The 111,111-nt window shown below is 69.0% G+C and carries 104 protein-coding genes and 1 riboswitch (1 of these 105 running past the window's edge); of the genes, 49 read left to right on the top strand and 55 right to left on the bottom strand.

The window, feature by feature from the left end; all coding sequences use genetic code 11:
- The 3 genes in view from ACAM57_RS03835 to ACAM57_RS03825 are tightly spaced (at most 42 nt apart) and all read right to left on the bottom strand, a layout consistent with a single transcriptional unit that may run on beyond the window.
- A protein-coding gene (locus ACAM57_RS03835) for an enoyl-CoA hydratase-related protein (protein ID WP_369660760.1) crosses the window boundary here: on the bottom strand, positions 1-628 show its 5' portion. 191 nt of this gene lie to the left of the window's left edge; the window shows 628 of its 819 coding nt (coding positions 1-628); it begins with the start codon at positions 626-628; the stop codon falls past the left edge of the window.
- A 17-nt stretch (positions 629-645) separates the two neighbouring features.
- Positions 646-1,824, bottom strand: coding sequence for an acetyl-CoA C-acetyltransferase (locus tag ACAM57_RS03830; RefSeq protein ID WP_369660759.1), 1,179 nt, complete (start codon positions 1,822-1,824; stop codon positions 646-648).
- A 42-nt stretch (positions 1,825-1,866) separates the two neighbouring features.
- Positions 1,867-2,649: an SDR family NAD(P)-dependent oxidoreductase gene (locus ACAM57_RS03825; protein ID WP_126023660.1), complete on the bottom strand. Its 783-nt coding sequence runs from the start codon at positions 2,647-2,649 to the stop codon at positions 1,867-1,869.
- A 102-nt stretch (positions 2,650-2,751) separates the two neighbouring features.
- Between ACAM57_RS03825 and ACAM57_RS03820 the strand changes: the two genes are divergently transcribed.
- From ACAM57_RS03820 to ACAM57_RS03805, 4 genes are all read left to right on the top strand, one after another.
- On the top strand, positions 2,752-5,427 hold the full coding sequence (locus ACAM57_RS03820) for a LuxR C-terminal-related transcriptional regulator (protein WP_184640845.1): 2,676 nt from the start codon (positions 2,752-2,754) through the stop codon (positions 5,425-5,427).
- A gap of 221 nt (positions 5,428-5,648) precedes the next feature.
- Positions 5,649-6,500: an AP2 domain-containing protein gene (locus tag ACAM57_RS03815; RefSeq protein WP_369660758.1), complete on the top strand. Its 852-nt coding sequence runs from the start codon at positions 5,649-5,651 to the stop codon at positions 6,498-6,500.
- Between the two features lie 233 nt (positions 6,501-6,733).
- Positions 6,734-7,537, top strand: a complete 804-nt coding sequence (locus ACAM57_RS03810) for an AP2 domain-containing protein (protein ID WP_369660757.1) — start codon at positions 6,734-6,736, stop codon at positions 7,535-7,537.
- A gap of 76 nt (positions 7,538-7,613) precedes the next feature.
- Positions 7,614-7,991, top strand: a complete 378-nt coding sequence (locus tag ACAM57_RS03805; protein ID WP_369660756.1) for a hypothetical protein — start codon at positions 7,614-7,616, stop codon at positions 7,989-7,991.
- Positions 7,992-8,064: 73 nt separating this feature from the next.
- On the opposite strand, the gene ACAM57_RS03800 is transcribed toward ACAM57_RS03805, so the two are convergent.
- The 5 genes from ACAM57_RS03800 to ACAM57_RS03780 form a co-directional block, all read right to left on the bottom strand.
- Positions 8,065-9,213: an acyl-CoA dehydrogenase family protein gene (locus ACAM57_RS03800; RefSeq protein WP_369660755.1), complete on the bottom strand. Its 1,149-nt coding sequence runs from the start codon at positions 9,211-9,213 to the stop codon at positions 8,065-8,067.
- Between the two features lie 45 nt (positions 9,214-9,258).
- Positions 9,259-10,818 carry a long-chain-fatty-acid--CoA ligase gene (locus ACAM57_RS03795; RefSeq protein WP_369660754.1) on the bottom strand — a complete coding sequence of 520 codons (1,560 nt, stop codon included), beginning with the start codon at positions 10,816-10,818 and terminating at the stop codon, positions 9,259-9,261.
- 30 nt (positions 10,819-10,848) lie between these two features.
- Positions 10,849-11,961, bottom strand: a complete 1,113-nt coding sequence (locus tag ACAM57_RS03790) for a CaiB/BaiF CoA transferase family protein (RefSeq protein ID WP_369660753.1) — start codon at positions 11,959-11,961, stop codon at positions 10,849-10,851.
- Between the two features lie 78 nt (positions 11,962-12,039).
- Positions 12,040-13,182, bottom strand: a complete 1,143-nt coding sequence (locus tag ACAM57_RS03785) for an acyl-CoA dehydrogenase family protein (RefSeq protein WP_369660752.1) — start codon at positions 13,180-13,182, stop codon at positions 12,040-12,042.
- Between the two features lie 13 nt (positions 13,183-13,195).
- Positions 13,196-14,389, bottom strand: coding sequence for an acyl-CoA dehydrogenase family protein (locus ACAM57_RS03780; RefSeq protein ID WP_369660751.1), 1,194 nt, complete (start codon positions 14,387-14,389; stop codon positions 13,196-13,198).
- Positions 14,390-14,617: 228 nt separating this feature from the next.
- Between ACAM57_RS03780 and ACAM57_RS03775 the strand changes: the two genes are divergently transcribed.
- A complete protein-coding gene (locus tag ACAM57_RS03775) occupies positions 14,618-14,866 on the top strand; it encodes a hypothetical protein (protein WP_369660750.1) in 249 nt (82 codons plus the stop codon).
- A gap of 18 nt (positions 14,867-14,884) precedes the next feature.
- Here the strand turns inward: ACAM57_RS03775 and ACAM57_RS03770 are convergent, their stop codons facing one another.
- Positions 14,885-15,754, bottom strand: coding sequence for a UDP-2,3-diacylglucosamine diphosphatase (locus ACAM57_RS03770; RefSeq protein ID WP_184640852.1), 870 nt, complete (start codon positions 15,752-15,754; stop codon positions 14,885-14,887).
- Positions 15,755-15,847: 93 nt separating this feature from the next.
- On the opposite strand from ACAM57_RS03770, the gene ACAM57_RS03765 reads away from it, so the two are divergent.
- Entirely contained in the window at positions 15,848-17,590 is a 1,743-nt protein-coding gene (locus ACAM57_RS03765; RefSeq protein ID WP_369660749.1) for a lysoplasmalogenase family protein, read from the top strand.
- A gap of 27 nt (positions 17,591-17,617) precedes the next feature.
- On the opposite strand, the gene dmeF is transcribed toward ACAM57_RS03765, so the two are convergent.
- Together dmeF and ruvB are read right to left on the bottom strand one after the other, a co-directional pair.
- Entirely contained in the window at positions 17,618-18,580 is a 963-nt protein-coding gene (dmeF, locus tag ACAM57_RS03760) for a CDF family Co(II)/Ni(II) efflux transporter DmeF (RefSeq protein ID WP_369660748.1), read from the bottom strand.
- 5 nt (positions 18,581-18,585) lie between these two features.
- Entirely contained in the window at positions 18,586-19,650 is a 1,065-nt protein-coding gene (gene ruvB, locus ACAM57_RS03755; protein ID WP_369660747.1) for a Holliday junction branch migration DNA helicase RuvB, read from the bottom strand.
- 169 nt (positions 19,651-19,819) lie between these two features.
- Here ruvB and ACAM57_RS03750 point away from each other — a divergent pair, with 169 nt between their 5' ends.
- The 7 genes from ACAM57_RS03750 (at position 19,820) to ACAM57_RS03720 (ending at position 26,396) form a co-directional block, all read left to right on the top strand.
- Positions 19,820-20,446: a CDP-alcohol phosphatidyltransferase family protein gene (locus ACAM57_RS03750; protein WP_126023673.1), complete on the top strand. Its 627-nt coding sequence runs from the start codon at positions 19,820-19,822 to the stop codon at positions 20,444-20,446.
- Positions 20,443-22,209 (top strand): bifunctional alpha/beta hydrolase/class I SAM-dependent methyltransferase, encoded by a 1,767-nt coding sequence (locus tag ACAM57_RS03745; RefSeq protein ID WP_369660746.1) that lies wholly within the window; start codon positions 20,443-20,445, stop codon positions 22,207-22,209. Before ACAM57_RS03750 ends, ACAM57_RS03745 begins: the two co-directional genes overlap by 4 nt.
- Complete coding sequence (locus ACAM57_RS03740; RefSeq protein ID WP_369660745.1) at positions 22,206-23,558, top strand: phosphatase PAP2/dual specificity phosphatase family protein; 1,353 nt, start codon at positions 22,206-22,208, stop codon at positions 23,556-23,558. The genes ACAM57_RS03745 and ACAM57_RS03740 overlap by 4 nt, the downstream gene beginning before the upstream one ends.
- Positions 23,548-23,994 carry a hypothetical protein gene (locus tag ACAM57_RS03735; RefSeq protein WP_369660744.1) on the top strand — a complete coding sequence of 149 codons (447 nt, stop codon included), beginning with the start codon at positions 23,548-23,550 and terminating at the stop codon, positions 23,992-23,994. Before ACAM57_RS03740 ends, ACAM57_RS03735 begins: the two co-directional genes overlap by 11 nt.
- A gap of 124 nt (positions 23,995-24,118) precedes the next feature.
- Positions 24,119-24,844 (top strand): 1-acyl-sn-glycerol-3-phosphate acyltransferase, encoded by a 726-nt coding sequence (locus ACAM57_RS03730; RefSeq protein ID WP_221297648.1) that lies wholly within the window; start codon positions 24,119-24,121, stop codon positions 24,842-24,844.
- A complete protein-coding gene (locus ACAM57_RS03725; protein ID WP_369660743.1) occupies positions 24,841-25,797 on the top strand; it encodes a phosphatidate cytidylyltransferase in 957 nt (318 codons plus the stop codon). Before ACAM57_RS03730 ends, ACAM57_RS03725 begins: the two co-directional genes overlap by 4 nt.
- Positions 25,794-26,396 (top strand): YdeI family protein, encoded by a 603-nt coding sequence (locus ACAM57_RS03720; protein ID WP_126023678.1) that lies wholly within the window; start codon positions 25,794-25,796, stop codon positions 26,394-26,396. Before ACAM57_RS03725 ends, ACAM57_RS03720 begins: the two co-directional genes overlap by 4 nt.
- An 18-nt stretch (positions 26,397-26,414) precedes the next feature.
- Here ACAM57_RS03720 and ACAM57_RS03715 read toward each other — a convergent pair whose 3' ends face one another.
- A complete protein-coding gene (locus ACAM57_RS03715; protein WP_126023815.1) occupies positions 26,415-27,026 on the bottom strand; it encodes a Crp/Fnr family transcriptional regulator in 612 nt (203 codons plus the stop codon).
- On the opposite strand from ACAM57_RS03715, the gene ACAM57_RS03710 reads away from it, so the two are divergent.
- The 8 genes from ACAM57_RS03710 to ACAM57_RS03675 all read left to right on the top strand — a co-directional run bounded on the left by ACAM57_RS03710 (position 27,025) and on the right by ACAM57_RS03675 (position 36,597).
- On the top strand, positions 27,025-27,180 hold the full coding sequence (locus ACAM57_RS03710) for a hypothetical protein (RefSeq protein WP_354425458.1): 156 nt from the start codon (positions 27,025-27,027) through the stop codon (positions 27,178-27,180). The genes ACAM57_RS03715 and ACAM57_RS03710 overlap by 2 nt on opposite strands.
- A gap of 135 nt (positions 27,181-27,315) precedes the next feature.
- Positions 27,316-28,380, top strand: a complete 1,065-nt coding sequence (locus tag ACAM57_RS03705; protein ID WP_369660742.1) for a porin — start codon at positions 27,316-27,318, stop codon at positions 28,378-28,380.
- Between the two features lie 23 nt (positions 28,381-28,403).
- The gene (locus ACAM57_RS03700; RefSeq protein ID WP_369660741.1) at positions 28,404-30,515 is read left to right on the top strand and encodes an acetate--CoA ligase family protein; all 2,112 of its coding nucleotides are present in this window, start codon (positions 28,404-28,406) and stop codon (positions 30,513-30,515) included.
- A 49-nt stretch (positions 30,516-30,564) separates the two neighbouring features.
- The gene (locus ACAM57_RS03695; RefSeq protein ID WP_369662390.1) at positions 30,565-31,518 is read left to right on the top strand and encodes a Bug family tripartite tricarboxylate transporter substrate binding protein; all 954 of its coding nucleotides are present in this window, start codon (positions 30,565-30,567) and stop codon (positions 31,516-31,518) included.
- A gap of 34 nt (positions 31,519-31,552) precedes the next feature.
- Positions 31,553-32,935 carry a DUF1254 domain-containing protein gene (locus ACAM57_RS03690; protein WP_369660740.1) on the top strand — a complete coding sequence of 461 codons (1,383 nt, stop codon included), beginning with the start codon at positions 31,553-31,555 and terminating at the stop codon, positions 32,933-32,935.
- Positions 32,936-32,938: 3 nt separating this feature from the next.
- Positions 32,939-34,282 carry a DUF1254 domain-containing protein gene (locus tag ACAM57_RS03685; RefSeq protein WP_369660739.1) on the top strand — a complete coding sequence of 448 codons (1,344 nt, stop codon included), beginning with the start codon at positions 32,939-32,941 and terminating at the stop codon, positions 34,280-34,282.
- Positions 34,279-35,550, top strand: a complete 1,272-nt coding sequence (locus tag ACAM57_RS03680; protein WP_369660738.1) for an alkyl sulfatase dimerization domain-containing protein — start codon at positions 34,279-34,281, stop codon at positions 35,548-35,550. Before ACAM57_RS03685 ends, ACAM57_RS03680 begins: the two co-directional genes overlap by 4 nt.
- Before the next feature lie 45 nt (positions 35,551-35,595).
- The gene (locus tag ACAM57_RS03675) at positions 35,596-36,597 is read left to right on the top strand and encodes a Bug family tripartite tricarboxylate transporter substrate binding protein (RefSeq protein ID WP_369660737.1); all 1,002 of its coding nucleotides are present in this window, start codon (positions 35,596-35,598) and stop codon (positions 36,595-36,597) included.
- A 19-nt stretch (positions 36,598-36,616) separates the two neighbouring features.
- Here the strand turns inward: ACAM57_RS03675 and ruvA are convergent, their stop codons facing one another.
- Positions 36,617-37,189 carry a Holliday junction branch migration protein RuvA gene (gene ruvA / locus ACAM57_RS03670; RefSeq protein WP_301506293.1) on the bottom strand — a complete coding sequence of 191 codons (573 nt, stop codon included), beginning with the start codon at positions 37,187-37,189 and terminating at the stop codon, positions 36,617-36,619.
- Positions 37,190-37,358: 169 nt separating this feature from the next.
- On the opposite strand from ruvA, the gene ACAM57_RS03665 reads away from it, so the two are divergent.
- Positions 37,359-38,306, top strand: a complete 948-nt coding sequence (locus ACAM57_RS03665; RefSeq protein WP_184640862.1) for a PhoH family protein — start codon at positions 37,359-37,361, stop codon at positions 38,304-38,306.
- A 1-nt stretch (position 38,307) separates the two neighbouring features.
- Positions 38,308-38,775 carry an rRNA maturation RNase YbeY gene (gene ybeY / locus ACAM57_RS03660; protein ID WP_369660736.1) on the top strand — a complete coding sequence of 156 codons (468 nt, stop codon included), beginning with the start codon at positions 38,308-38,310 and terminating at the stop codon, positions 38,773-38,775.
- A 16-nt stretch (positions 38,776-38,791) separates the two neighbouring features.
- Here the strand turns inward: ybeY and dtd are convergent, their stop codons facing one another.
- Together dtd and ACAM57_RS03650 are read right to left on the bottom strand one after the other, a co-directional pair.
- Entirely contained in the window at positions 38,792-39,235 is a 444-nt protein-coding gene (gene dtd / locus ACAM57_RS03655; RefSeq protein ID WP_126184774.1) for a D-aminoacyl-tRNA deacylase, read from the bottom strand.
- Positions 39,232-40,149, bottom strand: a complete 918-nt coding sequence (locus ACAM57_RS03650; RefSeq protein ID WP_369660735.1) for a cation diffusion facilitator family transporter — start codon at positions 40,147-40,149, stop codon at positions 39,232-39,234. The genes dtd and ACAM57_RS03650 overlap by 4 nt, the downstream gene beginning before the upstream one ends.
- 153 nt (positions 40,150-40,302) lie before the next feature.
- On the opposite strand from ACAM57_RS03650, the gene ACAM57_RS03645 reads away from it, so the two are divergent.
- Both ACAM57_RS03645 and ACAM57_RS03640 read left to right on the top strand, forming a co-directional pair.
- A complete protein-coding gene (locus tag ACAM57_RS03645; protein WP_184640865.1) occupies positions 40,303-40,890 on the top strand; it encodes a FecR domain-containing protein in 588 nt (195 codons plus the stop codon).
- 11 nt (positions 40,891-40,901) lie between these two features.
- Positions 40,902-41,522 (top strand): OmpA family protein, encoded by a 621-nt coding sequence (locus ACAM57_RS03640; protein ID WP_369660734.1) that lies wholly within the window; start codon positions 40,902-40,904, stop codon positions 41,520-41,522.
- Positions 41,523-41,562: 40 nt separating this feature from the next.
- Here the strand turns inward: ACAM57_RS03640 and tyrS are convergent, their stop codons facing one another.
- Entirely contained in the window at positions 41,563-42,771 is a 1,209-nt protein-coding gene (gene tyrS / locus ACAM57_RS03635) for a tyrosine--tRNA ligase (protein WP_369660733.1), read from the bottom strand.
- 184 nt (positions 42,772-42,955) lie between these two features.
- On the opposite strand from tyrS, the gene ACAM57_RS03630 reads away from it, so the two are divergent.
- The gene (locus ACAM57_RS03630; RefSeq protein WP_126023692.1) at positions 42,956-44,302 is read left to right on the top strand and encodes a M23 family metallopeptidase; all 1,347 of its coding nucleotides are present in this window, start codon (positions 42,956-42,958) and stop codon (positions 44,300-44,302) included.
- A gap of 10 nt (positions 44,303-44,312) precedes the next feature.
- Positions 44,313-45,443, top strand: coding sequence for an anhydro-N-acetylmuramic acid kinase (locus ACAM57_RS03625; RefSeq protein ID WP_369660732.1), 1,131 nt, complete (start codon positions 44,313-44,315; stop codon positions 45,441-45,443).
- Positions 45,444-45,448: 5 nt separating this feature from the next.
- On the opposite strand, the gene mdtD is transcribed toward ACAM57_RS03625, so the two are convergent.
- The 4 genes from mdtD to rplM form a co-directional block, all read right to left on the bottom strand.
- The gene (gene mdtD / locus ACAM57_RS03620; protein ID WP_369660731.1) at positions 45,449-46,876 is read right to left on the bottom strand and encodes a multidrug transporter subunit MdtD; all 1,428 of its coding nucleotides are present in this window, start codon (positions 46,874-46,876) and stop codon (positions 45,449-45,451) included.
- A gap of 78 nt (positions 46,877-46,954) precedes the next feature.
- A complete protein-coding gene (gene erpA / locus ACAM57_RS03615) occupies positions 46,955-47,320 on the bottom strand; it encodes an iron-sulfur cluster insertion protein ErpA (RefSeq protein WP_019656358.1) in 366 nt (121 codons plus the stop codon).
- A 187-nt stretch (positions 47,321-47,507) separates the two neighbouring features.
- Positions 47,508-47,900: a 30S ribosomal protein S9 gene (rpsI, locus tag ACAM57_RS03610; protein ID WP_126023695.1), complete on the bottom strand. Its 393-nt coding sequence runs from the start codon at positions 47,898-47,900 to the stop codon at positions 47,508-47,510.
- Between the two features lie 12 nt (positions 47,901-47,912).
- Positions 47,913-48,344, bottom strand: coding sequence for a 50S ribosomal protein L13 (gene rplM / locus ACAM57_RS03605; RefSeq protein ID WP_019656360.1), 432 nt, complete (start codon positions 48,342-48,344; stop codon positions 47,913-47,915).
- Between the two features lie 198 nt (positions 48,345-48,542).
- On the opposite strand from rplM, the gene ACAM57_RS03600 reads away from it, so the two are divergent.
- Positions 48,543-49,496 carry a 23S rRNA (adenine(2030)-N(6))-methyltransferase RlmJ gene (locus ACAM57_RS03600; protein ID WP_369660730.1) on the top strand — a complete coding sequence of 318 codons (954 nt, stop codon included), beginning with the start codon at positions 48,543-48,545 and terminating at the stop codon, positions 49,494-49,496.
- 23 nt (positions 49,497-49,519) lie between these two features.
- Here the strand turns inward: ACAM57_RS03600 and ACAM57_RS03595 are convergent, their stop codons facing one another.
- The 4 genes from ACAM57_RS03595 to ahcY all read right to left on the bottom strand — a co-directional run bounded on the left by ACAM57_RS03595 (position 49,520) and on the right by ahcY (position 53,265).
- On the bottom strand, positions 49,520-50,134 hold the full coding sequence (locus tag ACAM57_RS03595) for a septal ring lytic transglycosylase RlpA family protein (protein WP_184640870.1): 615 nt from the start codon (positions 50,132-50,134) through the stop codon (positions 49,520-49,522).
- A 62-nt stretch (positions 50,135-50,196) separates the two neighbouring features.
- Positions 50,197-51,021: a methylenetetrahydrofolate reductase [NAD(P)H] gene (metF, locus tag ACAM57_RS03590; protein ID WP_126023698.1), complete on the bottom strand. Its 825-nt coding sequence runs from the start codon at positions 51,019-51,021 to the stop codon at positions 50,197-50,199.
- Between the two features lie 10 nt (positions 51,022-51,031).
- A complete protein-coding gene (locus ACAM57_RS03585) occupies positions 51,032-51,808 on the bottom strand; it encodes a TlyA family RNA methyltransferase (RefSeq protein ID WP_369660729.1) in 777 nt (258 codons plus the stop codon).
- Between the two features lie 17 nt (positions 51,809-51,825).
- Positions 51,826-53,265 (bottom strand): adenosylhomocysteinase, encoded by a 1,440-nt coding sequence (gene ahcY / locus ACAM57_RS03580; RefSeq protein ID WP_126023700.1) that lies wholly within the window; start codon positions 53,263-53,265, stop codon positions 51,826-51,828.
- 64 nt (positions 53,266-53,329) lie between these two features.
- A riboswitch (S-adenosyl-L-homocysteine riboswitch) is annotated at positions 53,330-53,398 on the bottom strand.
- A gap of 159 nt (positions 53,399-53,557) precedes the next feature.
- Between ahcY and ACAM57_RS03575 the strand changes: the two genes are divergently transcribed.
- The 9 genes from ACAM57_RS03575 (at position 53,558) to ACAM57_RS03535 (ending at position 61,937) form a co-directional block, all read left to right on the top strand.
- Complete coding sequence (locus tag ACAM57_RS03575; protein WP_369660728.1) at positions 53,558-55,639, top strand: hypothetical protein; 2,082 nt, start codon at positions 53,558-53,560, stop codon at positions 55,637-55,639.
- Between the two features lie 160 nt (positions 55,640-55,799).
- Positions 55,800-56,450 (top strand): hypothetical protein, encoded by a 651-nt coding sequence (locus tag ACAM57_RS03570; RefSeq protein ID WP_369660727.1) that lies wholly within the window; start codon positions 55,800-55,802, stop codon positions 56,448-56,450.
- Between the two features lie 169 nt (positions 56,451-56,619).
- Positions 56,620-57,120: a TIGR01841 family phasin gene (phaP, locus tag ACAM57_RS03565; protein ID WP_126023703.1), complete on the top strand. Its 501-nt coding sequence runs from the start codon at positions 56,620-56,622 to the stop codon at positions 57,118-57,120.
- A 19-nt stretch (positions 57,121-57,139) separates the two neighbouring features.
- Positions 57,140-57,322 carry a hypothetical protein gene (locus ACAM57_RS03560; RefSeq protein WP_369660726.1) on the top strand — a complete coding sequence of 61 codons (183 nt, stop codon included), beginning with the start codon at positions 57,140-57,142 and terminating at the stop codon, positions 57,320-57,322.
- Positions 57,319-58,059 (top strand): alpha/beta fold hydrolase, encoded by a 741-nt coding sequence (locus tag ACAM57_RS03555; RefSeq protein WP_369660725.1) that lies wholly within the window; start codon positions 57,319-57,321, stop codon positions 58,057-58,059. The genes ACAM57_RS03560 and ACAM57_RS03555 overlap by 4 nt, the downstream gene beginning before the upstream one ends.
- Positions 58,060-58,097: 38 nt before the next feature.
- Positions 58,098-58,532, top strand: coding sequence for a poly(R)-hydroxyalkanoic acid synthase subunit PhaE (locus ACAM57_RS03550; RefSeq protein ID WP_369660724.1), 435 nt, complete (start codon positions 58,098-58,100; stop codon positions 58,530-58,532).
- Positions 58,529-59,617, top strand: coding sequence for an alpha/beta fold hydrolase (locus ACAM57_RS03545; protein WP_369660723.1), 1,089 nt, complete (start codon positions 58,529-58,531; stop codon positions 59,615-59,617). The genes ACAM57_RS03550 and ACAM57_RS03545 overlap by 4 nt, the downstream gene beginning before the upstream one ends.
- Positions 59,614-60,228, top strand: a complete 615-nt coding sequence (locus tag ACAM57_RS03540; protein WP_369660722.1) for an N-acetyltransferase family protein — start codon at positions 59,614-59,616, stop codon at positions 60,226-60,228. The genes ACAM57_RS03545 and ACAM57_RS03540 overlap by 4 nt, the downstream gene beginning before the upstream one ends.
- Positions 60,229-60,308: 80 nt before the next feature.
- Positions 60,309-61,937 carry a peptide chain release factor 3 gene (locus ACAM57_RS03535; RefSeq protein WP_126023709.1) on the top strand — a complete coding sequence of 543 codons (1,629 nt, stop codon included), beginning with the start codon at positions 60,309-60,311 and terminating at the stop codon, positions 61,935-61,937.
- A 152-nt stretch (positions 61,938-62,089) separates the two neighbouring features.
- On the opposite strand, the gene ACAM57_RS03530 is transcribed toward ACAM57_RS03535, so the two are convergent.
- From ACAM57_RS03530 to ACAM57_RS03520, 3 genes are read right to left on the bottom strand one after another with little or no spacing between them, the layout of a single operon-like run.
- Complete coding sequence (locus tag ACAM57_RS03530; RefSeq protein WP_126023710.1) at positions 62,090-62,893, bottom strand: ABC transporter permease; 804 nt, start codon at positions 62,891-62,893, stop codon at positions 62,090-62,092.
- A gap of 15 nt (positions 62,894-62,908) precedes the next feature.
- The gene (locus ACAM57_RS03525) at positions 62,909-63,763 is read right to left on the bottom strand and encodes an ABC transporter permease (RefSeq protein WP_369660721.1); all 855 of its coding nucleotides are present in this window, start codon (positions 63,761-63,763) and stop codon (positions 62,909-62,911) included.
- A complete protein-coding gene (locus ACAM57_RS03520) occupies positions 63,760-64,755 on the bottom strand; it encodes an ATP-binding cassette domain-containing protein (protein WP_369660720.1) in 996 nt (331 codons plus the stop codon). Before ACAM57_RS03520 ends, ACAM57_RS03525 begins: the two co-directional genes overlap by 4 nt.
- Before the next feature lie 94 nt (positions 64,756-64,849).
- On the opposite strand from ACAM57_RS03520, the gene ACAM57_RS03515 reads away from it, so the two are divergent.
- A complete protein-coding gene (locus ACAM57_RS03515; protein ID WP_184640882.1) occupies positions 64,850-65,668 on the top strand; it encodes an HAD-IIB family hydrolase in 819 nt (272 codons plus the stop codon).
- 129 nt (positions 65,669-65,797) lie between these two features.
- Here the strand turns inward: ACAM57_RS03515 and ACAM57_RS03510 are convergent, their stop codons facing one another.
- Positions 65,798-67,015 carry a porin gene (locus tag ACAM57_RS03510; protein ID WP_369660719.1) on the bottom strand — a complete coding sequence of 406 codons (1,218 nt, stop codon included), beginning with the start codon at positions 67,013-67,015 and terminating at the stop codon, positions 65,798-65,800.
- Positions 67,016-67,224: 209 nt separating this feature from the next.
- A complete protein-coding gene (locus ACAM57_RS03505; RefSeq protein ID WP_369660718.1) occupies positions 67,225-68,490 on the bottom strand; it encodes an MFS transporter in 1,266 nt (421 codons plus the stop codon).
- 89 nt (positions 68,491-68,579) lie between these two features.
- Between ACAM57_RS03505 and ACAM57_RS03500 the strand changes: the two genes are divergently transcribed.
- A complete protein-coding gene (locus ACAM57_RS03500) occupies positions 68,580-69,149 on the top strand; it encodes a TetR/AcrR family transcriptional regulator (protein WP_369660717.1) in 570 nt (189 codons plus the stop codon).
- Here ACAM57_RS03500 and ACAM57_RS03495 read toward each other — a convergent pair.
- From ACAM57_RS03495 to ACAM57_RS03480, 4 genes are all read right to left on the bottom strand, one after another.
- Positions 69,136-70,122 carry a tripartite tricarboxylate transporter substrate binding protein gene (locus ACAM57_RS03495; protein WP_369660716.1) on the bottom strand — a complete coding sequence of 329 codons (987 nt, stop codon included), beginning with the start codon at positions 70,120-70,122 and terminating at the stop codon, positions 69,136-69,138. The two genes, ACAM57_RS03500 and ACAM57_RS03495, sit on opposite strands and share 14 nt — an antisense overlap.
- A gap of 131 nt (positions 70,123-70,253) precedes the next feature.
- Positions 70,254-71,294, bottom strand: a complete 1,041-nt coding sequence (locus ACAM57_RS03490; RefSeq protein ID WP_369660715.1) for a histone deacetylase family protein — start codon at positions 71,292-71,294, stop codon at positions 70,254-70,256.
- Between the two features lie 39 nt (positions 71,295-71,333).
- On the bottom strand, positions 71,334-72,383 hold the full coding sequence (locus ACAM57_RS03485; RefSeq protein WP_126023719.1) for an ornithine cyclodeaminase: 1,050 nt from the start codon (positions 72,381-72,383) through the stop codon (positions 71,334-71,336).
- Between the two features lie 150 nt (positions 72,384-72,533).
- Entirely contained in the window at positions 72,534-73,943 is a 1,410-nt protein-coding gene (locus ACAM57_RS03480) for a PLP-dependent aminotransferase family protein (protein ID WP_369660714.1), read from the bottom strand.
- A 173-nt stretch (positions 73,944-74,116) separates the two neighbouring features.
- Here ACAM57_RS03480 and gabT point away from each other — a divergent pair, with 173 nt between their 5' ends.
- From gabT to ACAM57_RS03445, 7 genes are all read left to right on the top strand, one after another.
- A complete protein-coding gene (gabT, locus tag ACAM57_RS03475; RefSeq protein WP_369660713.1) occupies positions 74,117-75,409 on the top strand; it encodes a 4-aminobutyrate--2-oxoglutarate transaminase in 1,293 nt (430 codons plus the stop codon).
- A gap of 27 nt (positions 75,410-75,436) precedes the next feature.
- Positions 75,437-76,543: an ABC transporter ATP-binding protein gene (locus ACAM57_RS03470; RefSeq protein ID WP_369660712.1), complete on the top strand. Its 1,107-nt coding sequence runs from the start codon at positions 75,437-75,439 to the stop codon at positions 76,541-76,543.
- A 66-nt stretch (positions 76,544-76,609) separates the two neighbouring features.
- Positions 76,610-77,638: an ABC transporter substrate-binding protein gene (locus ACAM57_RS03465; protein ID WP_184640890.1), complete on the top strand. Its 1,029-nt coding sequence runs from the start codon at positions 76,610-76,612 to the stop codon at positions 77,636-77,638.
- 34 nt (positions 77,639-77,672) lie between these two features.
- Positions 77,673-78,929 (top strand): ABC transporter permease, encoded by a 1,257-nt coding sequence (locus ACAM57_RS03460; protein WP_369660711.1) that lies wholly within the window; start codon positions 77,673-77,675, stop codon positions 78,927-78,929.
- Positions 78,930-78,953: 24 nt separating this feature from the next.
- Positions 78,954-79,772, top strand: coding sequence for an ABC transporter permease (locus tag ACAM57_RS03455; RefSeq protein ID WP_184640891.1), 819 nt, complete (start codon positions 78,954-78,956; stop codon positions 79,770-79,772).
- A 16-nt stretch (positions 79,773-79,788) separates the two neighbouring features.
- Entirely contained in the window at positions 79,789-80,745 is a 957-nt protein-coding gene (speB, locus tag ACAM57_RS03450) for an agmatinase (protein WP_126023726.1), read from the top strand.
- Between the two features lie 62 nt (positions 80,746-80,807).
- On the top strand, positions 80,808-82,286 hold the full coding sequence (locus ACAM57_RS03445; protein WP_369660710.1) for an NAD-dependent succinate-semialdehyde dehydrogenase: 1,479 nt from the start codon (positions 80,808-80,810) through the stop codon (positions 82,284-82,286).
- A gap of 99 nt (positions 82,287-82,385) precedes the next feature.
- Here the strand turns inward: ACAM57_RS03445 and uvrA are convergent, their stop codons facing one another.
- Positions 82,386-88,136: an excinuclease ABC subunit UvrA gene (uvrA, locus tag ACAM57_RS03440; RefSeq protein WP_369662389.1), complete on the bottom strand. Its 5,751-nt coding sequence runs from the start codon at positions 88,134-88,136 to the stop codon at positions 82,386-82,388.
- Positions 88,137-88,322: 186 nt separating this feature from the next.
- Between uvrA and ACAM57_RS03435 the strand changes: the two genes are divergently transcribed.
- Positions 88,323-89,435: an ABC transporter substrate-binding protein gene (locus ACAM57_RS03435; RefSeq protein WP_184640893.1), complete on the top strand. Its 1,113-nt coding sequence runs from the start codon at positions 88,323-88,325 to the stop codon at positions 89,433-89,435.
- 181 nt (positions 89,436-89,616) lie between these two features.
- On the top strand, positions 89,617-90,729 hold the full coding sequence (locus ACAM57_RS03430; RefSeq protein WP_126023732.1) for an ABC transporter substrate-binding protein: 1,113 nt from the start codon (positions 89,617-89,619) through the stop codon (positions 90,727-90,729).
- A 12-nt stretch (positions 90,730-90,741) separates the two neighbouring features.
- Here the strand turns inward: ACAM57_RS03430 and ACAM57_RS03425 are convergent, their stop codons facing one another.
- From ACAM57_RS03425 to ACAM57_RS03360, 14 genes are all read right to left on the bottom strand, one after another.
- Complete coding sequence (locus ACAM57_RS03425; protein ID WP_019656389.1) at positions 90,742-90,891, bottom strand: hypothetical protein; 150 nt, start codon at positions 90,889-90,891, stop codon at positions 90,742-90,744.
- 105 nt (positions 90,892-90,996) lie between these two features.
- Positions 90,997-92,691: an MFS transporter gene (locus tag ACAM57_RS03420; protein ID WP_184640895.1), complete on the bottom strand. Its 1,695-nt coding sequence runs from the start codon at positions 92,689-92,691 to the stop codon at positions 90,997-90,999.
- 188 nt (positions 92,692-92,879) lie between these two features.
- Positions 92,880-93,527, bottom strand: a complete 648-nt coding sequence (locus ACAM57_RS03415) for a 2-hydroxychromene-2-carboxylate isomerase (protein WP_369660709.1) — start codon at positions 93,525-93,527, stop codon at positions 92,880-92,882.
- Positions 93,524-93,793, bottom strand: a complete 270-nt coding sequence (locus tag ACAM57_RS03410) for a DUF1289 domain-containing protein (protein ID WP_126023735.1) — start codon at positions 93,791-93,793, stop codon at positions 93,524-93,526. The genes ACAM57_RS03415 and ACAM57_RS03410 overlap by 4 nt, the downstream gene beginning before the upstream one ends.
- Entirely contained in the window at positions 93,790-94,278 is a 489-nt protein-coding gene (locus ACAM57_RS03405) for a YbaK/EbsC family protein (protein WP_369660708.1), read from the bottom strand. The genes ACAM57_RS03410 and ACAM57_RS03405 overlap by 4 nt, the downstream gene beginning before the upstream one ends.
- Positions 94,279-94,325: 47 nt before the next feature.
- A complete protein-coding gene (locus tag ACAM57_RS03400; RefSeq protein WP_126023737.1) occupies positions 94,326-94,961 on the bottom strand; it encodes a LysE family transporter in 636 nt (211 codons plus the stop codon).
- A gap of 38 nt (positions 94,962-94,999) precedes the next feature.
- Positions 95,000-95,920 carry a hydroxymethylglutaryl-CoA lyase gene (locus ACAM57_RS03395; protein ID WP_369660707.1) on the bottom strand — a complete coding sequence of 307 codons (921 nt, stop codon included), beginning with the start codon at positions 95,918-95,920 and terminating at the stop codon, positions 95,000-95,002.
- 138 nt (positions 95,921-96,058) lie between these two features.
- Positions 96,059-96,355, bottom strand: a complete 297-nt coding sequence (locus ACAM57_RS03390) for an acylphosphatase (RefSeq protein ID WP_126023739.1) — start codon at positions 96,353-96,355, stop codon at positions 96,059-96,061.
- 13 nt (positions 96,356-96,368) lie between these two features.
- Positions 96,369-97,538, bottom strand: coding sequence for an acyl-CoA dehydrogenase family protein (locus ACAM57_RS03385; RefSeq protein ID WP_369660706.1), 1,170 nt, complete (start codon positions 97,536-97,538; stop codon positions 96,369-96,371).
- Positions 97,535-98,761, bottom strand: a complete 1,227-nt coding sequence (locus ACAM57_RS03380) for a CaiB/BaiF CoA transferase family protein (protein ID WP_369660705.1) — start codon at positions 98,759-98,761, stop codon at positions 97,535-97,537. The genes ACAM57_RS03385 and ACAM57_RS03380 overlap by 4 nt, the downstream gene beginning before the upstream one ends.
- Positions 98,758-99,774 carry a Bug family tripartite tricarboxylate transporter substrate binding protein gene (locus ACAM57_RS03375; protein ID WP_369660704.1) on the bottom strand — a complete coding sequence of 339 codons (1,017 nt, stop codon included), beginning with the start codon at positions 99,772-99,774 and terminating at the stop codon, positions 98,758-98,760. The genes ACAM57_RS03380 and ACAM57_RS03375 overlap by 4 nt, the downstream gene beginning before the upstream one ends.
- Before the next feature lie 26 nt (positions 99,775-99,800).
- A complete protein-coding gene (locus ACAM57_RS03370) occupies positions 99,801-100,199 on the bottom strand; it encodes a cupin domain-containing protein (protein WP_369660703.1) in 399 nt (132 codons plus the stop codon).
- Positions 100,196-100,945, bottom strand: a complete 750-nt coding sequence (locus tag ACAM57_RS03365) for an IclR family transcriptional regulator (protein WP_369660702.1) — start codon at positions 100,943-100,945, stop codon at positions 100,196-100,198. The genes ACAM57_RS03370 and ACAM57_RS03365 overlap by 4 nt, the downstream gene beginning before the upstream one ends.
- Before the next feature lie 96 nt (positions 100,946-101,041).
- Positions 101,042-101,962, bottom strand: a complete 921-nt coding sequence (locus ACAM57_RS03360) for a 2-hydroxyacid dehydrogenase (RefSeq protein WP_369660701.1) — start codon at positions 101,960-101,962, stop codon at positions 101,042-101,044.
- Positions 101,963-102,057: 95 nt separating this feature from the next.
- Here ACAM57_RS03360 and ACAM57_RS03355 point away from each other — a divergent pair, with 95 nt between their 5' ends.
- Positions 102,058-102,372 (top strand): EthD family reductase, encoded by a 315-nt coding sequence (locus tag ACAM57_RS03355; protein ID WP_126023746.1) that lies wholly within the window; start codon positions 102,058-102,060, stop codon positions 102,370-102,372.
- Positions 102,373-102,394: 22 nt separating this feature from the next.
- Here the strand turns inward: ACAM57_RS03355 and yfcF are convergent, their stop codons facing one another.
- From yfcF to ACAM57_RS03320, 7 genes are all read right to left on the bottom strand, one after another.
- The gene (gene yfcF / locus ACAM57_RS03350; protein WP_369660700.1) at positions 102,395-103,024 is read right to left on the bottom strand and encodes a glutathione transferase; all 630 of its coding nucleotides are present in this window, start codon (positions 103,022-103,024) and stop codon (positions 102,395-102,397) included.
- Positions 103,025-103,121: 97 nt separating this feature from the next.
- Positions 103,122-104,060 carry a DUF4349 domain-containing protein gene (locus ACAM57_RS03345; protein WP_369660699.1) on the bottom strand — a complete coding sequence of 313 codons (939 nt, stop codon included), beginning with the start codon at positions 104,058-104,060 and terminating at the stop codon, positions 103,122-103,124.
- A 73-nt stretch (positions 104,061-104,133) separates the two neighbouring features.
- Positions 104,134-106,146, bottom strand: coding sequence for an acetyl-CoA carboxylase biotin carboxylase subunit (locus ACAM57_RS03340; RefSeq protein ID WP_369660698.1), 2,013 nt, complete (start codon positions 106,144-106,146; stop codon positions 104,134-104,136).
- Entirely contained in the window at positions 106,139-106,813 is a 675-nt protein-coding gene (locus ACAM57_RS03335) for a DUF4126 domain-containing protein (RefSeq protein WP_126023750.1), read from the bottom strand. Before ACAM57_RS03335 ends, ACAM57_RS03340 begins: the two co-directional genes overlap by 8 nt.
- Before the next feature lie 25 nt (positions 106,814-106,838).
- The gene (locus ACAM57_RS03330) at positions 106,839-107,639 is read right to left on the bottom strand and encodes an enoyl-CoA hydratase/isomerase family protein (protein ID WP_369660697.1); all 801 of its coding nucleotides are present in this window, start codon (positions 107,637-107,639) and stop codon (positions 106,839-106,841) included.
- A 10-nt stretch (positions 107,640-107,649) separates the two neighbouring features.
- The gene (locus ACAM57_RS03325; RefSeq protein WP_369660696.1) at positions 107,650-109,272 is read right to left on the bottom strand and encodes a carboxyl transferase domain-containing protein; all 1,623 of its coding nucleotides are present in this window, start codon (positions 109,270-109,272) and stop codon (positions 107,650-107,652) included.
- A 151-nt stretch (positions 109,273-109,423) separates the two neighbouring features.
- Positions 109,424-111,106: an AMP-binding protein gene (locus tag ACAM57_RS03320; protein ID WP_369660695.1), complete on the bottom strand. Its 1,683-nt coding sequence runs from the start codon at positions 111,104-111,106 to the stop codon at positions 109,424-109,426.
- Between the last annotated feature and the right edge of the window lie 5 nt (positions 111,107-111,111).

The following is a 111,111-nucleotide window of genomic DNA, read 5'->3' as shown; positions in this document are numbered from 1 at the left end:
GCTGCGCCACCGACACGGCCTGCGCGCGCAGTTCGGCATCGTCCACGCAGGCCCACACCAGGCCCCATTGCGCGGCCTGCTCGCCCGAGAGCCGCTCGCCGAGCAGCGACATGCCCACGGCCCGCGCGCGGCCCACCAGCCGTTCGAGGAACCAGGTGGTGCCCAGGTCGGGCACGATGCCCAGTCTCGGCATGAAAGGCAGGTAGAAGTAGGACGAGCGTGCCGCGATCACCACGTCTGCCGCCAGCGCCACGCCGACACCTGCGCCCGCCGCCGGACCGTTGATGGCGCTCACCACCGGAAAGGGCATGCCGCGCAGGTCCTCGATGAGCCGGTTCGACAGCGCCTCCATCGCATCGGCCGTGCGCTGGCCGATGCTGCCGTCCCCGCCGCCGGGGCCCATGCTCGACAGGTCGGCGCCCACGCAGAAGGACTTGCCCGCGCCGGTCAGCACCAGCGCGCGCACCGTGCCCGCCTCGCCTTCCTTGCGCAGCTGCGCGAGCCTGTCGCGCAGCGCCTGCTGCAGCCCGGCCGTCAGCGGATTGAGCCGCTTCGGGATGTTGAAGCTGACGATCTCCACATCGCCTTCGCGCTCGCACAGGATGGGGTCTTCATCCACGTAACCCATGCCTTGCTCCAAGGCCGTCACAGCCGCTCGACGATGGTCACGTTGGCCATGCCGCCGCCCTCGCACATGGTCTGCAGGCCGTAGCGCTTGCCACGCTGGCCGAGCGCGTGCACGAGCGTGGTCATGAGCTTGGTGCCCGACGCCCCTAGCGGATGTCCCAATGCGATCGCGCCGCCGTTCACGTTCAGCCGCGCGGGGTCGGCATCCAGCGTCTGCAGCCAGGCCAGCGGCACCGGCGCGAAGGCTTCGTTGACCTCGTACAGGTCGATGTCGGAGATCTTCATGCCCGCCTTCTTCAGCGCGCGCTGCGTGGCGGGCAGCGGAGCCTCGAGCATGATGACCGGGTCGTGCCCCATCACGCTCATGTGGTGGATGCGCGCGAGCGGCTCCACGCCCAGCGTCTTCAGGCCGCGCTCGTTCACCACCATCAGGCCGCTGGCGCCGTCGCAGATCTGGCTGGCGGTGGCCGCGGTGCAGCGCCCGCCCTCGGCGATGAGCTTCACGGCGGCGATGCTCTCCAGCGTGGCGTCGAAGCGGATGCCCTCGTCCACGGTGTGCTGCTCGCCGGGCTCGGCGCCGTCGGCCATGCGCACCGCCACGGGCACGATCTCGCGCTCGAAGTGGCCGGCCTTCGTCGCCGAGATGGCGCGCCTGTGGCTTTCCAGCGCATAGCGGTCGAGCTCGTCCTTCTCGATGCCGTAGTTCCTCGCGATCATCTCGGCGCCGGTGAACTGGCTGAACTGCACGTCGGGATAGCGCCTGGCCATGAGCGGGCTCACGTAGAAGCCCAGCCCGTTCTTCAGCGGCAGCGTGACGGGCATGCCCATGGGCACGCGCGTCATGCTCTCCACGCCGGCGGCGATCACGATGTCCATGGTGCCCGACATCACGGCCTGCGCCGCGAAGTGCAGCGCCTGCTGCGACGAGCCGCACTGCCGGTCGACCGAGGTGGCCGGCACAGACTCGGGCAGCTTCGAGGCCAGCACCGCGTTGCGCGCGATGTTGGAAGACTGCTCGCCGGCCTGGTCGACGCAGCCCATGATGACGTCCTCGACCAGCGCCGGGTCGGCGCCGGTGCGGTCCACCAGCGCGTCGAGCACCTGCGCTGCGAGGTCGGCCGGGTGCCAGCCGGCGAGGCGGCCGTTGCGGCGGCCGCCGGCGGTGCGCGCGGCGGCGACGATGAATGCTTCGGGCATGCGAGTTCTCCTGTCTGTATCTGTGTGGATGTAGGGATCGGATCAGCGCGGCGCCATGCGAATGGCCCCGTCGAGCCGCACGCTCTCGCCGTTGAAGTAGCCGTTGGTGATCATCAGCTCCGCCAGCGTCGCGTATTCCGCCGGGTTGCCCAGGCGCTTCGGAAACGGCACCGACGCCGCCAGCGCCGCCTTCACGTTGTCGGGCGCGCCCTGCAGCAGCGGCGTGTCGAAGATGCCCGGCAGGATGGTGTTGACGCGGATGCCCTCGCTCATCAGGTCGCGCGCGATGGGCAGCGTCATGCCGACGATGCCGGCCTTCGATGCGGTGTAGGCCGCCTGCCCCATCTGCCCGTCCTGAGCGGCCACCGAGGCGGTGTTGACGATGGCGCCGCGTTCGCCGTCCTGCAGCATGCCGAGCGTGAGCATGCCGGCGGCCGACTTGGCGATGCAGCGGAAGGTGCCGACCAGGTTGATCTGGATGATGCGGTCGAAATTCGCGAGCGGAAAGTGCTTGATCTCGCCGGTGGCCTTGTCGCGGCTGGCGGTCTTCACCGCGTTGCCGGTGCCGGCGCAATTGACCAGCACGCGCTCCTGGCCGTGCGCCGCGCGCGCCCTGGCGAAGGCGGCATCCACCTGTTCCTCCGACGTGACGTCGACCTTGCAGAAGATGCCACCGAGTTCCTTCGCCAGCGCCTCGCCCTGCTCGGCGTTGAGGTCGAAGAGCGCGACTTTCACGCCGTGGCCCGCGAGGCGGCGCGCGGTGGCGGCGCCCAGGCCCGAGGCGCCGCCGGTGACGACGGCCGCAATGCTGGAATCGAGTTGCATCTGCTGGTGTCCTTGAGGTGTCTTGAATGGTTTGTCCACATCCAGTTTAGGAAGCAGAATCGGCCGCACACATCGTCGGAAACGACGGGATTTCAGCGCCGCATGCAGCCGCCCACACCCCGCATCCTCGAAACCAAGCTCAATCCCCCGGCCTTCGTCGCCACGCAGGTGCCGCGCACCGCGATCGGGGAGGAGGTCGCTTCGGCGGCCGTGAAGCTGGTGCTCGTGCGCGCGCCGGCCGGCTTCGGCAAGACCACCGCCATGGCGCAGATCCGCGAGCGCATGGAGGCCCGCGGCATCGCCACCGCGTGGCTCACGCTGGACCGGGCCGACAACGACGTCTCGCGCTTTCTCGACTGCCTGGCCGAGGCCGTGCAGCGCCTGGGCGTTGAGGAGGCGCGCGGCAACAACAGCAACCCCTTCGACGCGGTGGCCGCGCTGGCGGCGCACGAGTCGCCCTTCACGCTCTTTTTCGACGACTTCGAGCGGGTGCAGGAGCCGGCCGTGCTGGGGCTGGTGCGCGAGATCGTCGAGCACCTGCCGCGCAGGGGGCAGATCGTGATCGGCTCGCGCAGCCTGCCCGACCTGGGCCTGGGCCGGCTGCGCGCGCGCGGGCAGCTCACCGAGATCGACACCGACCGGCTGCGCTTCAGCCTGGAGGAGACCGGCGCCTTCTTCGGCCCGCGCCAGGCGCTGCCACCCGAAATGCTTTCGCTGCTGCACCGCAAGACCGAGGGCTGGGTGGCGGCGATCTGGCTCGCGTCGATGGCGCTGGAGCGCCACGGCACCGGCACCGAGACCGCCACCGCCACTGCTTTTGTCGAGCGCTTCTCGGGCTCCGACCGCGCGGTGGCCGAGTACCTGGCCGAGGACGTGCTGGCGCACCAGCCGAAGGAGATCCGCGACTTCCTGCTGCGCACCAGCATCCTGCGGCAGCTCGACGCATCGGTGTGCCAGGCGCTGTGCCCGCGCGTGGACTGCGCGGCCATCCTCGAGCGGCTGGCCGCGTCGAACCTTTTCCTCACGCCGGTGATGAGCGGCGACGGCGATGCGTGGCGCTACCACAGCCTCTTCGCCGACTTCCTTCGCGCGCAGCTCGCGCGCGAGATGCCCGGCGAGCCGGCGCGCCTGCATCTCGCGGCCTCGGGCTGGTACGAGTCGCACGGCCGCCCGGTGCCCGCCATCGACCACGCCATCGAGGGCGGCGATCATCCGCATGCGCTGAATCTGCTCGACCACCATGCCGCGCAGTTCCTCGAAGAGGGCCGCATGCGCATGCTGGCGCGCTGGTTCTCGGCCATTCCCGAGCACCAGCTGCGCGAGCACCCCTTCCTGCAGCCGATCTCGCTGTGGGCCACCTGCTTCACCCACGGCCCATGGGACGCGATGCGGCAGCTCGACGCATCGGGCTGCCTCGACAGCCCCATCGCCGAGGTGCGCGCGAGCGCCCACACGCTGGTGCCGCTGCTGCTGGCCATGCAGGACCGCCACGACGAGGCCTACGAGGCCGGCCGCCTGAGCCTGGCGCGCCTGCCCACCGGCCTGGCCTTCGCCGACAGCGTGCTGCTCAACGCCATGGCCCACATCCTCGCGGTGCGCGGTGACCAGCACGAGGCGCGGCGGCTGCTCGACGCCGCGCGGCGCGAGCAGGGCAACAGCGCCTTCAACCGCATGTACACCGAGTCGCTTGCGGGCCTGTTCGACCTGCACGAAGGCCGGCTGCGGCAGGCCACCGCGCGGCTGCGCATGGCGGTCGATTCGACGCATGCCGTGTCGTACAACCACAGCCACGGCAACGCATGGGCCGGCGTGCTGTATGCGGGCGCCGTCTACGAGACCAACCAGCTCGTGCAGGCCGAGCGGCTGCTCAACGTCTACCTGCCGCTGGCGCGCGACGTGGGGCTGCCCGACCACATGATCCTGAGCCACGCGATGCGCTCGAGGCTGGCCTTCCACGCGGGCGACATCGACGCGGCCTTCCAGGCGCTCACCGAGCTCGAGTACCTGGGCCACCAGCGCCAGCTGCCGCGCGTGGTGGCCGGCGCCAAGCTGGAGCGCTCGCGCATGCTGCTGCTGCAGGGCAACGGCCCGGCCTCGCACGACGAGCTGCTGCGCGCCGACGACCCCGCCCTGTGGGAACGCGAGCGCCGCCAGCGCCTGCCCGCGCACGACCTCGACTACCTCGCGCTCGCCAAGGCGCGCTGGGAGATCGCCTTCGGCGACGCGCGCATGGCGCTCTCGGTGCTCGACGCCGAACTGCACGCCGCGCTCGCCGTGGCCCGCAACCGCCGCGCGCTCAAGCTCAGGGTGCTGCGCGCCCTCGCCCTGCAACGCGCCGGCGACCCGGCCGCCGCCACCGAGGAGTTCGCAGAGGTGCTGCAGGCCGCGAGCCAGGAAGGCTTCATGCGGCTGATCCTCGACGAGGGCCCGGCCGTCGGCACGCTGGTGCACCGCTGCGCCGCCGCGATGCAGGAAGGCGGCGGCGACCCGATCCTCGCCGACCACCTGCAGCGCCTGCTGCAGGCCGTGGGGCCGATGGCGGCACCGGCCGAGTCGGAAGCGCCGGCCGGCGACGCCATCGAGGAGCCGCTCACGCGCAAGGAAATCCGCGTGCTGCAGCTGCTGGCCGAGGGCTACTCGAACAGCGCGATGGCCGAGAAGCTCTTCGTGTCCGACAGCACCGTGCGCACGCACCTGCGCAACATCAACATGAAGCTGGACGCGAAGAGCCGGACGCAGGCGGTGGCGATCGCGCGCAGGCTCGGTGTCATCCGATAGCCTTACATCCGGCCTTTTTCAGGCACCGCGCACCCCCTGAACTACGGATTCCGGTGATACCCCGCCGGTGCCTGCGTCCCTAGCATTTCCCTCTGTGTTCCAACTGCCGCGATAGCGCAAGGCGCATCGCGGCGCATGGGAATCCCGGCCCGGCGCCGCACCCCGAGGCGCCCGGCAGGAAGCCATGCAAGAACCAGAGAGCGGACTCAAGCCGAAGCACCATGCCCAAAGGAATCCCCAACCCCGCAGCCATGTACGGCATCTACCCTCGCAGCTGGGGCTACGAGGTGTCGATCGTGCGAAACGGAAAGCGCTACTTCCAGCAGTTCGGCCGCGCCAGCTACGGCGGCGACGCGCAGGCGCTGCGCCAGGCGCAGGAATGGCGCGACGGCGTGGTACGCAGCGTGCCGCCGGTGCCGCGGCGCACGCGGGCCGAGAAACTGCGCATCAACAACACCACGGGCGTGTCGGGCGTGTTCTGCCAGGTCGCGCCCGGCGGCAGGGTGCGGGCCTGGGTCGCCAAGACCTACATCGGGCAGGACGAGATCCTGCGCACCGACTTCCCCGTGAACACGGTGGGCGAGGCGGCGCAGGCGCTGGCCATCGAGGAGCGCGCGCGCCAGCTCGAGCGCATGGACGGGCTCGCCAAGCTGCATCCGGCCGAGGAGAGCATCCGCACGAGCCCGCCGTCCGCTCCCGCCGGGCTGCTGGCCCCCAAGCGCTCGAAGTCGGAGATCAGGCGCAGCACCAATTCGAGCGGGGTGAGCGGCGTGCACTTCAAGGCGCCCAACCCGGGCCATCCGGGCTACTGGCTCGCCATCACGTACACGGCCGGCCGCGGCAGCGTGAGCAAGGCCTTCTCCATCAAGGAGCACGGTCCCGAGAAGGCGAAGCAGCTGGCCATCGACGAGCGCCAGCGCCAGCTCGAGGAGAAGCTCGCGTTCCTGCAGCAGGACAGCAGCGTCGCGGCCAGGACGCCGCCGCTTTCCATTCCCTTCCTGCTCGACCAGCCTTCGCAGGCATCCTCGCTGCAGCACGGCATGGCTGCCGGCGGGACAAGGCCGCCGCAGTGAACCCGCCCGCTTCCGGGACCGGCTCCGTTGGCGCGGCTGCCGGCGGATATGCGCGCCCGGCGCGCTCCCGCGAAGATATTTTTCCGATCTGTTGCGTGCGAGCGAATTCGTGGCGGCGCTTCGGCCAGAATAGCTGCGAAAAATGCGCGCTGAAGCGAGACGCGCAAGCCGGGGAGCCCATCGGAATCAGCATCGGCGATGCTGAGTACGGAAGTAGCAGCATCACGTCGAGAATGCCCAAAGGTGTCCCGAACCCGGCAGCCATGTATGGCATCTACTCCAGGTCCTGGGGTTTCGAAGTTTCCATCGTCCGCAACGGCGTGCGCCATCACAGGCTGTTCGGCAAGGCCAGCTATGGCGGCGCGGAACAGGCGCTGCTCCATGCGCAGGACTGGCGCGACCACATCGTGCGCAGCGTGCCGCCACAGCCGCGCAGCGCGCGCGCCGAGAAACCCCGCGCCAACAACAGCACCGGCGTGACCGGGGTGTTCCACCATCTCGCGCCGGGCGGCCGCGTGCGGGCCTGGATGGCCAAGACCTACATCGCGCCCGACGAGATCCTGCGCACCGATTTCTCCGTCGCCGAGCTCGGCGACGCCGCGCAGGCGCTGGCGATCCAGGAACGCGCGCTGCAGCTCAAGCGCATGACGGGACTGGCGCACATCCACCCGGCGGAGGAAGCGATCCGCATGGGCCTGTCGGCCCACCCCGCCGGGCCGCGCGAACCCAAGCGCTCCAAATCCGAGATCACCCGGCGCAACAACACCAGCGGCGTGAGCGGCGTGCATTTCAAGACGCCGAACCCCAGCCACCCCGGCTACTGGCTGGCCATCACCTACACGGCGGGCAAGGGCAGCGTGAGCAAGGCCTTTTCGGTGAAGACATACGGCGCGGAGGTGGCGAAGAACATGGCCATCGCCGAGCGTGCGAACCAGCTCGCCGAGAAGCGGCAGGCGACCGGCAACCAAGAAGAACGGCAGAGAGGAAAAGCCGAGCAGGGAGCCCGTGCGGCCTCCGGCGCGCGGCGGAACAACTGATGAGGTCATTGCAAGAAAAAGGCTTCGCGAAGACTGCGAAGCCGGGGAGCGGCTGTGCGCGCGGAGCGGCTCGCCGATGAGGCACAAGCAATTGCACCAGCTGCTGCGCGTGGCGTCGCACCTGATGGACCAGGCCGCGGCCGAAGTACACGCCACCGACCTCGGCCCGGTGGACGAGAACATCCAGCGCATCGGCCGCGCCCTGATCGAGGTGATCGAGGTGCAGCGCCAGATCTACGCCGCGCAGCCGGAACTGCAGCCCAAGACGCTGGCCGCCACATCGCGCGAAAGCGGCGCCAACCGGCTCTTCACACAGTTCACGATGGAGGCGCTGGAACTGGAGGACGCGGGCAACCCCGAGGCGGCGCGCGAGAAGTACACGCAGTTCATCGGCCTGTCGCCCTCGTATCCCCACCGCGAGATCGCGCGGGCGGAAATCAGGCGGCTGTCGTAACCCGGCCGGGGCTCAGAGCGCCCCGCCTTGGAAAGCCAGGGACTCAGAGCGCCCCAACTTGGAAAGCCAGGGCTCAGAGCGCCCTGGCGATCACCTCCTTCATGATCTCGTTGGTGCCGCCGTAGATGCGCTGCACCCGCGCGTCGGCGTACATGCGCGCCACCATGTATTCGTTCATGAAGCCGTATCCGCCGAAGAGCTGCAGGCATTCGTCGACCACGCGGCCCTGTGCTTCCGAGCCCCAGAGCTTGGCCATGGAGGCGGTGGCGGTATCGAGCCTGCCGGCCACCAGGTCTTCGATGCAGCGGTCGATGAAGGCGCGGCCCACCTTGATCTGCGTGGCGATCTCGGCGAGCTTGAACTTCGTGTTCTGGAACTCGGCCACCGGCTTGCCGAAGGCCTTGCGGTCGCGCACGTAGTCGAGCGTGGCCTGGTAGGCACCTTCCATGGTGGCCAGCGCGCTCAGGCCGATGATGGTGCGCTCGTAGGGCAGGTCGCTCATGAGCTGGAAGAAGCCCTGGCCCTCCACGCCGCCGAGCAGCGCGTCGGCGCTCACGCGCACGTCGTCGAAGAAGAGCTCGGAGGTGTCCTGCGCCTTCATGCCGATCTTGTCGAGCACGCGGCCCACGCGGAAGCCCTCGCAGCCTTCGGTCTCCACGATGAGGATCGACGTGCCCTTCGCACCCTGCGTCGGGTCGGTCTTGCACACCACCAGCACCACGCCGGCCAGAAAGCCGTTGGTGATGAAGGTCTTGGAGCCGTTGACGACATAGCCGCCGTCCTTCTTCTCGGCGCGGGTGCGCACGCCCTGCAGGTCGGAGCCTGCGCCGGGTTCGGTCATGGCGATGGCGCCCACCATCTCGCCGCGCGCCATGCGCGGCAGGTAGTGACGCTTCTGCGCCTCGGTGCCGTGGTTGAGGAAGTAGTGCGCCACGATGCTGTGCACCGAGGTCGCCATGCCGGTGAGCGCGCGGCGCGACATCTCCTCGTAGAACACGGCCTCGTGGCGGAAGTCGCCGCCGGCGCCGCCGTACTCCTCGGGAATGTCGGCGCACAGCAGGCCGAGCGCGCCGGCCTTGCGCCAGACCTCGTGGCCCACGTGGCCGCGCTTGCGGGCTTCCTCGTCGTGCGGGAGCACTTCGGTCTCGATGAAGCGCACCACGTTGTCGCGGTACAGCTCCAGGTCTTCGTCGCTCCACGAGCGGCGGAAATCGATGGCCATGTTGTCTTCCTTTGCTTTCTTTCTCTGATTCTTGCGTCCCGGGCCTCAGCCGACGCGCCGTTCCCGCCCGGCCCAGAAGGGTTCGCGCAGCTGGAACTTCTGCAGCTTGCCGGCCGCCGACAGCGGCAGCGCGTCGCGGAACTCCACGCTGCGCGGGCACTTGTAGTTCGCGATGTGCTCGCGGCAGTGGGCGATGACGGCCTCGGCTTCCAGCGCCATGCCCTCGCGCCGCACGATCACCGCGTGCACGCGCTCGCCCCACTTGTCGTCGGGCACGCCGATCACCGCAGACATCAGCACCTGCGGCATCTGCGCGATGGCGTTCTCGACCTCGGCCGAATAGACGTTCTCGCCGCCGCTGACGATCATGTCCTTCATGCGGTCGACCACGTAGACGAAGCCCTGCTCGTCCATGTAGCCGCCGTCGCCGGTGTGCATCCAGCCGCCGCGCAGCGCGGCCTCGGTCTGCCCGGGCTTGTTCCAGTAGCCCTTCATCACCATCGGGCCGCGCGCGACGATCTCGCCGACCTGCCCGGGAGGCAGCTCGTTGTCTTCGCCATCGACGATGCGCACCTCGGCGATGGGCACCGGCGTGCCCGCCGAACGCAGCAGGCGATCCCGGTCAGGACCGGGCAGATGGCAGTGCGGCGAGAGCGCCGTGACCACGGGCGACAGCTCCGTCATGCCGTAGACCTGCGCGAAGGCGGCGCCGGGAATGGCGCGCATCGCCTGGTCGAGCAGCGCGGCGTCTATGGGCGCGGCACCATAGAACAGCAGCTGCAGGCTCGACAGGTCGAACTCCGCGAAGCGCGGATGCTCGACCACGCGCTTGATCATCGTCGGCACCATGAACATCTCGGTGATGCGCGCGGACTGCACGGCCTGCAGCACCGCCAGCTCGTCGAACATCGGCAGCACGTGCGTGGGCGTGAGCCGCAGCATGTTCTGGATGGTGGCGCCGCAGCCGGCCACATGGAACATGGGCGCGGCGACGAGGGCCACCGCGTTCTGCGCATCGCGCGGCAGGGCCGCCACCGTGCTCAGCGCGTTGATGCAAAGGTTGCCGTGGGTGAGCATCACGCCCTTGGGCTGCCCGGTGGTGCCGCCGGTGTACATGATGGCGGCGAGCTCGTCGGATTGGTGCGGTGCGTCCTCGACAGGCTCGGCCTGCGCCAGCAGCGCCTCGTAGCCCACCATGCCCTCGGGCACTGCACCATCGCCGCAATAGACCACGGTGCGCAGCGAGGCCGAGAGCTGGCGCAGCGCGGGCACCATCTGCACGAACAGGTCGTCCACCAGCAGGATGCGGGTGTCGCAGTCGTCCAGCGAGTAGGCGACCTCCTTCGGGTTCCAGCGGATGTTGACCGGGTTGATCACGCCGCCGCCCCACCAGGTGCCGAAGAAGTATTCGACGAAGCGGTGCGAGTTGAGGCTCATCATGCCGACGCGATCGCCGCTGCCCATGCCGAGCTGTTTCAACACAGCGCCCAGGCGCGCGACGCGATCGGCGAGCGTGGCGAAGTCCAGCCGCGTGGCGCCGCAGACGATGGCGGCGGCCTTCGGCTTCTCGCGCCGGCCCTTGTGCAGGGGTTGGGTGAGGAACATGGTTGCTGTCTCCGTTCTCGTTTTCCTTCTTCAAGCTCCGCACAGGGGCGCGATGGCTTCCGCCGCCACGCCCCAGCGGCGCAGCACCGTCGGGCCGTCGTCGCGCGCCGCGGGCTGCGGCACCACGGGCGCGGTGCGGCTGAAGCGCGGCGCCGGCGCGGGCTGCACCACGCCGCCCACGTTGGCGAAGGTGCCGCGCGCCACGTTGTGCGGGTGCTCCGGGGCCTCGTCCCAGTCGAGCACGGGCGCGAAGCAGGCGTCGCTGCCTTCGAGCAGCACGCACCACTCGTCGCGCGTGCGGGTGCGGAACACGTCGGCCATGCGCAGCTTGAGCAGCGGCCAGCGATCGGCGTCCATCTGCGCGTCGAAGGCGGTGTCGTCGGCGATGCCGCAGCGCTCGCGCAGCAGCGCGTAGAACTGCGGCTCGATGGCGCCCACCGCCACGTACCTGCCGTCGGCGCAGGCGTAGGTGTCGTAGAAGTGCGCGCCACCGTCGAGCATGTTCTCGCCGCGCTGGTTGCTCCACTGGCCGGCCGACCTGAAGCCGTACATCATGGAAGACAGCAGCGCCGCGCCGTCGGTCATGGCGGCGTCGACCACCTGCCCCTGGCCCGAGCCCTTGGCCTCGTGCAGCGCGGCGAGGATGCCGAAGGCCAGCAGCATCGCGCCGCCGCCGAAGTCGCCCACGTAGTTCAGCGGCGGCACCGGCGGCTCGCCCGCGCGGCCGATGGCGTGCAGCGCGCCGCTGATGGCGATGTAGTTGATGTCGTGGCCCGCCGCATGCGCGAGCGGCCCGTGCTGGCCCCAGCCGGTCATGCGGCCGTACACCAGCCGCGGGTTGCACGCGTGGCACTCGGCGGGACCGAGCCCCAGCCGCTCCATCACGCCAGGACGAAAGCCCTCGATGAGCACGTCGGCCCTGGCGATGGCGTCGAGCACCGATTGCGCCGCGCCTTCCGCGCGCAGATCGACCTGCAGCGTGCTGCGCCCGCGCGCGAGGATGTCGTGCGGCGCAGTGCGCGTGCCAGGCCGCTCGATGCGGATCACCTCCGCGCCCATATCGGCGAAGAGCATCGCGCAGAACGGCCCCGGGCCGATGCCCGCCATCTCGATCACCCGAAGGCCTTGCAATGGACCAGCCATGGTGCGTCTCCTGTGTGTGGAGGCATCTTGGCGCCGGGCCCACGGCGCCGCATCGTCGAAAGCGACGAATGCGCGGCGCTATGCCATCGCGGCGGCGGCACGCAGCTTCGCCACGCGCCGCAGATGCCACGAAGGCGGGCCGAACTGGCCTTCGATGAGCGTGGCGCGGCGCACGTAGTGGCCCACCGCCAGCTCTTGCGTCATGCCCATGCCGCCGTGCAGCTGCACCGCGCCCTGCCCCACGGCCTTGCAGGCCTTCGCGGCGGCCACCTTGGCGGACGAAACGGCGCGTGCGCGTTCCGGCGCGGATGCCGTGTCGATGGCTTCACCCACGCTGGCGGTGAGCGCCGCCGCCTGCTCCAGTGCCATGTGCATGTCGGCAAGCCGGTGCTGCAGCACCTGGAAGCTCGCGATCGGCACGCCGAACTGCCTGCGCTGGCGCACATAGTCGAGCGTGTCGCGCATCAGGCGGCGCATGACGCCGACGGACTCGGCGCAGACGGCGAGCGTGGCTTCGTCGAGCGCCTGTTCGATCTGCGGCAGCGCGGCGCCTTCCGTGCCCAGCAAGGCATCGGCGGGCAGGCGCAGGTCGTCGAGGGCGATGTCGGCTGCGCGGCCGCCGTCGCGCGTCGGATAGGCGCGAAGGCGCAGGCCGGGCGCGTTCTTCGGAACGACGAAGAGCGAGAGGCCGGCACCGCTTCGCGCGCTCAAGAGCAGGTGGCCGGCCCATGGCGCGGCGTGCACCACGGCCTTGCGGCCGTCGAGGCGGAAGGAGCCGTCGGCATCGCGCACGGCTTGGGCCTGCACGTCGGCGCGGTCGTGCCGGCTCTGCGGCTCGGCATGCGCGAAGGCGAGTACGGCTTCGCCGGCGACCACGCGAGCGAGCAGCGCATCGGCCTGCGCGCCGGGGTTGCGCTGCAAAAGGCCGGCGCCGATCACCATCGTCGACAGATAAGGCTCGGCGGCGAGCGCGCCGCCCAGCGTTTCCATCATCGCGAGATGCGCGGCCATGCCGCCGCCGAGGCCGCCCTGCGGCTCGGGCAGTGGCGCGCGCAGCAAGTCGAGCTCGGTGGCGAGGCCGCGCCAGAACGGCGGCGGTGCGTCGTCGGCCTTGCGCAGCACGTACAGGCGCTGCTCGAAGCCGTGGTTGTCGTCGAGATAGCGCGCGAGGCTGTCGCGCAGCATCGCCAGGGTGTCGTCGCGTTCGGTGGTGGCGTTCATGGAGCGGCCTCTCTCAGTTCGCCAGCAGGTGGGCCGCGACGATGTTGCGCTGCACCTCGTTCGAGCCCGCATAGATCGAAGCCGCGCGGTCGTTGAGGTAGGCCGACATCGAGAACACGGCGTCCTCGGGAACGGGCAGCGCGCCACCCTGCAGGCCGTCGTCCAGCGGAAGGTCGGCGGCGGCGTAGTGGGCGGCGATTTCGACGCCGAGCTCGGTCAGCCGCTGGCGCAGCTCGGAGCCCAGCACCTTGCCCATCGACGGGCGGATGCCGTGCGGCTCGCCGCGGGCCTGCGCGCGCAGCGATTGAAGCTCGGTGGCCTCGAGCGCGTCGATGGCGCATTCGGCTTCGGCCAGGCGCAGGGCCATGTCGTCGGCCTCTTGCGGATCGCCCGCCAAGAACGCCGCATCTGCCGCTGCCTGCAGGCGGCGCAGGCGCGCGCGCAGCATCGGCGCCCACGCGCCGCCGCGCTCGTGCTGCAGCAGGTACTTGGCGATGGCCCAGCCCTGGTTCTCCTCGCCGATGAGCCCTTCGGCCGGCACGCGCACATCGTCGAAGAACACCTGGTTGAGCTCATGGTCGCCCGAGATGCTGATGATCGGCCGGATGGTGATGCCCGGCGCCGGGATGTCGAAGCACAGGAAGCTGATGCCCTGCTGCGGCTTGCCGCCCGAGGCGGTGCGCACCAGGCAGAACATGCGGTTGGCGTACTGGGCGTGGGTGGTCCAGATCTTGGTGCCGTTGATGACGTAGTGGCTCCCATCGCGCACGGCCCTGCACTGCAGCGAGGCCAGGTCGGAACCCGACTGCGGCTCGGAGTAGCCCTGGCACCAGTAGTCCTCGCCCGAGCGGATGCCGGGCAGCCAGGCGCGCTTCTGCGCCTCGGTGCCAAAGGCGATGATCACCGGCGCGACCATGCCCGGGCCCATGGGCGCGCGCGCCGGCGCGTCGGCGGCCGCCAGCTCGGCCGAGAAGATGTAGTGCTGCATCGGCGTCCAGCCGGTGCCGCCGTGCTCCACCGGCCAGTGCGGCACGCTCCAGCCGCGCCTGGCGAGGATGCGGTGCCAGCGGTTGCCGTATTCGTAGTCGCTGAAGATGCCCGAGCTGCGCCGGCCGGCGGCGCGCAGCTCGGGCGTCAGCTCGCGCGCCAGGAAGTCTCGAACCTCGTCGCGGAATGCGGTTTCCGCGGCCGTGAGTGCCCAGGCCATGTGTTTGTCGTCTCCATTCGGGATGCTGCGGCGAGTGTGATGCCGGCGGGGGCCGGTGGCATCGTCGGATCGGACGAACGTGGTTTGGCCGCCAGCGACCTACGGATTCCAGTGGACTTTTGTTTTCATCCGGGATAGTCCGATACGCCGCCGTGCCGCTTCCTGCTTCAATCTGCCGGGGAGTCGTTCCGGGCGCAAAAAAATGCGCCGCGCTGAAGGAGCACCGCAGTGAGCACTGTCATTCCCGGCTTCCCGCACGCCAGCGTCGAGCGGCTGTGCGACTACGAACTGCCGGAACCGCCTGCCGCCGCCTCCACCCTTTTCCAGAACCTGCCGGAAGCCGACGGCCCCGAGAAGCTCGCGCTGGCCTGGTGGCTGTGGATGGACGAGCTGGGCAAGAGCATGTTCAGGCACTACGACGCCTGGCGCGAGCAGCTCGGCCACGCGACGGCGAACGGCCCCGATCGCAATGGCTGACGGCCGGCCGCACCGCGCTCAGGCGGCGACGGCTTCGCGCTGCGGCGCCGCCTTCGCGGGCACGGGCATGTGCCTGGCCCAGTCGATGATTTCCAGCGTGCCGTCGGCATGCTCGGCCAGCGCCGTCAGGCTCTCGACCCAGTCGCCGTCGTTGCAGTAGAGGATGCCGTCGATGTCGCGCATCTCGGCATGGTGGATGTGGCCGCAGACCACGCCCTGCGCGCCGCGCTTGCTGGCCTCGCGCGCCACGGCCACTTCGAAGTCGCCCACGTAGCTCACGGCCCGCTTGACCTTGCCCTTGAGGTACTTGGACAGCGACCAGTACGGCAGCCCCATGCGCGCGCGCAGCGAGTTGAGGTGGCGGTTGAGCTTGAGCGTGAATTCGTAGAGCGAGTCGCCCACGTAGGCCAGCCACTTGGCGCACTGGATCACGCCGTCGAACAGGTCGCCGTGGATGATCCAGAGCTTGCGGCCGTCGGCCGTCTCGTGGATCCATTCATCGGCCACGTCGATGCCGCCGAAGTTGTGGTGCAGGTACTTGCGGGCGAACTCGTCGTGGTTGCCCGGAATGAAGATCACGCGCGTGCCCTTGCGCGCCTTGCGCAGCAGCTTCTGGATCACGTCGTTGTGCGCCTGCGGCCAGTACCAGTGCCGCTTGAGCTGCCAGCCGTCGATGATGTCGCCGACCAGGAACAGGGTCTCGCACTCGGTGTGCTTGAGGAAATCGAGCAGCGCCCTAGCCTGGCAGCCGGGGGTGCCCAGGTGCAGGTCGGAGATCCAGAGGGTGCGGAATTGCAGTGGCGGACGCCCGCGATCATCGTCCTCGGGGTCGAGGGCCCGGGTCGCGGTGTCGCGCCATGCGCGAAGGAAAGCGTCGTCGCGTTGCATGGCCGGGTAGGCTCCCACCGCCGGGTGACCATACGATGGCGTCCCCGTGACATCCCGATGACTTGTCGCAGTGCAGCAACGCACAATCGCGCGATGCGACCTGGCCAGATCATCGTTCTAGCGACCCCTGTCTTCTTCCTGCTGATGGGGATCGAATTCGCGGTCGGCCGCGCGCGTGCCCGCCGCGGCACGGGACAGGACACCTACCGCCTCGCCGACGCCGTCAACAGCGTCGGGCTGGGCATGCTGAGCCAGATCAGCGCGGTGCTCACCGGCCTTCTGCGCATCGGCATCTACACGGCCGTGTACTCGTCGGTCGCGCTCTTTCCGCAGGAAGCAGCGAAGGAGTTCTGGACCGCCTGGTACGGCTGGCTGCTGGCGCTCGTGTTCTACGACTTCTGCTACTACTGGCTGCACCGCATGGGCCACGAGTCGGCCGTGCTGTGGGCCGCGCACGTGGTGCACCACCAGAGCCAGCACTACAACCTCTCGACCGCGCTGCGCCAGACCTCCAGCGGCGCGCTGCTGGGCTGGATCTTCTACCTGCCGATGGCGGTGGCGGGCGTGCCGCCGCTGGTGTTCGTCGTGGTGTCGCTCGTCGACCTGCTCTACCAGTTCTGGGTGCACACCGAGCAGGTGGGCAAGCTGGGCTGGTTCGACCGCTGGTTCTGCTCTCCCTCGAACCACCGCGTGCACCACGCGGTGAACGACCGCTACCTCGACCGCAACTACGGCGGCGTGCTGATCGTGTGGGACCGCCTGTTCGGCACCTTCCGCGAGGAGGACGAGCGCTGCATCTACGGCACGCGCGGCGGGCTGCGCAGCTGGGACCCGCTGTGGGCCAACGCCGAGGTCTACTGGGCGCTCGCGAAGGATTCATGGCACGCGCGCAGCTGGGCCGACAAGCTGCGCGTGTGGATCAAGCCGCCGGGCTGGCGGCCGGCCGACGTCGCGGCGCGCTTTCCGAAGCCGCCCTTCGACATCGCGAAGGTGACGCGCTACGAGCCGGCGGTGAGCGCTGGCGTGCAGTGGTTCGCGGGCATCCAGTTCCTGCTGCTGGTGGGGTTCGCGGTGGTGTTCCTGTGGTTCTCCGACCTCCTGCCGCTGTCGCACTCGGCCGTGTGGCTGGCCGCGCTGACGGCCATGCTGTGGGCGATCGGCGGCGTTCTGCAGGGGCGGCTGACTGTCACGGAGGTGCTGCTGATCGAGGCCTGCGCGCTCGCCACGGCCAGCGCGGCACTGGGCATCGGCTGGCTGCACTACCTGTTCAAGCCGCTGGCGCTGTCGATCGCGATCTTCCTCGCGGCCCGGCGGGCGCTTTCGGCCGGCCCGATCACCGGCTTCGATGGCCTGCTGCTGGCGGGCCTGGCCGCCTCGCTGGCAGGCGACGTGCTGCTGATGGGGCCGGGCGGGATGTTCGTGCCGGGCCTCGTGTGCTTCCTGCTGGCCCACCTCGCCTACATCGCGCTGTTTCGCATCGGCGTGGGCCTGTTCCCGCGGCCGGGGGCGCTGGCGGCCACGCTGCTGGTCGGCGCGGGGATGTACGCCTTTCTCTGGCACGGCGGGCTGCCTGCGGCGCTGCGGATCCCGGTCGGCGCCTACGTGGTGGTGATCGCCTGCATGGCGGCGCAGGCCATCGGGCGCGCCGCGGTGCTGCGCCGGGCCGACCCATCGGCCCCATGGGTGGCGGTGGGCGCGTGCTTCTTCATGCTGAGCGACTCGCTGCTGGCAACCAACAAGTTCGTGGCGCCATTGCCGCTGGCGCAGCTGTGGGTGCTGGCGACGTACTACGCGGCGCAGGTGTTGATCGTGCGGCACGCCCGGCCCAAGGCCTGACTTCGGCTCGCTAGCTCCCCGCTGGACCTAATCCGCGCAGCGCTGGATTTCCACCGTCGAGTGGCGGATCTCCTCGTGCATCGAGAAGCAGGCCCGCACCTCGTCGGCGGTGAGCGTCGGCGAGTGGGTCACCACCGTGAGCGCGCAGGCATACGCGTCGCGGCCCACGCGCCAAACGTGCAGGTCGGCCACGCGGGTTTCGGAGTCGGCCAGCAGGGTCTCGACGCCTTCCCTGATCTCCTGCGTGACGGGGTGGTCCATCTCGCGGTCGAGCAGCACCTTGCCGGTTTCCTTCAGCAGTCCCTTGGCCCAGACCGCCACCAGCACCGCGCCGACGATGCCCATGGCCGGGTCGAGCCAGGCCCAGCCGTAGAACCAGCCGCCCAGCAGCGCCGCGATGGCGAGCACCGAGGTGGCGGCGTCGGCCACGACGTGCAGGTAGGCCGAGCGCAGGTTCAGGTCGTGGCCATGGTGGTCGTGATGGCCGTGCCCATGGTGATCGTGCGCATGGCCGTGGTCGTGCCCGTGATGGTGATGCGCCCCGCCCAGCAGCCGCGCGCAGACCAGATTGACCACCAGCCCCAGCACCGCCACCGCGATGGCCTCGGGGTAATGGATGGCCGCCGGCGACCACAGCCGCTCCAGCGAGCCCACCACCATCAGCGCCGCCACACCCAGCAGCGCCAGCGCGCTCGCGAAGCCGCCGAGCACCTCGATCTTCCAGGTGCCGAAGGCGAAGCGCGGGTCGCGCGCGTAGCGGCGCGCGGCGGCGTAGGCGAAGGCGCTCAGCCCGATGGCCAGCGCGTGCGAGCTCATGTGCCAGCCGTCGGCCAGGAGCGCCATCGAGTTGAACCACCAGCCGGCACCGATCTCGACGACCATCATCGCGAAGGTGATCCACATCACCAGGCGCGTGCTGCGTTCGGCGGAAGAGGTGTCGGCGCCGAAATGGTGGTCGTGCTGCCAGGCGCTCAGGTCATGGGTGTGCATGGAATTCAGGCTCCAAAGAGATCGGGACCGTCGGCGCGGCCCGAAGGCGGCGCCACGCCCAGGTGGCGGTAGGCGGCCAGCGTGGCGATGCGCCCGCGCGGGGTGCGCTGCAGGTAGCCCTGCTGGATGAGGTAGGGCTCGATGACGTCCTCGATGGTGTCGCGCTCCTCGCCGATGCTGGCGGCCACGTTGTCCAGCCCGACCGGGCCGCCGTCGAAGCGGTGGATGACGGCTTCCAGCAGCTTGCGGTCCATCAGGTCGAAGCCCTGCGGATCGACGTCGAGCATGGCCAGCGCGCGGTGGGCGATGTCTTCGGTGATGCGGCCGGTGCCCTTGACCTCGGCGTAGTCGCGCACGCGGCGCAGGAGGCGGTTGGCGATGCGGGGCGTGCCGCGCGAGCGGCGGGCGATCTCGAAGCCGCCGGCCGGGTCGGCCTCCACCTTGAGCAGGCCGGCGCTGCGGTGCACGATCAGCGCCAGCTCCTCGGGCGTGTAGAACTCCAGCCGCGCGACGATGCCGAAACGGTCGCGCAGCGGGTTGGTCAGCATGCCGGCGCGGGTGGTCGCGCCCACCAGCGTGAAGGGCTGCAGGTCGAGCTTGATGCTGCGCGCCGCGGGGCCCTCGCCGATCATGATGTCGATCTGGTAGTCCTCCAGCGCGGGGTACAGGATTTCCTCGACGACCGGGCTCAGCCGGTGGATCTCGTCGATGAAGAGCACGTCGTTCGGCTCCAGGTTGGTCAGCAGCGCCGCCAGGTCCTTGGGCTTCTCGAGCACGGGGCCGGAGGTCTGGCGCAGGTTCACGCCCAGTTCGGCGGCGATGATGTGCGACAGCGTGGTCTTGCCCAGGCCCGGCGGGCCGAAAAGCAGCACGTGGTCGAGGGCTTCCTGCCGCTTGCGCGCGGCGCCGATGAAGATCTCGAGCTGCTCGCGGACCTTGGCCTGGCCGACGTATTCGTCCAGCAGCTTGGGGCGCAGGGCCCGTTCGATCGCCTCCTCGTTGGGCGAAGCGGGGGCTGCGGACACCACGCGTTGGGGAGCGGGCGCGAAATCGTCTGTCTGGATGGTCATTTGCTGGGGGTGTGCGACTACAAGTTTAGTCCCGAGCGCCGCGCCGGGCCGCCCCAAGCAAGCGAGCGCCCCCTCGGGGGGCGGCGAGGACACGCAGTGCCGAGCGTGGGGGCCTGTTCTTCGCTGGCAGAATGCTTCGGCCATATAACGAACGAGGGGAAGCCAGCACGTGTCGATCTACGAACTGAAGCCGCGTTTCCAGGCCCTGCTGCGGCCTCTGGTGATCCGGCTGCATGCGATGGGCGTCACCGCCAACCAGGTCACGCTGGCGGCATGCGCGGTATCGGTGGCGCTCGGACTCTGGCTCTTCTTCGCGGCGCCCTCGCTGGCGGCCTTCGGGCTCATCCCGCTGTGGATGTTCCTGCGCATGGCCTTCAACGCCATCGACGGCATGCTGGCGCGCGAGCACAACCAGCAGAGCAAGCTGGGCGCCTTCCTCAACGAACTGACCGACGTGGTCTCCGACGCGGCGCTGTACCTGCCTTTCGCGCTGGTCCAGCCCTTCGGCGGCTTCTGGGTCGGCACCGTCATCGTGCTGGCCGGGCTGAGCGAGTTCGCCGGCGCGCTGGGCCCCACCGTGGGCGCCTCGCGCCGCTACGACGGCCCGCTGGGCAAGAGCGACCGGGCCTTCGTGTTCGGCGCGCTCGGCCTCTACGTGGCGCTGGGCGGGCCGCTGCCGGGCTGGACGGCCTGGCTGATGCCGCTCGTGGCCGCGCTCGTGGCCTGGACCATCACCAACCGCATCCGCCGGGCGCTGGCGGAGGCAGACGACAAGAATCAGACAGGGACTCAATGACGAACACCACTCCACGCATCGCCGAGGAACTCCACTTCCAGACGCACGACGGCGAATCGCTCTTCTATCGCCGCTGGCCCGCCACGGGGGCCGCGCGGCGCGGCGCCGTGCTGCTTTTCCACCGCGGCCACGAGCACGGCGCGCGCATGGCGCACCTGGTCGACGAGCTCGACCTGCCCGACTTCGACTTCTACGCCTGGGACGCCCGCGGCCACGGCCGCTCGCCGGGCCAGCGCGGCTACAGCCCCAGCTTCGGCACTTCGGTGCGCGACGTGCAGACCTTCGTGCAGCACATCGGCGCGGTGCACGGCGTGCCCGAGCAGGACATCCACGTGGTCGCGCAGAGCGTGGGCGCGGTGCTGATCGCCACCTGGGCGCACGACTACGCGCCCAAGGTGCGCGGCCTCACGCTCGCCTCGCCGGCCTTCAAGGTCAAGCTCTACGTGCCCTTCGCGCGGCCCGGCCTGGCGCTGATGCACAAGCTGCGCGGCCTGTTCTTCGTCAACAGCTACGTGAAGGCGAAGTTCCTCACGCACGACCCGGAGCGCATCGCCAGCTACGAGAGCGACCCGCTCATCAGCCGGCCGATCGCCGTCAACATCCTGCTGGGCCTCTACGAAGCGGCCGAGCGCGTGGTGGCCGACGCCAACGCGATCACGCTGCCGGTGCAGCTGCTCATCTCGGGCGCCGACTGGGTGGTGCACCACAAGCCGCAGCACCAGTTCTTCGAGCGGCTGGGCAGCGCGGTCAAGACCAAGACCGAGCTGCCGGGCTTCTTCCACGACACGCTGGGCGAGAAGGACCGCGCGCCGGCCGTGGCGCAGATCCGCGAATTCATCCTGCAGCGCTTCGACGAGCCGGCCGTGCCGGTCGACCGCCGCGAGGCGCACCTCAGCGGCGAGACGGCCGAGGAGTCGCGTGCGCTGGCCGAGCCGCTTTCGCCCCTGTCGCCGCGCGGCGCCTACTGGGCGATCACCCGCGCCGGGCTGAAGCTGGGCGGCACGATGTCCGAGGGCATCAGGCTGGGCCACGAAACCGGCTTCGACTCCGGCAGCACGCTCGACTACGTCTACCGCAACCATCCGCAGGGCAGCTCGTTCATCGGCCGCTCCATCGACAAGACCTACCTCGAATCGATCGGCTGGCGCGGCATCCGCCAGCGCAAGATCCACGTCGAGGAGCTGCTGCGCATCGCGATGGAGCGGCTGGCCGAGATGCACCGCGAGGTGCGCCTTATGGACATCGCCGCCGGCCACGGCCGCTACGTGCTCGACGCGGTGCAGGCCAGCCCGGTGAAGGCCAGTTCGATCCTGCTGCGCGACTACAGCGACATCAACGTGCGCGACGGCCGCGCGCTCATCGCCGAGAAGGGCCTGGAGGACATCGCCCAGTTCGTGCAGGCCGACGCCTTCGACCGCATGAGCCTGGCCAGCGTGACGCCGAGGCCCACGCTGGCGGTGGTGTCGGGCCTGTACGAGCTCTTCCCCGACAACGAGTTGGTGCGCCGCTCGCTCGCGGGCGTGGGCGACGCGGTGGAAGACCGCGGCTACCTGGTCTACACCGGCCAGCCCTGGCACCCGCAGCTCGAGATGATCGCGCGCGCCCTCACCAGCCACCGCCAGGGCGAGGCCTGGGTGATGCGCCGCCGCACGCAGTACGAAATGGACCAGCTGGTGGAAGAAGCGGGCTTCCGCAAGATCGACCAGCGGGTCGACGAGTGGGGCATCTTCACGGTGTCGCTGGCGGTGCGCGTCACGCAATGACGACCGCCCCGCCGGCACGACGGCCCTGGAAGCGCGCAGCCGCCTGGCTGGTGCTGCTGGGGCCGCTGTTCTACGCGACCTACGGCTTCGCCAACTGGTGGGCCACCACGCGCGCCAACGTGCCGTCGATGGCCTTCGAATGGGAGCGGCACGTGCCGTTCTGGCCGTGGACCATCTTCCCGTACTGGACGATCAACGCCTTCTACGCGCTGTCGCTCTTCCTCGCGCGCAGCAAGCATGCGCTCGACCGGCATGCGCTGCGGCTGCTCACGGCCACCATCGTCGCCTGCACCTGCTTCGTGCTTTGGCCGCTGCACTTCAGCTTCGGGCAGCCGCCTGTCGACGGGGCGCCGGCCTTCCTGTTCAACGCGCTGCGGGGCTTCGACCAGCCCTTCAACCAGGCGCCCTCGCTGCACATCGCGCTGGCGGTGATCCTGTGGGACTGGTATCGCCAGTTCCTGAAGCCGCTGTGGGCGCGGCTGGTGCTGCACGTGTGGGCCTTCGCCATCTGCGCCTCTGTGCTCACGACCTGGCAGCACCACTTCATCGACATCCCGACCGGTGCGCTGCTCGGCATCTTCTGCGTGTGGCTGTGGCCGCTGGAGCGCGTGGTGGCCATGCCGCGCGCCTGGCGCACCACCCGCGATCCGCAGCGCTGGAAGCTGGCGGGCTTCTACGCGGTGGGCGCGGCGCTGTTCCTGGCGGCGGCGCTTTACGGCGGCGGCATCGCGCTGTGGCTCGCCTGGCCGGCCGCCTCGCTGGCGCTGGTGGCGCTGAACTACGCGGGCTTCGGCGCGCGCGGCTTCCAGATGGACGGCCATGGCCGCATGGCCTGGGCGGCGCGGTGGATGCTGGCGCCCTACCGGCTCGGCGCCGCCATCAATGCCTGGCTCTGGACGCGCAGCCTGCCGGCCTCGGTCGAGATCGTGCCGGGCCTGCGGCTGGGCCGCCGGCCCACGCGCGCCGAATGGCTGGCGGCCGGCCGGCCCCGTCTGGTGAGCCTGTGCGCCGAGCTGCAACTGCCCGCCGGCGTGCCGCACGCGCGCTGCGTACCCATCCTCGACCTGACGGTGCCGCCCACCGTGCGCCTGCAGCGCGCGGCGGCGGTCATCGAAGGCCAGCGCAGGAACGCGGACGGTGCCACAGTGTGGGTCTGCTGCGCGCTCGGCTTCTCGCGCAGCGCGGCGGCGGTGATCGCCTGGCTGGGCCGCTACGGCACGGCCAGCGGCGTCGCCGAAGCCGAGGACACGGTGCGCCGGGCACGGCCGCAGATCGTGCTGCGGGGTGCGTGGCGGGTCTCCCTGGAGCCGTTCGAGCCCTTGCAGGAGGTGCCGCACCATGACCGATGACAACGACAAAGCCACCTGCGCCGCGCTCGCGGCGCTGCTGCGCGCCATGGCGCTGCTGGCCCTCTGGGGCTTCGCGCTCACCTGCATCTCGGCGCTGGTGCTCGCGCTGACGCTGCGTTCGCTCTCGACCACCGCCACCATGGGCTTCGGCGCCGTCGTCATCCTCGGCGCGCTGGAGCGCTACTTCGCGTTCCGCCTGCGCTTCGACGAGGCGCTGTTCGACGGCCTCGCGCGCAACACCGTCGCCTCGCTCGAGGCGCTCGATCGCGCGCTCTCCTCGCTCGGGCTGCGCGAGCCGCCGCCTTCGCAGCATGCGCCCCGCCCGCTCGACGACCGCGTGCAGGGCACCCGCCAGCTCATGCAGCGCCACGCCATCGTGGTGGCCTGCCAGAGCGCCTTGTTCCTACTAGCCTTGATGACACAGGACTTGTCATGACTCTCCCCCAGGCTTGCCCACTGCGTGTGGCCTCCTCCCCCCTCGCCGGGGGCCGCACCGGCGGCCCGGCAAAGCCGGTTCCGCGGTGCGCACCGAACCAGGCATTCACGCCGGAGGCGACGCTTTGAGCGATAGCACGGACAAGCCCGAAAGCACCGTGCTGCGGCGCGGGCTCGCGATCGTGGCGGGCAAGCTCATCATCGGCGCGGCCGGGCTGCTGACCGGCGTGCGCGCCATCTGGTCGGGCACCACGCCCAAGGCCGAGCAGACGCTGTACTTCGCCAACCACACCAGCCACGGCGACTTCGTGCTGCTGTGGGCTACCCTGCCGCCCGACCTGCGCGCGCTGACGCGGCCCGTGGCGGGGCAGGACTACTGGATGGCCTCGAAGCTGCGGCAGTTCATCGGCATCGACGTGTTCAACGCGCTGATGATCCGCCGCGACGGCTCGGGCCAGGGCGAGAACCCGGTGGAGCAGATGAAGCAGGCGCTGGACGCCGGCGACTCGCTCATCATGTTCCCCGAGGGCACGCGCAACACCGGCGACGAGATCCTGCTGCCCCTGAAGAGCGGCCTCTTCCACCTGGCGCGCGCCTGCCCCAACGTGCGGCTGGTGCCGGTGTGGATCGAGAACCTCAAGCGCGTGCTGCCCAAGGGCACGCTGGTGCCGATTCCGCTGGCGTGCACGGTGCGCTACGGAGCGCCGATCTCGCTGGCAGAGGGCGAGGACAAGACCAGCTTCATTGCCCGCGCTCGCGCCGCCATGCTCGACCTGCGGCCCGAGTACGACCGCATCGAGGAGAACGGTACGGCCGGCAGCCAGAACGGCAACGGAGGAGCCGCAGCATGATCGAGCTCTCTCCCTTCGCGTGGACCACGCTCAAGCTCTTCGGCGGCGTGGCCGGCGTGCTGGTGCTGGCCTCGGCTATCGGCGCGCTGCTCAAGTGGAAGGTGGCGCACGGCCAGCCGCACTCGGTGATCGACAACCTCAACTCGCGCGTCAACGCGTGGTGGGTGATGGTGGCGGTGATCGGCATCGCCTTCGCCTTCGGCAAGGGCGGCGTGATCGTCCTGTTCTACCTGATCTCGTTCTACGCGCTGCGCGAGTTCATCAGCCTGGCCTACACGCGCCGCGGCGACCATGCGCCGATCGCGCTGGCCTTCTACCTCGCGCTGCCGGGGCAGTACTTCCTGATCTGGATCGACTGGTACGGGCTCTACGCCATCTACATCCCGGTCTACGCCTTCCTGCTGCTGCCCATTCTGGCGGCGGTGGGCGGCGACACGCGGCGCTTCCTGGAGCGCACCTCGAAGATCCAGTGGGGGCTGATGGTGTGCGTGTTCTGCATCAGCCACGTGCCCGCGCTGCTCACGCTGCAGATTCCGGGCTTCGAGGGCCGCAACCTGCTGCTGATCGCCTTCCTCGTGATCGTGGTTCAGGGCAGCGACGTGCTGCAGTACGTGTGGGGCAAGCTCTTCGGCAAGCGCAAGGTGGCGCCCGAGCTCTCGCCCTCCAAGACATGGGAAGGCCTGGTCGGCGGCGTGGCCAGCGCCACCGCGCTGGGCGCGGCGCTGTACTGGGCCACGCCCTTCAACCCATGGCAGGCGGCGCTGATGGCGCTCACCATCTGCCTCATGGGCTTCTTCGGCGGCCTCGTGATGTCGGCCATCAAGCGCGACCGCGGCGTGAAGGACTGGGGCTCGATGATCGAGGGCCATGGCGGCATGCTCGACCGGCTCGACTCGGTGATCTTCGCGGCGCCCATCTACTTCCACGCGCTGCGCTACTGGTGGGTGCCATGAGCAAGGCGCGAGAGCAGGAAGAGCGCGTCGTGCACGAGGCGCCCCTGGAGTGCGCCAACGCAGCCGCGTGGGCGCGCTGGCTCAGGCGCCACCACGCCAGCGCCGCCGGAATATGGCTGCGCATCGCGAAGAAGGACAGCGGCATCGCCTCCGTCGACTACGCCGCCGCGCTCGAAGAAGCGCTGTGCTGGGGCTGGATCGACGGCCAGCGCAGGAGCGACGACGCGCAGTACTTCCAGCAACGCTTCACGCCACGCACCAAGCGCAGCATCTGGTCGCAGATCAACCGCGCCAAGGTGCTCAAGCTCATCGAGGAAGGCCGCATGCAGCCGGCCGGCCATGGCGAGATCGAACGCGCCAAGGCCGACGGCCGCTGGGAGGCGGCTTACGAGGGCGTCAGCGCCGCGACGGTGCCGCCCGACCTGCAGGCCGCGCTCGACGCCAACAAGAAGGCCGCGAAGTTCTTCGCCACGCTCGATTCGCGCAACCGCTTCGCGGTGCTGTTCCGCACCCAGGGCGCGAAGAAGCCCGAGACCCGCGCGCGGCGCATCGCGCAGTTCGTGGAGATGCTCGCCAAGGGCGAGAAGATCCACCCCTGAGCCTCATCCGGCTCCTCCTCAGGTGCCGGCGGCGATGCGCGCCAGCCGGTCCGCATCGACGATGCGGATGCGCTTGTAGCGCATGTCGATGGCGCCCTCTTCAACCAGGCGCCCCAGTTCCTTGTTGATGGTCTGGCGCGACAGGCCCAGCATGGCCGCCAGGTCGTTCTGCGACAGCCGCACCAGCGGCCCCCCGGCGTCCTCCGCGGTTCCAGGACCCTGCCCGCCGTAGAAGTGGACCAGGCTCATCAGCGTGGCCGCCACACGCCCGTGGATCGAGTTGAGCATCTGGTTCTGCAGCAGCACGATGCTCAGCCGCTGGCGCTGCAGGCCCAGCTTGGCCACGTCGCGCCACAGCACCGGCTCGGCGTCGAGCACCGCGATCACCGCGTCGCTGGGCAGGTGGACGATCACCGAATCCTCGTGCGCGTGGTAGTCGTAGGCCAGCGGAACGTCTTCCAGCAGCCGCACCAGCGGCGCCACCTGCCCCGGGCCCAGCAGTGCGTTGACGTACTTGCGGCCGTTGGCGCTCATGCTGCTGATCTCGAGGCAGCCCGACACCACCACCAGCAGCTCGCGCCGGTGGCGGTCGTGCGCGAGCACCTGCGTGCGCCGGCTGTAGCGCTCCATGCGCGCGGACTTCATGAGCTCGGTGCGGCGCGCGTCGGGCCAGCGCGAGAACAGCTCGTTCCAGCGCAGTGCGCGCTCGATGAGCGCGGCGCTCTCTTCGGCGTTCCTGGGGGTGGAGCGAGGCGATCGGGTCAGCGGGTTCTCCCTGCCGTGATGTTCATGAATCTGTCAAAGCGTTGACAGATTCGGGAGGGCGTCATTTCTATCGTAAGCACCGGACATCCACAAGCACACAAGCGGCACCGCCATGCATCCGCATGCGGCAAGCCCTACCGGAGACAAGCAGCACATGAAGAAGACAGCCGCCGCCGGCCTCGCGCTGGCGGCCTACTCCTCGCTCACCCTGGCCCAGAGCAGCGTGACCATCTACGGCACGGTCGACCTCTACATGGCCTTCGCCAAGTCGGGCATCACCTCGTCGAAGCGGCTCGAAGATGGCGGCCAGACCGCCTCGCGCCTGGGCTTTCGCGGCACCGAGGACCTCGGCGGCGGGCTCAGCGCGCATTTCACGCTCGAAAGCGGCTTCGCGCCCGACACCGGCAACGGCACGCTGCCCGGGCCGGCCATGTCGTTCAGCCGGCAGTCCTTCGTGGGCCTTTCGGGACCGTGGGGCCAGATCGATGCGGGCCGCATGTACACGCCGATGTTCTACACGCTGTTCAAGGCCGACCCGTACGGCGTGAACTCGGTGTTCTCGCCGATCAACCTGGTGGCCGCCACCGACGCGCAGCCGGGGCTCACGCCCTTCGCCGCGCGTGCCAGCAACATGGTGCGCTACCGCACGCCGGCCAGCAGCGACTTCTTCGCGGACATCGCCTACGCGCCGGGCGAATCGAGCGCGCCCAGCCACCAGAGCGGCAACTTCTACGGCGGCAGCCTGGGCTGGTCACGCAAGCCCTACTACATCGCCTACGCCTTCCAGCGCGCGCGCTCCGGCGCGGCCGCCGCGCCCGTGGCCGAACTGGCCACCACCACCTACCAGGCACTGAGCGGCGCCTACGAGCTGCCGGACATCGGGCTGCAGTTCTATGCCAACTACGTGCGCAACAGCTCGAACCTGCCGCGCGTGCCCACGGCGAAGCTCGCGAGCCTGGGCGTCACCTACAACGTGACGCCCGCCTCGAACCTGATGTTCGAGGCCATGCAGCGCAAGGTGGACGACACCGGCCGCTCGCAGCTCGCGTGGACGCTGGGCTACGACTACTACCTGAGCAAGCGCACCGTGCTCTATGCGCGCTGGCTGCGCCTGCTCAACCGGCACGGTGCCTCGGCCTCGCTCGCGACCATCGCCGTCGCGCCCGACAGCGGCGCCGGCGTGCGCGTGCTCGCCGCCGGCATCCGCCACAACTTCTGAAACCGCTCCTCTTTCCTCTATCCATGGATTTCTTCTCGTCCCAGGCCGAATCGCTCTCGGCCCTGTTCGCGCCAAGCTCCATCGCGGTGGTCGGCGCCTCGTCCAGCCCGCAGAAGATCGGCGGCATCCCCATCGACTACCAGCGCCGCTTCGGCTTCGACGGCGCGCTCTATCCGGTCAACCCCAACGCCGGGCGCATCCAGGAACTGCAGGCCTGGCCCGACCTGCAGTCCATTGGCAAGCCGGTGGACCTGGCCATCCTCGCCGTGCCCGCCGCGCTGGTCGACGGCGCGCTCGACGACGCAATCGCCGCGAAGGTGAAGGGCGTGGTGCTGTTCTCGTCGGGCTTCGCCGAGACCGGCGCCGAGGGCGCGGCCGCGCAGGCGCGGCTGGGCGACAAGGCGCGCGCGGCCGGGGTGCGGCTCATCGGGCCCAACTGCCTGGGCTTCATGAACATCGCGCGCAATGTCTACGCGACCTTCTCGCCGGCGCCCGGCGTGGGCCGCGTGGCGGCAGGGCGCATCGGGCTGGTGAGCCAGTCGGGCGCGTTCGGCGCGTATGCGTACTCGATGGCGCGGGCACGCGGCGTGGGCCTGTCGCTGTGGGCCACCACCGGCAACGAGGCCGACGTGCAGTTTGCCGACTGCCTCGCCTGGCTGGCGCAGGACCCGGCCACCGACGTGATCATGGGCTACATGGAAGGCTGCCGCGACGGCCCTCGCCTGCGCGCCGCGCTGGCCCTCGCGCAGGCGAACGGCAAGCCGGTGGTGATGGTCAAGGTGGGCAGCACGGCGCTTGGCGCGCAGGCCGCGGCCTCGCACACCGCCGCGCTGGCAGGCGACGACGCGGTGTATGACGCTGTGTTCCGCCAGTACGGCGTGCTGCGCGCGCGCAATCTCACCGAGTTCTTCGACCTGGCCCACAGCGCGGCCGTGGCCGGCCGGCCGCGCGACCGCTCGATCGGCCTGTTCACGCTCTCTGGCGGCGTGGGCGCGCTGATGGCCGACGAGGCCTCGGCGCAGGGCCTGGACGTGCAGCCGCTCAGCGATGCGGCGCAGGACACGCTGCGCAGCTGGGTGCCCTTCGCGGCGCCGCGCAACCCGGTCGACATCACCGGGCAGGTCACCAACGACATGAGCCTGCTGGAGCGCAGCGCCCGTGTGATGCTCGACGACCGGGGCTTCGCGTCGTGGATGGGCTTCCTCGCGGCCGCGGGCGCGTCGGACGCCTTCTGGCCGGTGCTGCGCGAACTGGTGGGCTCGCTGCGCGCGGCCTATCCCGACACGCTGCTGGCCATCAGCACGCTGCTGGCGCCCGAGCGCCGCGCGGAGCTGGAGGCGATGCGCTGCCTGGTGTTCGCCGATCCTTCGGACGGCATCCGCACGATCGCCGCGCTGGCCGGATTGAAGACCGGCGTGCGGCCTTCGACGGTCCCGGCTCTCGCCTCGAATCCGCTGAAGCTGTCCCCCGGCGCCATGTCCGAGCCCGACGCGCTGGCGCTGCTTGCCGAGGCCGGCGTGACGGTGGTCGAGCACCGGGTGGTGCGCAGCGCCGACGAGGCGGCCACAGCCGCCGAAGCCATCGGCGACGCGGTGGTGGTGAAGATCGTGAGCGCGGACATCCCGCACAAGTCGGACGTCGGCGGCGTGGCGCTCGGGCTGCGCGGCGCGGCGCAGGCGCGCGAGGCCTTCGAGCGCACGCGCGACCATGCCCTTTCGGCACGGCCTGATGCGCGGCTCGACGGCGCATTGGTGGCGCGCATGCTGGCGGGCGGCGTCGAATGCATCGCGGGCGTGCACCGCGACCCGGTGTTCGGGCCGGTGCTGATGTTCGGCCTGGGCGGCATCCACGTCGAGACGCTGCGCGACGTGTCGCTGCGCGCGCTGCCGATCACGCGCGACGACGCGCTGGCCATGGTGCGCGAGCTGCGCGCCTTCGCGATCCTCGACGGCGCGCGCGGCCGTGCGCCGGTCGATCTCGAATCGATCGCCGATGCCCTGTGCGCGCTGGGGCGCTTCGCGCTGCGCGCAGGCGATTCGCTCGACAGCGCCGAGATCAACCCGCTGATCGCGCGGCCGCGGGCCGACGGCGGCTGCGTGGCGGTCGATGCGCTGGTCGTCGGACGCGCCGCATGAACAACCACGGGAGACAGACCGCATGACGACATCGAAGAGACAACTTGCCATGTTCGGCATCCTCGGCATTGGCACCGCCATCGCGCACGCCGAAGCGCCCTTTCCGTCGAAGCCGCTGCGCATCGTCGTGCAGTACCAGGCGGGCGGCTCCACCGACATCCTCGCGCGCATCGTGGCGGACGGGCTGTCGAAGCGGCTGGGCCAGCCGGTGGTGGTCGAGAACCGCAGCGGCGCGGGCGGGATCATCGGCACCGACTACGTCGCAAAGAGCGCGCCCGACGGCTACACGCTGCTGCTGACGGTGCCGGGCCCGGTCACCGCGAACATGGTGCTCTACAGCAAGCTGCCCTACGACCCGCGCACCGACCTGCGCATGGTCTCGGACATCGCGACCACGCGCACCGTGCTGGCGGTGCATCCTTCCGTGCCGGCGAAGGACTTCAGGAGCCTGATCGCCACGGTGAAGGCAGCGCCCGGCAAGTACACGATGGGCTCGTGGGGCCCGGGCACGCAGCCGCACCAGATCCAGGTCTACATGGACAAGACCTACGGCCTGCAGACGCTGCACGTGCCCTACAAGGGCGAGAGCCCGATGGCGGTGGACCTGATCAGCGGCGTCATCAACATGACGGTCGGCTCGGTCACCACGCTGCAGCCGTACATCGCGGCCGGCAAGCTGCGTGCGCTCGCGGTGGCCGGCCCGCGCCGCGCCAAGGCGCTGCCCGACGTGCCGACCTTCGCCGAGCAGGGCTACGCCGACGAGGTCTATGCGCTGACCGGCCCGACCTCGCTGATGGCGCCCGCGAAGACGCCCGACGCGGTGGTCGAGCGGCTGGGGCGCGAGGTCAGCGCGGTGATACGCCAGCCCGAGGTCAGCCGCCGCATCGAGGAACTCGGCGCCGAGCCGGTGGGCAACCTGCCGGCCGACGCCACCGCTGCCTACAAGGCATTCCTTCCCGTGACGCTGCGGCTCACGCAGGCCACGGGCGTGAAGCTCGATTGAACCGATCCATGAACTCCAGCAAAGAGACATCCCGATGACCGCTCCCAATTCCACCGTCACTGCCGCGCGCAAGGCACTGGCCCGCTCCATCGGCCTGGCCGCCTTCGTCTACGGCTATCCGCTCACCGAGACCTACCGCACCTGCGCGATGCAGACCGCGCCCCGGGGCGAGCGCCGCACCGGTGCCTCGCACGGTTCGGACGTGCGCGCGCCGGTGAACACGCTGCACCATGCGCCGCGCCCTTCCACCGATGAAGACCGCGACGTGGTGACGCCAGCCAACGACCTGCTCTACACCATCGCCTGGGTGCACCTGGCGCAGGGGCCGATGCTGCTGACCGTGCCCGCGTCGTCGCGCCACCCGGGCCGCTACTTCGTGCTGCCGCTGTACGACGCCTACACCGAGAACTTCGAGAACCTGGGGCCACGCAACTGCAACCCCGAGGGCGAGACGGTGGTGCTCGTCGGCCCCGGCGGCACGGTGCCGGCATCGCTCGCGGGCCACCGCGTGGTGCGCTGCCCGACCGACCTCGTCTGGCTGATCGGCCGCATCCTCGTCGGCGACGAGAGTGACTGGCCGGCCGCGCGCGCGCTGCAGTCCGAGATCAGGCTGGAGCCCGCCCCCGGCACAGTGCTGCAGGAACGGCCCGCCGCCGTCGAACACTGGGACGGCCCGGCGGTGGATGCCATGGCCGCCGCCTTCGAGAACGGTGAGCCGGCCGCGCAGGTGGCGCCGCGCTTCTTCACCAACATGTGCCTGGAGCTCGCGGAGGCGCCGGGCCGCGTGGAAGACCGCGCGCTGGTCGCCTGGTTCGGCCAGGCCGGGCTGCGGCCGGACGCCGCCTTCTCGTGGGACACGCTGGACGAGCCCGCGCGCGAAGGGCTGATCGAAGGCTTCGCCGAAGGCGTGCAGCTGGTAGGTGCCGCGGGCCGCAACCGCCGCCCCAAGCCTTGGTCGATGACGCCTTCCACCGGCCGCTACGGCAACGAGTTCCTCGGCCGCGCCCGCACCGCCTACCTGGGCCTGGGCGCGCTGGCCACCAGCGAGGCGGTGTACGCCGCCGCGCACTACGACGAAAAGCAGGAGCCGCTGGACGGCCAGCGCAGCTACACGATGCGCTTCGAGGCCGATGACCTGCCGCCCGCAGATGCCTTCTGGTCGGTGACGCTCTACGACGCCGACCGTTTTCTCTACCCCAACGAGATCAGGCGCCACGCGATCGGCGACCGCACGCCCGGACTGAAGCGCGCGGCCGACGGCAGCCTGGAGCTCAGCCTGAGCCACGCGCGCCCGGCCGACACATCCAACTGGCTGCCCGCGCCGGCCGGCCGCTTCTACCTGATCCTGCGCATGTACTACCCGCGCGAAGGCGTGCAGAGCTGGCGCATTCCCGCCCTGCAGGCGCGGGAGGCCTGAGCGATGCAGACGACAACCATCGACGACGAACTGCGCACGCTGGCCGAGAAGGCCGTCGTCTACGCCTTTCCGCTATACGAGATGAGCCGCATGCGCGCCGCCACCTCGCCGCAACGCACCGACAGCGCCGGCGAAGCGCCCAAGCCCCATCGCTGGTGCAACGTGTTCACCCACGCGCGCCAGCTGCTGGGAGCGGGCAAGAGCCGCGTGGTGACGCCGAACAACGACACGCTCTACACCAACGCATGGCTGGACCTGGGCGACGGCCCGCTGGTGATCGACGTGCCCGACACGGCCGGGCGCTACTACGTGCTGGGCCTGCTGGACTTCTACACGAACCCCTTCGCGCATATCGGCCAGCGGCTCACGGGCACGGCCGCGCGCTCCTTGCTCGTCACGCCTCCGGGCTGGCGCGGAGAAGTGCCGGCCGCGTTCGCGCAACCCGGCTCGCACATCGAGGCACCGACGCGCTGGCTGTGGGTCATCGGCCGCATCCTGGTCGACGGGCCGGGCGACGTGCCCGCAGTCAATGCGCTGCAGGATGGCTTCGTCGTGCGCACGCTCGGCGACTGGCGGGCCGGCAAGGCGGCATCGATGCCGAAGCACTTCGACCCGGCCTGCGACCCGAAGGCGCCGCTGGGCGCCGAGCACTTCGCCACCCAGGTGAACCGCGCGCTGCGCGAGAACCTGCCGCCCGCGCGCGATGCCGCTGTGCTCGCCCGCTTCGCGCGGCTCGGGCTGGGCCCCGATGCCGGCACGCCCGACGAAACGCAGCTCGGCCCGCTGCAGGACGCGCTCGATGCCGTGCTGCCGCGCCTGCGCAATGCGCAGTCGGGCACCACGGCGCCTTCGGGCTGGGTGCAGATGCCGCTGGTCGAAGGCAGCTTCGGCGACGACCACCTGGCGCGCGCGCTGGTCGCGCTCAAGTACATCGGCATGCTCGAAAGCCGCGAGGCGACCTATCCGCTGGCCTGGCACGACGCCATGGGGCGCAAGCTCGACGGCAGCGGCCGCTACACACTGCGCTTCGCGCCGGGCGCGCTGCCGCCGGTGGAGGCCTTCTGGTCTCTCACGATGTACGACAGCCGCGACTACATGCTGGTGGACAACCCCATCGACCGCTACGCCATCGGCGACCGCACGCCGGCGCTGCGCCGCGACGCGGACGGCGGGCTCACGCTGCACATCCAGCATGCGAGCCCCGAGGGCGAGACCGCGCGGGCGAACTGGCTGCCGGCGCCCGCCGGCGATTTCTATCTGTGCCTGCGCGCCTATGTGCCGCGCGAGGAAATGCTGGACGGCCGCTATGCGCTGCCGGCGCTGGTGCGTATCGGGGAGGCCGCATGAGCACCAACAACAGTACGGGCAACACTGAACAGGAAAAGCCCTTCCTCATCGTCGGCACGGGCACCGAGACGGTTGCGCCGGGGCTGCACATCCTGCGCGGGCAGGGACAGTCCTTCGTGGCCGAGACCGATGCCGGCCTCGTGGTGATCGACGCCGGGCCAGGCGGCGCGGTGACGCAGGGCATGATTGACGCGGTGCGTCAGATCAGCAACGCGCCGCTGCATGCGCTGTGCTTCAGCCACGGGCACGTGGGCTACAACTCCGGCGTGCCGATGTGGCTCGCGCATGCCGCGCAGCGCGGGGATGCGCCGCCGCGCGTCATCGCGCACCGCAACGTGCCGAAGCGCCACGCGCGCTACCGCGAGACCGAGACGCTGCAGCACCGCATGGCGGAGATCCAGTTCAACCGGCCCGCCGGCTTCTTCGACCACCGGCTCGCCATGCATCCGCCCACGGAGACCTTCGACGACCGGCTGCAGATCGGCCAGGGCGACAGCCGCATCGAGCTGCGCTGGACACCTTCGGAGACCGACGATGCGATCGCGCTGTGGAGCCCGTCGCAGCGCGTGCTGTACGGCGGCGCGGCGCTGATCGACTCGATTCCCAACATCGGCACGCCGTTTCGCACGATGCGCGACACGGTGCGCTGGGCCGACACGCTCGAAGCGCTCGCCGCGCTCGGTGCGCGCAAGGCGGTGCGCGAGTTCGGCGCCACGCTCGAAGGCGAGGAGCAGGTTCGGCACGTGCTCACGCACACCGCGCGCGCGCTGCGCTGGCTGCGCGCCGAGGTCGTGCGGCTGATGAACGAGGGGCACAACGAGCGCGGCGTGCTGGCGCGCATGCGCTTTCCCGACGAGCTGTTCGGCGTCGAGTGGATGAAGCCCACCTATGGCGACCCCGGCTACATCGTGCGCGACATCTACCGCTCGGAGAACGGCTGGTGGGACCGCAACCCGACCTCGCTGCACCCCGAGGCGCCGGAGGCCATCGGCCGGGCCGTGGCGGAGGCCATCACCGACAAGCGCGGCGTGATCGTGCGTGCGTGCGGCTTCGCGAAGGAAGGCCGCTGGCAGCTCGCGCTGCACGTGATCGACCTGCTGGCCACGGCCGAGGGCGACGCGCCCGAGATCGTGGAGGCGCGCTCGCTGAAGGCCGAATGGCTGCGCGAGCGCGCGCGGCAGGTGCCGAGTTACGTCTCGCGCAACCTGTATCGCGTGGGCGCGGACATGATCGAGCAGGGAACGCAGGCGCGCTTCGGCATCCACTGACGAACAGGTAGATAGATAGAGAGTAGAGAGACCAGGAGACAAGACATGAGAAGCACAACACTCCTCCGACGCCATCTGCGCACCCTGGCCGTGGGAGCGCTCGCGGCATGGGCCGCAGCCTCCGGCCATGCGCAGGGCAGTGCCGACGCGTATCCCGACAAGCCGGTGACGCTGATCGTGCCGACGGCGGCGGCGGGCGGCACCGACACCATCTCGCGGCTGATCGCGGACGCGCTCTCCAAGTCGCTGAAGCAGCCCTTCATCATCGACAACCGCCCGGGCGCCAACGGCATCCTCGGCACCGAGCTCGCGGCGCGCGCCACGCCCGACGGCTACAAGCTGCTGTTCACCTACGCGGCGGCGACGGTGGTGAACCCCAGCCTCTACAGGAAGCTGCCCTACGACCCGCTGAAGGACTTCGCGCCCGTGGCGCAGATCGGGCGCGGCGGCAACCTGCTGCTTGTGCGGCCGGACCTGCCGGTGAAGACGCTCAAGGAATTCGTCGCCTATGCCAAGGCCCGCCCCGGCAAGCTCAACTATTGCTCGTGGGGCAGCGGCTCCGGCGGCCACCTCGCGATGGAGAGCCTCAAGAAGCAGGCCGGCCTGTCGATGACGCACGTGCCCTACAAGGGCAGCGGCCCCTGCGTGCAGGACCTGATGGGCGGGCAGGTGGACGCGGCCTTCGCCGACATGTCGTCCACGGTGGAACTGGTGCGCGCCGGGCGCCTGAAGGCGCTGGCCAACAGCGGCCCCTCGCGCATCCCGATGCTGCCCGACGTGCCGACGATGATCGAGGCCGGCTATCCCTTCACGAACTACTCCTGGTACGGCGTGCTGGCGCCCGCGAAGACGCCTCCGGCCATCGTGAAGAAGCTCAACGTGGCGGTGAACCAGGTGCTGAAGGACCCGGCCGTGGTGCAACGGCTGCGCGAACTGAACTTCACCGACCTGCCGCAGAACACGCCCGAGCAGTTCGCCGCGACGATGCAGAAGGACCTGCACGACTGGAGCGTGCTGGTGAAGGACATCGGGCTGACGCTGGAGTGAAGCCCCGGCCGCGCCCGCCTTACTTGGCCAGCGACTTCAGCGCAAGCTTGATGCCCTCGCTCACCGTCGCGTCCTTCGGCAGTGCCTTCAGCGCAAGCGCGGCTTCCTTGTCGCTGTAGCCCAATGCGACCAGCGCCTGCAGGATGTCGGCCTGCGCGTCGGAGGCGGCGTGCGCCGGCAGGCCGATGTCGGCGCCGAGCTTGCCCTTGAGCTCCAGCAGGAGCCGCTCGGCCGTCTTCTTGCCGATGCCCGGGATCTTCACCAGCCGGCCCAGCTCCTGCGTGGTGATCGCCTGCGAGAGCTCGCCCACGCTCATGCCCGAGAGCAGGCCCAGCGCGGTGCGCGGGCCCACGCCGGTGATCTTGATGAGCTGGCGGAAGGCGGCGCGCTCTTCCGCCGTGCCGAAGCCGTAGAGAATCTGCGCGTCCTCGCGCACGACGAAGTGCGTGAGCAGCGACACCTTGGTGCCGACGTTCGGCAGGTTGTAGAACGTGCTCATCGGCACGTCGACCTCGTAGCCGACGCCGTTGCAGTCCACCACCACCTGCGGCGGATTGCGCTCCGCCAGAATGCCGGTCAGTTTGCCTATCATTGGCTCCCCCCCGTTGCTTGCTCACTTCGTGTAGCCGCTTCCCCCCTCAAGGGGGCAACACCGGCGGCCCGGCAAAGCCGGTTCCGCGGTGTTCCCCGCCTTGGACTGCGTTTTTTCGAGCGTGGCTGGTCTTGCATAGGGCTGCCGATTAGATGGAAATGGATACCGCGTGATTCTGCGACACACCTTTACCCCACTGAACAATTCGCGCCTCAGCCACCTGTGCGGCCCTCTGGACGCGCACCTGCGCCGCATCGAGGACGCGCTGGGCGTGAAGATCGCGCACCGCCATGAGCAGTTCAAGGTCGACGGCCCCAAGGCCCCCGCGCAGCGCGCGATGGACGTGCTGCAGGCGCTGTACGAGATCGCCCAGCGGCCTATCGACGCTGCGGTGGTGCAGCTCACGCTGGCCGGCGACGGCGGCATGCTCGAAGGCGACGAGGACGTGGCGATGCTCGTCACCCGCCGCGGCGACCTGCGGCCGCGCACGCCGACGCAGGCGATCTACCTCGACAACATCGCGAAGCACGACATCACCTTCGGCATCGGCCCGGCCGGCACCGGCAAGACCTACCTGGCTGTGGCCTGCGCGGTCGACGCGCTGGAGCGTGCGGCAGTGCAGCGCATCGTGCTGACGCGCCCGGCGGTGGAAGCGGGCGAGCGGCTGGGCTTCCTGCCTGGCGACCTGACGCAGAAGGTCGACCCCTACCTGCGGCCGCTGTACGACGCGCTCTACGACCTGATGGGCTTCGAGAAGGTGCAGAAGGCCTTCGAGCGCAATGCACTCGAAATTGCGCCGCTGGCCTTCATGCGCGGGCGAACGCTGAACAATGCCTTCGTGATCCTCGACGAGGCGCAGAACACCACGCCCGAGCAGATGAAGATGTTCCTCACGCGCATCGGCTTCGGCGCGCGCGCGGTGGTGACGGGCGACGTGAGCCAGATCGACCTGCCCAAGAACCAACTCAGCGGCCTGATCGACGCCGAGCGCGTGCTCAAGCGGGTGAACGGCATCGCGATGACGCACTTCACCAGCGCGGACGTGGTGCGCCATCCGCTGGTGGCGAAGATCGTCGATGCCTACGACGGCCAGCGCAAGCGCGCGGGAGGCCACTGAGATGGCGGCATCGAAGCTCCCGGCGCTTTCGCTCTCGCTGCAGTTCGGCCGCTTCAAGGGCGTGGAGCGCCATCGCGCCGCGCTGCCGCGCCACAGCGTGACACGCTGGATACGCCATGCACTGGACATCGATGGCGAGATCACGGTGCGCATCGTCGATGCCGACGAAGGCCAACGACTGAACCGCGAGTTCCGCGGCAAGGACTACGCGACCAACGTGCTCACCTTCGACTATGCGCAGGGCCCCGTCGTGATGGCCGACCTGGTGCTGTGCGCGCCGGTGGTCGCGCGCGAGGCGAAGGAAAACCGCAAGACGCTGGCCGACCACTACGCCCACCTCCTGGTGCACGGCACGCTGCATGCGCAGGGCTGGGACCACGAGACCAGCGAGGCCGACGCCGACGAGATGGAGGCGTACGAGATCGAGATCCTCGCGGGGCTGGGCATCCGCAGCCCCTACGGCAAGTAGATAGCAGGCCGCGGCGCTACGCCGTCATCTGCAGCGGGATGGTGACCGGCCCGTCGTTCAGCAGGTGCACCTGCATGTCGGCGCCGAATTCACCGGTGGCCACCACCGGGTGCGCGGCGCGGGCCTGCGCCACGAAGTACTCGTAGAGGCGCCGGCCTTCGTCGGGCGGCGCGGCCTGGGTGAAGCTGGGGCGGTTGCCCGCGCTGGCGTCGGCCGCCAGCGTGAACTGGCTCACCACCAGCAGGCCGCCGCCGATGTCCTGCACGCTGCGGTTCATCTTGCCGGCCTCGTCCGCAAAGATGCGCAGCTTGAGGATCTTGGCGAGCATGCGGTCGGCGAGCGCGTCGACGTCGCCGCGCTCGGCGCACAGCAGCACCAGCAGGCCCGCATCGATGGCGCCGACGGTGCGGCCGGAAATGTCTACGCGGGCATTCGCCACGCGCTGGAGAACGGCTTTCATAGGGGGTGATGTTCGCCGGCCTGGGTGGCGCGGGCTTCCATGGTCAGGGGCAACAGCTGGATGGTGACGCGCAGGCCGGGCACGGCGTCCATGAGCGCCTGCTCGAGTTCGTCGCGCATGCTGGCGGCGTGCTGCAGCGTCCAGTCGCCGGGTACGTGCATGTGCAGGTCGGCAAAGCGGCGCTGGCCGGCGCTGCGCGTGACCATGTCGTCGAAGCGCAGCCGCCTGCCTTCGGGCACGCGGGTAGCGAAGGCGTCGATGGTGGCGCGCACGGTGGCGAGGGTCTCGGGGTCGAGGGCCTTGTCCATCAGGCCCTGCGAGGAGCGCCACACCAGCTTGACGCCCTCGCGGGCGATGTTCAGCGCGACGCCGATGGCCAGCACAGGGTCGAGCCAGAGCCAGCCGGTGAGCATCACGCCGACGATGCCGACCAGCACGGCGGCGGAGGTCCAGACGTCGGCCATCAGGTGGCGGCCGTCGGCCTCCAGGGCAATCGAGCGGTGGGCGCGCGCCGCGCGGAACAGCAGGAAGGCCAGCCCCGCGTTGAAGCCCGAGCTGAGCACCGACAGCGCCAGGCCCCAGCCCAGCTGCTCCAGCGGCTGGGGCGACAGCAGGCGCTGCACCGAGACCCAGAGGATGGCGACGGCGGCCCCGACGATCAGGATGCCTTCGAAGCCCGAGGAGAAATATTCGGCCTTGTGGTGGCCATAGGGGTGGCCGTCGTCGGCCGGCCGCTCGGCGATGGTCACCATGGCCAGCGCGAAGACGGCGCTCGCGAGGTTCACGAAGGACTCCATGGCGTCCGAGATCAGGCCCATGGAATTCGTCATGTAGCCGGCCAATCCCTTGAGCGCGATCGTGATCAAAGCCACGGCAATCGAGGCGCGCAGCAGCGTCTTAGGGGTAAACATCATGCAAATGCCATCAGGAATGGAGCAGGAAGCAACGCGAAAAGCGGTAAAAGACCGCAGAAACAGCCTGAATTATCGGCCTCGTGTCCATATGTAACGCCTTCGCATTAATAATGTTTGGCAAACGTTGCGCAACTGTTATTCGCAGAGAGCCAGATGATGAAAAACCTCGTGACCGCCCTCGGCGGCCTCGCCATCGCGGGAGCCGCCATGCTGGCGCAGGCCCAGACGCCGCCGGCCGCACCCGCGGCCTCCCCCGCGACTGTTCCCGCTCCGGCACCTGCTCCCGCTCCAGCAGCGCCTGCTCCCGCAGCAGCCGTGCCGGCTCCAGTGCCTGCCGCTGCCGCTGCCAAGGCCGATCTCCAGGCCGGCTTCGTGAAGTCGGTGCGCGGCAACGTCCAGCTGCTCAACGGCGCGGGCGCCGCCCGCACCGCCAGCCCCGGTGACGCGCTGGGCGCCGTGGACCGCATCGTGACCGGCCCCGACTCCTCCGCCGCCGTGGTGCTGCGCGACGACACGACGCTGGTGGTCGGCCCCTCGTCGCGGCTCGATCTCAAGGAATTCCATTTCGACGGCACCACGCGCGAGGGCGGCATCCTGCTGTCGCTGCTGCGCGGCTCGATGCGCATGATCACCGGCCTCATCGGCAAGACCAACCCCGACGCGGTTCGGGTCGAGACGCAGACCGCCACCATCGGCATACGCGGCACCGACTTCATCGTGCAAGCCGACGGCCAGCCATGATGAAGACGCAGATGCCGAAACTCCAATCCTCCCGTTTCCCCTCCCTTCTCGCGGCCACGCTGGCCGCAGCGCTTCTGGCCGCCTGCTCCACGCCCGGCACGCGTGTGGTGCTGCTGCCGCAGGCCGACGGCAGGCCCTCGGCGGTGGTGGTTCGCGCCAAGGACGGCGAGGAAGTGCTCTCCACGCCCTACCAGCGCGCCACGGCCGCGGTCGGCGCCAAGGGCGCACCGGTGGTCGACAACGTCGATCCGGCCAAGGTGCAGGCGGAGAACAAGCCGCTGTTCGACATGCGCCCGCCCCCGCCGCAGCGCTACACGGTGTACTTCGAACTCGGCGGCACCACGCTGACGGCGGCGTCGCAGCAGATCATGAGCGAGGCGCTGGCGGCGGCGCTGGCGCGCAGCGGCGGCGACATCGTGGTCACCGGCCACACCGACACCAAGGGCAACGGCGACCAGAACGACGAGTTGTCGCGCCGCCGGGCGCAGGAAGTGGCCCAGCTCTTCGTGGAGCGCCAGTTCCCGGCCAACCGCATCGAGGCCGTGGGCCGCGGCGAACGAGACCTCGCCATCCAGACCGCCGACGACGTGGACGAGCCGCGCAACCGGCGCGTCACCATCGAGGTCCGCTAATTAGAAATAGAGGGATCGAGCAGGTCGCCCCGGAGGGCGATCAGCTCAGGGTCACGCGCGCGAACTTGCGCTTGCCGACCTGAACCACGTAGCTGCCGGCAGGCAGCTTCAGCGCCTTGTCGCTGACCACGGCGGAATCGATGCGCACGCCGCCACCGTCGATCAGGCGGTTGCCTTCCGAGGTCGAGGGCGCGAGGTTCGCCTGCTTGAGCACCTGGGCGATGCCCAGCGGGGCGCCCGAGAGCGACACCTCCGGAATCTCGTCCGGCACGCCACCCTTGCTGCGATTGATGAAGTCCTGCTCGGCCGCATCGGCCGCCGCCGCGCTGTGGAAGCGGGTGGTGATTTCCTTGGCCAGCGCGACCTTGGCGTCCTTCGGGTTGCGCCCGCCCTCAACCTCGGCCTTCAGCGCCGCGATCTGCTCCAGCGACTGGAAGCTCAGCAGGGTGTACCAGCGCCACATCAGGTCGTCGGAGATCGACAGCACCTTGGCGAACATGGTGTTGGCGTCTTCGCTGATGCCGATGTAGTTGTTCTTGCTCTTGGACATCTTCTCGACGCCGTCGAGCCCTTCCAGCAGCGGCATAGTGAGGATGCACTGCGGTTCCTGGCCGTATTCCTGCTGGAGATGGCGGCCGACGAGCAGGTTGAACTTCTGGTCGGTGCCGCCCAGCTCCAGGTCACTCTTGAGCGCGACCGAGTCGTAGCCCTGCATCAGCGGGTAGAGGAATTCGTGCACCGAGATCGACTGGCCGGCCTTGAAGCGCTTGTTGAAATCGTCGCGCTCCATCATCCGGGCCACCGTGTACTTGGCGGCCAGCTGGATCATGCCGCGGGCGCCCAGGGGGTCGCTCCATTCGGAGTTGTAGCGGATCTCGGTCTTCTCGGGATCCAGCACAAGGCTGGCCTGCTTGTAGTAGGTCTGGGCGTTGGCCTCGATCTGCTCGCGGGTGAGCGGCGGGCGGGTACTGTTGCGGCCGGAGGGGTCGCCGATGGTGGTGGTGAAGTCGCCGATCAGGAAGATCACCCGGTGGCCCAGGTCCTGCAGCTGGCGCATCTTGTTGAGCACCACGGTATGGCCGACGTGGATGTCCGGCGCGGTGGGGTCCAGGCCCAGCTTGATGCGCAGCGGGGTTCCGGTGGCTTCGGAGCGCTGGAGCTTGCGCACCCATTCGTCCTGCGGCAGCAGCTCGTCGGCGCCCCGGAGGGAGATTTCGAGCGCGCGTCCTACACTATTCGAGAGGCTCATGGATGTAACAGAATCGGCCTTTACGGGCTTTTTTAGCTGATTTTTGGGGTGCCGAAGCTATACTCAGCCCGACTTTTCTAGCGCCGAATTCTAAGCGGCGCTCTTTCCGCACCGTCTCCTGCCGCCCTGAACGTTACTGGGCCTTGCAGCACGGACCTGCAGAACCTGAGCTGGAATTCATAGTTTGATCAACGGCATCCTTGCCGCCGAGGAGCTTCTCGCTTCCCGCGTGGCTTACACATTCCGGACGTACCCCAGGCAGATCACCGCGATCATCGCGGGCGCGCTGCTGAGCGCCGGCACCCTCGCGGTGGCCTCCCTGGGCCCCGACGCATCCGACCTCCCCGTCCACCAGATCCTCGAAGCCACGGCGCCCGTCTCGTTCGCCGACCAGAGCGAATCGCTCGAGAACTTCAGCTTCACCCTCTTCCGCACCGACGTCACCCGCTCCAGCGACACGGCCGATGCGCTCATGAAGCGCCTGGGCATTTCCGACCCGGCCGCCACCGCCTTCGTGCGCGGCAGCGTCGAGGCCCGCAACGCGCTCTTCTCGCGCGCCGGCCGCACCGTGACGGCCGAGGCCACGCAGGAAAACCAGCTCAAGAAGCTCAGCGCCCGCTGGATTCCCGACGGCGACGGCGGCTTCAAGCGCTTCGTCATCGAGCGCACGCCCACCGGCTTCTCGGGCGTCACCGAGCGCGATTCGCTCACCCCCGGCACGCGCCTGGCGAGCGGCACCATCCGCACCTCGCTCTTCGCCGCCACCGACGACTCGCGCATCCCCGACGCCGTGGCCAGCCAGCTCGCGGACATCTTCGCGGGCGACGTCGACGTGCGCAACCTGCGCAAGGGCGACCGCTTCGCCGTGGTGTACGAGACCTTCGAAGCCGACGGGCAGGCGCTGCGCAGCGGCCGCGTGCTGTCGGCCGAGTTCGAGAACAACGGCAAGATCCACCAGGCCGTCTGGTTCCAGCCCCCCGGCGCAGGCCAGAAGGGCAGCTACTACCGCCCGAACGGCGACAGCCTGCGCAAGGCCTACCTGGCGACGCCGGTCGAGTTCTCGCGCGTGTCCAGCGGCTTCGCGATGCGCATGCATCCGATCCTGAACAGCTGGCGCCAGCACAACGGCATCGACTACGCGGCGCCCACCGGCACCTCGGTGCGCTCGGTCGGCGACGGCACGGTCGACTTCGCCGGCACGCAGAACGGCTACGGCAACATCGTCATCATCAACCACCGCAACAACCAGCAGACGGCATACGCTCACCTGAGCCGCATCGACGTCAAGGCCGGCCAAGCGGTGAGCCAGGGCCAGACGGTCGGCGCGGTGGGCTCCACCGGCTGGGCCACCGGCCCGCACCTGCACTTCGAATTCCGCGTGGGCGGCGTCTACCAGGACCCAGCCTCCATCGCACAGGAAGGCGGTGCTCCGATCACCGCTGCCATGCGTCCTGCCTTCGAGCGCGTTGCCGTGGGCGCGCGCACCGAGCTGGCCGCGGCCTTCTCCGTCATTCAGGCCAGCGCCGACTGACCTCCCGGCGATGGCGGCCGAGGAGCTTTTCATCGGCCTCATGTCGGGCACCTCGCTCGACGGCGTCGATGGCGTGCTAGCCGACTTTTCGGGCGGCCGCATCGCGGTCAAGTCCTACGCCACAGCCCAGTTTCCGGTGGCACTGCGCGCCGAGCTGCTGGCGCTGAACACGCCGGGCGACAACGAACTCCACCGCGCGGCGCTGGCCGGCAACGGCCTGGCCCGCGCCTACGCCGGCGTCGTCGCCCAGCTGCTGGCCGACAGCGGCACCGATGCCGGCGCGATCACCGCCATCGGCGCGCACGGCCAGACCGTGCGGCACCGGCCGCTCGAGTTCGACGAAGTCGGCTACACGCTGCAGATCAACAACCCCTCGCTGCTGGCCGAGCTGAGCGGCATCGACGTGGTGGCCGACTTCCGCAGCCGCGACCTCGCGGCCGGCGGCCAAGGCGCACCGTTGGTGCCGGCATTCCACCGCGCGCTGTTCGGCAGGCCGGACGAGACGGTTGCGGTGCTGAATATCGGAGGCATTTCCAACCTGAGCCTGCTGCCGGCCACCAACCGGCCGGCGGGCGCGCCCACGGTGCTCGGCTTCGACTGCGGCCCCGGCAACGCGCTGATGGACCACTGGTGCCAGGCCCATCAGGGCCAGCCCTTCGACCGCGGCGGCCAGTGGGCGGCCAGTGGAAAGGTGCTGCCCGGCCTGCTCGCGCAGCTTCTGGCCGACCCGTATTTCGCCCGGACCCCGCCCAAGAGCACCGGCCGCGACCTGTTCAATCCCGACTGGCTCGCCGCGCAGCTCGGCACCGCGACCATGGCGCCCGAAGACGTACAGGCCACGCTGGCCGAACTGACCGCGCATGCCTGCGCGGCGGACCTCAAGAGCTACGGAAAAGATAGCAAGCTGCTGATCGTCTGCGGCGGCGGCGCGCTGAACGACCACCTGCTCGCCCGGATGCGCGCCCTGCTGCCAGGCGTGACGGTCGCGGCTTCCACCGATCACGGGCTGCCGCCCCTGCAGGTCGAGGCCGCCGCCTTCGCCTGGCTTGCCCGCGCAACGGTGCGCCGCGAGCCGGGCAACCTCGCCAGCGTGACCGGCGCGCGCGGCGCTCGGGTGCTGGGCGCGATCTACCCCGCCTGACCCGATCAGCCTTGGCCGGAAACCTCCGGCTGCGCCGGGTGCGGCGCACGCACCTCCGAGGGCAGATGCCAGAAGATGAGCGCGGAAGCGATCGTGATGAGCCCCATGGTCGCAAAAGTCGCCTGAAAGGCGTCCAGCGTATGGGCCGGCGTGTCGGTGCCGAAGACACCGTTGTAGCCCGCCAGCACCGCGCCCGCGGCGGCCACGCCCATGCTCATCGCGAGCATCTGCACCATCGACAGCAGGCTGTTGCCGCTGCTGGCCGTGCTGCCGTCCATGTCCTTCAGCGTGATGGTGTTCATGGCCGTGAACTGCAGCGAATTGACCGCGCCGAAGGCCAGCAGCTGCAGCACGTGCAGCGCCATCGGCTGGCCCGGCGCCGTGAGCCCGAAACTGGCCATGGTGCAGCCGACGAGGATGGTGTTGACCACCAGCACCTTGCGGTACCCATGGCGGGTGATCAACGGCGTGGCGAAGCGCTTCATGGCCATGCCGGCCAGCGCGATCGGCAGCATCATCAGCCCGGCGTGCACCGGCGAGTAGCCCATCGACACCTGCAGCAGCAGCGGCACCAGGAAGGGCATGCAGCTGCTGCCCAGCCGCGAGAACAGGTTGCCGATCAGGCCGATGCTGAGCGTGGGCACGCGGAAGAGCGAGGGCGCGAACAGCGGCTCGGGCGTGCGCGCGGCGCGCAGCCAGTAGCCGGCGATGCTCGCGAAGCCGAAGATCAGCACCACCATCACCCCGCCCTGGCGCAGGCCCACGCCGTCGAGCGCGAGCGAAATCGCCACCATGCCGAAGGCCAGCATCGCGTAGCCCACGCTGTCGAAGCGCTTGAGCGCCGCGCCCCGCAGGTCGGGCATGTACTTCAGCGTGGCGATGCAACCGGCCAGCCCCACGGGCACGTTGATCAGGAAGATCCAGTGCCAGGAGGCGTACTGCACCAGCCACCCGCCCAGCGTGGGGCCCAGCAGGGGCCCGATCAGCCCCGGGATGGCCACGAAACTCATCGCCTGGAGAAACTCCCCGCGCGGCACCGTGCGCAGCAGCGACAGCCGCCCGACAGGCAGCAGCAGCGCTCCGCCGAGCCCCTGCACCACCCGCGCCGCCACCAGCTGGCCCAGGCTGTGCGACAGCGCGCACAGCACCGAGCCCAGCGCGAACAGCACGATGGCCGAAAAGAAGATGCGCCGGGTGCCGAAGCGGTCGGCGATCCAGCCCGAGGCGGGGATGAGCATCGCCATGGTGAGCGCGTAGGCCACCACCACCGACTGCATGCGTAGCGGGCTTTCGCCCAGGCTCGCGGCCATCGCGGGCAGCGCCGTGTTAATGATGGTGGCGTCGAGCGTCTGCATGAAGAAGCCGACGGCCACGAGCCACAGCAGGCTCCTGCGAACGGGTTGATCGGCGGGCTCAGCCTCGGGAGTCGTCATGGCGCGAAAGGAAACGGGAACGAAAAAGCCGCCCGAAGGCGGCTTTCTGGGGGGAGGCTGGTCAGCGGCATCCAGGCATCAGGCCGAGAAACTCGACCCACAGCCGCAGGTGCTGGTGGCGTTCGGGTTCTTGATCACGAACTGGGCGCCTTGCAGGTCTTCCTTGTAGTCGATCTCTGCGCCGACCAGGTACTGGTAGCTCATGGCATCGATGAGGAGCGACACACCGTTCTTGGTCATGGTGGTGTCGTCTTCGTTGGTGATCTCATCGAAGGTGAACCCGTACTGGAAGCCGGAGCAGCCGCCACCCTGCACGAACACGCGCAGCTTGAGGTCGGGGTTGCCTTCTTCGGCGATCAGGTCGGCCACCTTGGCTGCCGCGCTGTCGGTGAAGATGATCGGCTCGGGCATCTGGGTCTGGATGTTTTCGGCTACGGCGCTCATGGGCTAATAACTCCTTGGGGGGCCGGATGTGCGGCCAATGAAACGAATCCTACTGCAATGACGCGATCCCGGCAGGCCATGGCCGGCTCGCACCCCATTGCAAGTGGGGTCGGAGCAGCCCGGTACCAGGGGCCTCCAACGAAAAAGCCGCCCGAAGGCGGCTTCTTGTTCGCTCGCAGGAAGCGGATCAGCGCTTGCTGAACTGCTTGCGGCGACGGGCGGAGTGCAGACCGACCTTCTTACGCTCGACTTCACGTGCGTCGCGCGTGACGTAGCCAGCCTGGCTCAGCACCGACTTCAGCGCCGCGTCGTAGTCGATCAGCGCGCGGGTGATGCCGTGGCGGGTAGCGCCGGCCTGGCCCGATTCGCCGCCGCCGTGCACGTTGACCATCACGTCGAAGGTTTCGAGGTTGTTGGTCAGCGCGAGGGGTTGCTTCGCGATCATGATCGAGGTTTCACGGCCGAAGAAATCCTGGATGTCCTTGCCGTTGACCGTGATCTTGCCCGAGCCCTTTTTCAGAAACACGCGGGCGACGCTCGATTTGCGACGGCCGGTGCCATTGTTCCATTCACCAATCATTCTCAAGGCTCCTTAGATTTCCAGCGTCTTGGGCTGCTGGGCGGCGTGCGGGTGCTCAGCACCACCGTACACCTTGAGTTTCTTGATCATTGCGTAACCGAGCGGGCCCTTGGGCAGCATGCCCTTGACAGCCTTTTCCAGGGCGCGGCCCGGGTGCTTCGATTGCATGTCGCGGAAGTTCGTCGCCGTGATACCGCCCGGGTAGCCCGAGTGACGGTAGTACACCTTGTCGATGGACTTGGCGCCGGTGACGCGCAGTTGCGATGCGTTGATGATGACGATGAAGTCACCGGTATCGACGTGAGGCGTGTAAATGGCCTTGTGTTTGCCGCGCAGACGGAGAGCAACTTCGCTGGCTACTCGTCCGAGGACCTTGTCGGTCGCGTCAATCACAAACCACTCGTGCGTCACGTCAGCGGGCTTTGCGCTGAACGTTTTGGTCATGAGTTTTCTCTTGAAAAGAGGGTTTGGCGGGCCCTTTTCCACGGTCGGCGTTCCTCTGACGGGAATCTCTTAGGTGGGTTTCGAAGTCTTCGCCGCGGGGCCACAAAAACGCTGCGAAGCCCGCGATTATACGAAGAATGGCCCTGGGCGGGCAAATTCGCCCGTATCCAGCCCCAACACCGTTACCATCCTCCCCCTATGTTCAGTTACCGCCACGCCTTCCATGCCGGCAACCACGCCGACGTGCTCAAGCACACGGTGCTGATTGCCACGCTCGACCACCTGCTCGAAAAAGAGGCGGCGCTGACGGTCGTCGACACCCACGCCGGCGCCGGCCTCTACCGCCTGGACGGCGACTACGCCGGCACCAGCGGCGAGGCGGCAGACGGCGTCCTGCGCCTTCGTTCGGACAAGAAAGAGCCCGCCACGCCGGCTCCTGCGACAAAGCCTGCTATCAAAAAGGCAGCACCCGAAGCCGAAGCCCCGCTGGCCGACGCCATTGCCCGCTACCTGAGCGTGATCAGCGACTTCAATCCGAAGGGCGGCGCCCGCGTCTACCCCGGCTCGCCCTTCATCGTGCAGCACCTGCTGCGCGACCACGACAAGCTCAAGCTGTTCGAGCTGCACCCCACCGACGCGCGCACCCTGGACGCCAACATCGCCCAACTGGAGGCCGGCCGCCAGATCGCCGTGCTGCGCGAGGACGGCTTCGGCAGCGCCACCAAGTTCCTGCCGCCGCCGTCGCGCCGCGCGCTGGTGCTGATGGACCCCAGCTACGAGATGAAGACCGACTACGGCCGCGTGCTCGACTTCATGGCCGAGGCGCTCAAGCGCTTCGCCACCGGCACCTATGCGGTCTGGTATCCGATCATTCCGCGCCCCGAGGCGCACGATCTGCCTCGCCGGCTCAAGACGATGGCGACGAAGGCCGGCAAGTCGTGGCTGCACGCCACGCTGACGGTCAAGTCCAGCAAGATCACGAAAGATGCCGCCTCGGGTGAAACGCACCGGCCGGGCCTGCCGGCCAGCGGCATGTTCCTGATCAACCCGCCCTACACGCTGAAGCCGATGCTGGCGGCCGCACTGCCGCAGCTGGTGGAGCGCCTGGGCCAGGACCGCAACGCCGCCTTCTCGCTCGATTCGGGCGGCTGAGCCGGTCGAATCTCCCAACCTTTTTACTTGCGACGCCGGGGCGGTACCGCCGCCTTGCGCCGAACCGGAACCGGTGCCCGCGCCCGCTGCTGCGACGGCTCGCTCGACGCCGCCGGCGCCGCTGCATCGCCGGCTTCCACCGGCAAGCCGCCGCAGCGCATGCCGTCGCGGTCGACGACCGTCAGCGCCACCTGCTTGATGCCCAGCCCCGTCAGGCCGATGCGGTCGGCCGCCGCGCGGCTCAGGTCGATCACCCGGCCTGCCGCATAGGGCCCGCGGTCGTTGATGCGCACCAGCACCTCGCTGCCATTGACGAGGCTGCGAACGCACACGCGCGTGTTGAAGGGAAGGGTCTTGTGCGCCGCCGTCATGGCGGTCATGTCGAAGCGCTCGCCGCTGGCGGTCTTGCGCTGGTGGAACTGGATGCCGTACCACGAGGCGCCGCCGCGCTCGAAGATCTCGCGCGGCCCGTCGTCGGGCACGCCGTCGTCCGGCGCCTGCTCGCCCGTGCCGGAGACGGCGAGGTCATAGCGCACCGCCGGCACGCTGGAGCGCGCGGCCGCGCCCGGAGGCACCGCGATGGCGCGAGGCAGGGGCAGCAATTTCGCGTTGCCCTCGGCGTCGGTCGCAGGCGGCATGGCGCATCCCGCGAGAACGCAGGTCGCCGCGGCAAGCGCCGCCCGAAGCCCCGCGCGCCCTCTCAATCGAGGCGCTCCAGCACAGCCAGCGTGGCCGCCGACTGGTTCATCGTGTAGAAGTGCAGCGCCGGTGCGCCGCCTTCCTGCAGGCGCGCGCACAGGTCGGTGACCACGTCGAGGCCGAAGGCCTTGATCGACGCCGTGTCGTCGCCGAAGCTCTGCAGCCGCAGGCGGATCCAGCGCGGAATCTCGGCGCCGCAGGCGTCGGAGAAGCGCATGAGTTGCGTCGAGCTCGTGATCGGCATGATGCCCGGCACGATCGGGGTGTCGAGCCCGAGCTTGCGCACGTCGTCGACGAAGCGGAAGTACGCCTCGGGGCTGAAGAAATACTGCGTGATCGCCGAATCGGCGCCCGCCTTCACCTTGGCGGCGAAGGCCTGCAGGTCGGCCTCGGGCGAGCGGGCCTGCGGGTGGATCTCGGGGTAGCAGGCCACCTCGATGTGGAAGTCGCGGCCGGTCTCCTCGCGGATGAAGCCGACGAGGTCGCTCGCGTACTGGAACTCGCCGCCGATGCCGTAGCCGCTGGGCAGGTCGCCGCGAAGGGCCACCAGGCGCTTGACGCCCATGGCCTTCAGCTCGGCGAGCTGCTCGCGCACGGTGGCGCGCGTGGCGCCGATGCACGAGAAGTGGCTCGCGGCGTCCACGCCCTCGGCCAGGATCTCCTGCACCGCGCCGAAGGTGCCCTGGTGCGTGGAGCCGCCCGCGCCGTAGGTGACCGAGCAGAACTGCGGCTTGCGCGCATAGAGCTGCTGGCGCACCGCGCGCAGCTTGACCGCGCCTTCGGGCGTCTTGGTCGGAAAGAATTCGAAACTCAACGGAAGGCGCACCTGCGTCTCCTTAGGAACCGTTCGCGCGCACGGCGCGCTCGGCATGAATGAAAAACTCGCGGTTGCCGTCGCCACCGGCGATCGGGCTGTCGAACCACTGCAGCACCCGCAGGCCGAGCGCCTCGCAGGCATCGCGCAGGCGCTTCTCGACCACCGCGTACATCGACTCGTCTCGCACGATGCCGCCCTTGCCGACCTGGCCGGGCTGCAGCTCGAACTGCGGCTTGACCAGCATCAGCAAGCGGCCCTCGTCGGCCAGAAACTCGACCACCGCCGGCAACACCAGCGTGAGCGAGATGAAGGACAGGTCACCCACGACCAGGTCGAAGCGCGACTCGCCCTCCTCGCCCAGATCGTCGGCCGAGAGAGCGCGCGCATTGACGCCCTCGATGGCCACCACGCGCTGGTCCTCGCGCAGCCGCGCATGCAGCTGCCCGTGGCCGACGTCGACGCCCACCACCCTGGCGGCGCCGCGCTGCAGCAGGCAATCGGTGAAGCCGCCGGTCGACTGGCCCACGTCGAGGCACAGCTTGCCGGCGGCGTCGATACCGCTCGCCGCCAGAGCGCCTTCGAGCTTGAGCCCGCCGCGCGACACGTAGCGCGCTTCCGCCGCGTCGAGCAGCTCGAGCTCGGCCGATTCGGGCACGTCGTCCTTGTTCTTGACGACGTCGCGCCACGCGTCGCCCGAGCCCGCATCACGCCAGCGCAAGCCGCCGGCAATGAGCCGCACGGCCTGCGAACGCGATGCGGCAAGGCCGCGCTCCACCAGCAACTGATCGGCGCGCATGCGTTGGCTGTCGCCGCTCAGTAGCGGTAGGTGTCCGGCTTGTAGGGGCCGTTCTTGTCCACGCCGATGTAGGCGGCCTGCGTGTCGGTCAGCTCGGTGAGCATGGCGCCGACCTTCTTCAGGTGCAGGCGCGCGACCTTCTCGTCGAGGTGCTTCGGCAGAACGTAGACCTTGCCAGCCTGGTAGGCGTCGGGCTTGGTGAACAGCTCGATCTGCGCGATGGTCTGGTTCGCGAACGACGACGACATCACGAAGCTCGGGTGGCCCGTGCCGCAGCCCAGGTTCACGAGGCGGCCCTTGGCCAGCAGGATGATCTTCTTGCCGTCGGGGAACTTGATGTGGTCGACCTGCGGCTTGATCTCTTCCCATTCGTACTTCTCGATCGAAGCGACGTCGATCTCGTTGTCGAAGTGGCCGATGTTGCAGACGATGGCCTGGTCCTTCATGGCGGCCATGTGCTCGTGGCGGATCACGTCGCGGTTGCCGGTGGTGGTCACGAAGATGTCGGCCTTGTCGGCGGCGTATTCCATCGTCACGACCTTGTAGCCTTCCATGGCGGCCTGCAGGGCGTTGATCGGGTCGATCTCGGTCACCCACACCTGCGCCGACAGCGCGCGCAGCGCCTGGGCCGAGCCCTTGCCCACGTCGCCGTAGCCGGCCACGCAGGCGATCTTGCCGGCGATCATCACGTCGGTGGCGCGCTTGATGCCGTCCACCAGCGACTCGCGGCAGCCGTACAGGTTGTCGAACTTGCTCTTGGTGACCGAGTCGTTCACGTTGATGGCGCGGAACAGCAGCGTGCCCTTGGCCGACATTTCGTTCAGGCGGTGCACGCCGGTGGTGGTTTCTTCGGTCACGCCGATGATCTCGGCCGACTTGCGGGTGTACCAGGTGCCGTCGACGGCCAGCTTGGCCTTGATGGCGGCGTAGAGGATGCGCTCTTCCTCGCTGGTCGGGTTGGCGAGCACGCTCTGGTCCTTCTCGGCGCGCTGGCCCAGGTGCATCAGCAGCGTGGCGTCGCCGCCGTCGTCCAGGATCATGTTCGGGCCTTCGCCCTTCGAGCCCTTGGGGCCGAAGTCGAAGATGGCGTGGGTGTAGTCCCAGTAGTCCTTGAGCGACTCGCCCTTGATCGCGAACACCGGCGTGCCCTTCTCGGCGATGGCGGCGGCGGCGTGGTCCTGCGTCGAGAAGATGTTGCACGAGGCCCAGCGCACCTGCGCGCCCAGCGCCTGCAGCGTCTCGATCAGCACGGCCGTCTGGATGGTCATGTGCAGCGAGCCGGTGATGCGCGCGCCCTTCAGCGGCTGCGACTTCGAGAACTCCTCGCGGATGGCCATCAGGCCGGGCATCTCGGTTTCCGCGATGCGGATTTCCTTGCGGCCCCAGGCGGCGAGGGACAGGTCGGCGATCGCCTGGTCGGCGGTCGAAACGGGGGTGGGTTTGAGAACAGCGCTCATGGGAACTCCAACAAAACTGGTTTGAAGATGCCGCTGCGTACGGAAAAAGACTCACCGCAAGAACAGCGGGTGAGCGTCGTTGCGATGTGGTCCGAGCCTCACGCCTGATGGCGCTGCAACGCTCCTCGGAGCGGCGGATTGTAGACGGGGCACGAGCGGGCGCCAATGCTCGGGGTTTGGCCGGCATTTGTCATCCCCGGCATGTCATTGACCTCTGGTTACGATTTCAACAGGTTCGGTTCAGGAGCCGCCGGCTTGCTGCCGAGCCCACTTGAAAACAAAAGGACACGACATGAGGAAGAGGATGACGAGGTATCTCGCGAGCTGGGGCATGGTCGCCTTGCTGGCGGCCTGCGGAGGGGGCGGAGGAGGAGGAGGCTCCGGCCTCTCGCTGTCGTCGGGCGGCAGCGGGAAACCCGAGGTCGCGGCAGCCAAGACCCTGGGCACGGCCGACGCGCGCAACGGCAGCTACCGCGTCTACGCGGCCAACGGCACGCAGCAGCAGCTCTCGGTCGATTTCGACGCCGGCAGCTACACGATGACGGACAACCTCGGCGCGGCCGAGTCCGGCACTTTCGCCGAAGACTTCACCGAGCCCGGCACCTACGTGTTCGCGAGCGGCCGCATCACCACCGCGGCCAACACCTCGCGCTTCCGCGTGACCACCGACACCATCGTCGGCGCCTTCCCGTTCCAGACCGCGTACTCGAGCCCCGCTGCCTACGCCGCGCAGCCCTTCGTGGCGGCGCGCGACTTCGTCACCACCGCCGCGCTGATCGACGGCACCTACAACCGCTTCAGCGTCACGCGCAGCCCCGGCGGCGTGCAGGACTCGACGATCCTCTCGATGCGCCTGTCGGGCAGCGGCACGGTGCTGGAGTTCTGCAACGACTCGATCATCTACAAGATCGACCTCTGCCCCGCCGCCTCGAAGCGCACCTACGCCGTCACGCCGGGCGTCGACAACGCCTGGGTCGCGACCAACGTGGCCAACAGCAGCGACGTCGCCAACTTCCGCGTGGCGCGCATCGGCGGGCAGAACGTGTACCTCGGCGGCGGCGTCAGCGTCTCGCCGGCCCAGCAGTTCATGCGCATCGGCCTGCCCGAGTCTTCGAGCTGGCCGACCACGCGCGGCATCGGCTCATCGACCACGGGCAGCTGGGGCACGAACCTGATCAGCACCACCAGCTCGGTGCGCACCTCCACCGGCACGGACGACACCTTCGGCACCCTCACGATGCCGGTGGACAGCACGGCCTACACGAACCAGCCCCTGGGCATCCGCGGCGTCAACTTCACCGGCGCGAGCAAGTACTTCGCGATGCAGGCCGGCGAGCTTTCGGTGCTGGTCGGCGCACGCAACAACACCGCCACGCAGGGCTACATCCAGCTCAACCTGATCGACACCGGCGCCACGCCCGACGCGCGCAACGGCCGCTACAAGGTCTACGCCACCAACGGCTCGCGGCAGACGCTGGCGCTGAACCTCGACAGCAAGCGCTACGAGATGACCGATGCCGCCGGCACCGTCGCCTCGGGCAGCTTCGCCGAGGACACGGCCGAGCCGGGCAGCTTCATCTTCGCGAGCAGCCGCATCACGAGCGCCGCGAACACGGCGCGCTTCCGCTTCACGACGGACACGGTGGTCGGCGCGTTCCCGTTCGCGGTCGCGCAGGTCACGCCCGAGAGCTACGCCGTGCGGCCCTTCGTGGCATCGCGTGCGCTTGTGAAGACGCAGAGCGCCCTCGACGGCACCTACAACCGGCTGGGCATCAACATGACGGCCACCGGCGGCGATTCGTCGATCACCCAGATCCAGATCGCCAACGGCGGCACCGTGCTCTACCTGTGCAACGACAACGTGATCTACCGGATCGACAACTGTCCTTCCGCATCCGTGCTGACGTACACCGTGTCGGCTGGCACCACCGTGGACACCTGGCGCATCGTGAACGTGGCCAATCCGTCGGACAACGGCACCTTCGCGGTCGCGCGCGTCGGAAGCGAGAACATCTACCTCTCGGCCGGCAATGTGGCGTCGACGCCCCCGAGGTCGGTGTTCCGCATCGGCCTGCCCGAACGCGCCACATGGCCCACCGTCATCGCGCGCGGCAGCGCCACCAGCGGCGGATGGGGCAGCACCGGCCTCGACGCGTCGTACTACACGCGCACGCAGACGCTGCCCGACGGCACTAGCGCCACGCTCGCCGCGACGCTGGGTTCGATGGGCACGAACGGTCCGCTCAACATGCGCGCGGCGACCTTCATCGGCCCGAACTACCACTTCGCGAGCCAGAGCAGCAAGCTCTTCGCGATGGTCGGCTCGCGCAACCCGGCCACGGCCGGCACGATGGAGATCGACCTGATCGACTGACGCCGCGGGCGCTTCGCCCTGAAGGCCAGGAAGGCCGCATGCCGCGCTCGTGGCATGCGGCCTTTTTTCATTGCTCATTCAGGCCTAAGACGGCCGCCTGCACGTTTCGCCGACGCGACGTACATTGGCCGGCCCACAGCCCCTCCCCTGAAAAGCCAACATGCAGATCCACTCCTCCAGCACGCCCAGGACCTTGCTCTCGGCCCTTGCTACCGCCGCCAGCCTGACCGCGGCCCTGCTTCCGGCCATCGCGTCCGCCCAGAGCGCCGACACCGTCCGCATCCGCGGCACTCTCGTGCGCGTCGATGCGAACACCCTGGTCGTGCAGGACCGCACCGGCGAGGTCGTCTCGCTCGCGCGCCCGGCCCACCTGTCGGTATCCGAGGTCTATCCGATCAAGCTTTCGGACATCAGGCGCGGCAGCTTCATCGGCACCGCCGCCATGCCGCAGGCCGACGGCACGCAGAAGGCGCTCGAAGTGGTCGTGTTCCCCGAGGCCGCGCGCGGCACCGGCGAAGGCCATCGCCCATGGGACCTGCTGCCCGAAAGCACCATGACCAACGCCACCGTCGCCGACCTGGCCGCGGCGCCGAAGTCGGTGCGCGGCGGCCAGCAGCTGCACCTGACCTACAAGGGTGGAGAGAAAACCGTCGTGGTGCCGCCCGACGTGCCGGTGGTCACCTTCCGACCCGGCACCGATGCGCTGCTGGTGCCCGGCGCCCGGGTGCTGGTCAATGCGCAGGAGAAAAACGGTACGCCCACCGCCTTGCGCGTGACGGCCGGGCGCAACGGCTTCGCGCCGCCGATGTAGCCCCGAAGCCGGCAACGAACGCGGGCACGCACCCAAGGGAAATCCCGCAGGCATTTTTGTCGCTGCGGCGACCTCCGGCGCACCGGCGCGGCGTATCGTGGCGAGGGATTTTTGCCGTCAGGCTGGTCCTCGCCATCCAAACGTCCACCGTCACAGGAGATTCCGCACCATGGCCACTGCCAAGAAAGCCGCCGCCAAGAAGACCACCGCCAGCAGCAGCACCAGCACCGCCGGCGCGAAGAAGGCGGCGCCCGATGCCGCGGACATGCTCAATCCACTGAAGGGCATGGCCGACCGGCTGCAGAGCCTCAACCTGACCGGTGGCGCCGGCAAGCTGCTGGAAAGCGGCCGCAAGGACCTGGCGGCGCTGATGGAGGCCAACGAGAAGTCGTACAAGGGCCTGCAGACCGTCGTGCAGCGGCAGACGGAAATGATCAAGAGCGCCATCTCCGAGTGGCAGACCGCCGCCAAGGAAATGCCCGGCAAGGACCCGAAGGAAAACCTCGCCAAGCTCGACGAGCTCGGCCGCCAGTCGTTCCAGCGCGCCATCGACGACATCAAGGAGCTGGCCAACCTCGCCGCCAAGTCGCAGGCCGATGCCTTCGACGTGGTGCGCCAGCGCATCCAGGCGAACGTGGACGAAGTGACGAAGATGCTGCAGCGCAAGTAATACGCTTGCGCGCCCGGCCATGACCGCAGCCCCGCCCCGCGTCGAGCAACGCACGCGCGCCAACGGCATCGAGCTGGCCTGGGACAGCTTCGGCGATCCGGCCGCCGAGCCGCTGCTGCTGGTCATGGGCCTCGGCGCGCAGATGGTGGCGTGGGACGACGCCTTCTGCGCCCGGCTCGCCGAGGCCGGCGGCACCGCGTGATCCGATTCGACAACCGCGATATCGGCCATTCGACGCACCTCACGCTGCTGGGCGTGCCCGACATCCAGGCGCTGATGGCGCAGGCGATGGCCGGGCTGCCGCTGCGAGCGCCCTACGACCTGCGCGACATGGCGGCCGACTGCGTCGGGCTGCTCGACGCGCTGGGCATCGCGCGGGCGCACATCGTGGGCGCCTCCATGGGCGGTGCCATCGGGCAAGAGCTGTGCATCCACCATCCGCAGCGCATGCTGTCGTTCACCAGCATCATGTCGAGCACCGGCGCGCCGGGACTGCCGCCGCCCACGCCCGAGGCGATGGCAGTGCTGTTCTCGCCGGCGCCGACCACCTTCGCGGCCTACCAGGCGCACTACGCGAAGGTGTGGCGCGTGCTGCGCGGACCCGGCAGCTTTCCGCTCGACGAGGCGCGCGACGCCGAGAAGGCGCAACTCGTCTTCCTGCGCGGGCTCAACCCGGCCGGCGTGGCGCGGCAGCTCGCGGCCATCCTGGCCTCGGGCAACCGCAAGCCCGCGCTGCGCAACGTGCGCGTGCCCACGCTGGTGATCCACGGCGACGACGACCCGCTGGTGCCGGTGGCCTGCGGCGTCGACGTGGCCGATGCGATAGCGGGCTCGCAGCTGCTGCGCATCCCCGGCATGGGGCATGCGTTGCCGATCCCGATGTGGCCGCAGATCGTCGACGCCATCGCGGCGCACACGGCGCGGCACCCAGGCGACTGAAGCAGAAGAAACAACAAGGCGACAAGGGAGCATCCGCCATGACGAACAAGTTCTCCCCTCTCGACCCGATGGCCATGTGGCGCGAGCTCACGGCCCAGTGGGAAAAAACCACCAACGAGTTCGCCAACGAGACCATGGCCTCGGACCCGTTCCGCCAGGGCATGCACGGCGGCATGAACGCCTCGCTCACCGCGCAGAAGGCGCTGGGCGAGCTGATGGCGCGCTACCTGACGATGCTGAACCTGCCGACGCGCGCCGACCTGCAGGCGCTGGGCGAGCAGTTGCAGCGCATCGACGATCACCTGGCGCGCATTGCCCGCGCCGTGGAGGGCGGGCCCGCTTCCTCCGCTGCGGCAGCGCCGGGGCCGCGCCGCACCCGGCAGCCTCCGAAGGCAGCACCTGCAGAACCTGCGGCGGCGCCCGCCACCCCGCGCCGCACGCGCAAGCCCCCGGCAGGAAAGCGCCAGGCATGAGCACCACCGCCGACACGCCTTTCGCCCTGCCCGACATCGCGGTCGACATGGCCGCCGAGATCGAGCGCGCGATCCAGCGCAACCTCAAGGGCCTGGACTTCCTCACCACCGCCGCGCCCGCCGTCGGCCAGACGCCCAAGGACGAGATCCACCGGCGCGGCACGCTGAGCCTGTACCACTACCGGCCCATGGCCGACGAGATCTACCGCGTGCCGCTGCTGATCGTGATGGCGACCACCAACCGCGGCTACATCCTCGACCTCGCGCCCGGCCAGAGCATGGTCGAGCATCTGCTGCTGCAGGGCTACGACGTCTACATGATGGACTGGAACGCGCCGCGCCCGCAGGAGAAGTACCTGCGCATCGAGGACTACGTGCTCGACTTCATCCCCGATTCCATCCGCCGCGTGCAGGAGCGCTCGGGCGAGGAAGACGTCACGCTCGTGGGCTACTGCATGGGCGGCGTGCTCTCCACGCTCTATGCCGCGCTGCACCCCGGCGGGCCGATGAAGAACCTCGCGCTCTTCACCACGCCCATCGACTTCAACCGCATGAAGCTCTTCCACGCGTGGTCGGACCGCCGGTATTTCGACGTCGACCGGCTCATCGACACCGTGGGCAACGTGCCGCCCGAGATGCTCTTCGCCTCCTTCGACATGCTGCGCCCCGCGGGCCGAAGCGCCGGCATGGTGCAGCTGTGGGACAACATGGACAACGACGAATTCGTCAAGTCGTACCGCATGTTCGACCGCTGGGGCAACGAGATGCTGCCGCTGGCCGGCGAGTACTTCCGCCAGACCGTCAAGGAGCTCATGTGGGGCAACAAGCTGCACAAGGGCGAGCTGGTGATCGGCGGGCAGAAGGTGCAGCTGAAGAACATCAGGGTGCCGGTGCTGCACGCGCTCGCGCAGCACGACCACATCGTTCCCTACGAGGCCGGGCAGCCGCTCGTGGCCGGCGTCGGCTCCACCGACAAGGAGGAGGTGGTGCTCAAGGGCGGCCACGTCAGCCTCGCCGCCGGGCCCAACGCGGTGCGCCGGCTGTGGCCCAGACTGGACGAATGGCTTGGAGTGCGATCGACATGAGCATCACCACCGTGACCGACTCCTTCTCGCGGACCTACCCGCGTACCGTGACCAGCAGTGACGGCAACATCGTCCTGCGCCTGATGGCCGCCGAAGACGCGAATGCCGTGCTCGCCTTCGCGCAGGCCCTCCCGGCGCACGACCTGCTCTTTTTGCCGCGCGACATCACCCAGCCCAAGGTGATGAACGCCTGGGTGCGCGCCATCGAGCGCGGCGACATCGACAGCGTGCTCGCGGTGCGCGAGAAGGCCGTGCTCGGCTGCGCGGCGGTCATCCGCGATCCGCACTCCTGGTCGAGCCACGTCGCCGAACTGCGCGTGCTCGCCGCGCCCGAGCTGCGCGGCAGCGGCCTGGGCCACAAGCTCGCGCGCGAAGCCTGCGCGCTGGCCATCGAGCGCGGGGCCGAAAAGCTCGTCGCCCGCATGACCGTCGACCAGCGCGGCGCCATCGCCGTCTTCCAGGCCCTGGGCTTCAAGCCCGAGGCGCTGCTGGGCAAGCACGTGAAGGACCGCCAGGGCATGGCGCACGACATCGTGGTGCTGAGCCAGGACGTGGCGCGGTTCGAGGCGCAGATGCGGGCGTACGGGATGAACGAGGCGCTCGGGGGCTGAAATGCCCCTGGCACGGGGGCGGCGGGGCCGGAAACCGCCGGCCTTTTAAAATCGCGGATTCCCCCCGCAGATTGCCCACCTTGTCTTTCGTAGCCGAAACCCGCCGCCGCCGCACCTTCGCGATCATTTCCCACCCTGACGCCGGCAAGACCACGCTGACCGAAAAGCTGCTGCTTTTCTCCGGCGCGATCCAGATCGCCGGCTCGGTGAAGGCGCGCAAGGCCTCGCGCCATGCCACCTCCGACTGGATGGAGATCGAGAAGCAGCGCGGCATCTCGGTGGCCTCGTCGGTGATGCAGATGGTGTACCGCGACCACGTCATCAACCTGCTGGACACGCCGGGCCACAAGGACTTCTCCGAAGACACGTATCGCGTGCTCACCGCCGTCGACTCGGCGCTGATGGTGATCGACGCGGCCAACGGCGTGGAAGCGCAGACGCGCCGGCTGATCGAGGTCTGCCGCCAGCGCGACACGCCCATCATCACCTTCGTCAACAAGATGGACCGCGAAGTGCGCGAGCCGCTGGACATCCTCGACGAGGTGGAGCGCGAGCTCGGCATGCCCTGCGTGCCCATGACCTGGCCGGTGGGCCAGGGCAAGAGCTTCCGCGGGATCATGAACCTGCGCACGCAGGCGATGACGGTGTTCGAGTCGGGCAGCGAGCGCCTGCCGCAGGACTTCGAGACCATTCCGCTGAGCGAGCGCGATACGCTGGTCAAGCGCTTCGGCGCCGACTTCGAGACCGCCATGGAAAGCATGGAGCTCGCCACCGGCGCCTCGCCCGCCTGGGACCGCGAGGCCTTCCTGGCCGGCAAGCAGACGCCCGTGTTCTTCGGCTCCGGCGTGAACAACTTCGGCGTGATGGAAGTGCTCGACGCGCTGGTCGACCTGGCGCCCTCGCCGCGCTCGCGCACCAGCACCACGCTGGTCAACCGCCAGCCGGTGACCAAGGAGATCCAGCCCGAGGACAAGGACTTCGCGGGCGTGGTCTTCAAGGTGCAGGCCAACATGGACGCCAACCACCGCGACCGCATCGCCTTCGTGCGCATGGCCTCGGGCAAGTACACGCCGGGCATGAAGCTGAAGGTGCAGCGCACCGCCAAGGAGCTGCGCCCCACCAGCGTCGTGACCTTCATGAGCCAGCGCCGCGAGGCGGTGGAAGAGGCCTACGCGGGCGACATCGTGGGTTTCACCACCCACGGCGGCGTGCAGCTGGGGGACACCATCACCGACGGAGCGAGCCTGCAGTTCACAGGCCTGCCCTTCTTCGCGCCCGAGCTCTTCATGACCGTGATCCTGAAGAACCCGCTGCGCACCAAGCAGCTGCAGCAGGGTCTGGCCCAACTCGGCGAGGAAGGCGCGATCCAGGTGTTTCGCCCCGAGATCGGCGGCCCGATGCTGCTGGGCGCGGTCGGCCAGCTGCAGTTCGAAGTGGTGCAGCACCGCCTGAAGGCCGAGTACGACGCCGACGTGCGCCTCGAAGGCTGCCAGTACACCGGCGCACGCTGGATCACGGCCGACACGCCCGCCGAGCTGCGCGAGTTCGTCAACGCGTACCCGCAGCGCATGGCGAAGGACGCGGCGGACACGCTGGCGTTCCTGTGCACCTCCCCGTATGACGTGCGGCTGGCGCAGGAGCGGTTTCCGAAGATCCACTTCCATCCGCTGCGCGAGCATGCGGGGTTGGCGCTGCAGAGCGCGGGGTAAAGAGACGGGATCGGGCAGCCGAACGCAGAAGGAAGACAAAAACTACGCAGAGATCGCAGAAGAGAACCTGGTCATTTCTGGATTTGTCCTCTGCGACTTCTGCGAAACCTTTGCGACTTCTGCGTTCGGCTTTCCTGCCGGTTCGCAGTCCCTCAACTGCCCGTCGACGCATAGCGGCGCAACCCGAAGCGCCACACCCCGAAAGCCGCCGCCAGGAACACGAACCCGGCGAGCGGCGACACCAGGCCCACCCACGCCGGCGCCCCCAGCGGGTCGGCCTTCCCCAGGATCGCCAGCACCGGGTAATAGGCCACGCAGGCCAGCGGCACGATGAAGGTCAGCACGCGCCGGAACCAGCGCGCATAGAGCGCCAGCGGGTACTGCGCGGCCTGCACGCCGCCGTAGGTCAGCACGTTCGCGATCTCGAGGCTCTCGACGGTCCAGAAGGCCAGCGTGCCCTGCAGCACCAGGATGCCGAGGAACAGCGCCACGCCGCCCGCGATGGCGATCAGCGCGATGGCGACGGCGCCCGGCGTCCACGCGATGCCCATCTGCTGCGTGGCGAACGCCACCATCGCCAGCCCCTGCAGCAGCCGGCCCAGGCGGCTGATGCGAAAGTCGTTGCCCATCAGCTGCAGCGCGAGCGGACGCGGCCGCAGCAGCAGGCGGTCGAAGGCGCCGGTGCGCAGGAACTCCGTGCCGAGCACGTCGAAGCCGCGGCCCAGCGCATCGGCCAGCGCGAACATGCAGTTCACCAGCCCGTAGAACAGCGCCACCTCGCCGATGCGCCAGCCCTGCACGTCGCCGAAGCGGTGGAACAGCGCCCACACGGCGATCACCTCGATGCCGGTGCCGAGGAACTGGCCGACGGTCAGCATCAGCGCCGAAGCCGGGTAGCGCGCCTGTCCGCCAAGGGAGGCACCGACCAGCCGGAAGAAGAGCGGAATCGATCCCATCGCCCTCACCTGCCCTCACCCGCCCTGCACCTGCAGGCCGCGCATGGTGCGGCCCATGGCGAAATGGCCGAAGGCCACGAGCACCGCGATCCAGAAGACCTGCAGCCCCAGCCCGCCGATGGCCTGCCAGCCCTGCAGCTGCCCGAAGTACAGGCGCGCCGGAATGTCCATCAGCCCGGCCAGCGGCTGGACCAGCAGCGCGGTCTGCCAGCCGTCGGGCAGCATCGCGAGCGGCAGCAGGTTGCCAGAGAGAACGATGACAACCGGCGTGGCCACCGCGCTGATGCCGCGTTCGTTGAGCGCGGCGGTGGCGGCCACGTTCAGCAGCATCACCATCGACGTCGACAGCAAAAGTGCGAAAACCACCGAGAGCATGAAGGCGAGCCCCGCCGCCAAGCCCGCAGGAAGCTGCCATGCCCACTCGCCGAGGCCGGCCAGCGGCAGCACGACCATCGCGAACGCAGCCATCAGCGCCACGCGCGGCAGCACGCGCGCGGCGATCCAGCCGGCGCTGCGCGCGAACCACAGCGCGTAGGCATCCACCGGCCGCAGCCGGTCGTAGGCGACGGCGCCGGTGCGCACTGCCTGCCCCACTTCCGGATCACCCAGCCAGGGCAGCAGCACGAGCAACCCCTGCGCGAGCCACGTATAGGTGATGGCCTGCGCGAGCGACATCGAGCTGCTCGCGCCCGTGGTGGCCGCGTGGCCATAGAAGGCCGCGAACACCATCACCTTGATGCCGCCCCACCAGCACTGCGTGGCGAAGCCGGCGAGCGCGGCGGTGCGGTACTGCAGCATCTGCAGGAAGCGCGATGCGAAGGCCGCGAGATAGGGTCTCGCCAGGTCGCGCGGGCTGGTCGCCGCCGTCATGCCTCGGCCGCTCCGTGCATGGCGTAGAAGCGCGCAATGACGGCCTCGATCGCCAGGCCTTCGAGCCGAATGTCTTCCACCGCATGCGCGGCCGCGATGCGCGCGATCAGCGCGGGCGCGGCGGTCTGCGCCGGGTCGAAGTCGAGCACCAGCGTCTGGCCGTCGCGCGAGTGCACCCGCGCGCCTTCCACCTGCGCGGGCAGCTCGGCGCCCTGCGCGAAGTCGACCACCAGGCGCCGCTCGGCCATCACCTGCGCGCGCAATGCCTCGACGGGGCTGTCGGCCAGCACGCGGCCGTGGCCGATGATGATCACGCGTCGGGCCAGCGCCTCGATGTCGTGCATGTCGTGCGTGGTCAGCAGTACGGTGGTGCCGCGCTCGCGGTTGGCGCGGCGCACGAAGTCGCGCACGGCGAGCTTGGAGGGCGCGTCGAGGCCGATGGTGGGCTCATCGAGAAAAAGGATGTCGGGCTCGTGCAGCAGCGCCGCCGCGATCTCCGCGCGCATGCGCTGGCCCAGCGAGAGTTGCCGCACCGGCTGCGCGAGCACGCGCTCCAGGTTCAGCAGCGCCACCAGCTCGTCGCGCGTGCGGCGGTAGCGCGCGGGGTCCACGCGGTAGATGTCGCGCAGCAGGTCGAAGCCGTCGCCCACGGGCAGGTCCCACCACAGCTGCGTGCGCTGGCCGAAGACCACGCCGATGCGCGCCACGTGGCGCTCGCGGTCGGCGAAAGGATCGCGCCCGTCGATCTCCACGCGCCCGCCGTCGGGGCGCAGGATGCCCGAGAGGATCTTGATGGTGGTCGACTTGCCCGCGCCGTTCGGCCCGATGAAGCCCAGCAGCTCGCCGCGCTCCAGCGCGAACGACACGCCCGACAGCGCCTCCACCGTGCGATGGCGGCGCTGCACGAGGCCGCGCAGCGCGCCGATCACGCCAGGATCGCGTTCGGAGATGCGGTAGGTCTTGCGGAGGTCGTCGACGAGGATGTGGGGCATGGCGGGCGCCGCGCCGGCCTCGATGGCACGGCGGGGGCGGGATGCTACACGAAAGCGCCGGTACGATCGGCGCTCCCCCTGCATTGCTCTCTCCATGCCCACCTTGCCTTCTTCGCCCCACCATCTGCTGCCGCTGGCCCAATGGCCGCAGGCCGTGCGCGGTGCGCTCATCGGCGTGTTCACCGACATCGACGACACGCTCACGCACGACGGCGCCATCACGCCCGATGCGCTGCAGGCGCTGGGCGATCTGAAGGCGGCGGGGCTTTCGGTGGTGGCGATCACCGGCCGGCCGGTGGGCTGGAGCCTGCCCTTCGTCAACGCCTGGCCGGTCGACGCCATCGTGGCCGAGAACGGCGCGGTCGCGCTGCTACCCTCGGCCGATGGCAAGGTCGAGAAGCGCTACCAGCAGGACGAGCCCACGCGCGCGGCCAACTTCGCGCGCATGCAGGCGGTGCTGGAGCGCATCGAGCGCGAGCTGCCGGGCGTGGGCCGCGCCACCGACTCGCCGGGGCGCGAGACCGACATCGCCATCGACCACAGCGAGTTCGTGCAATTGAGCGACGCCACCATCGCGCAGGTGGTGGCGCTGATGCGCGGCGAGGGCATGCACGCCACCGTCAGCAGCATCCACGTCAACGGCTGGTACGGCGACAACGACAAGCTCGAAGGCGCGCGCTGGATCGTGCGCGAGCTGTGGGGCCGCAAGCTCGACGGCGAGATGGACCGCTGGGCCTACGTGGGCGACTCCACCAATGACCAGCTGATGTTCCGCACCTTCGCGCACAGCATCGGCGTGGCGAACGTCGCGCGCTTCGTGCCGCAGTTGGAGCACCTGCCGCGCTACGTGACGCGGGGCGAGCGCGGCACCGGCTTCGCCGAGGCCGCGCGCGCGATTCTTTCGGCGCGCTGAACACCGCCGGACGCTGCGGACAAACAACACTCCGCGCGAAAAATACGGACGAAAAAAAGCCCGCACGAGGCGGGCGAAGGGACCGTTCGACGGGGTCCTTGGAGAAAACAGTCTCGGGGTTCGCTGCGATCAGAAGCTGTGGCGGATGCCGAACTCGTAGCCCATCGACGACTTGGGCTGCAGCGCCACGCGGTTGTACGTTGCCACGTACGACGGGCCGGCGCCGACTGTGTTGCCGGCACCGTTCTTGTTGGTCACGCGCGCGATCGTGCCGTAGAGCGCGGTGCGCTTCGACAGGTTGTGCACGTAGCCCAGCGCGAACTTGTTCGACTTCGGGTCGGGGGTGTTCACGGCGAAGAGGGCCGGCACGCGGTTGTAGTCGTACTTGACCTGCGAGTACGAGGCGCGGATCTGGCCCGGGCCGATCGGCACGGTCACGCCGATCAGGTAGCCGGTGAGGTCGGTGCTCGGCACCGGCGTGAAGATGTTCAGCGGATCGCGCTGGTCCTTCGAGCGCGAGTACTCGCCGAACAGCTTGGCCACGCCGAAGTCGTAGGTCGCGCCGAGGTTGAAGGTCTTGATCTTGCCCGGACGTGCCACGGCGGAGGAGCCTGAACCGGAGGTGAAGCTGGTGTCGTTCTGCGCGTAGCTGACGGCGACGTCGACCGGGCCCGAGGCGTACCCGACGCGGCCGCCGATATGGCGGCCGGTGTTGGTGCGGTCGGCGCCGGTGATGGTGTCGGGCGACAGGCGGGTGATTTCGTGGAAGCTGTAGCCCAGGTTGCCGTAGAAGCCGCCCAGGTTGCGCGGCAGGAAGTACTGGACCATGTTGCCGGCGCGCTTGTAGGTGCTGTTGCTGCCGTAGCCGGTGCCCGAGAGGCTGCCTTCGTTGGCGTCGATGATCAACGAGCCGCCGATACCGGTGTCGCCGAACGGATCGAACTGCTCGTCGTTCAGCACGGTGGCGGTCTTGTCGCGGCCGATGCGGAATTCGCCGAAGCTGCCGGCAAGGCTCACGGTGGAGCGGCGGCTGAAGTTGGAGACGCCGGTGGCGCCGTCGTCGTTGGTGATCGGGGCTTCGAGCCAGAAGCTGGCCGACAGGCCGCCGCCGAGGTCTTCGACGCCGCGGAAGCCCAGGCGGCTGGAACTCAGGCCCGAGTTGGCCAGCTCGGTACGTCTGGCCTTCACGCTGTAGTAGGGGGTGAAAAGGGTGGCCGGGACCGACTCGCTCTTGTTCGAGACGTTGCGGTAGGCCGCATCGACGACGCCGAACAGCGTCACGGTCGATTGCGCCGACGCGGCACCGCAGGCTGCCATCGCAGCCAGAACAAGCAGGGATTTTTTCATTCGTATCACTCCAGGATGGGGAAGTTGCCGCTCCGATGCCGGATGCAGCTGCTGAGAGCCCGGGCTTTTGCGCCACAAGACTGCATCGGAGTGTTTCCATCGCGGAAGACAAACGAATTACATAGGGTAAGTACCCAACCCCCGAAGGGCCAAGCCTCTTGACATAGGTGTCCTGACTGTTTCCTGACCCGGAACGCCGTTCCGGCCACTCACTCGCTCATGGGCAATTCGCGCTGCCGGCGTCGCAGCACCATCCACTGGCTCCACGTGCCGAAGGCGGCGATCAGCAGCAGCACCGCCCCATAGCCCTCGGCCGTGTTCAGCAGCCCCAGCGGCGCCACCAGGAAGCCCGCGAGCATGGCCGGCAGGCTGAACGCGAGATAGCTCACCACGAAGATCGCCGCGAAGAGCTCGCCGCGCTCGTGCGATTGCGCCATCGGCGCCAGCGTCTGCACCAGCGCCGAGAACGCGCCGCCGAAGCCGATGCCCGCTACCGCCGTGCCGACGAAGAAGAGCGCGAGCGAACGGGTGGCAAGCGAGGCAAGCAGCAGCACCAGGCCGAGCGCGATGCTGGCCATGCCGACGATGGCCGGGCGCGGAGCCGCAAGGCGGCCGAGCAGCGTCGGCGCGATGGCTCCCATGCCGGAAAGCACCGCCACCGTGAGGCCGTTGACCACGCCGTTGTCGATGCCGAACACATGCAGCATCAGAGAAGGCGCCAGCGACAGGTACAGCCCGCCGAGCGCCCACACCACGATGAACACCGGCAGCCCGCGCGCGAACTCGGCGCGTGCCTTCGCCGGAATCGACACGCGCGGCACCAGCGAGGCCAGCGCCCCGGCGCGCGGCGTGACGGTCTCGGGCATCCACAGCACCACCGCCGCGCCCAGCGCGAACACCGCGGCCAGCACGCCGAACACCAGCATCACCGGTTGCAGCGAGAACTTCACCGCCATGCCCGTGAGCAGCGCCCCCACCGCAAGGCCGGCGAGCGGCGACACGCTGGTGATCAGCGCCCCCAGCCGCTTGCGCGAAGCCGGCGCCGCCTCGACCACCGCCGCGCTCAGCGCGCCGCTCGCCACGCCGGTGGCGATGCCCTGCACCACGCGCGCGACGATCAGCCCGCCGATGCCGTTCGCCATCAGGAAGAGCCCCATCGCCACCGCCTGCAGTACCAGCGCCGACAGCACCACCGGCCGTCGCCCGATGTGGTCCGACAGCGACCCGGCTACCAGCAGAGAAACCAGCAGCGCGATCGCGTAGACCGCGAAGGCCACCGTGAGCAGCGACGAAGAGAAATGCCAGGCGTGCTGGAACACCACGAACAGCGGCGAAGGCGCGGCAGCCGCGAAGAAAAAGGCGAACAGCACAGCCGCGAGCAGCGGAAAGGCCGCGCGCTGCGGCAGGCGCCAAGGCCTGGAGCGCGCCGCGAGGTCGGCGGTGGCGGAAGCGAGTTCGGGGCAGGAGGACGGCATGGCGAATCCTTAATGCAACTTTTTTTGCTTTTGTGATTCTAGACATGCGAATCCTCTAAAGCAAATATCTTTGCGTTAAAGTCCAGGCCATGACCGACATCGCCCTCCCCAACAAACGCCCCGGCGGCCGCAGCGCCCAGGTGCAGGCATTGGTACGCACTGCCCTCGAAGAACTCGTGGCGGAACAAGGAAGGGAGCGCGTCACGGTGCCGGCGGTGGCCGAGCGCGCGGGTGTCAGCGCCTCCAGCATCTACCGGCGCTGGGGCGACCTGCAGGGGCTGCTGGCCGAAACCGCCACCCACCGGCTGGACCCGAACCGCCCACTGCCGAATACGGGAACGCTGCGCGCCGACCTGGAAGCCTGGGCGCGCGAACTCATCGAGCACCTGGCCAGGCCGTGCAATACCTCGTTGCTGAAAGCCGCGGCCGCGCTGGCCAACGATGGCGCCGACACCGACTGCCTGCGCAACCGCCGCAGGGAGGCGCTCACGCTTGTCGAGCAGGCCCGCGCCCGCGGCGAGCCCGCACCCGAGCCGCAGCAGGTGATCGATCACCTGATCGCGCCGATCGTGTTCCGGCTGGTGTTCGGTGGAGACGGGGTGCAGCCGGAACTGGCGTCCCGGCTGGTGGACGAGCTCTTCGTCCTCAGTTCGTCTTGACTTCCTTCGCCAGCCCCAGCTTGTCGATGATGGCCTTCTCCTTCACCACCGTGTCCTGCGCGAACTTGGTATAGGTGGCCGAGCTCATGTAGTTCGGCAGCATGTCGTAGCGGCCCAGCGCGGCGACGTAGCTCGGCTCCTCCATCGCCTGCTTGAAGGCGTCGTGCAGCTTCTTCACCACCTCGGGCGGCGTGCCCTTGGGTGCGCCGATGCCGAAGGGCGAGTTCTGCACCACGTCGTAGCCGAGTTCCTTCAGCGTGGGCGCGTCGGGGAACTTGGCCAGGCGCTTCTCGCCCCAGGTGTTGAGCACGCGCAGCTTGCCGGCCTCGACCTGCGGCGCGAAGCCGGTGCTGTCGGCCGCGGCCATCAGCTGGCCGCTGACCACCGCGAGCATCAGGTCGGCACTGCCCTTGTAGGGCACGTGCTGCAGTTGGATGCCGGCCTTCTGCGCGACGATCTCGGTCGTCAGGTGCGGGCTGGTGAGCGTGCCCGTGGAGCCGTAGGTAAGCTTGCCGGGGTTGGCCTTGGCGTATGCGACGAAGTCGGCCCAGGTCTTGAAGGGGCTGTCGGCCGGCACGACGATGCCGAAGGCGTAGCCGGTGACGTTGATGACGTAGGTGATGTCCTTGAGCGGATCCCAGTTGATCTTGGTGGTGTAGCCCAGGCGGAACACGCCCAGCGGAATCTGCGCGACGGTGTAGCCGTCGGGCTGCGCGGTCTGCAGCGCCTGCGCGGGCAGCGTGCCGCCGGCGCCGGGCTTGTTGTCGATGATCACCGGCTGGCCGAGGATCTTGCTCGCGTTCTCCGCGAGCTGGCGCATGGTGATGTCGGTCGGGCCGCCCGCCGGGAAGGCGATCACCAGCTTGATGGGCTTGGCGGGAAAGGCCTGCGCGAGCGCCGCCATCGGAAAAGCGAGGCCGCCGGTTGCGGCGAGTGCGGCGGCGGTACGGAGGAAGGTGGAGCGGCGGAGCATGGCTGACTGGGTCCTGACTTGGGAAAGCGCCGATTGGGCCCCGCCGCACCGGCGAAGGCAATCGGGGCTGCCCTGATTTCCGTGGGAAACAGGGGCGAATTCCGGCGTCCGAGTCGCCTGCGCGTCAGCTGCTAGGCCTGCGCGAAGCCTTCGATCACGTTCACCGCGTTGACGCCCACCTCCGCCACCGCGTAGCCGCCCTCGAACACGAACACCGTCGGCAGTCCGGCGCGTGCCAGGTCCTCGCCCATGCGCAGGTAGTCGTCGCTCTTCAGCCTGAAGCCGGAGATCGGGTCGCCCTCGAAGGTGTCGACGCCCAGCGAGACCACCAGCGCGCCGGCCTTCACTTCGGCGATGCGGGCCAGCGCGGTTCCCAACGCGGCGCGCCACGCCGCGAAGTCGGTGCCGCGCGGCAGCGGCAGGTTGTGGTTGAAGCCCTCGCCCCGCCCGGCGCCGCGCTCGTCGGCATGGCCCAGGTAGTAGGGATAGTCGGTCAGCGGATCGCCATGCAGGCTCGCGAAGTGCACGTCGTCGCGCTCGTAGAAGATGGCCTGGGTGCCGTTGCCGTGGTGGTAGTCGACGTCGAGCACGGCCACGCGTTCGACGCCCGCGTCGCGCAGCGCCTGCGCGGCGACGGCGGCGTTGTTGAGGAAGCAGTAGCCGCCGAAGAAATCCGCGCCCGCATGGTGGCCCGGCGGCCGCGTGAGCGCGAAGGCGGCGCGCTCGCCACCGATGACGCGCTGCGCCGCGGTCCACGCGCATGCCGCGCCGTGGCGCGCCGCCGTCCAGCTGCCCGCCATCAGCGGCGTGCCCGCGTCGAAGGAGAAAAGACCCAGGCGCGCCGGAAAGCTCTTCGGCAGCACATCGCTGCGCATGCCGCGCGTGGGCCAGTACGAAGGCAGCACGTCGCGCGTCGCGTTGGACGGGTCGAGCGCCACCCACTCCTCCCACGCATGCGCGATGAAGTCCAGGTAGCGCGGCGCATGCACCTTGGCCAGCACCGCCTCGTCGAAGGCATCGGGCGCCTGCAGCGGGCCGATGTTCCTGCGCTCCAGCTCATGCCTCACATGATCGACGCGCGCGGGCACCTCGAAGCACGGCACGAGCTCGCCGCGGAACATCTCGACTTTGCCTTGGTGAAGAACGTGCTGGTCGTTGTAGATGGTGAGCATGAAGATGTGCAACAGGAGCGGCTGTGACGAAGCCGTCCATCATGCCGCACGCCGCAGCACCGCCCGGCGCCGCCCCGAGGCGGTGAGCCCGAACAGGTCCTTCGGGTCGTCGAGCTCCGGCACCAGCGCGATCTGCCGGCCGATGCCGCGCTCGGTCGCGATGCGCTGGATGTAGCGCAGCGCCGTGTAGTCCTCCAGCGCGAAGCCCACCGAGTCGAACAGAGTGACCTGCGCCGCGCTCTCGCGCCCCGGCACCTCGCCGAGCAGCACGCGCCAGAGCTCGTGCACCGGGAAGTCGGCGGCCACCTGCTGGATCTCGCCCTCGACGCGGGTCTGGGGCTCGTACTCGACGAACACGCGCGCCTTGCCGAGCACGCCGGGATGCAGTTCGGTCTTGCCGGGCGAATCGCCGCCCACCGCGTTGATATGCATGCCCGGCTCGATCATGTCGGGCGTGAGCACCGTCGCGCGCCCCTGGTAGGCGGTGACGGTGGTGACGATGTCCGCGCCGCGCACCGCCTCGGCCACCGAACGGGCGCGCACGATCTCCAGCGGCGTGCAGGCCGCGAGGTGGCGCACCAGCTTGTCGGTGGCATGGGGGTCGATGTCGTACACCCGCACTTCCTCGATGCCCAGCAGCGCATGGAAGGCCAGCGCCTGGAACTCGCTCTGCGAGCCGTTGCCGATCAGCGCGAGGCTGCGCGAATCGGGCCGCGCCAGCGCCTTCGCGGCCATCGCCGAGGTGGCGGCCGTGCGCAGCGCTGTGGTGAGCGTGAGTTCGGAAAGCAGCACGGGGTAGCCCGTGTCGACCTCGGCCAGCACGCCGAAGGCCATGACGGTCGGCAGCCCGACCTGCGTGTTGTGCGGATGCCCGTTGACGTACTTGAAGGCGTAGGCGCCATCGTCGGCCACCGGCATCAGCTCGATCACGCCGAGGTGCGAATGGCTGGCCACGCGCGCCTTCTTATCGAACTCGCGCCACCGCATGAAGTCGTCGCGCAGCGCGTCGGCCAGCGCGGTGAGGAACTGCGGAACCCCGGTCTCGTCCACCAGGCGGACCAGGCTGTGAACATCGATGAAGCGGGTCATGACATGGCTCCTTGCGTAGCCCCGCCGCGGCGCTTCATCCCATCGCATGTTTACTCCACCATGGCTGATTCAGGATGCGCCTGCGCCAAGGGTTGAGAGCCATTGTGCGCCTGCTCGCGAACCTTTGCGAGCCCTCTGCGGCTGCCGCCTTCAGTCGCTGCGGCGCTCCTCGATGCTGCGCTCCAGGAAGCGCCAGAGCCGCTCGTCCTCGCTGAAGGCGACGTTGAAGCGCAGCCAGCCGGTGGGGCGCGGGTTGACCAGGAACAGCTGGCCCGGGCCCAGCATGATTCCCTCGGCCGCGGCGCGCCGCGAGAGCTCGGCGCTGTCGGTGATGTCCGGATGCCGGGCCCAAAGGTACATGCCGGCCGCGGGCTCATGAAACAGCTCGAAGCCCAGTCCCCCCAGCCGCCGCGCGACACTGCCGTGCGCCTGCGCGAGGCGCTCGCGCAGGGCCTTGAGATGCTTGCGCCAGCGGCCGTCGGTCACGGTGCCGAAGGCCAGGCGCTCGGTGATGTCGGACGATGTGAGGCCCGAGATCATCTTGAGTTGCGCCAGCTCGTCGAGCAGCTCGGGCTGCGCGATGACGTAGCCGACGCGGATGTTCGGCGAGATGGTCTTCGAATAGCTGCCCACGTACACCACGCGGCGCAGCTGCCCCAGGCTGGCCAGCGAGGGACGCATCGACGCGTCCATTTCGGCGTAGATGTCGTTCTCCACCAGCGTGAAGTCGTGCGCCTGCGCGAGTTGCAGCAGCTGCACCAGTTGGGGCAGCGAGGCCATGGAGCAGGTCGGGCTCTGCAGCCGCGGCTGCGTGAAGAAGGCCTTGGGGCGGTGCACCGCCAGCAGCGCTTCGAGCGCGGGCATGTCGTAGCCCGAGGGAGTGCGCGGCACGCCGACGATCTCCACGCCCAGGAAGCGCAGCATGAACATCAGGTTCGGATAGCCGGGATCGTCCACGAGCACGCGGTCGCCCGGCTTGAGCAGGCGGCGCGCGACGAGATCCAGGGCCTGGCTCGAGCCCTGGGTCAGCAGCACCTGGGCGGCCTCGACCACGATCTGCTGCTCCGACAGCGCCTCGGCCGTCGCCATGCGCAGCGCCATGTGGCCGAAGGGCAGGCCGTAGCCGCCGATGTCGCTGCCTTCGGAGGCCAGGTGGCGCAGGCTGCGGCGCATGCCGTCCTCGAAGAGCCAGTCGTGCGGCAGCCAGCCGCAACCGGGCTTGAGTGGCAGGTTGCGGTTCTCGAAGATCTGCTGGAGATACCACCGCGCGTCGAAGCGGGGGTCCGCGCGGGGCGCGCTGGCCGTGCCGGCGGGGCTCTCCTCGCTGCGCCGCTTGACGAAGAAACCGGCGTTGGCCCGCGAGACCAGCAGGCCCTGCGCCACCAGCCGGTCGTAGGCTTCGACCACCGTGAAGACGCTGACGCCATGGGCGGCGGCGAAGGCGCGGATCGACGGCAGCTTGGTGTCGGCCTTGAGCTTCTGGGCGCCGATCAGGCCGCGCAGCCCTTCCACGATCTGGCTCACCAGTGGCGTCGGCTGTTCGGGGCGAAGAATGAGCATCGGGGGTGTCTCCGGCGGTCCGGCCTGCACCATATTGAGGAAAGTATGTACAGGATACAAGACCAGTACAGTCCTCCGGACGACCGCTTCCGGTGTACATGGCCGGTCCGGATCGGGCGACCTAGAGTGCCGGCATTCCTTTCCTTCCAGCACTCAAGCACAGGTCGTCCCCCATGCAACGCGAACCCCACCTCAGCAACGCCGCCCTCATGACCCGCCGCAGCGCGGCCGTCGCGCGCGGCGTCGGCCAGGCCCATGAAATCTTCGTCAGCCGGGCCGCCAACGCCGAGCTCTGGGACGTCGAGGGCCGCCGCTACATCGACTTCGCGGGCGGCATCGCGGTGCTCAACACCGGCCACTGCCACCCGGAGATCACGGCTGCAGTCAAGGCGCAGGCCGAGCTCTATTCGCACACCTGCTTCCAGGTACTGGCCTATGAGCCCTATGTGGAACTGGCCGAGCGCCTGAATGCACTGGCACCGGGCGCGTTCGCGAAGAAGTCGGTCTTCCTGAGCACCGGCGCCGAGGCGGTGGAGAACGCGGTCAAGATCGCCCGTGCCCACACCCGGCGCCCCGGCGTCATCGCCTTCACCGGCGGCTACCACGGCCGCACGATGATGACGCTGGGCCTCACCGGCAAGGTCGCGCCCTACAAGGTCGGCTTCGGCCCCTTCCCGGGCGAGGTGTTCCATGCGCTGTACCCGAACGCGCTGCACGGCGTGAGCGTGGACGAGGCCCTGCATTCGGTCGAGCTGCTGTTCAAGAACGACATCGAGCCCGAACGCGTGGCGGCCTTCATCCTGGAGCCGGTGCAGGGCGAAGGCGGCTTCTACGTGGCGCCGAACGATTTCGTCGAGGGCCTGCGCGCGCTGGCGGACCGCCACGGCATCCTGATCATCGCCGACGAAGTGCAGACCGGTGCCGGCCGCACCGGCACCTGGTTCGCCAGCGAGCAGTGGCCGGTGGCGCCCGACCTGATCACCACCGCCAAGTCGATGGCGGGCGGCTTCCCGATCTCCGGCGTGGTGGGCCGCGCCGAGGTGATGGACGCCCCCGCCCCCGGCGGCCTGGGCGGCACCTATGCCGGCAGCCCCATCGGCTGCGCCGCGGCGCTCGCGGTGCTCAAGGTGTTCGACGACGAGCAGCTGCTGGCGCGCAGCCGTGCGCTGGGCGAGCGGCTCATGGCCGGCCTGCGCCGCATCGCGGCGGGCGAGCCGTCCATCGGCGACGTGCGCGGGCTCGGCGCCATGGTGGCCATCGAGCTGTTCGAGGAGGGCGACACCGCGCGGCCCGACGCCGCGCTGACCCGCAAGGTGGTCGCGGAGGCGGCACGGCGCGGGTTAATCCTGCTGTCATGCGGCACCTACGGCAATGTAATTCGCGTGCTGGTGCCGCTCACGGCATCCGACTTGCTTGTGGACGAAGGCCTGGCGCTTCTCGCGGACAGCTTCGCCGCACTGCGCTGATCGACCGATCCTTTTCCTGAATCCTCCATGACCGCAGAACCCTTGGTGCGCTTCCAGCGCGTCCAGAAGACCTACGACGGCGAGCACCTGGTGGTGCGCCAGCTCGACCTGGACATCCACCGCGGCGAGTTCCTGAGCCTGCTCGGCCCTTCGGGATCGGGCAAGACCACCACGCTGATGATGCTGGCGGGCTTCGAGTCGCCGACCTCGGGAGAGATCCTGCTCGACGGCAAGCCGATCACCCGCACGCCGCCGCACAGGCGCAACTTCGGCATGGTCTTCCAGAACTACGCGCTGTTCCCGCACATGAGCGTGGGGCAGAACGTGGCCTATCCGCTCACCGTGCGCAAGGTGCCGAAGGACGAGCAGCAGCGCCGCGTGCAGCGCGCGCTCGACATGGTGCAGTTGCGCGGCATGGCCGACCGCCTGCCCGGCCAGCTCTCGGGCGGCCAGCAGCAGCGCGTGGCGCTGGCGCGGGCGCTGGTGTTCGAGCCCCAGCTAGTGCTGATGGACGAGCCGCTCGGCGCGCTCGACAAGCAGCTGCGCGAGCACATGCAGATCGAACTCAAGGACCTGCACCGCCAGCTGGGAGTCACCTTCGTCTACGTGACGCACGACCAGGGCGAGGCGCTCACCATGAGCGACCGCGTGGCGGTGTTCAACGAAGGCGTGATCCAGCAGCTGGACACGGTCGACCGTCTCTACGAAACGCCTTCCAACCGCTTCGTGGCCGGCTTCGTCGGCGACAACACCGTGCTCAGGGGCCAGCTGGGCCAACGCCAGGGTCATGGCGGCGAGCATGCCGAGATGACGCTGCCCGACGGCCGCGTGCTGCACGGGCTCAACGTGAGCGGAGCGGCTTCTGGCGCGGCCGTCGAGGCCTGCATCCGCCCCGAGCGCGTGGTGCTGCACCGCCGCACGGACGTGCAGCGCGCCAACATGCTCGAGGCCGAGGTGGCGCGCGTCATCTACTTCGGCGACCACCTGCGGCTGCTGTGCAGCGTCGGCGGCGGCCAGGCCGACGCCACCGTGAAGCTGCCGCTGGACGGCCTCGACGGCGCCGCCGCGCCGCGGGCCGGCGAGGCGGTGGTGCTCGAGTTCCCGACGGCGCATGCGCGCATCTACGTCCCCTGAAGCCGGCCTTCCGTTCCCGTTCGCATTCCCCCTCGTTCCCGTTCATCACCCAGGAAGATTTCCACCATGAAAAAGACACTTCTCGCCTGCACCGTCGCCGCCAGCTTCGCCCTGCCGGCCCTCGCCCAGCAGCAGCTCACCGTGGTCAACTTCGGCGGCGCCAATGCCAACGCCCAGAAAAAGGCCTACTACGAGCCCTACGAGAAGACCGGAACCAAGATCGTCGCGGTCGAATACAACGGCGAGCAGGCCAAGATCAAGGCCATGGTGGAGACCAAAAAGGTCACCTGGGACGTGGTCGAGGTCGAGTCGCCCGACGCGGCGCGCGGCTGCGACGAGGGCCTCTTCGAGAAGCTCGACTATTCCAAGATCGGCACCAAGTCCGACTTCCTGCCGGCCGCCGTCACCGACTGCGGCGTGGGCCTGTTCGTGTGGTCGACCGTGATGGCCTACAACGGTGAGAAGCTCAAGACCGCGCCCACGAGCTGGGCCGATTTCTGGGACGTGAAGAAGATTCCCGGCAAGCGCGGCATGCGCAAGGGCGCGCGCTACAACCTCGAATTCGCGCTCATGGCCGACGGCGTGAAGCCGGCCGACGTCTACAAGGTGCTCGGCACCAAGGAAGGCGCCGACCGCGCCTTCAAGAAGCTCACCGAGCTCAAGCCCAACATCCAGTGGTGGGAAGCCGGCGCGCAGCCGCCGCAGTTCCTGGTGGCCGGCGACGTGGTGCTGACCACCGTCTACAACGGCCGCATCGACGCGGCCAACCGTGAAGGCCGCGACCTCAAGATCTACTGGCCGGGCGGCATCTACGACCTCGACTACCTGGTGATCCCCAAGGGCGCGCCGAACAAGGAAGCCTCGCTGAAGTACATCCAGTTCGCGATGCAGCCCGCCAACCAGGCGGTGTATGCCCAGAACATCGCCTACGGCCCCACCAACACCAAGGCGCTGGCCTCGCTCAGCCCCAAGGTGCTTGCCGACCTGCCGACCTCCTCGACCAACGCCAAGGACGCGCTGCAGTTCAACGTCGGCTTCTGGGCCGACCAGGGCGAGGCGCTGGAGAAGCGCTTCGCGGCCTGGGCCACGCAGTAAACCGGCAGACGAACCAGCGAACGCGAAAGAGGCCATGCACGCGGCAACGTCTGTTCCCCCGGTTCCAGCGGAAGCGCCCCCCGGCGAACTGCGGCGCGCACTGGCGCGCGCCGAGGCCCGCCGCAAGTGGCGCGCCTTCGCGCTCACGGCGCCGCTGCTGGTGTTTCTTCTGCTGACGCTGCTGGTGCCCATCGTGGCGCTGCTGCAGCGCGCGGTGGAGAACCCCGAAGTGGCCAACGCGCTGCCTCGCACCGTGCGCGCGCTCGACGGCTGGAACCGCAAGGAGGCGCCCGCGCCCGCGGCCTATGCGGCCATCGCGGCCGACCTCGGCCAGCTGCCCGACAGCTCCGACGCGGGCGCCCTCGCGCGCCGCCTCAACACCGAGATCGCGGGCGCCCGTTCGCTGGTGATGGGTGCCTTTAGGGCGCTGCCCATCGCCGGCACGCCGGAGGAGATCAAGACACGCATGCTGGAGCTCGATCCGCGCTGGGGCGAAGCGCCGTACTGGCAGGCGATCGCCAAGAACGGCTCTCGCTGGACGCCCGACTACCTGCTCGCCTCGGTCGACCTGCGGCGCGACGTGGCCGGCGAGGTGGAGCGCATGCCCGCCGACCAGCGCGCCTTCGCCGGCATCCTGCTGCGCACCTTCCAGATCAGTGCCGTGGTCACCTTCTTCTGCCTGCTGCTGGCCTATCCGCTGGCGTGGTGGCTGTCGACGCTGCCGGCGCGCAAGGCCAACGTGCTGATGATCCTGGTGCTGGTGCCGTTCTGGACGTCCATCCTGGTGCGCGTGGCCGCATGGATCGTGCTGCTGCAGTCCGAGGGCCTGGTCAACCGCGGCCTGATGGGCATCGGCCTCATCGACCATCCGCTGGCGCTGCTGTTCAACCGCACCGGCGTGATCATCGCGATGGTGCACATCCTGCTGCCCTTCATGATCCTGCCGCTGTACAGCGTCATGAAGAGCGTGCCACCCACCTACCTGCGCGCGGCCGTCTCGCTGGGCAGCTCGCCGCTGGCGGCCTTCTTCCGCGTGTACGTGCCGCAGACCTACCCCGGCATCGGCGCCGGCGCGCTGCTGGTCTTCATCCTGGCGATCGGCTACTACGTGACGCCGGCGCTGCTCGGCGGCGCGGACGACCAGATGCTGAGCTACTACATCGCGCGCTACACCAACGTGGAAATCAACTGGGGCATGGCCTGCGCGCTGGGCGCCGTGCTGCTGGTCGCCACGCTGCTGCTGTACGCCGTGTACCGCCGCATCGGCAAGGCCGAGCTGAGCCTGGGCTGAGCAGCCACAAAGACAGGAGTCATCATGCTGAAGCTCCCTCAATTCCCGGCCTACGCCACCTTCGCCGACAAGCTCGGCTGGTGGCTGGTGCGCGCCGGCTGCGTCGCGGTGCTGGCCTTCCTGCTGGCGCCGATCCTGGTGGTGATTCCGCTGTCGTTCTCCGACAGTTCCTTCCTCGCCTACCCGATTCCCGGCTGGTCGCTGCGCTGGTATCGCAATCTCTTCGACTCGCCCGAGTGGGCGCGCGCGGCGCGCAACAGCTTCATCGTCGCGCCCGCCGCCACGGTGCTGGCCACCGTGCTGGGCACGCTCGCGGCGGTGGGGCTGTCGCGCACGAACTTCGCGTTCAAGGGCCTGCTCATGAGCGTGCTGATCTCGCCGATGGTCGTGCCGATCGTGGTGGTCGGCGTAGCCACCTACCTCTACTTCGCGCCGCTCGGTCTGGCCGACACCTACCTCGGCCTGATCGTGGTGCACGCGGCGCTGGGCGCGCCCTTCGTTCTGACCACCGTGCTCGCCACGCTGGCAGGCTTCAACCAGAACCTGGTGCGCGCGTCGCTGAGCCTGGGCGAGACGCCGTTGCGGACCTTCATGCGCGTCACGCTGCCGGTGATCGCGCCGGGCGTGATCTCGGGCGCGCTGTTCGCCTTCGCGACCTCGTTCGACGAGGTGGTGGTCACGCTGTTCCTCGCGGGGCCCGACCAGGTCACGCTGCCGCGCCAGATGTTCACCGGCATCCGCGAGAACATCTCGCCCACCATCGCCGCCGTGGCGACGCTGCTGATCATCTTCACCACCACGCTGCTGCTCGCGCTCGAATGGCTGCGCGGACGGCGGCGCTGAACACTCCATTCGCGCGATGCCCTCCACGACCCCGAACCAGCCGCTAGGCGGCAACACCATGCCGCGCTTCGCCGGCCCCGGCACGATGATGCGGCTGCCCCCGGCAACGTCGCCGGAAGGACTGGACGCCGCGTTCATCGGCGTGCCGCTGGACATAGGCACCTCCAACCGCCCCGGCGCGCGCTTCGGGCCGCGCCAGATCCGCGCCGAGTCGGCGCTGCTGCGCCCCTACAACATGGCCACCGGCGCCGCGCCCTTCGACCGGCTGAACGTGGCCGACCTGGGCGACGTGCCGATCAACACCTATTCGCTGGACAAGTCGCTGGCCATCATTTCGGCCTTCTACGACACGGTGCTGGCAGCAGGATGCGCCCCGCTGACGCTGGGCGGCGACCACACCATCGCACTGCCGATCCTGCGCGCGGTGGCGCGAAAGCACGGCCCGGTCGCACTGGTGCACGTGGATGCGCATGCGGACGTGAACGACGACATGTTCGGCGAGCGCATCGCCCACGGCACGCCGTTCAGGCGCGCCGTCGAAGAGGGCCTGCTGGCCTGCGACAAGGTCTGGCAGATCGGCCTGCGCGGCACCGGCTATGCGGCGGACGATTTCGACTGGCCGCGCGCGCAGGGTTTCACCGTGGTGCAGGCGCACGAGGTCTGGTACCAGTCGCTCGCGCCGCTGATGGCGCAGGTGCGCGAGCGCATCGGGCCCGCGCATCCGGTCTACATCAGCTTCGACATCGACGGCATCGACCCCTCGTTCGCGGGCGGCACCGGCACGCCCGAGATCGGCGGGCTCACCGTGCCGCAGGCGCTGGAGATCGTGCGCGGCTGCCGCGGCCTGAACGTGGTGGGCGCCGACTTGGTGGAGGTCAGCCCGCCCTACGACACGAGCGGCAACACCGCGCTGCTGGGCGCCAACCTGCTCTACGAAATGCTCTGCGTGCTCCCCGGCGTGCCCTTCCGCTGACACGGCCGCTGCCCGCGCAGGCCATTACCGGTTACCCATTACTTCCGAGACAACACGACACCATGGACACGAAGACTTCTCCCCTCGCGCTGCTGAACGACCCGACCCTGCTCAAGACCGATGCGCTGATCGCCGGCGAATGGACGAAAGGCGCCAGCCGCTTCGACGTGAACGACCCGGCCACCGGCCGCAAGCTGGTCGACGTGGCCAACCTCACGCGCGCGGATGCCGCGCACGCCATCGCCGCCGCGAACGGGGCGCTCGCCGCCTGGCGCGGCAAGACCGGCAAGGAGCGCAGCATCGTGCTGCGCAAGTGGTTCGACCTGCTGATCGCCAACACCGAGGACATCGGCCGCCTGATGACCGCCGAGCAGGGCAAGCCCTTCGCCGAGGCCAAGGGCGAGGTCGCCTACGGCGCGAGCTTCATCGAGTGGTTTGCCGAAGAAGCCAAGCGCGTGAACGGCGAGGTGCTGCCGCAGTTCGACAACAACCGCCGCCTGCTGGTGATGAAGCAGCCCATCGGCGTGTGCGCGGCGATCACGCCGTGGAATTTTCCGCTCGCGATGATCACCCGCAAGGTGGCTCCCGCGCTCGCTGCCGGCTGCACGGTGGTCATCAAGCCGGCCGAGCTCACGCCGCTGACCGCGCTGGCCGCGGCGGAGCTGGCCGTGCGGGCCGGCATTCCGGCGGGCGTGCTCAACGTGCTCACGGCCGACAGCGCCAACAGCATCTCGATCGGCAAGGAGCTGTGCGAGAGCGACGTCGTGCGCCACCTGAGCTTCACCGGCTCCACCGAGGTGGGCCGCATCCTCATGAGCCAGTGCGCGCCGACGGTCAAGAAGCTGTCGCTGGAACTGGGCGGCAACGCGCCCTTCCTGGTGTTCGACGACGCGGATGTGGATTCGGCCGTCGAAGGCGCGATTGCCAGCAAGTACCGCAACGCCGGCCAGACCTGCGTTTGCGCGAACCGGCTGTACGTGCAGGAGGGCATCTACGACGCCTTCGTCGAGAAGTTCGCGGCCAGGGTCAAGGCGCTCAAGGTCGGCAACGGCTTCGACGACGGCGTGGTGCAGGGCCCGCTGATCGAGGACGCGGCCATCGACAAGGTGCAGCGCCACGTCGACGACGCCGTCGCCAGGGGCGGCAAGGTGCTGGCCGGCGGCCACAGGATGCAGGGCCAGTTCTTCGAGCCGACCGTCATCGCCGACGCCACGGCCGACATGCTGTGCGCGCGGGAGGAAACCTTCGGCCCCTTCGCGCCGGTGTTCCGCTTCAAGACCGAACAGGAAGGCATCGACGCGGCGAACAATACCGAGTTCGGCCTGGCGAGCTATTTCTACACGCGCGACGTGGGCCGCATCTTCCGCGTGGCGGAGGCGCTGGAGTACGGCATGGTCGGCATCAATGCCGGCGTGATCGCCACCGAGCACGTGCCCTTCGGCGGCGTGAAGCAGTCGGGCCTGGGGCGCGAGGGCTCGCACCACGGCATGGACGACTACGTCGAGATCAAGTACCTCTGCCTGGGCGACATCCAGAAATAGGAGGAGAAGAAGAGGAAAGAAGGAGGGGCGGGAAGAGCCGGGGCAAGCCCTGCCCTGCCCTGCCCTGCCCTGCCCTGCCCTGCCCTGCCCCGCCCGGCCCTATCGCGCCAGCACGGGCGCCAGCGCCACGCCGGTGTGCGTGCCCAGCCGCACCACCTCTTCGGGCGGCGCCGACGCGACGACGCGCCCGCCCGCGCTGCCGCCCTCGGGCCCGAGGTCGAGGATCCAGTCGGCCTCGGCGATCAGGTCGAGGTCGTGCTCGATCACCACCACGCTGTGGCCGCCGTTCACCAGCCGGTGCAGCACGTGGATCAGCTTCTCGACGTCGGCCATGTGCAGGCCCACGGTCGGCTCGTCGAGCACGTACAGGGTGTGCGGCGCCTTCTGGCCGCGGCGGGTGATGTCGTCGCGCACCTTGCTGAGTTCGGTCACCAGCTTGATGCGCTGCGCCTCGCCGCCCGAGAGCGTGGGCGAGGGCTGCCCCAGCGTGAGGTAGCCCAGCCCCACGTCCTTCAGCAGCTGCAGCGGGTGGCTGATGTTGGGCATGCTCGCGAAGAACTCGACGGCCTCGTCGACTTCCATCTTCAGCACGTCGCCGATGCTCTTGCCACGCCAGCTCACGGCCAGCGTCTCGGGGTTGAAGCGCGCGCCGTGGCACACCTCGCAGGGCACCTTCACGTCGGGCAGGAAGCTCATCTCGATGGTGCGCACGCCCGCGCCCTCGCAGCCCGGGCAGCGGCCTTCGCCGGTGTTGAAGCTGAAGCGCGCCGGGCCGTAGCCGCGGGCCTTGGCTTCGAGCGTGTCGGCGAAGAGCTTGCGGATGGTGTCCCAGAAGCCGATGTAGGTGGCCGGGCAGCTGCGCGGCGTCTTGCCGATGGGCGTCTGGTCGACCTCGAGCACGCGGTCGACGGTCTCGTAGCCCTCGACCTTGCGGCAGCCCGCCCACGCGGGACGCTTGCCGGCGGCGTCGGCGTCGCGGCCGGCCTTGGTCGAGCGCTGCGCCACGATGGCCTGCACGTTGGCCAGCAGCACGTCGCGCGCGAGCGTGGACTTGCCCGAACCGCTCACGCCGGTGACCACCACGAGGCGGCGCAGCGGCAGCGTGGCCGTCACGTCCTGCAGGTTGTGCAGGTTGGCGCCTTGCACGGTGAGCCATTCGCCGCTCTCCTCGGCCTTCGGGTCGGGCGGAGGGATCAGCCGGCGCGCCTGCAGCGGGTGCCGGATGGCGTCGCGCAGGTAGCGGCCGGTCTGCGAGTCGTCGGCCTTCTGGATGTCGGCGACCGTGCCCTCGGCGACCAGGCGGCCGCCGCGCTTGCCGGCGCTCGGGCCGATGTCGATGATGTGGTCGGCGCGGCGGATGGTGTCCTCGTCGTGCTCCACCACCACCAGCGTGTTGCCCTTGTCGCCGAGCTTGTGCAGCGCGTCGAGCAGGATCTGGTTGTCGCGCGCGTGCAGGCCGATGGTCGGCTCGTCGAGCACGTAGCACACGCCCTGCAGGTTGCTGCCGAGCTGCGCCGCCAGGCGGATGCGCTGCGCCTCGCCGCCCGAGAGCGTGGGCGCGCCGCGGTCCAGCGTGAGGTAGCCCAGGCCCACCTCTTCCAGGAACTCGAGCCGGCTGCGGATCTCGGGCACGAGGTCGCGCGCGATCTCGGCTTCTCGGCCGCTGAGCGCGAGCCCCTCGAACCACTGGCGCACCTCGGTCACGCTCATGCGCGCGAGTTCGGTGATGCCGATACCGCCCGAGCCGTCGGCCGCGGTGCCGAAGCCCACGGCGCGCGCCGTGGCGTTCAGGCGCGTGCCCTGGCAGGTTGGGCAGGCCACGTCGGCCAGGTCTTCCACCTCGGGCTCGGCGAAGGTCTGCTCGCGGCCCTTGTCGTCGCCGGCCAGCACGGAGTCGTCGAACACCTTGCGCTGGTCCTTGCTGAGCTTGACGCCGGTGCCCACGCAGTCGGGGCACCAGCCGTGCTTGCTGTTGTAGCTGAACAGGCGCGGATCGAGCTCGGCGTAGCTGGTGCTGCACACCGGGCAGGCGCGCAGCGTGGAGAACACGTGGACGCGGCCGATGCCGGCGGCGGACACGCCCGCCATCATCGCGGCGCGCAGCCCGTCGAGTTCGCTGAGCACGTGCACCACGCCCTTGCCGTGCTCGAGCGCCTTGGCCAGCGCCGCGCGCAGTTCGCTCTCGTTCGAGGGCAGCACGTCGAGGCTGGCCACCGGCAGCTCGATGCTGTGCTCCTTGAAGCGGTCGATGCGCGGGAAGCCGGTGGTCGGCAGGAAGTCGCCGTCCACGCGCAGGTGCGTGAAGCCGCGCGGGCGCGCCCAGTCGGCCAGCTCGGTGTACACGCCCTTGCGGTTGGTCACCAGCGGCGCGAGCAGGCCGATGTGCTGGCCCTTGAAGTTGCGCATGAGCTGCGCGGCGATGCTGTCGGGGGTCTGCGGCTGCACGGCCGCGCCGTCGTGGATGCAATGCTGGATGCCCAGCTTCACGTACAGCAGGCGCAGGAAGTGCCACACCTCGGTGGTGGTGCCCACCGTGCTCTTGCGGCCGCCGCGCGACAGGCGCTGCTCGATGGCCACCGTCGGCGGAATGCCGTACACCGCGTCCACCTCGGGCCGGCCCGCCGGCTGCACGATGCTGCGCGCGTAGGCGTTGAGCGATTCGAGGTACCGGCGCTGCCCTTCGTTGAAGAGGATGTCGAAGGCCAGCGTCGACTTGCCCGATCCGCTCACGCCCGTCACCACGCTGAACTTGCCGCGCGGAATGTCCACGCTCAGGTTCTTCAGGTTGTGCTCGCGCGCGTTGACGATCTGCACCGCATCGGCACCCGGCGCCGCCTTGGCGTTGGCGATGTAGCGGCGCGCGGCGCGCTCGGCCACCTTGTAGGCCTCGGGGCCGATGGCGAGTTCGTAGTCGGCCAGCGCGGCTCCGGTGAGCGAGGCGCGATTCTCGCGCAGCTGCTCGGGCGTGCCCTCGGCCACCACCTGCCCGCCGCCCTCGCCGCCTTCGGGGCCGAGGTCGATGAGCCAGTCGCTCGCGCGGATCACGTCGAGGTTGTGCTCGATCACGATCAGCGAATGGCCGGCGTCCAGCAGCTTGCGCAGCGCGCGCATGAGCCGCGCGATGTCGTCGAAGTGCAGGCCCGTGGTGGGCTCGTCGAACAAAAATAGCGTGCCCTTGCGCGCCACCGACTGCTTGCTGGCGGTGGCGTTCTTCGCGGCCTCGGCCAGGAAGCCCGCGAGCTTCAGGCGCTGCGCCTCGCCGCCTGAGAGCGTGGGCACGGGCTGGCCGAGCTTGACGTAGTCCAGGCCCACGTCGGAAATGGGCTGCAGCACGCGCAGCACGTCGCGGTCGGCCTCGAACACCGCGGCCGCCTCGGCCACGGTGAGTTCGAGCACGTCGGCCACGTTGTAGCTTTTTCCCTTGCGTTCCACGCGCACTTCGAGGATCTCGGGGCGGTAGCGCTTGCCGTCGCAGTCGGGGCAGCGCAGGTACACGTCCGACAGGAACTGCATCTCGACATGCTCGAAGCCCGAGCCGCCGCAGGTCGGGCAGCGCCCGTCGCCGGAGTTGAAACTGAACTTGCTCGCGGTGTAGCCGCGCTGGCGCGAGAGCGTGGCCGTGGCGAAGATCTCGCGGATCGCGTCCCACGCGCCCACGTAGCTCGCGGGGTTGGAACGCGCGGTCTTGCCGATGGGCGACTGGTCGACGAACACCACGTCGCCGAGGTGGTCGGCGCCGAGCAGGCGGTCGTGCGCGCCGGGCGTCTCGGTGGCCTTGCCGAAGTGGCGCATCAGCGCGGGCGCCAGCACGTCCTGGATGAGCGTGGACTTGCCCGAGCCGCTCACGCCGGTCACGCACACCAGGCGCGCCAGCGGGAACTCGACCGTCACGTTCTTCAGGTTGTGCTCGCGCACGCCTTCGAGGATGAGCCGGTGCGTGTTCTCGCTCACCAGCCGCTTGAAGCCCATGCCGATCTTCTTGCGACCGCCCAGGTACAGGCCGGTGAGCGTGTCGGCGTCGCGCAGCTGGTCGGTGGTGCCGTCGAACACCACCTGCCCGCCGCGCGCGCCGGGGCCGGGCCCCATGTCGATCACGCGGTCGGCGGCCAGCATCACGGCCGGGTCGTGCTCGACCACCACCAGCGTGTTGCCCGCGTCGCGCAGGCGCAGCATGGCTTCGGTGATGCGGTTCATGTCGCGCGGGTGCAGGCCGATGCTGGGCTCGTCGAGCACGAAGAGCGTGTTGACCAGCGAGGTGCCCAGCGCCGTGGTCAGGTTGATGCGCTGCACCTCGCCGCCGCTGAGCGTGCGGCTCTGGCGGTCGAGCGTGAGGTAGCCGATGCCCACGTCGTGCAGGTAGCGCAGGCGGGTGGTGATTTCCTCGAACAGCAGCTTCAGCGCCTGGATCTCGCCCTCGCTGGCCGCCTGGCCGTTGCCGTGGTGCTCGATGCGGTCGAAGAGCTGGCGCAGCCGCTCGATGGGCAGCAGCATCAGGTCGTGCAGGCACAGGCCCGGCAGCGCCTCGAGCTGGGCGCGCGTCCATTTCACGCCGTTGGGCATGAAGCGCTTCTCGGGCGGCAGGACGGCGTCGGCGTCTTCCTTGCTGCCGATGCGCCACAGCAGGCTCTCGAGCTTGAGGCGCGCGCCGCTGCAGGTGGGGCACGGCGTGTAGCTGCGGTACTTGGACAGCAGCACGCGGATGTGCATCTTGTATGCCTTGCTCTCCAGGTAGCCGAAGAAGCGGCGCACGCCGTACCACTGCTTGTTCCAGTTGCCTTCCTTGTAGTTGGGCGTGCCCTCGATCACCCAGTGCTTCTGCTCGTCGGTGAGCTTGTTCCAGGGCGTGTCGCGCGGGATGCCGGCCGCCTCCGCGTGGCGCATGAGGTCGTCCTGCGCCTCCTTCCAGGCGGGCGTCTGGATGGTCTTGATGGCGCCGGCGCGCAGCGTGAGCTTGTCGTTCGGAATCACCAGCCCCAGGTCGACGCCGATCACGCGGCCGAAGCCGCGGCAGGTGTCGCAGGCGCCCACGGCCGAGTTGAACGAGAACATCGACGGGATCGGGTCGGCGTAGCGGATGTCGCTCTCGGGGCAGTGCAGGCCGGTGGAGAACTTCCACACGTCGGTCACTGCGTTCTCTTCCGAGCCGGTGGCGTGCACCGTGACGCGCCCGCTGCCGCGCTTGAGCGCCACTTCGATGGCTTCCACCACGCGCGAGCGCTCGGCGCCGGACGCACGGAAGCGGTCGGCCACCACGTCGAGCACCTTGCGCGGACCGGTGGGCGTGGCCACCTCGCGCTCGGACTGCACGCGCGTGAAGCCGCTGGCAGAGAGCCACTGCGTGACTTCCTCGGCCGTGGTGCTCGCGGGCAGCTCGACCGGGAAGGTGACGACCAGGCGCGGATCGCCCGCAGCGGCCGCGCGCTCGACGATCTGCGCGTAGATGCTGTCGGGCGAATCGTGGCGCACCGGCAGCGCGGTCTCGCGGTCGAACAGGTTGGCCGCGCGCGCGAAGAGCAGCTTCAGGTGGTCGTTCAGCTCGGTCATCGTGCCGACCGTGGAGCGCGAGGAGCGCACGGGGTTGGTCTGGTCGATGGCGATGGCGGGCGGCACGCCTTCCACCTTGTCGACGGCCGGCTTGTCCATGCGGTCGAGGAACTGGCGCGCGTAGGCGGAGAAGGTCTCCACGTAGCGCCGCTGGCCTTCGGCATAAAGGGTGTCGAAGACGAGGCTCGACTTGCCCGAGCCGCTGGGCCCGGTGACCACCGTCATTTCGCCTGTGCGGATGTCGAGATCGAGGTTCTGGAGGTTGTGCTGGCGCGCGCCGCGAATCCGGATGGAGCCCTGTGTCATGAGTGCCTTGGGGGGTGGGGCAAACATTCTAGGGAGTGCCTCGTGACGGGTTTGCGCACTACGTCACAAGGTCGGTGGCTGCGCAGGGGTTTGTCCGGATGGAGTTAAAAACACTTTCAGAAACAAATAGCACATTTGTTTTCACGTTCGCCCGGCCGGGCGCCCGCATTGCTTCGAAAGGACTCCATGACGAAAACGCGCACGCTCTGCGCCGCCGCCCTGCTGGCCTTCAGCGCCCTGGGGGCGTCTGCCCAGATCCTGATCGGCCAGACCGCCGGCATGACCGGCTCGGTGGCCGCGAGCGTGAACGAGACCATCGGCGGCGCGAACCTGGTGATCGACGCGGTCAACGCGCAGGGCGGCATCCATGGCGAGAAGATCGAAGTGCTGCGCATGGACGACGGCTTCGACGTGAAGCGCGCCAGCGAGAACGCGCGCGTGCTGATCGAGGAGAAGAAGGTGCTGGCGCTCTTCATGAGCCGCGGCACGCCCCATTCGCAGGCGATCATTCCCTGGCTCGACAAGAACGACGTGGCGCTCATCGGTCCTTCCACCGGCGCGATGGTGCTGCACAAGCCGCTGCAGAAGCACGTGTTCAACGTGCGCGCCACCTACCAGCGCGAAGCCGAGAAGGCCGTGCAGCACCTGCTGACCATCGGCCTCACGCGCATTGCGGTGGTGCACGTGACCGACTCCTTCGGCACCGACGCGCTCGAAGGCGCGATGACCGGCTTCAGCAAGGGCAACGCCAAGCCGACCGTGATCATCCCGGCCGACCGCGACAAGCCCGACTACAAGACCATCGTGCCCGCCATCAAGGGCGCCGACGCGCAGGCCGTGGTGTGGATCGGCTCCGGCGTGGCCGTGGTCGACGGCATCAAGGCGTTGCGCGCCGCGGGCTCGGCCGCGCAGGTGGTCACGCTGTCGAACAACGCCTCCTCGGGCTTCATCAAGCAGCTCGGCGACGCGAGCCGCGGCGTGATCGTGACGCAGGTGTTTCCCAACGAGCGCTCGCTGGGCCATCCGATGGTGAAGGAAGCCCTGGCTCTCGCGCAGGCCAGGGGCCAATCGGAACTGTCGCCGGCCGCGCTCGAAGGCTTCGCCTCGGCCAAGGTGCTGGTGGAGGCGCTGCGCCGCGCCGGCCCCAAGCCCACGCGCGCCAGGATGGTGGCCGCCCTCGACAGCCTGCGCGGCTACGACCTGGGCGGCGGGCTGGAGGTGAGCTATTCGCCCACCGACCACAGCGGCATCGATTTCGCGGACCTCTCGATCATCAGCGACGGTCGCTTCAAGCGTTGAGTCCCCGCCCCGAGAGGGGCGAGTTTGAACGGCCCGCCGGCACAACCGGCGGGCCGCTTTTTTTCCGGGCGCTGGAAACCTTGGTTTGACAGGGTTTGCGCGAGCTAGCGAGACGTGACGTTCAGCAACACATTACACAGTTTCTGACAGAGGCGACCGCTTCCTGGAAAGGCTTTGCTCGATGAAGAAGACGTTCACGTCCTGCGCCGCTGCGCTGTTCCTGGCCATGATGGCGCCTGGGGCGGCGGCCCAGATCCTGATCGGCCAGTCGGCCGACCTCTCGGGCCCCGTGGCGGCCAGCGTCAAGGAAACGATCATGGGCTCGCAGCTGGTCATCGACCAGGTCAACGCCCAGGGCGGCATCAACGGCGAGCAGATCGAGGTCATCCGCATGGACGACGGTCTCGACGCCAAGCGCTCGCTGGAAAACACGCGCGTGCTCATCGAGGACAAGAAGGTCGTCGCGCTGCTGCTGAACCGCGGCACGCCCAACACGCTCGCGGTGATCCCGCTGCTCGACAAGTACGGGGTGGCGCTGGTCGGCCCCTCCACCGGCGCGATGGCGCTGCACAAGCCGCTGCAGAAGAACATCTTCAACGTGCGCTCCACCTACCAGCGCGAGGCAGAGAAGGCGGTGCAGCACCTGCAGACCACCGGCATCCAGCGCATCGCCGTCGTGCAGGCCGACGACTCCTTCGGCAAGGACGCGATGGAAGGCGCGAACAAGGGCTTCGAGAAGGCCAACCTGAAGCCGGCCGTGGTGGCGCTGGCCGACCGCAACAAGCCCGACTACGCGGCCATCGTCCCGCAACTCACCAAGGCCAACGCGCAGGCGGTGCTGTGGATCGGCTCGGGCACGGCCGTGACCGACGGCGTGAAGGCGCTGCGTGCCGCCGGCTCGGCGGCGCAGATCATCACGCTGTCGAACAACGCGGCCTCGGGCTTCATCAAGGAACTGGGCTCGGCCAGCGCGGGCGTGATCATCACGCAGGTGCTGCCCTACGAGCGTTCCTTCGGCCATCCGCTCATCAAGGAAGCGTTGGCGCTGGCCAAGGCCAAGGGCCAGAACGAGCTCTCGCCCGCGCTGCTCGAAGGCTTCGTCGCCACGAAGGTGATGGTGGAGGCTCTGCGCCGCACGGGGCCGAAGCCCACGCGCGCGAAGCTGATCGCCACGCTGAATGCCTTCCAGTACGACGTGGGCGGCGGGCTCGACATCAGCTACTCGCCGACCGACCACACCGGCATCGACTACGTAGACCTGTCCATCGTCAGCGACGGCAAGTTCAAGAGATAGGCTCGCCGGGCCTCACTTCGGCGCGGCGGCGGGCGCGGGTTCGTGCGTGGTGGTGTCGCCACCATGCTTCTCGCCCGACATGTCGACCTTGTCACCGGCCTTCGAGATCACGTACAGGGCAATGGCGGCGAAGATGACGAAGCCGACGACGAGTTTCCACATGGGTTTTGTCTCCTGGATGGTTCAAGAAAAAGGCCTCATGCGGTCGGCATGAAGCCTCTTTGTTGAACGGAGGGCGGCGCCCTCCTGCCTGTTCTTCGGCGACGGTCAGTCGTTAGCGTAGATGTCCACGTCCTTCGTCTCGCGAATGAAGAGCGTGCCCACCACCAGCGTGATGCCGGCGATGATGATCGGATACCACAGGCCGTTGAACATGTTGCCGGTCGAGGCCACGATGGCAAAGGCGGTGGTCGGCAGCAGGCCGCCGAACCAGCCGTTGCCGATGTGGTAGGGCAGGCTCATCGAGGTGTAGCGGATGCGCGTGGGGAAGAGCTCCACCAGCATCGCGGCGATCGGGCCGTAGACCATGGTCACCAGCAGCACCAGCCAGAACAGCAGCACCACCGTCAGCACCTTGTTCATCTTCGCGGGGTCGGCCTTGGCCGGGTAGCCGGCGACCTTCAGGTCTTCGGCCACGCCCTTCTTGAAGGCGGCGATTTCCTTGACGGAGTTCTCGTCGAACTTCGAATTCACGACGTTGCCGACGGGCGCCTCGACCGACTTGTCGCCGATCTTCACGATGGCCTTCGAACCCGGCGCGCCGGCCACGTTCTCATAGCTCACCGAGTTCTGAACCAGGTAGCGCTTGGCGATGTCGCACGAGCTCTTGAAGTCGATCTCGCGCGCCACCGGGTTGCCCTGGAAGGAGCAGGTCGCGGGGTCCGCCGTCACCGTCACGCCGGCGGTGGCCTGTGCGCGGGCCAGGTCGGGGTTGGCGGCTTCGGTCAGCATCTTGAAGACCGGGAAGTAGGTGACCACGGCCAGCAGGCAGCCGGCCATGATGATCGGCTTGCGGCCGATCTTGTCCGACAGCGTGCCGAACACCACGAAGAAGGGCGTGCCCAGCAGCAGCGCGGCGGCGATCATCAGGTTGGCCGTGGTGGCGTCGACCTTCAGCTGCGCCGTCAGGAAGAAGAGCGCGTAGAACTGGCCCGAGTACCAGACCACCGCCTGGCCGGCCGTCAGGCCCACCAGCGCCAGGATCACGATCTTCAGGTTCTTCCACTGGCCGAAGGACTCGGCCAGAGGCGCCTTGGAGGTCTTGCCCTCGGCCTTCATCTTCTGGAAGGCGGGCGACTCGGACAGCGTCAGGCGGATCCACACCGAGATGCCCAGCAGCAGGATCGACACCAGGAACGGAACGCGCCAGCCCCAGTCGTTGAAGGCCGCCTCGCCCATGAACTCGCGCACGCCCAGGATCACCAGCAGGCTCAGGAACAGGCCGAGCGTGGCGGTGGTCTGGATCCACGAGGTGTAGGCGCCGCGCTTGCCGTGCGGCGCGTGCTCGGCCACGTAGGTGGCGGCACCGCCGTACTCGCCGCCGAGCGCGAGGCCCTGCAGCATGCGCAGCGCGATCAGGATCACCGGCGCCGCGACGCCGATGGTCGCGTAGCTGGGCAGCAGGCCGACGATGAAGGTCGACAGGCCCATGATCAGGATGGTCACCAGGAAGGTGTACTTGCGACCGATCATGTCGCCCAGCCGGCCGAACACGATGGCGCCGAACGGACGCACCAGGAAGCCGGCGGCGAAGGCCAGCAGCGCGAAGATGAAGGCGGCGCCCGCATCCAGGCCGCTGAAGAACTGCTTCGCGATGATCGCGGCCAGCGAACCGTAGAGGTAGAAGTCGTACCACTCGAACACGGTGCCCAGCGAGGAGGCGAAGATGACTTTCTTCTCCTCCGAGGACATGGGCCGGGGGGCCGGGTGCGGCACTCCCCTCGAATCTAGTGTGGCTGCCATTGGTCGTCTCCTGTGTGTATGCGTTCATTCGTTCCCGGAATCCGGGACCGTGCGGCATTCTTGGAGGCGCGACTGACCCGAGCCTTTCGCGAAACTGAACCGGCGCTTACGGTTTAGGGTGAAACCCGCGCAGCACGTTTCAGCCTGTAAGAAATCGGGGCGCTTTTCCGGCGCCCGCGGGTTTGTACTCAGCCCTGTTTGCTGCTGCGCAGCAAGGCCGGGCGCTGGTCCGCCGAAGCCCACTCGGGGCAGTCGAACCACGCATCGCCCGACATGTAGGCGCGCAGCATCTGCAGGCCGTCGAAGCCCCAGAACAGGCGGCCGTCGACCACGTAGGTCGGCGTGCCGAACACGCCCTGGCGCAGGGCCTCTTCGGTGTTGCGCTTGAGCAGGGCCTTGCTCTCGTCGCTGTTCGCGTCGCGCTTCGGCCCGAGCTGCGCGGTGAGCGCGGCGAGCCGCGCCGGGTCGCCCGCTTCCTCGCCGCCGCGCCACACGTGGCGGAAGATGGTCTCGGCCACGAGGCGGCTGATGGTGCCGTCGTCGCCCGTGGATACCGCCAGCCGAAGGTGCGCCAGCGGGTTGTAAGGATGCGAGGCCGGCATCCGGATCTCTATGCCGTGCGTGTGGCCCAGCCAGAGCACGTGGCGGTAGGTCCAGCTGCGCTTTGACGGAATCTCCGCCGGGCCGAGCTGGCCGTGCTGCTTGAGCAGCGCGCCAAGCAGCACCGGCCTGTAGGCCACGCTGTAGCTCAGGCCCTCGAGCGCTTCGGGCAGGTGCTCGAAGGCGAGGTGCGCGTAGGGCGAGATGAAGTCGAGATGGAAGTCGATGTGCTTCATGGGCTGCTGTCTCCTGGGTTCGCCGCGGGCACGCGCCAGATGCCGGCCTTCGCCCGCAACTCTATCGCCCGCCACACGTGGCGCCGGGTCTCGTCTTCCATCCTGCTCCAGCCCGCGATCTCGGGGATGGTGCGCAGGCAGCCTTCGCAGAAACCGCTCAGGCGATCCATGCGGCACACCGAGCAGCATGGCGAAGGCACATCGCCCGCCGCGGCCTGCACCGCCACGGCACGTTCGGCCAGCGTCTCGGCTTCCGCGAAATTCACACCACGTCGGCCACCGGCGCGCCGGTGAGCTTCTCGAGGTCGTGCGGGCGCAGCTGGAACACGGCGTGCGGATGGCCGGCTGCCGCCCAGATCTCCTCGAAGCGGAAGAGCTCGCGGTCGATCAGCACCACGGGCGGCGTCAGGTGGCCCACGGGCGACACGCCGCCGATGGTGAAGCCGGTGCGCGACTTCACGAAGTCGGCGTCGGCGCGGCCGGTCTTGCCGACCAGCGCGTCGACCTTCTTCTCGTCCACGCGCTTGTCGCCCGAGGTGATGACCAGCACCGCCGACTCGTCGCTCTTGCGCCGGAAGATGATGCTCTTGGCGATCTGCCCGACCGCGATGCCGAGCGCGTCGGCCGCCTGCTGCGCGGTGCGGCAGGCGTCGTCGAGCATGCGTGGGAAATGGGGGTGGCCGGCATCCTGCAGGGCGCGGGAAACGCGCTGGACGCCTTCGGGGAGGTTATGGAGTTCGGATCCGCACATGATGGCTTCGAATCTATCAGGCTGCCGGGCCGTGGGCGCGGGCTCCGTCAGGCGCTGCGCTTGAACAGGAACAGCATCGCGCCCATCGCCATCAGCACGCCGCCGAAGACGCGGTTCTGCGCGCGCCGTGCGCGCACGCTGCGCAGCATGCCCTGCAGCCGCGCGGCCAGCCAGGCGTAGCCGTGCATCACGGTCACGTCGACCATCACCGTGGTGGCCAGCAGCACCAGCAGCTGCAGCCACAGGGGCCGCGTCGGCTGGATGAACTGCGGCAGCACCGCGGCCATGAAGACGATGCCCTTGGGATTGGTCACGTTGGTGAGGAAGCCGCGCAGCACGCGCTGCGGTGCCGTGAGGTCGGGTTCGGCCGCCTGCGTCGCGCCGCCCTCGATCTTCGCGACGGGCGCACGCCACTGGCGCCAGCCCAGCCACAGCAGGTAGCACGCGCCCACCACCTTGACGACCAGGAACGCGCTGGCCGAGGCGGTGAGCACCGCACCCACGCCAAGGCCGGCCACCAACAGGATCACCGCGAGCCCCAGCTGCAGCCCCACGATGGTCGCCGTGGTGCGCCGCACGCCGTAGCTAAGCCCGTGGCTCATGCTGAGCACCGCGCCCGAACCGGGCGACACCGCGATGACGCAACTGGCCACCAGGAATGCAAGCCACACATGCAAATCCACTGACTACTCCCGCTTATCTATCTGTTCGATTCAGCGCTTCAACCGGCCCGCTTGGTGCGGATGGCCTTCGAGGCGCGCGAATTCGGCTCGCGGCCCAGCGCCTCGCTGATGTAGACGCCCGCGTCGATCAGCCTGTCGAGATCGATGCCGGTCTCGATGCCCATGCCGTGCAGCATGTAGACCACGTCCTCGGTCGCCACGTTGCCGGTCGCGCCCTTGGCATAGGGGCAGCCGCCCAGGCCGGCGGACGACGACTGGAAGTTCCACACGCCCAGTTCGAGCGCCGCCAGCGTGTTGGCGAGCGCCTGCCCGTAGGTGTCGTGGAAGTGGCCGGAAATGGCGTCGACGCCGAAGTGCGCCAGCGTGGCCTCCATCGCCCCCTGCACCTTGCGCGGGGTGCCCACGCCGATGGTGTCGGCCACGTCCACGCGCTGCACGCCGATGCCCTTCATCAGCTGGGCGAGGTAGCCGACCTTGGCCGGCGCGATCTCGCCTTCATAGGGGCAGCCGACCGTGCACGACATCGCGCCGCGCACACGGATGCCCTTCTCGAGTGCCGCCGCCACCACGGGTGCGAAGCGCTCGATGCTCTCGGCGATGGAGCAGTTGATGTTCTTCTGGCTGAAGGCCTCGCTGGCGGCGCCGAACACCACGATCTCGTCGGGCCACTCCTCGCGCGGCGCGGCGATGGCCGCCTCGAAGCCCTTCATGTTGGGCGTGAGCACCGAATAGAGCACGCCCGGCTTGCGGCTGATGCCGTGCATCACCTCTGCGTTGTCGGCCATCTGCGGCACCCACTTCGGGCTCACGAAGCTGGTGACCTCGATCTCCTTCAGGCCCGCGTCCTGCAGGCGGTGCACGAGGCCGATCTTCACTTCGGCGGACACGGGCTGCTTTTCGTTCTGCAGGCCGTCGCGCGGGCCGACGTCGACGAGCTTGACTTGGGTGGGGAGTTTCATGGGATGTCTCTTGTATCGCTGGAGGATGGAAGACCGCCTTCGATTGTCGGCCACATGGAAATCCCCTGCCTGGTACAGAAGCCGGGGAAGGTAGCAATGCGCGCCTGCGAGGTTGCAAATGGCGCCAGGCGATCGGTGCTAGGCTGTTTCCCTCTGCTCGAAGCCGTCGGGCGGGGCCTGGGCCGCGATGGCACCGGCCGGATCGCCGACATCGACCGCATCGACGCGCGCGCCTTCTGGCCCCTGGCGCGCCCAGCGGATCAGCTCTTCCACCGCAGAAGCCTCACCGGCCACGAGCGCCTCGACGCTGCCGTCGCGCCGGTTGCGCACCCAGCCGCGCACACGCAGGCGCTTCGCGGCCTGCACCATCGACCAGCGATAGCCCACGCCCTGCACGAGGCCGCGGATGGCGAGATGGCGGGCGACAGTGTTCATGGCTCCAGAGAGATCAGTACGACTTGGGCAGCCCCAGCGCCTTCTCGGCGATGAAGTTCAGAATCATCTGCGGGCTGACGGGCGCGATGCGCGGGATGTAGCTCTCGCGCAGCAGCCGCTCCACATGGTATTCCTTCGCGTAGCCCATGCCGCCGAGCGTGAGCACCGCGTTCTGGCAGGCATCGTGCGCCGCCTCGGCCGCGAGGTACTTGGCGGCGTTGGCCTCGATGCCGCAGGGCTCGCCCGCGTCGTAGAGCGTGGCGGCCTTCAGCATCATCAGGTCGGCCGCCTCCAGGTTGGCCCAGGCGCGCGCCAGCGGATGCGCCACGCCCTGGTTCTGGCCGATGGGCCGGCCGAACACGACGCGCTCCTGCGCGTACTGCGATGCGATGCGCAGCGCCGCGCGGCCGATGCCGATGGCTTCCGCCGCGATCAATATGCGCTCGGGGTTGAGGCCGTGCAGGATGTATTCGAAGCCCCTGCCCTCCTCGCCGATGCGGTCTTCCTCGGGCACTTCGAGCCCGTCGATGAAGAGCATGTTGGAGTCCACCGCCGCGCGGCCCAGCTTGTGGATCTCGCGCACCTCGACGCGGGCGCGGTCCAGCGGCGTGTAGAACAGCGTGAGCCCCTGCGTGGGCTTCTTCACCTGGTCCAGCGGCGTGGTGCGCGTGAGGATCAGCGTGCGATCGGCCACCTGCGCGGTCGAGATCCAGATCTTGCGCCCGTGCAGCACATAGCCGCCGCCGGGCTGGCGCACTGCCTGGGTCTTGAGGCGGGTGGTGTCGAGCCCCGCGTCGGGCTCGGTCACCGCGAAGCAGGCCTTCTCGGTGCCCGCGATCAGCGGCGGCAGGAAGCGCTGGCGCTGCGCTTCGCTGCCGAACACCACCACCGGGTTGAGCCCGAAGATGTTCATGTGCACCGACGACGCGCCCGACATGCCCGCGCCCGACGCGCTGATGGCGCGCATCATCAGCGCCGCCTCGGTGATGCCCAGCCCCGCGCCGCCCTGCGCCTCGGGCATGGCGATGCCGAGCCAGCCGCTCTGGGCCACGGCGCGGTGGAACTCGTGCGGGAACACGGCGCGGTCGTCGTGGTCGCGCCAATAGTCGATGGGAAAGTCCTCGCAGAGGCGTTCGATGGCGGCGACCAGCGAGCGCTGGTCTTCGTTGAGGGAGAAATTCATTCTTCGCTGTCTTTCGTTGGTTGCGGTTGCAGCGTGACGCCGCGCTCGAGCATGCGTTCGATGGCCTCGTCGCCATAGCCCGCCTCGCGCAGCAGCTCCACGCTCTGCTCGCCGATGCGCGGCGCCGGCCGGCGGATGGCGGCCGGCGTGGCGCTGTAGCGGCCGACCGGCGCGAGCGTGCGGATGCAGCCCTCGCTCGGGTGGTCGAGCTCGGGATAGAAGCCGACGGCGCGCAGGTGCGGGTCGTCGAGCAGGCTTTCGGTGCTGTGCAGGCGCGCGACCGGGATGTCGGCGGCGGACAGCGCGGCAAACCATTCGTCGCTGGTGCGCGTGGCCATCACCTCGGCCACGAAGGCGTAGACCGCGCCAATGTTCGCGGCGCGCGCGGTGTGCGTACCGAACATCGGCGAGTCGCGCAGTTCGGGCCGGCCGATCACGTCGAAGAAGGCCTGCCAGTGCTTGTCGTTGTAGATCAGCACGCTGAGGTAGCCGTCGGCCGTGGCGTAGGGCTTGCGGTGCGGCGCGAGCAGGCGCGCGTAGCCGGTGGGCCCCAGCGGCGGCTCGAAGCTGTGGCCGCCGAGGTGGTCGCCCATCACGAACTGCGACAGCGCCTCGAACATCGGCACCTCCACGGCCTGGCCCTTGCCGGTGCGCTGCGCGTGCAGCACCGCCGCGAGCAGCGCGATGGCCGCCTGCAGCCCCACCGCGCGGTCGGCCAGCGTGACGGGCGCGTAGCGCGGCGCGCTGCCGCTCTGCTGCGCGAAGAGGGAGGCCACGCCGGCCGCGCCCTGGATCAGGTCGTCGTAGGCCGGCTTGCCCGCATACGGCCCCTGCTCGCCATAGCCGAACGCGCCGAGGTAGACGATCTTCGGGTTCACCGCCGACACCGCCTCGTAGCCGAGCCCGAGCCGTGCCATCGCCTGCGGCCGCGTGTTGTAGATGAGCGCGTCGCAGCCCGCGGCCAGCCGCAGGCAGGCCTCGCGGCCCTCGGGCTGCTTGAGATCGAGCACGATGGAGCGCTTGTTGCGGTTGAGGTGCATCGCCATCGCGCCCATGCCCGGGTTGCGCATCGGGCCGACGGCGCGCAGGTTGTCGCCGCCGGGCGGCTCGACCTTGATGACGTCGGCGCCCAGGTCGCCCAGCGTCTGGGTGGCATAGGGGCCCATCACCACGGCCGTGAGGTCGAGGATGCGGATGCCCTGGAGAGGTCCGCCGGCGCTCATTCGGGCTGGATCCCCGCCGCCTGGATCAGCTTCTTCCACTTCGCCAGTTCGGCAACCGTGAACGCGCCCAGCTCTTCAGGCGTGCTGCCGAAGGCGTCGAAACCCAGCTTCGCAACGCGCTCGCGGAAGACCGGGCCGTTGGCCATGTCGGCCAGCACCTTGTTGAGCTTCAGCACGATGTCCCGCGGCGTGCCCGCCGGCGCGAACACGCCGTTCCACGAGGTGATGTCGAAGCCCTTGAGTTCGGGCGTGTCGGCCAGCGGCGGCAGTTCGGGGAAGAGCTTGGTGCGCTCCTGCGTGGTGACGGCGATCGCCCGCATCTTGCCGGCCTTCACCGTGGCAAGGCCCGCCGCGAGGTCGACCACCATCATCGACACCTGCCCGCCGATCAGGTCGGCGATGGCCGGCGGCGTGCTCTTGTACGGCACGTGCAGCATCGGCACGCCGCTCATGCGCGAGAGCGTGGCGCCGCTCACGATGCCGGTGCTGTTGCCGCTCGCGTAGGTCAGCTTGCCGGGATGCGCGCGGCCCCAGGCCAGCAGCTCGGCCACGCTCTTCACGGGCAGGTCGTTGTTCACCACCAGCATGAAAGGCAGGTTGCCCATGCGGCTGACGGGCGCGAAGTCTTTCACCGGGTCGTAGGGCAGCGACTTCATCAGGCTCGGGTTGGCCGAGTGCGTGGTGTTGGTCGTCATGAACAGCGTGTAGCCGTCGGGCGCCGCCTTGGCGACGTACTCGGCCGCGATCACGCCGTTGGCGCCCGCCCTGTTGTCGATGATGACCGAGGCCTTGAGCGCATCGCCGAGCATCTGTCCCGCGATGCGCGCCACCGCGTCGGTGCCGCTGCCTGCGGCGAAGGGCACGACGATGCGTATGGGCTGCTTCGGATAGCCGTCCTGCGCGAAGGCCCAGGGCATGGCGCCCGCGAGGCCCGCGGCGGCGCCGATGGAAATGAAACGGCGACGGTTCGCCATCGCGGCCGGTTGCCCGGTCGCGTTCTTGGTTGTCTGCATTTGCTTTGTCTCCGGTTGTTGTTACGTCAGGGCCGGATCACGCGCTCCGGCGATTCCTCGTAGGGCGGGCTGTAGATCACCAGCACGCGCACCGGCTCGTCGCTCACCACGGTGAAGGTGTGCATCGCGTCGGCGGGAAAGAAGCAGCTGTCGCCCGGGTGCAGTTCCTGCCGCTGGCCGCCCACTTCGGCGACCGCGCGGCCTTCGAGCATGTAGCAGACCTGCTCGATGCCCGGGTGCGCATGCGGCAGCGCGCCCTTGCCCTTCTGGATGTGGCCCACCAGCACTTCGAGCTGCTTCGCGCCCACGGTCTCGGGGCCGATCAGCCGCTTGTTCAGCGTGCCGGTGTGGTTGGCGGGGTGGTAGCCGGCGGTCTCGGCCTCGCGGACGAAATAGCGGGGGGCTGCTGCTGTCGTTGCTGTCATCGGGGGCTTTCGTTCTTGGGTTCGATGGCGAGGCAGGCCGAGCGCAGCATCGCGGCGATCTCCTCGATGCGCGCCTCCATGCGGTAGCGCGGACCTGCGACGGAAATGGCGTAGGCCTCGCCGCCGATGCGCAGCGGCCAGGCCAGGCCGATCAGGTCGGGAATGCTCTCGCCGAGGTTGCCGTACCAGCCGCGCGCGGCGGAGCGCTGCAGTTCGGCCTCGATGGCGTCGGCGGTGGTGAGCGTGGCGTCGGTCAGCGGCGCGAGCGTCGCGCCTTCGAGCAGCCGGCGGCGCTCGTCCGGGTCCAGCGTTGAAAGCAGCGCGCGGCCGATGGAATTGGCGTACGCCGGGCGCGTCTCGCCCGACTCGGCCGTGTAGCGGATGCTCTGCGGCGCGCTCAGCACTTCCAGGTACACCACCTGCCCCGCGTCGCGGAACTTGCCGAACACCACCGTCTCGCGCGCCGCGTCGCGCAGCTCCTCCAGCGTGGCCTTCACCCGGTCGAGCACCGGGTCGTGGGCGGCGATGACCTGCGCCATCGCCAACAGCCGGCCGGTCGGGTAGTAGCCCTGGCGGCGGCCGGTCTCGTACATGTAGCCCTGCTCCTCGAGCGTGCGGATCAGGCCCAGGCAGCTCGACACCGGCATGTCGAGCAGGCGCGCCATCTCCGAAAGGGCCAGCGGCTGCTTCTCGCGGGCGAAGAGTTCGACGATCTCGATCACCCGAAACGCGGTTTTCACAGTCATGAAAATATTTTCATATTTGTGAAAAATCAGTGTTTCAGGGTTTCCCCTGCCCGCGATGCACTCCGGCAGGCCCGGCGAGGGGACGCGCCCCCGTCGTCAGTAGCCGCGCGCCGGATCGACCACGCCGGCGATCGGCAGCCCCTGCTCCATCGCGCGGATCTTCCCGGCGATCTGCGCGATGGACTCTTCGCGCAGCGTGCGCGCCGAGCCGTGCGGCGTCACGGTGATCTTCGGATGGCGCCAGAAGGCGTGGTCGGCGGGCAGCGGCTCGACCTGGAATACGTCCAGCGTCGCGCCCGCGAGCCGGCCGGCGTCGAGCATCGGAATCAGGTCGTCTTCCACCAGGTGGCCGCCGCGCGCGATGCTGATGAGGTAGCCCTCGGGCTTCAGCTTGCCCAGCGTGTCGCGGTTGAGGATGCCGCGTGTCGCATCGGTCAGCGGCAGCAGGTTGACCAGCACGCGCGTGGACGAGAGGAACTCGTCGAACTGCGCCTCGCCGCTGAACACGCGCACGCCCTCGATCTCCTTCGGCGAGCGGCTCCACCCCAGCACCGGAAACTCGAACTGCCCCACGGCCTTCGCCACGCGCTCGCCGAGCACGCCCAGCCCCATGATGCCCACCGGGAAGTCGCGCCGCATCTTCGGCTTGCGGTAGCTCCACTTGCCCTCGCGCGCGTCGGCCTCGTAGGCGTCGAATTCGCGGAAATGGCGAATGAGCGTGTGGCACACGTACTCCGCCATCTGCACCGACATGCCCGCGTCGTCGAGCCGCACGATGCGCGTGTGCGCCGGCACCTTCAGCTTGAGCAGCGCATCGACGCCCGCGCCGATGTTGAAGATGCCGCGCAGCTTCGGCTGCTCGTCGAGGAACTCCTGCGGCGGCGCCCACACCACGGCATGGTCGGCCTGCGGCGCGCCGGGCTTCCAGGCTTCGATGACGGCATCGGGGAGTTCGGCCTTCAGGCCTTCGATCCAGGGGTCTGGGCGGTTGTCGGTGAGGTAGACGGTGATTCGCATGGGCACGCATCTTAGGTCGCGCCCGCGTCGCCATCGGCTTGTGCGGGCACTGGCCATCTCCTATCCTCGAACGCCCACCTCAGGAGACTCTTGGAATGATCAAGTTCAGCGTGATGTACCCCCACACCCCCGGCGCACGGTTCGATCACGACTACTACCGCGACAAGCACATGCCCATGATCAAGGCCCGCATGGGCGATGCATGCCTCTCGTACACCATCGACAAGGGCCTGTCCGGCGGCGCGCCGGGCTCCGCGCCCACCTACGTCGCCATGTGCCACGTGTTCGCCGAATCGGTCGAATCCTTCCTGAAGGCCTTCGGCCCGCACCAGAAGGAGGTCAGGGACGACGTGAAGAACTACACCGACATCGTGCCGCTGACGCAGATCAGCGAAGTGGTGGTGGGCTGACCGAAAGAGCCCTGACGCGGCCTCAGCGCGGCGGCCGCTCCAGCGCCACCCAGCGCTGCACCGACGGCCGCTGCCACTGCCTGTCGGCATAGGACGCCAGCCGCTGCGGCACGGCGTCGCCGTTCATCACCAGGCGATTGAGCATCAGCGCCAGGTCGACGTCGGCGATCGACCACTCGCCGAACAAGTTTTCCGCGCCTTCCGGCAGCAGCGCCTGCGCGACCTGGAAGAGCGTCTGCGCCGCGCGGTGCGCGGCCGCCGACAGTGGCGCGCCCGCCGGAGCGTAGAAGATCACCTCCGTGGAGCGTTCCTGCCGCACCGGCATGAGGTCGCTGCGAAGCCAGGCCTGCAGCTGGCGTGCACGGGCGCGGGCGCGGGGTTCGGAGGGATACAGCGCCGTCCCGGCGAAGGTCTCGTCGATGTACTCGGTGATGGCGGACGATTCGGAAAGCGCGAAATCTCCATGCACCAGCGTCGGCACGCGCTGGGTCAAGGACAAACGGGAGAAGCCGGCCGCCCGGTGCTCCAGCGCACCCAGGTCGACCGGGGAGATGCGGAAGTCCAGTTGCTTTTCGTTCAACGCCACGTACACGGACATGGCGTAGGGGCTGGCGAACTGGGCGTCCACATGGAGGCGTAGCGGGTCCGGCATCGGGAAGAAGGCTCCTGCGCGAATGGGGGCCTTTAAAACAAAAGGCCTTGAAGCGGTAGGTGCGCGATCTTACTGACTGATTCTTAGCTGGCGCGTCTTAGCTGGCGCGGCGGCGGCGCCACAGCACCCGCGCCAGCCAGCCCAGCGGCAGCACCACCAGCAGCAGCCACGGCAGCACGGCTGCGATGAAGGTGATGAGCGAGCCCACGCTTTCCGACAGCACCGAGCCCGCGTTGCGCAGCGCATTGCGCATCGGGCTGTAGCCGTCGCCGCCGCTCACCAGCGCGCGCCTGGCCGTGAACTGGATCTGGATGTGCTGCTTGCTGGTCTGCTGCGCCAGCACCTTGCGCTGCGTGGCGATGGCGTCGAGCTCGGCCTGCGTGTCCGACAGCGTGCGCTGGATGGCCAGCAGGTCGGTCATGGTGCGCTTGGTGACGGTGTCGCGCAGCATCGCGCGCAGGCTGTCGCGGAACTCGGTCCGGTTCCTGATGCGGGCCTCGACGTCGATGACCTCGGCGGTCTTGTCCTCGCTGGTGGTGGTGTGCGAGACCACGCTGGCCACGCCCGCCAGGCCGCCGAGCAGCTTCTCGACGTCGGCAGGCTCCACGCGCATCTCCAGCATGGCGTTGCCGGGCTGCTGCGGCGTCTCGCGCAGCAGCGACGACGACAGCAACTCGCACTTCAGCGTGCCGCAGAGGTCGCGCACCTTGCCCCAGGCATCGGCGAGCTGGTCGGCCGGCACCTCGACGTTCAGCTCCTGGCGCACGGCCAGGAAGCGCTGCAGGGGGGTGTCCTGGCTGTTCCGGGACTCGTCGGTGGCCGCCTCGGCCGACCGCATCCGCATGTCCGCGCCGCCTGCGTACCCGCTCGCGGCCTGCATGGGCGCGGGCGGCGGGGCCGGCTCGGAGAACACGGCTGCCGCCCGCTTCTCCTCGCCGTTGCGGCCGCAGCCGGCCAGTGAAAGGGCTGCTGCCAGGGCCAGCAGGGCGATGCCCGCATGGCGGCGGACGGAGAAACTGGGCATGCGATAGGTCATGGAAGGAGTTCCCTTGAATGTTGACTACCGCAGCTCATACGGGCGGGCGCCCGCAACGGGGTTAACTTTTTTTTCAGGCTGCCGTAGCGGCTGCGGCGCTCATGCGCAGCAGCTCGTCGCCTTCGGCCACCTGCTCGCCCGGCGCGAACATCAGCTCTTCCACCGTGCCGTCGGCCGGCGCGGCGATGGTGTGCTCCATCTTCATCGCCTCCATCACCGCCAGCGGCTGGCCGCGGCTGACCTTGTCGCCGGCCTTGACCGCGAAGGACACCACCTTGCCGGGCATCGGCGCGGTGAGCCGGCCGCCTTCGGCCTGCGTGTCGCCCGCATGGGCCAGCCGGTCGATGGCGGTGATCTTCGTCGCGCCCTTCGAGGCGAAGACATGGGCCACGGCGCCGTCGAGGTGCACGTCGAGCGTCTGGCGGCTGCCCGCGAACTCCACCTCGAACTCGCCGGTCGGGAACCGGCCGATGACCAGCGGGCCCGCAACGCCACCGGCTTCGAGCCACAGGCCGCCGTCGCGCTTGTAGGTCAGCAGCGCGGTTTGCTCCGCTCCGCGAAACTCGAAGTCGAAGTGGCGCCGGTACTCGCCCAGCGAGCGCCAGCCGTCACGCCGCGCAAAGGGATCGGGCATCTTCCCGGGCCATTCGCCGATCAGCGTGCGCGTGATCGCGGCGGCTGCCGCCAGCGGCAGCCCCAGCGGCTCGCGGTCGAACAGCACCGCGCGCTCGCGCTCGATCAGCGCGGTGTCGAGGTTGGCCTTCGAAAACGATTCGGTCGCCAGGATGCCGCGCAGGAACTGCACGTTGGTCGCCACGCCCACGATCTGCACCTGCGCCAGCGCCGCATCGAGCCGGGCCAGCGCTTCCTCGCGCGTGCTGCCGTGCACGATGAGCTTGGCGATCATCGAGTCGTAGAAGGGCGAGATCTCGCCGCCCTCGCGCACGCCGTCGTCGATGCGCACACGGCTGCGCTGGAAGGCCGTGGCAGCAGGCTTACGGTAGACGCGCAGCGTGCCGGTGGCGGGCAGGAAGTTGTTGTCGGGGTTCTCGGCGCAGATGCGCGCCTCGATGGCATGGCCGTGGATCTGCAGTTCGGCCTGCTTCGCAGGCAGCGCCTCGCCCGAAGCCACGCGCAGCTGCCATTCGACGAGATCCTGACCCGTGATGGCCTCGGTCACCGGATGCTCCACTTGCAGCCGCGTGTTCATCTCCATGAAGAAGAAGTTCATCTCGCCGCCCTCTCGCTGCTCGACGATGAACTCCACAGTGCCTGCGCCCACGTAGTTCACGGCACGCGCAGCAGCCACTGCGGCCTCGCCCATCTGCTTGCGCATCGCCTCCGTCATGCCAGGCGCGGGCGCTTCTTCGAGCACCTTCTGGTGGCGCCGCTGCACCGAGCAGTCGCGCTCGAACAGGTAGACATAGTTGCCGTGCGTGTCGCCGAACACCTGGATCTCGATGTGCCTCGGGCGCTGCACGTACTTCTCGATCAGCACCGCGTCGTCGCCGAAGCTGTTGATGGCCTCCCGCTGGCATGAGGCGAGCGCGGCGGCGAAGTCCTCCGCCTTGTCGACCGCGCGCATGCCCTTGCCGCCGCCGCCCGCGCTGGCCTTGATGAGCACGGGATAGCCGATGCGGTCGGCCTCGCGCTGCAGCAGCTGCGGGTTCTGGTCGTGGCCGTGATAGCCGGGCACCAGCGGCACGCCGGCCTTCTCCATCAACTGCTTCGACTCGGCCTTCAGGCCCATCGCCTTGATGGCCGAGGGCGGCGGGCCGATGAAGACCAGGCCGGCGTCGGCGCAGGCCTGCGCGAACTCCTCGTTCTCGCTCAGGAAGCCGTAGCCGGGGTGGACCGCCTCGGCGCCCGTGGCCTTGGCGGCCTCGAGGATCTTTTCCCAGCACAGGTAGCTGTCTTTGGGCGCGCTGCCGCCAAGATGGACCGACTCGTCGCACGCACGGACGTGATTGGCGTGCGCGTCGGCGTCGGAATACACGGCGATGGTGCGGATGGCCATGCGGCGGGCAGTTGCCGCGACGCGGCAGGCGATCTCGCCACGGTTCGCAATGAGGATCTTCTTAAACATTCGGAGTGTCTCCCGGAGGATTCTTTTTCAGTTGAAACGCGGGCACCACGCCCGGATCGGGCCGGCCGCTGAAGATGCGGGCCACGCGGGCGAACAGCGCCTTGAGGAAACGCCAGCTCTTGCGGATGAGCCACACGCTCGCCACCAGCACCAGCACGAACAGCACGAGAAATACGAAGGGATGCGCCACCGCGAGCCACAGCCCCGCGGGCACCATGGTGTCTTCCGCCAGCGAGGCGCCGACGTTCGAGAACGGCTCGGGCGAGGTGTTGATGGCCGCGCGCGTCGTGGCCTTGGCCGCATGCGCCGTGGCCGCGAAGCTGCCGCCCAACAGCGCCGCCACGATGGCCATCACACCGTGGTCCACGCCGAACACGCTGGCGGCGAGCGCCGCGCCCGCCGGGATGCGGATGGCCGTGTGCACGACGTCCCACAGCGAATCGAGGCCCGGGATCTTGTCGGCGAAGAATTCGATGAACACCATGAAGCCGCTGGCCGCGATCACCACCGGATGCGCCAGCATCTGCAGCCCGCCCGGCAGCGGCACCCAGCCGAAGTAGCCGGCCAGGCCCGTCAGCAGCACGACCAGGTAGAGCCGCACGCCGCTGGCCCAGCCGATGGCGGCGGCTAGCGCGAGCAGCTGCGGCATGTCGAGGCTGGTGTTCATGGCGCGACCTCCGGGGGATGGGTCTTCAGGACTTGCTCGCTTCGAGCCACGAGGGCTTGCGCTTCTGCAGGAAGGCCTGCACGCCCTCGCGGCCTTCGTCGCTCGCGCGGATGTCGGCGATGCCCTCGACCGTCTGCGCGATCAGCGCGTCGTCGATCTCGCGGCCGGCCACGTCGGCGATCAGTTGCTTGCAGGCGCGCACCGCCGCCGGGCTCGCACCGGTCAGCGCCTTCAACAATTCGTCGACCTTCGCATCGAGCGCGTCGGCGGCCACCACTTCATGCACGAAGCCGATGCGATGGGCCTCCGCCGCGGTGAAGCGCTCGGCCGTGAGGAAATAGCGCTGCGAGGCGCGCGTGCCCATCGCGCGCAGCACATACGGGCTGATGGTCGCGGGCACGAGGCCGATCTTCACCTCGCTCAGGCAGTACCAGGCGGTATCGACGCTCACCGCCATGTCGCAGGCCGCCACCAGTCCCATGCCGCCCGCGTACACGTCGCCCTGCACGCGCGCGATGGTGGGCTTCGGGCACTCGGCGATGGTGCGCAGCATTTCGGCGAGCTTGCCCGCGTCGGCGATGTTCTCGTCGCGCGTGTAGTCGGCCATGCGGCGCATCCAGTTGAGGTTCGCGCCCGCGCAGAAGGCCGGCCCGTTCGCGCCCAGTACGATGGCCTTGACCTGCGGCGCGGCGCCGGCTTCGGTGAAGGCGCGCGTGAGTTCGGCGATGACGACGTCGTCGAAGGCATTGCGCGCATCGGGCTGGTCGAGCCAGATGCGGGCGATGGCGCCGTCGAGGCTCAGCTGCAGCTTGGTGTATTCGCTCATGCCAGCCTCCTCACATCCGGAAGATGCCGAACTTCGGCTCCGGCACCGGCGCGTTGCGCGCGGCGGCCAGGCCCAGCGCCAGCACGCGGCGCGTGTCGGCCGGATCGATGATGCCGTCGTCCCACAGGCGCGCAGTGGCGTAGTAGGGGTGGCCCTGGTCTTCGTACTGCTGGCGGATCGGCGCCTTGAAGGCTTCTTCCTCTTCCTTGCTCCAGCTGCCGCCCTTGGCCTCGATGCCGTCGCGCTTCACGGTGGCGAGCACGCTCGCGGCCTGCTCGCCGCCCATCACGCTGATGCGCGCGTTGGGCCACATCCAGAGGAAGCGCGGGCTGTATGCGCGGCCACACATGCCGTAGTTGCCGGCGCCGAAGCTGCCGCCGATGATGATGGTGAACTTGGGCACGTTGGCGGTGGCCACGGCCGTCACCATCTTGGCGCCGTGGCGCGCGATGCCCTCGTTCTCGTACTTGCGGCCCACCATGAAGCCGGTGATGTTCTGCAGGAACACCAGCGGAGTCTTGCGCTGGCAGCACAGCTCGATGAAGTGAGCGCCCTTCTGCGCCGACTCGGAGAACAGGATGCCGTTGTTGGCCACGATGCCCACGGGCATGCCCTCGATCTCGGCGAAGCCGCACACCAGGGTGGCGCCGAAGCGCGCCTTGAACTCGTGGAACTCGCTGCCGTCGACGATGCGCGCGATGATCTCGCGGACGTCGAAGGGCTTGCGCGTGTCGGTGGGAATCACGCCGTAGAGCTCCTCGCGCGGATACGCGGGCTCGCGCACTTCGGCCTTCGCCGGGGCCGGCGGGGCCTTGGCGTTGAGGTTCGCCACCGCCGTGCGCGCGAGCGCCAGCGCATGCAGGTCGTTCTGCGCCAGGTGGTCGGCCACGCCCGAAAGCCGCGTGTGCACGTCGCCGCCGCCCAGGTCTTCCGCCGTCACCACCTCGCCCGTCGCCGCCTTCACCAGCGGCGGTCCGCCCAGGAAGATGGTGCCCTGGTTCTTCACGATGATCGATTCGTCGCTCATCGCCGGCACGTAGGCGCCGCCGGCCGTGCACGAGCCCATCACCACCGCGATCTGCGGAATGCCCTGCGCGCTCATGTTGGCCTGGTTGTAGAAGATGCGGCCGAAGTGCTCGCGGTCGGGAAACACCTCGTCCTGGTTCGGCAGGTTGGCGCCGCCCGAGTCGACCAGGTAGATGCACGGCAGGCGGTTCTGCTCGGCGATCTCCTGCGCGCGCAGGTGCTTCTTGACCGTCATCGGGTAGTAGGTACCGCCCTTCACCGTGGCGTCGTTGCATACGATCATGCAGTCCACGCCGTTGACGCGGCCGATGCCCGCGATGATGCCGGCGCCCGGCGCCGACTCCACGCCCTTGCCATCGAGGTACATCGCATGCGCGGCCAGCGGCGCGATCTCGAGGAAGGGCGTGCCCGGGTCGAGCAACTCGGCCACGCGGTCGCGCGGCAGCAGCTTGCCGCGCGCCGTGTGCTTGGCGCGCGCGGCCTCGCCGCCGCCCTGCTCCACTTTCGCGAACTGCGCGCGCAGGTCGTCGACCAGTGCACGCATGGCTGCGGCGTTGGCCTGGAAGTCGGCCGAGCGGGCATTGAGTTTGGTTTCGAGTTGGGTCATGGGTATTCGGAATTCGGAAGCGGGAACCGAACGCAGAGGGCGCAAAGGTTTCGCAAAGGTCGCAAAAGAAAACCTTCAAACAGGATGATGTCCTTCTGCGACTTCTGCGTACCTTTGTCTTTCTTCTGCGTTCGGCTGTTCATGGACGGCTCTACGCTGTACGAGCTTCGTCCAGCCCCAGCTGCGCCTTCATCTCGTCGCGGATCTTGAATTTCTGGATCTTGCCGGTCACGGTCATCGGGAACTCGGCGACGAAGCGGATGTACTTCGGCACCTTGTAGTGCGCGATCTGGCCCTTGCAGAACTCGCGGATGTCTTCCTCGGTGGCGCTCTGGCCGGGCTTGACGATGATCCAGGCGCACAGCTCCTCGCCGTACTTGCGGTCGGGCAGGCCGACGACCTGCACGTCCTGCACCTTCGGATGGCGGTAGAGGAACTCCTCGATCTCGCGCGGGTAGATGTTCTCGCCGCCGCGGATCACCATGTCCTTGATGCGCCCGACGATGTTGACGTAGCCTTCGGCATCCATGGTGGCAAGGTCGCCGGTGTGCATCCAGTGCTCGGCGTCGATGGCCTCGCGGGTCTTCGCCTCGTCGTCCCAGTAGCCGTGCATCACCGAGTAGCCGCGCGTGCACAGCTCGCCCGACTTGCCCGGGGGCATCACGGCGCCGGTCTCGGGGTCGACGATCTTCACCTCCAGGTGCGGCTGCACCGTGCCCACGGTCGACACGCGGCGGTCCAGCGGCGTGTCGGTGCTGCTCTGGCAGCTGACGGGGCTGGTCTCGGTCATGCCGTAGGCGATGGTGATCTCGCTAAGGTGCATCTCGCTGACCACGCGCTTCATCACCTCGATGGGGCACGGCGAGCCGGCCATGATGCCAGTGCGCAGCGTCGAGAGGTCGAACTCCTTGAATCGCGGATGGTCGAGCTCGGCGATGAACATCGTCGGCACGCCGTGCAGCCCGGTGCATTTCTCGGCCTGCACCGTCTCCAGCACGGTGAGCGGATCGAAGCCGTCGTTCGGGTACACGATGGCCGAACCGTGCGTGAGGCAGGCCAGGTTGCCCAGCACCATGCCGAAGCAGTGATACAGCGGCACCGGAATGCACAGCCTGTCGGCCGGCGAGAGCTTCATGCACTCGCCGATGAAGAAGCCGTTGTTCAGGATGTTGCGGTGCGTGAGCGTCGCGCCCTTGGGAAAGCCCGTGGTGCCGCTGGTGAACTGGATGTTGATCGGGTCGGTGGCCTTCAGTGTCTTCTGCACCTGCGCGACGCGCGGGTCGGCGGCATCGCCGCTGGCGAGCAGCTGCGAGAAGCGGCGCATGCCCGGCTGCTCGGCGCCCTCGCCCGGCTTCGCGTCGATCCAGAAGGTGTGGGCCAGCTGCGGCAGCTTCGCCGGGCCCAGCTCGCGCAGCATGCCGAGGTAGTCGCTGGTCTTGAACTGCGCCATCGTCACCAGCGCCTTGCAGCCGACCTTGTTGAGCGCGTATTCGAGCTCCGCGGTGCGGTAGGCCGGGTTGATGTTGACGAGGATCAGGCCGGCCTTCGCGGTGGCGATCTGCATCAGCACCCACGGCACGTTGTTGTGCGACCAGATGCCGACGCGGTCGCCGGGCACGAGGCCCAGGCCCAGCAGCGCGCTGGCAAGGCGGTTCGATTCGGCCTGCAGCTCGCGGTAGGTGTAGCGCTTGCCTTCGTGGCGGCTGACGAGCGCCTCGCGGTCGGGCTGCTTCGCGACCATGTCGTCGAAGAAGTCGCCGATGGGTTGTTCGATCAGCGGGACATCGGTGGCGCCCTTGTTGTAGCTCTCGGTCAATGCGGCGGTCATGCTCATTTCCT

Origin of the sequence: Variovorax sp. V15 (assembly GCF_041154425.1) — a bacterium.
In the GTDB taxonomy this organism is placed as follows: Bacteria; Pseudomonadota; Gammaproteobacteria; order Burkholderiales; family Burkholderiaceae_C; genus Variovorax; species Variovorax guangxiensis.
The sequence above is the reverse complement of the archived record's forward strand: the minus strand, read 5'-3'. Positions and strand labels throughout refer to the sequence as shown.

What these genes read in the sequence shown, in the direction of transcription:
- ACAM57_RS03830 (WP_369660759.1), bottom strand. Translation starts at nt 1,824, where the DNA reads ATGCCCGAAGCATTCATCGTCGCCGCCGCGCGCACCGCCGGCGGCCGC.
- ACAM57_RS03825 (WP_126023660.1), bottom strand. Translation starts at nt 2,649, where the DNA reads ATGCAACTCGATTCCAGCATTGCGGCCGTCGTCACCGGCGGCGCCTCG.
- ACAM57_RS03820 (WP_184640845.1), top strand. Translation starts at nt 2,752, where the DNA reads ATGCAGCCGCCCACACCCCGCATCCTCGAAACCAAGCTCAATCCCCCG.
- ACAM57_RS03815 (WP_369660758.1), top strand. Translation starts at nt 5,649, where the DNA reads ATGCCCAAAGGAATCCCCAACCCCGCAGCCATGTACGGCATCTACCCT.
- ACAM57_RS03810 (WP_369660757.1), top strand. Translation starts at nt 6,734, where the DNA reads ATGCCCAAAGGTGTCCCGAACCCGGCAGCCATGTATGGCATCTACTCC.
- ACAM57_RS03805 (WP_369660756.1), top strand. Translation starts at nt 7,614, where the DNA reads ATGAGGCACAAGCAATTGCACCAGCTGCTGCGCGTGGCGTCGCACCTG.
- ACAM57_RS03800 (WP_369660755.1), bottom strand. Translation starts at nt 9,213, where the DNA reads ATGGCCATCGATTTCCGCCGCTCGTGGAGCGACGAAGACCTGGAGCTG.
- ACAM57_RS03795 (WP_369660754.1), bottom strand. Translation starts at nt 10,818, where the DNA reads ATGTTCCTCACCCAACCCCTGCACAAGGGCCGGCGCGAGAAGCCGAAG.
- ACAM57_RS03790 (WP_369660753.1), bottom strand. Translation starts at nt 11,961, where the DNA reads ATGGCTGGTCCATTGCAAGGCCTTCGGGTGATCGAGATGGCGGGCATC.
- ACAM57_RS03785 (WP_369660752.1), bottom strand. Translation starts at nt 13,182, where the DNA reads ATGAACGCCACCACCGAACGCGACGACACCCTGGCGATGCTGCGCGAC.
- ACAM57_RS03780 (WP_369660751.1), bottom strand. Translation starts at nt 14,389, where the DNA reads ATGGCCTGGGCACTCACGGCCGCGGAAACCGCATTCCGCGACGAGGTT.
- ACAM57_RS03770 (WP_184640852.1), bottom strand. Translation starts at nt 15,754, where the DNA reads ATGCAACGCGACGACGCTTTCCTTCGCGCATGGCGCGACACCGCGACC.
- ACAM57_RS03765 (WP_369660749.1), top strand. Translation starts at nt 15,848, where the DNA reads ATGCGACCTGGCCAGATCATCGTTCTAGCGACCCCTGTCTTCTTCCTG.
- dmeF (WP_369660748.1), bottom strand. Translation starts at nt 18,580, where the DNA reads ATGCACACCCATGACCTGAGCGCCTGGCAGCACGACCACCATTTCGGC.
- ruvB (WP_369660747.1), bottom strand. Translation starts at nt 19,650, where the DNA reads ATGACCATCCAGACAGACGATTTCGCGCCCGCTCCCCAACGCGTGGTG.
- ACAM57_RS03745 (WP_369660746.1), top strand. Translation starts at nt 20,443, where the DNA reads ATGACGAACACCACTCCACGCATCGCCGAGGAACTCCACTTCCAGACG.
- ACAM57_RS03740 (WP_369660745.1), top strand. Translation starts at nt 22,206, where the DNA reads ATGACGACCGCCCCGCCGGCACGACGGCCCTGGAAGCGCGCAGCCGCC.
- ACAM57_RS03735 (WP_369660744.1), top strand. Translation starts at nt 23,548, where the DNA reads ATGACCGATGACAACGACAAAGCCACCTGCGCCGCGCTCGCGGCGCTG.
- ACAM57_RS03725 (WP_369660743.1), top strand. Translation starts at nt 24,841, where the DNA reads ATGATCGAGCTCTCTCCCTTCGCGTGGACCACGCTCAAGCTCTTCGGC.
- ACAM57_RS03720 (WP_126023678.1), top strand. Translation starts at nt 25,794, where the DNA reads ATGAGCAAGGCGCGAGAGCAGGAAGAGCGCGTCGTGCACGAGGCGCCC.
- ACAM57_RS03710 (WP_354425458.1), top strand. Translation starts at nt 27,025, where the DNA reads ATGCGCGCGGACTTCATGAGCTCGGTGCGGCGCGCGTCGGGCCAGCGC.
- ACAM57_RS03715 (WP_126023815.1), bottom strand. Translation starts at nt 27,026, where the DNA reads ATGGAGCGCTACAGCCGGCGCACGCAGGTGCTCGCGCACGACCGCCAC.
- ACAM57_RS03705 (WP_369660742.1), top strand. Translation starts at nt 27,316, where the DNA reads ATGAAGAAGACAGCCGCCGCCGGCCTCGCGCTGGCGGCCTACTCCTCG.
- ACAM57_RS03700 (WP_369660741.1), top strand. Translation starts at nt 28,404, where the DNA reads ATGGATTTCTTCTCGTCCCAGGCCGAATCGCTCTCGGCCCTGTTCGCG.
- ACAM57_RS03695 (WP_369662390.1), top strand. Translation starts at nt 30,565, where the DNA reads ATGTTCGGCATCCTCGGCATTGGCACCGCCATCGCGCACGCCGAAGCG.
- ACAM57_RS03690 (WP_369660740.1), top strand. Translation starts at nt 31,553, where the DNA reads ATGACCGCTCCCAATTCCACCGTCACTGCCGCGCGCAAGGCACTGGCC.
- ACAM57_RS03685 (WP_369660739.1), top strand. Translation starts at nt 32,939, where the DNA reads ATGCAGACGACAACCATCGACGACGAACTGCGCACGCTGGCCGAGAAG.
- ACAM57_RS03680 (WP_369660738.1), top strand. Translation starts at nt 34,279, where the DNA reads ATGAGCACCAACAACAGTACGGGCAACACTGAACAGGAAAAGCCCTTC.
- ACAM57_RS03675 (WP_369660737.1), top strand. Translation starts at nt 35,596, where the DNA reads ATGAGAAGCACAACACTCCTCCGACGCCATCTGCGCACCCTGGCCGTG.
- ruvA (WP_301506293.1), bottom strand. Translation starts at nt 37,189, where the DNA reads ATGATAGGCAAACTGACCGGCATTCTGGCGGAGCGCAATCCGCCGCAG.
- ybeY (WP_369660736.1), top strand. Translation starts at nt 38,308, where the DNA reads ATGGCGGCATCGAAGCTCCCGGCGCTTTCGCTCTCGCTGCAGTTCGGC.
- dtd (WP_126184774.1), bottom strand. Translation starts at nt 39,235, where the DNA reads ATGAAAGCCGTTCTCCAGCGCGTGGCGAATGCCCGCGTAGACATTTCC.
- ACAM57_RS03650 (WP_369660735.1), bottom strand. Translation starts at nt 40,149, where the DNA reads ATGATGTTTACCCCTAAGACGCTGCTGCGCGCCTCGATTGCCGTGGCT.
- ACAM57_RS03645 (WP_184640865.1), top strand. Translation starts at nt 40,303, where the DNA reads ATGATGAAAAACCTCGTGACCGCCCTCGGCGGCCTCGCCATCGCGGGA.
- ACAM57_RS03640 (WP_369660734.1), top strand. Translation starts at nt 40,902, where the DNA reads ATGCCGAAACTCCAATCCTCCCGTTTCCCCTCCCTTCTCGCGGCCACG.
- tyrS (WP_369660733.1), bottom strand. Translation starts at nt 42,771, where the DNA reads ATGAGCCTCTCGAATAGTGTAGGACGCGCGCTCGAAATCTCCCTCCGG.
- ACAM57_RS03625 (WP_369660732.1), top strand. Translation starts at nt 44,313, where the DNA reads ATGGCGGCCGAGGAGCTTTTCATCGGCCTCATGTCGGGCACCTCGCTC.
- mdtD (WP_369660731.1), bottom strand. Translation starts at nt 46,876, where the DNA reads ATGACGACTCCCGAGGCTGAGCCCGCCGATCAACCCGTTCGCAGGAGC.
- erpA (WP_019656358.1), bottom strand. Translation starts at nt 47,320, where the DNA reads ATGAGCGCCGTAGCCGAAAACATCCAGACCCAGATGCCCGAGCCGATC.
- rpsI (WP_126023695.1), bottom strand. Translation starts at nt 47,900, where the DNA reads ATGATTGGTGAATGGAACAATGGCACCGGCCGTCGCAAATCGAGCGTC.
- rplM (WP_019656360.1), bottom strand. Translation starts at nt 48,344, where the DNA reads ATGACCAAAACGTTCAGCGCAAAGCCCGCTGACGTGACGCACGAGTGG.
- ACAM57_RS03600 (WP_369660730.1), top strand. Translation starts at nt 48,543, where the DNA reads ATGTTCAGTTACCGCCACGCCTTCCATGCCGGCAACCACGCCGACGTG.
- ACAM57_RS03595 (WP_184640870.1), bottom strand. Translation starts at nt 50,134, where the DNA reads ATGCCGCCTGCGACCGACGCCGAGGGCAACGCGAAATTGCTGCCCCTG.
- ACAM57_RS03585 (WP_369660729.1), bottom strand. Translation starts at nt 51,808, where the DNA reads ATGCGCGCCGATCAGTTGCTGGTGGAGCGCGGCCTTGCCGCATCGCGT.
- ahcY (WP_126023700.1), bottom strand. Translation starts at nt 53,265, where the DNA reads ATGAGCGCTGTTCTCAAACCCACCCCCGTTTCGACCGCCGACCAGGCG.
- ACAM57_RS03575 (WP_369660728.1), top strand. Translation starts at nt 53,558, where the DNA reads ATGAGGAAGAGGATGACGAGGTATCTCGCGAGCTGGGGCATGGTCGCC.
- ACAM57_RS03570 (WP_369660727.1), top strand. Translation starts at nt 55,800, where the DNA reads ATGCAGATCCACTCCTCCAGCACGCCCAGGACCTTGCTCTCGGCCCTT.
- phaP (WP_126023703.1), top strand. Translation starts at nt 56,620, where the DNA reads ATGGCCACTGCCAAGAAAGCCGCCGCCAAGAAGACCACCGCCAGCAGC.
- ACAM57_RS03560 (WP_369660726.1), top strand. Translation starts at nt 57,140, where the DNA reads ATGACCGCAGCCCCGCCCCGCGTCGAGCAACGCACGCGCGCCAACGGC.
- ACAM57_RS03550 (WP_369660724.1), top strand. Translation starts at nt 58,098, where the DNA reads ATGACGAACAAGTTCTCCCCTCTCGACCCGATGGCCATGTGGCGCGAG.
- ACAM57_RS03545 (WP_369660723.1), top strand. Translation starts at nt 58,529, where the DNA reads ATGAGCACCACCGCCGACACGCCTTTCGCCCTGCCCGACATCGCGGTC.
- ACAM57_RS03540 (WP_369660722.1), top strand. Translation starts at nt 59,614, where the DNA reads ATGAGCATCACCACCGTGACCGACTCCTTCTCGCGGACCTACCCGCGT.
- ACAM57_RS03530 (WP_126023710.1), bottom strand. Translation starts at nt 62,893, where the DNA reads ATGGGATCGATTCCGCTCTTCTTCCGGCTGGTCGGTGCCTCCCTTGGC.
- ACAM57_RS03525 (WP_369660721.1), bottom strand. Translation starts at nt 63,763, where the DNA reads ATGACGGCGGCGACCAGCCCGCGCGACCTGGCGAGACCCTATCTCGCG.
- ACAM57_RS03520 (WP_369660720.1), bottom strand. Translation starts at nt 64,755, where the DNA reads ATGCCCCACATCCTCGTCGACGACCTCCGCAAGACCTACCGCATCTCC.
- ACAM57_RS03515 (WP_184640882.1), top strand. Translation starts at nt 64,850, where the DNA reads ATGCCCACCTTGCCTTCTTCGCCCCACCATCTGCTGCCGCTGGCCCAA.
- ACAM57_RS03510 (WP_369660719.1), bottom strand. Translation starts at nt 67,015, where the DNA reads ATGAAAAAATCCCTGCTTGTTCTGGCTGCGATGGCAGCCTGCGGTGCC.
- ACAM57_RS03505 (WP_369660718.1), bottom strand. Translation starts at nt 68,490, where the DNA reads ATGCCGTCCTCCTGCCCCGAACTCGCTTCCGCCACCGCCGACCTCGCG.
- ACAM57_RS03500 (WP_369660717.1), top strand. Translation starts at nt 68,580, where the DNA reads ATGACCGACATCGCCCTCCCCAACAAACGCCCCGGCGGCCGCAGCGCC.
- ACAM57_RS03495 (WP_369660716.1), bottom strand. Translation starts at nt 70,122, where the DNA reads ATGCTCCGCCGCTCCACCTTCCTCCGTACCGCCGCCGCACTCGCCGCA.
- ACAM57_RS03490 (WP_369660715.1), bottom strand. Translation starts at nt 71,294, where the DNA reads ATGCTCACCATCTACAACGACCAGCACGTTCTTCACCAAGGCAAAGTC.
- ACAM57_RS03485 (WP_126023719.1), bottom strand. Translation starts at nt 72,383, where the DNA reads ATGACCCGCTTCATCGATGTTCACAGCCTGGTCCGCCTGGTGGACGAG.
- ACAM57_RS03480 (WP_369660714.1), bottom strand. Translation starts at nt 73,943, where the DNA reads ATGCTCATTCTTCGCCCCGAACAGCCGACGCCACTGGTGAGCCAGATC.
- gabT (WP_369660713.1), top strand. Translation starts at nt 74,117, where the DNA reads ATGCAACGCGAACCCCACCTCAGCAACGCCGCCCTCATGACCCGCCGC.
- ACAM57_RS03470 (WP_369660712.1), top strand. Translation starts at nt 75,437, where the DNA reads ATGACCGCAGAACCCTTGGTGCGCTTCCAGCGCGTCCAGAAGACCTAC.
- ACAM57_RS03465 (WP_184640890.1), top strand. Translation starts at nt 76,610, where the DNA reads ATGAAAAAGACACTTCTCGCCTGCACCGTCGCCGCCAGCTTCGCCCTG.
- ACAM57_RS03460 (WP_369660711.1), top strand. Translation starts at nt 77,673, where the DNA reads ATGCACGCGGCAACGTCTGTTCCCCCGGTTCCAGCGGAAGCGCCCCCC.
- ACAM57_RS03455 (WP_184640891.1), top strand. Translation starts at nt 78,954, where the DNA reads ATGCTGAAGCTCCCTCAATTCCCGGCCTACGCCACCTTCGCCGACAAG.
- speB (WP_126023726.1), top strand. Translation starts at nt 79,789, where the DNA reads ATGCCCTCCACGACCCCGAACCAGCCGCTAGGCGGCAACACCATGCCG.
- ACAM57_RS03445 (WP_369660710.1), top strand. Translation starts at nt 80,808, where the DNA reads ATGGACACGAAGACTTCTCCCCTCGCGCTGCTGAACGACCCGACCCTG.
- uvrA (WP_369662389.1), bottom strand. Translation starts at nt 88,136, where the DNA reads ATGACACAGGGCTCCATCCGGATTCGCGGCGCGCGCCAGCACAACCTC.
- ACAM57_RS03435 (WP_184640893.1), top strand. Translation starts at nt 88,323, where the DNA reads ATGACGAAAACGCGCACGCTCTGCGCCGCCGCCCTGCTGGCCTTCAGC.
- ACAM57_RS03430 (WP_126023732.1), top strand. Translation starts at nt 89,617, where the DNA reads ATGAAGAAGACGTTCACGTCCTGCGCCGCTGCGCTGTTCCTGGCCATG.
- ACAM57_RS03425 (WP_019656389.1), bottom strand. Translation starts at nt 90,891, where the DNA reads ATGTGGAAACTCGTCGTCGGCTTCGTCATCTTCGCCGCCATTGCCCTG.
- ACAM57_RS03420 (WP_184640895.1), bottom strand. Translation starts at nt 92,691, where the DNA reads ATGGCAGCCACACTAGATTCGAGGGGAGTGCCGCACCCGGCCCCCCGG.
- ACAM57_RS03415 (WP_369660709.1), bottom strand. Translation starts at nt 93,527, where the DNA reads ATGAAGCACATCGACTTCCATCTCGACTTCATCTCGCCCTACGCGCAC.
- ACAM57_RS03405 (WP_369660708.1), bottom strand. Translation starts at nt 94,278, where the DNA reads ATGTGCGGATCCGAACTCCATAACCTCCCCGAAGGCGTCCAGCGCGTT.
- ACAM57_RS03395 (WP_369660707.1), bottom strand. Translation starts at nt 95,920, where the DNA reads ATGAAACTCCCCACCCAAGTCAAGCTCGTCGACGTCGGCCCGCGCGAC.
- ACAM57_RS03390 (WP_126023739.1), bottom strand. Translation starts at nt 96,355, where the DNA reads ATGAACACTGTCGCCCGCCATCTCGCCATCCGCGGCCTCGTGCAGGGC.
- ACAM57_RS03385 (WP_369660706.1), bottom strand. Translation starts at nt 97,538, where the DNA reads ATGAATTTCTCCCTCAACGAAGACCAGCGCTCGCTGGTCGCCGCCATC.
- ACAM57_RS03380 (WP_369660705.1), bottom strand. Translation starts at nt 98,761, where the DNA reads ATGAGCGCCGGCGGACCTCTCCAGGGCATCCGCATCCTCGACCTCACG.
- ACAM57_RS03375 (WP_369660704.1), bottom strand. Translation starts at nt 99,774, where the DNA reads ATGCAGACAACCAAGAACGCGACCGGGCAACCGGCCGCGATGGCGAAC.
- ACAM57_RS03370 (WP_369660703.1), bottom strand. Translation starts at nt 100,199, where the DNA reads ATGACAGCAACGACAGCAGCAGCCCCCCGCTATTTCGTCCGCGAGGCC.
- ACAM57_RS03365 (WP_369660702.1), bottom strand. Translation starts at nt 100,945, where the DNA reads ATGACTGTGAAAACCGCGTTTCGGGTGATCGAGATCGTCGAACTCTTC.
- ACAM57_RS03360 (WP_369660701.1), bottom strand. Translation starts at nt 101,962, where the DNA reads ATGCGAATCACCGTCTACCTCACCGACAACCGCCCAGACCCCTGGATC.
- ACAM57_RS03355 (WP_126023746.1), top strand. Translation starts at nt 102,058, where the DNA reads ATGATCAAGTTCAGCGTGATGTACCCCCACACCCCCGGCGCACGGTTC.
- yfcF (WP_369660700.1), bottom strand. Translation starts at nt 103,024, where the DNA reads ATGCCGGACCCGCTACGCCTCCATGTGGACGCCCAGTTCGCCAGCCCC.
- ACAM57_RS03345 (WP_369660699.1), bottom strand. Translation starts at nt 104,060, where the DNA reads ATGACCTATCGCATGCCCAGTTTCTCCGTCCGCCGCCATGCGGGCATC.
- ACAM57_RS03340 (WP_369660698.1), bottom strand. Translation starts at nt 106,146, where the DNA reads ATGTTTAAGAAGATCCTCATTGCGAACCGTGGCGAGATCGCCTGCCGC.
- ACAM57_RS03335 (WP_126023750.1), bottom strand. Translation starts at nt 106,813, where the DNA reads ATGAACACCAGCCTCGACATGCCGCAGCTGCTCGCGCTAGCCGCCGCC.
- ACAM57_RS03330 (WP_369660697.1), bottom strand. Translation starts at nt 107,639, where the DNA reads ATGAGCGAATACACCAAGCTGCAGCTGAGCCTCGACGGCGCCATCGCC.
- ACAM57_RS03325 (WP_369660696.1), bottom strand. Translation starts at nt 109,272, where the DNA reads ATGACCCAACTCGAAACCAAACTCAATGCCCGCTCGGCCGACTTCCAG.
- ACAM57_RS03320 (WP_369660695.1), bottom strand. Translation starts at nt 111,106, where the DNA reads ATGAGCATGACCGCCGCATTGACCGAGAGCTACAACAAGGGCGCCACC.